The sequence below is a fragment of the Rhodococcoides kyotonense genome (assembly GCF_900188125.1).
GTDB lineage: Bacteria > Actinomycetota > Actinomycetes > Mycobacteriales > Mycobacteriaceae > Rhodococcoides > Rhodococcoides kyotonense.
Window position 1 is genome coordinate 490,739 of record NZ_FZOW01000001.1, and the last position, 115,343, is coordinate 606,081.

General features: G+C 65.2%; 109 protein-coding genes, 2 tRNA genes and 1 pseudogene (2 of these 112 running past the window's edge). 29 read left to right on the top strand and 83 right to left on the bottom strand.

Annotated features, from left to right (window positions below):
- A protein-coding gene (locus tag CHB96_RS02235; RefSeq protein WP_089242900.1) for a DUF1990 domain-containing protein crosses the window boundary here: on the top strand, positions 1-297 show its 3' portion. It extends 186 nt beyond the left edge of the window; only the last 297 of its 483 coding nucleotides appear in the window; the start codon falls outside the window, past its left edge; the stop codon is at positions 295-297.
- On the opposite strand, the gene puuE is transcribed toward CHB96_RS02235, so the two are convergent.
- Positions 278-1,186 (bottom strand): allantoinase PuuE, encoded by a 909-nt coding sequence (gene puuE, locus CHB96_RS02240; RefSeq protein ID WP_089242901.1) that lies wholly within the window; start codon positions 1,184-1,186, stop codon positions 278-280. The two genes, CHB96_RS02235 and puuE, sit on opposite strands and share 20 nt — an antisense overlap.
- A gap of 201 nt (positions 1,187-1,387) precedes the next feature.
- Between puuE and CHB96_RS02245 the strand changes: the two genes are divergently transcribed.
- The gene (locus CHB96_RS02245; RefSeq protein WP_089243079.1) at positions 1,388-1,657 is read left to right on the top strand and encodes a DUF2631 domain-containing protein; all 270 of its coding nucleotides are present in this window, start codon (positions 1,388-1,390) and stop codon (positions 1,655-1,657) included.
- Between the two features lie 75 nt (positions 1,658-1,732).
- On the opposite strand, the gene rlmN is transcribed toward CHB96_RS02245, so the two are convergent.
- On the bottom strand, positions 1,733-2,797 hold the full coding sequence (gene rlmN / locus CHB96_RS02250; RefSeq protein ID WP_217899915.1) for a dual-specificity RNA methyltransferase RlmN: 1,065 nt from the start codon (positions 2,795-2,797) through the stop codon (positions 1,733-1,735).
- Between the two features lie 242 nt (positions 2,798-3,039).
- Here rlmN and CHB96_RS02255 point away from each other — a divergent pair, with 242 nt between their 5' ends.
- Both CHB96_RS02255 and CHB96_RS02260 read left to right on the top strand, forming a co-directional pair.
- Positions 3,040-3,462, top strand: a complete 423-nt coding sequence (locus CHB96_RS02255) for a LapA family protein (protein WP_089243080.1) — start codon at positions 3,040-3,042, stop codon at positions 3,460-3,462.
- A gap of 105 nt (positions 3,463-3,567) precedes the next feature.
- Positions 3,568-4,407 (top strand): HpcH/HpaI aldolase/citrate lyase family protein, encoded by an 840-nt coding sequence (locus CHB96_RS02260; protein WP_089243081.1) that lies wholly within the window; start codon positions 3,568-3,570, stop codon positions 4,405-4,407.
- Here CHB96_RS02260 and CHB96_RS02265 read toward each other — a convergent pair.
- From CHB96_RS02265 to rpsB, 6 genes are all read right to left on the bottom strand, one after another.
- Entirely contained in the window at positions 4,404-5,117 is a 714-nt protein-coding gene (locus tag CHB96_RS02265; RefSeq protein ID WP_089242903.1) for a class I SAM-dependent methyltransferase, read from the bottom strand. The genes CHB96_RS02260 and CHB96_RS02265 overlap by 4 nt on opposite strands.
- Positions 5,114-6,061 carry a phosphatidate cytidylyltransferase gene (locus CHB96_RS02270; RefSeq protein WP_089242904.1) on the bottom strand — a complete coding sequence of 316 codons (948 nt, stop codon included), beginning with the start codon at positions 6,059-6,061 and terminating at the stop codon, positions 5,114-5,116. The genes CHB96_RS02265 and CHB96_RS02270 overlap by 4 nt, the downstream gene beginning before the upstream one ends.
- Before the next feature lie 31 nt (positions 6,062-6,092).
- Positions 6,093-6,650, bottom strand: a complete 558-nt coding sequence (frr, locus tag CHB96_RS02275; protein ID WP_089242905.1) for a ribosome recycling factor — start codon at positions 6,648-6,650, stop codon at positions 6,093-6,095.
- Positions 6,651-6,710: 60 nt separating this feature from the next.
- A complete protein-coding gene (gene pyrH / locus CHB96_RS02280) occupies positions 6,711-7,439 on the bottom strand; it encodes a UMP kinase (protein WP_089242906.1) in 729 nt (242 codons plus the stop codon).
- 216 nt (positions 7,440-7,655) lie between these two features.
- On the bottom strand, positions 7,656-8,480 hold the full coding sequence (gene tsf, locus CHB96_RS02285) for a translation elongation factor Ts (protein ID WP_089242907.1): 825 nt from the start codon (positions 8,478-8,480) through the stop codon (positions 7,656-7,658).
- Between the two features lie 106 nt (positions 8,481-8,586).
- Positions 8,587-9,450 (bottom strand): 30S ribosomal protein S2, encoded by an 864-nt coding sequence (gene rpsB, locus CHB96_RS02290; RefSeq protein WP_089242908.1) that lies wholly within the window; start codon positions 9,448-9,450, stop codon positions 8,587-8,589.
- Positions 9,451-9,822: 372 nt separating this feature from the next.
- Between rpsB and CHB96_RS02295 the strand changes: the two genes are divergently transcribed.
- The gene (locus CHB96_RS02295; protein WP_089243083.1) at positions 9,823-10,284 is read left to right on the top strand and encodes a M23 family metallopeptidase; all 462 of its coding nucleotides are present in this window, start codon (positions 9,823-9,825) and stop codon (positions 10,282-10,284) included.
- Positions 10,285-10,290: 6 nt separating this feature from the next.
- Here the strand turns inward: CHB96_RS02295 and CHB96_RS02300 are convergent, their stop codons facing one another.
- From CHB96_RS02300 to CHB96_RS02360, 14 genes and pseudogenes are all read right to left on the bottom strand, one after another.
- Positions 10,291-11,472, bottom strand: coding sequence for a MinD/ParA family ATP-binding protein (locus CHB96_RS02300; RefSeq protein WP_342746233.1), 1,182 nt, complete (start codon positions 11,470-11,472; stop codon positions 10,291-10,293).
- Positions 11,473-11,743: 271 nt separating this feature from the next.
- Positions 11,744-12,691, bottom strand: coding sequence for a tyrosine recombinase XerC (locus CHB96_RS02305; protein ID WP_089243084.1), 948 nt, complete (start codon positions 12,689-12,691; stop codon positions 11,744-11,746).
- 86 nt (positions 12,692-12,777) lie between these two features.
- The gene (locus CHB96_RS02310; protein ID WP_089242909.1) at positions 12,778-13,560 is read right to left on the bottom strand and encodes a siderophore-interacting protein; all 783 of its coding nucleotides are present in this window, start codon (positions 13,558-13,560) and stop codon (positions 12,778-12,780) included.
- Positions 13,561-13,657: 97 nt separating this feature from the next.
- Entirely contained in the window at positions 13,658-14,782 is a 1,125-nt protein-coding gene (dprA, locus tag CHB96_RS02315; protein WP_089242910.1) for a DNA-processing protein DprA, read from the bottom strand.
- Positions 14,779-16,285, bottom strand: a pseudogene (locus CHB96_RS02320) (YifB family Mg chelatase-like AAA ATPase). The gene dprA and the pseudogene CHB96_RS02320 overlap by 4 nt, the downstream one beginning before the upstream one ends.
- Positions 16,285-16,641 carry a YraN family protein gene (locus CHB96_RS02325; protein WP_371828976.1) on the bottom strand — a complete coding sequence of 119 codons (357 nt, stop codon included), beginning with the start codon at positions 16,639-16,641 and terminating at the stop codon, positions 16,285-16,287. Before CHB96_RS02325 ends, CHB96_RS02320 begins: the two are co-directional and overlap by 1 nt.
- Before the next feature lie 280 nt (positions 16,642-16,921).
- Positions 16,922-17,260, bottom strand: coding sequence for a histone-like nucleoid-structuring protein Lsr2 (locus tag CHB96_RS02330; protein WP_089242911.1), 339 nt, complete (start codon positions 17,258-17,260; stop codon positions 16,922-16,924).
- 181 nt (positions 17,261-17,441) lie between these two features.
- On the bottom strand, positions 17,442-17,594 hold the full coding sequence (locus CHB96_RS29550) for a hypothetical protein (protein ID WP_176444047.1): 153 nt from the start codon (positions 17,592-17,594) through the stop codon (positions 17,442-17,444).
- An 11-nt stretch (positions 17,595-17,605) separates the two neighbouring features.
- A complete protein-coding gene (locus CHB96_RS02335; RefSeq protein ID WP_008717288.1) occupies positions 17,606-17,911 on the bottom strand; it encodes a DUF2469 domain-containing protein in 306 nt (101 codons plus the stop codon).
- Positions 17,912-17,951: 40 nt separating this feature from the next.
- The gene (locus CHB96_RS02340; RefSeq protein WP_089242912.1) at positions 17,952-18,698 is read right to left on the bottom strand and encodes a ribonuclease HII; all 747 of its coding nucleotides are present in this window, start codon (positions 18,696-18,698) and stop codon (positions 17,952-17,954) included.
- Between the two features lie 15 nt (positions 18,699-18,713).
- Entirely contained in the window at positions 18,714-19,496 is a 783-nt protein-coding gene (gene lepB / locus CHB96_RS02345) for a signal peptidase I (RefSeq protein WP_089242913.1), read from the bottom strand.
- A 165-nt stretch (positions 19,497-19,661) separates the two neighbouring features.
- Positions 19,662-20,003 carry a 50S ribosomal protein L19 gene (gene rplS, locus CHB96_RS02350; protein ID WP_089243086.1) on the bottom strand — a complete coding sequence of 114 codons (342 nt, stop codon included), beginning with the start codon at positions 20,001-20,003 and terminating at the stop codon, positions 19,662-19,664.
- A 171-nt stretch (positions 20,004-20,174) separates the two neighbouring features.
- Positions 20,175-20,990, bottom strand: coding sequence for a hypothetical protein (locus CHB96_RS02355; protein ID WP_089243087.1), 816 nt, complete (start codon positions 20,988-20,990; stop codon positions 20,175-20,177).
- Between the two features lie 45 nt (positions 20,991-21,035).
- Entirely contained in the window at positions 21,036-23,366 is a 2,331-nt protein-coding gene (locus CHB96_RS02360; protein ID WP_176444080.1) for a Tex family protein, read from the bottom strand.
- A gap of 62 nt (positions 23,367-23,428) precedes the next feature.
- On the opposite strand from CHB96_RS02360, the gene CHB96_RS02365 reads away from it, so the two are divergent.
- On the top strand, positions 23,429-24,385 hold the full coding sequence (locus CHB96_RS02365) for a serine hydrolase (RefSeq protein ID WP_089242915.1): 957 nt from the start codon (positions 23,429-23,431) through the stop codon (positions 24,383-24,385).
- A 12-nt stretch (positions 24,386-24,397) separates the two neighbouring features.
- Here the strand turns inward: CHB96_RS02365 and trmD are convergent, their stop codons facing one another.
- The 25 genes from trmD to CHB96_RS02490 form a co-directional block, all read right to left on the bottom strand.
- The gene (trmD, locus tag CHB96_RS02370; protein ID WP_089242916.1) at positions 24,398-25,075 is read right to left on the bottom strand and encodes a tRNA (guanosine(37)-N1)-methyltransferase TrmD; all 678 of its coding nucleotides are present in this window, start codon (positions 25,073-25,075) and stop codon (positions 24,398-24,400) included.
- Positions 25,076-25,080: 5 nt separating this feature from the next.
- Positions 25,081-25,611, bottom strand: a complete 531-nt coding sequence (gene rimM, locus CHB96_RS02375; protein WP_089242917.1) for a ribosome maturation factor RimM — start codon at positions 25,609-25,611, stop codon at positions 25,081-25,083.
- Between the two features lie 10 nt (positions 25,612-25,621).
- Positions 25,622-25,864, bottom strand: coding sequence for an RNA-binding protein (locus tag CHB96_RS02380; RefSeq protein WP_003939023.1), 243 nt, complete (start codon positions 25,862-25,864; stop codon positions 25,622-25,624).
- Positions 25,861-26,328: a 30S ribosomal protein S16 gene (rpsP, locus tag CHB96_RS02385; RefSeq protein ID WP_089242918.1), complete on the bottom strand. Its 468-nt coding sequence runs from the start codon at positions 26,326-26,328 to the stop codon at positions 25,861-25,863. The genes CHB96_RS02380 and rpsP overlap by 4 nt, the downstream gene beginning before the upstream one ends.
- Before the next feature lie 203 nt (positions 26,329-26,531).
- The gene (locus CHB96_RS02390) at positions 26,532-27,608 is read right to left on the bottom strand and encodes an amidohydrolase family protein (protein ID WP_089242919.1); all 1,077 of its coding nucleotides are present in this window, start codon (positions 27,606-27,608) and stop codon (positions 26,532-26,534) included.
- Between the two features lie 10 nt (positions 27,609-27,618).
- Complete coding sequence (gene ffh / locus CHB96_RS02395; protein ID WP_089243088.1) at positions 27,619-29,175, bottom strand: signal recognition particle protein; 1,557 nt, start codon at positions 29,173-29,175, stop codon at positions 27,619-27,621.
- A 114-nt stretch (positions 29,176-29,289) separates the two neighbouring features.
- Complete coding sequence (locus CHB96_RS02400) at positions 29,290-30,108, bottom strand: M23 family metallopeptidase (protein ID WP_089242920.1); 819 nt, start codon at positions 30,106-30,108, stop codon at positions 29,290-29,292.
- A gap of 152 nt (positions 30,109-30,260) precedes the next feature.
- Complete coding sequence (locus CHB96_RS02405; protein WP_089243089.1) at positions 30,261-32,786, bottom strand: [protein-PII] uridylyltransferase; 2,526 nt, start codon at positions 32,784-32,786, stop codon at positions 30,261-30,263.
- Complete coding sequence (locus CHB96_RS02410) at positions 32,776-33,114, bottom strand: P-II family nitrogen regulator (protein WP_019664269.1); 339 nt, start codon at positions 33,112-33,114, stop codon at positions 32,776-32,778. The genes CHB96_RS02405 and CHB96_RS02410 overlap by 11 nt, the downstream gene beginning before the upstream one ends.
- A gap of 74 nt (positions 33,115-33,188) precedes the next feature.
- Positions 33,189-34,478: an ammonium transporter gene (locus CHB96_RS02415; protein WP_176444109.1), complete on the bottom strand. Its 1,290-nt coding sequence runs from the start codon at positions 34,476-34,478 to the stop codon at positions 33,189-33,191.
- A gap of 279 nt (positions 34,479-34,757) precedes the next feature.
- Positions 34,758-36,170 (bottom strand): signal recognition particle-docking protein FtsY, encoded by a 1,413-nt coding sequence (gene ftsY, locus CHB96_RS02420; protein WP_176444081.1) that lies wholly within the window; start codon positions 36,168-36,170, stop codon positions 34,758-34,760.
- 37 nt (positions 36,171-36,207) lie between these two features.
- A complete protein-coding gene (smc, locus tag CHB96_RS02425) occupies positions 36,208-39,864 on the bottom strand; it encodes a chromosome segregation protein SMC (RefSeq protein ID WP_089242922.1) in 3,657 nt (1,218 codons plus the stop codon).
- A 65-nt stretch (positions 39,865-39,929) separates the two neighbouring features.
- Positions 39,930-40,205 carry an acylphosphatase gene (locus tag CHB96_RS02430; RefSeq protein WP_089242923.1) on the bottom strand — a complete coding sequence of 92 codons (276 nt, stop codon included), beginning with the start codon at positions 40,203-40,205 and terminating at the stop codon, positions 39,930-39,932.
- Complete coding sequence (locus CHB96_RS02435) at positions 40,202-41,107, bottom strand: SMP-30/gluconolactonase/LRE family protein (RefSeq protein WP_089242924.1); 906 nt, start codon at positions 41,105-41,107, stop codon at positions 40,202-40,204. The genes CHB96_RS02430 and CHB96_RS02435 overlap by 4 nt, the downstream gene beginning before the upstream one ends.
- A gap of 1 nt (position 41,108) precedes the next feature.
- A complete protein-coding gene (locus CHB96_RS02440) occupies positions 41,109-41,537 on the bottom strand; it encodes an OsmC family protein (RefSeq protein ID WP_089243091.1) in 429 nt (142 codons plus the stop codon).
- 26 nt (positions 41,538-41,563) lie between these two features.
- The gene (gene mutM, locus CHB96_RS02445) at positions 41,564-42,427 is read right to left on the bottom strand and encodes a bifunctional DNA-formamidopyrimidine glycosylase/DNA-(apurinic or apyrimidinic site) lyase (protein ID WP_089242925.1); all 864 of its coding nucleotides are present in this window, start codon (positions 42,425-42,427) and stop codon (positions 41,564-41,566) included.
- Positions 42,420-43,226, bottom strand: coding sequence for a ribonuclease III (rnc, locus tag CHB96_RS02450; RefSeq protein ID WP_089242926.1), 807 nt, complete (start codon positions 43,224-43,226; stop codon positions 42,420-42,422). Before rnc ends, mutM begins: the two co-directional genes overlap by 8 nt.
- 19 nt (positions 43,227-43,245) lie before the next feature.
- Positions 43,246-43,428 (bottom strand): 50S ribosomal protein L32, encoded by a 183-nt coding sequence (rpmF, locus tag CHB96_RS02455; RefSeq protein ID WP_080733022.1) that lies wholly within the window; start codon positions 43,426-43,428, stop codon positions 43,246-43,248.
- Between the two features lie 2 nt (positions 43,429-43,430).
- Positions 43,431-44,039 carry a YceD family protein gene (locus tag CHB96_RS02460; RefSeq protein WP_245865139.1) on the bottom strand — a complete coding sequence of 203 codons (609 nt, stop codon included), beginning with the start codon at positions 44,037-44,039 and terminating at the stop codon, positions 43,431-43,433.
- Between the two features lie 140 nt (positions 44,040-44,179).
- Positions 44,180-44,950 (bottom strand): polarized growth protein Scy-related protein, encoded by a 771-nt coding sequence (locus CHB96_RS02465; RefSeq protein ID WP_089242928.1) that lies wholly within the window; start codon positions 44,948-44,950, stop codon positions 44,180-44,182.
- A 108-nt stretch (positions 44,951-45,058) separates the two neighbouring features.
- On the bottom strand, positions 45,059-45,550 hold the full coding sequence (gene coaD / locus CHB96_RS02470; RefSeq protein WP_089242929.1) for a pantetheine-phosphate adenylyltransferase: 492 nt from the start codon (positions 45,548-45,550) through the stop codon (positions 45,059-45,061).
- A gap of 28 nt (positions 45,551-45,578) precedes the next feature.
- Entirely contained in the window at positions 45,579-46,148 is a 570-nt protein-coding gene (gene rsmD, locus CHB96_RS02475) for a 16S rRNA (guanine(966)-N(2))-methyltransferase RsmD (protein ID WP_089242930.1), read from the bottom strand.
- A 14-nt stretch (positions 46,149-46,162) separates the two neighbouring features.
- On the bottom strand, positions 46,163-49,579 hold the full coding sequence (locus tag CHB96_RS02480; protein ID WP_089242931.1) for a pyruvate carboxylase: 3,417 nt from the start codon (positions 49,577-49,579) through the stop codon (positions 46,163-46,165).
- A 111-nt stretch (positions 49,580-49,690) separates the two neighbouring features.
- On the bottom strand, positions 49,691-51,964 hold the full coding sequence (recG, locus tag CHB96_RS02485) for an ATP-dependent DNA helicase RecG (protein ID WP_089242932.1): 2,274 nt from the start codon (positions 51,962-51,964) through the stop codon (positions 49,691-49,693).
- Between the two features lie 16 nt (positions 51,965-51,980).
- Positions 51,981-53,696 (bottom strand): DAK2 domain-containing protein, encoded by a 1,716-nt coding sequence (locus CHB96_RS02490; RefSeq protein WP_089242933.1) that lies wholly within the window; start codon positions 53,694-53,696, stop codon positions 51,981-51,983.
- Positions 53,697-53,904: 208 nt separating this feature from the next.
- On the opposite strand from CHB96_RS02490, the gene rpmB reads away from it, so the two are divergent.
- Both rpmB and CHB96_RS02500 read left to right on the top strand, forming a co-directional pair.
- Positions 53,905-54,096, top strand: a complete 192-nt coding sequence (gene rpmB / locus CHB96_RS02495; RefSeq protein ID WP_084348574.1) for a 50S ribosomal protein L28 — start codon at positions 53,905-53,907, stop codon at positions 54,094-54,096.
- A 98-nt stretch (positions 54,097-54,194) separates the two neighbouring features.
- Positions 54,195-54,983, top strand: coding sequence for an enoyl-CoA hydratase-related protein (locus CHB96_RS02500; protein WP_089242934.1), 789 nt, complete (start codon positions 54,195-54,197; stop codon positions 54,981-54,983).
- A gap of 13 nt (positions 54,984-54,996) precedes the next feature.
- Here the strand turns inward: CHB96_RS02500 and CHB96_RS02505 are convergent, their stop codons facing one another.
- Both CHB96_RS02505 and CHB96_RS02510 read right to left on the bottom strand, forming a co-directional pair.
- Positions 54,997-55,689 carry a uracil-DNA glycosylase gene (locus tag CHB96_RS02505; protein WP_089242935.1) on the bottom strand — a complete coding sequence of 231 codons (693 nt, stop codon included), beginning with the start codon at positions 55,687-55,689 and terminating at the stop codon, positions 54,997-54,999.
- A 52-nt stretch (positions 55,690-55,741) separates the two neighbouring features.
- Positions 55,742-56,734 (bottom strand): thiamine-phosphate kinase, encoded by a 993-nt coding sequence (locus CHB96_RS02510; protein WP_217899916.1) that lies wholly within the window; start codon positions 56,732-56,734, stop codon positions 55,742-55,744.
- A gap of 149 nt (positions 56,735-56,883) precedes the next feature.
- Here CHB96_RS02510 and CHB96_RS02515 point away from each other — a divergent pair, with 149 nt between their 5' ends.
- A complete protein-coding gene (locus CHB96_RS02515) occupies positions 56,884-57,123 on the top strand; it encodes an Lrp/AsnC ligand binding domain-containing protein (protein ID WP_089242937.1) in 240 nt (79 codons plus the stop codon).
- Positions 57,124-57,148: 25 nt separating this feature from the next.
- Positions 57,149-57,739 (top strand): DUF3515 domain-containing protein, encoded by a 591-nt coding sequence (locus tag CHB96_RS02520; RefSeq protein ID WP_089242938.1) that lies wholly within the window; start codon positions 57,149-57,151, stop codon positions 57,737-57,739.
- Here CHB96_RS02520 and CHB96_RS02525 read toward each other — a convergent pair.
- Both CHB96_RS02525 and CHB96_RS02530 read right to left on the bottom strand, forming a co-directional pair.
- Complete coding sequence (locus tag CHB96_RS02525; protein ID WP_089242939.1) at positions 57,736-58,842, bottom strand: D-alanine--D-alanine ligase family protein; 1,107 nt, start codon at positions 58,840-58,842, stop codon at positions 57,736-57,738. The two genes, CHB96_RS02520 and CHB96_RS02525, sit on opposite strands and share 4 nt — an antisense overlap.
- 51 nt (positions 58,843-58,893) lie before the next feature.
- Positions 58,894-59,892 (bottom strand): NAD(P)H-dependent glycerol-3-phosphate dehydrogenase, encoded by a 999-nt coding sequence (locus CHB96_RS02530; protein ID WP_089242940.1) that lies wholly within the window; start codon positions 59,890-59,892, stop codon positions 58,894-58,896.
- A gap of 140 nt (positions 59,893-60,032) precedes the next feature.
- Between CHB96_RS02530 and cofC the strand changes: the two genes are divergently transcribed.
- The 3 genes from cofC to CHB96_RS02545 are packed head-to-tail and all read left to right on the top strand — an operon-like array spanning position 60,033 to position 63,908.
- Entirely contained in the window at positions 60,033-60,683 is a 651-nt protein-coding gene (cofC, locus tag CHB96_RS02535) for a 2-phospho-L-lactate guanylyltransferase (protein WP_176444082.1), read from the top strand.
- A 52-nt stretch (positions 60,684-60,735) separates the two neighbouring features.
- Positions 60,736-62,973 carry an RNA degradosome polyphosphate kinase gene (locus CHB96_RS02540; RefSeq protein ID WP_176444083.1) on the top strand — a complete coding sequence of 746 codons (2,238 nt, stop codon included), beginning with the start codon at positions 60,736-60,738 and terminating at the stop codon, positions 62,971-62,973.
- Positions 62,973-63,908 (top strand): NUDIX hydrolase, encoded by a 936-nt coding sequence (locus tag CHB96_RS02545; protein ID WP_089242941.1) that lies wholly within the window; start codon positions 62,973-62,975, stop codon positions 63,906-63,908. The genes CHB96_RS02540 and CHB96_RS02545 overlap by 1 nt, the downstream gene beginning before the upstream one ends.
- Before the next feature lie 146 nt (positions 63,909-64,054).
- On the opposite strand, the gene CHB96_RS02550 is transcribed toward CHB96_RS02545, so the two are convergent.
- The 3 genes from CHB96_RS02550 to leuC form a co-directional block, all read right to left on the bottom strand.
- On the bottom strand, positions 64,055-64,741 hold the full coding sequence (locus CHB96_RS02550) for an HU family DNA-binding protein (protein ID WP_089242942.1): 687 nt from the start codon (positions 64,739-64,741) through the stop codon (positions 64,055-64,057).
- A gap of 148 nt (positions 64,742-64,889) precedes the next feature.
- Entirely contained in the window at positions 64,890-65,507 is a 618-nt protein-coding gene (gene leuD, locus CHB96_RS02555) for a 3-isopropylmalate dehydratase small subunit (RefSeq protein ID WP_089242943.1), read from the bottom strand.
- Positions 65,508-65,555: 48 nt separating this feature from the next.
- The gene (leuC, locus tag CHB96_RS02560) at positions 65,556-66,980 is read right to left on the bottom strand and encodes a 3-isopropylmalate dehydratase large subunit (RefSeq protein WP_089242944.1); all 1,425 of its coding nucleotides are present in this window, start codon (positions 66,978-66,980) and stop codon (positions 65,556-65,558) included.
- Positions 66,981-67,147: 167 nt separating this feature from the next.
- On the opposite strand from leuC, the gene CHB96_RS02565 reads away from it, so the two are divergent.
- From CHB96_RS02565 to CHB96_RS29555, 3 genes are all read left to right on the top strand, one after another.
- Complete coding sequence (locus CHB96_RS02565; RefSeq protein WP_089242945.1) at positions 67,148-67,849, top strand: IclR family transcriptional regulator; 702 nt, start codon at positions 67,148-67,150, stop codon at positions 67,847-67,849.
- Positions 67,850-67,912: 63 nt separating this feature from the next.
- A complete protein-coding gene (locus CHB96_RS02570) occupies positions 67,913-68,410 on the top strand; it encodes a pyridoxamine 5'-phosphate oxidase family protein (protein ID WP_089242946.1) in 498 nt (165 codons plus the stop codon).
- A 73-nt stretch (positions 68,411-68,483) separates the two neighbouring features.
- Positions 68,484-68,651: a DUF5302 domain-containing protein gene (locus tag CHB96_RS29555; RefSeq protein ID WP_176444084.1), complete on the top strand. Its 168-nt coding sequence runs from the start codon at positions 68,484-68,486 to the stop codon at positions 68,649-68,651.
- Positions 68,652-68,741: 90 nt separating this feature from the next.
- Here CHB96_RS29555 and CHB96_RS02575 read toward each other — a convergent pair.
- Together CHB96_RS02575 and CHB96_RS02580 are read right to left on the bottom strand one after the other, a co-directional pair.
- A tRNA-Glu gene (locus CHB96_RS02575) sits at positions 68,742-68,814 on the bottom strand.
- 104 nt (positions 68,815-68,918) lie between these two features.
- A tRNA-Gln gene (locus CHB96_RS02580) sits at positions 68,919-68,990 on the bottom strand.
- Positions 68,991-69,120: 130 nt separating this feature from the next.
- On the opposite strand from CHB96_RS02580, the gene CHB96_RS02585 reads away from it, so the two are divergent.
- Positions 69,121-70,728, top strand: coding sequence for a bifunctional 3'-5' exonuclease/DNA polymerase (locus CHB96_RS02585; protein ID WP_089242947.1), 1,608 nt, complete (start codon positions 69,121-69,123; stop codon positions 70,726-70,728).
- On the opposite strand, the gene CHB96_RS02590 is transcribed toward CHB96_RS02585, so the two are convergent.
- Genes CHB96_RS02590 through CHB96_RS02600 form a run of 3 tightly spaced genes read right to left on the bottom strand, consistent with a single transcriptional unit; the run spans position 70,710 to position 73,993 of the window.
- Positions 70,710-71,693, bottom strand: a complete 984-nt coding sequence (locus CHB96_RS02590) for a YihY/virulence factor BrkB family protein (protein WP_176444085.1) — start codon at positions 71,691-71,693, stop codon at positions 70,710-70,712. The two genes, CHB96_RS02585 and CHB96_RS02590, sit on opposite strands and share 19 nt — an antisense overlap.
- A gap of 19 nt (positions 71,694-71,712) precedes the next feature.
- Complete coding sequence (gene gltX, locus CHB96_RS02595) at positions 71,713-73,185, bottom strand: glutamate--tRNA ligase (protein WP_089242948.1); 1,473 nt, start codon at positions 73,183-73,185, stop codon at positions 71,713-71,715.
- A 34-nt stretch (positions 73,186-73,219) separates the two neighbouring features.
- Positions 73,220-73,993, bottom strand: a complete 774-nt coding sequence (locus CHB96_RS02600; RefSeq protein WP_089242949.1) for a fumarylacetoacetate hydrolase family protein — start codon at positions 73,991-73,993, stop codon at positions 73,220-73,222.
- 201 nt (positions 73,994-74,194) lie between these two features.
- On the opposite strand from CHB96_RS02600, the gene CHB96_RS02605 reads away from it, so the two are divergent.
- Complete coding sequence (locus tag CHB96_RS02605; RefSeq protein WP_176444113.1) at positions 74,195-75,340, top strand: MFS transporter; 1,146 nt, start codon at positions 74,195-74,197, stop codon at positions 75,338-75,340.
- A 551-nt stretch (positions 75,341-75,891) separates the two neighbouring features.
- Here CHB96_RS02605 and CHB96_RS02610 read toward each other — a convergent pair.
- The 5 genes from CHB96_RS02610 to CHB96_RS02630 all read right to left on the bottom strand — a co-directional run bounded on the left by CHB96_RS02610 (position 75,892) and on the right by CHB96_RS02630 (position 82,211).
- A complete protein-coding gene (locus tag CHB96_RS02610; protein WP_089242951.1) occupies positions 75,892-76,902 on the bottom strand; it encodes a 3-isopropylmalate dehydrogenase in 1,011 nt (336 codons plus the stop codon).
- 37 nt (positions 76,903-76,939) lie between these two features.
- Positions 76,940-78,535, bottom strand: coding sequence for a phosphoglycerate dehydrogenase (serA, locus tag CHB96_RS02615; RefSeq protein WP_089242952.1), 1,596 nt, complete (start codon positions 78,533-78,535; stop codon positions 76,940-76,942).
- A gap of 144 nt (positions 78,536-78,679) precedes the next feature.
- Positions 78,680-79,681: a ketol-acid reductoisomerase gene (gene ilvC, locus CHB96_RS02620; protein WP_176444114.1), complete on the bottom strand. Its 1,002-nt coding sequence runs from the start codon at positions 79,679-79,681 to the stop codon at positions 78,680-78,682.
- A gap of 62 nt (positions 79,682-79,743) precedes the next feature.
- Positions 79,744-80,247: an acetolactate synthase small subunit gene (ilvN, locus tag CHB96_RS02625; RefSeq protein WP_089242954.1), complete on the bottom strand. Its 504-nt coding sequence runs from the start codon at positions 80,245-80,247 to the stop codon at positions 79,744-79,746.
- Positions 80,244-82,211, bottom strand: a complete 1,968-nt coding sequence (locus CHB96_RS02630; RefSeq protein WP_089242955.1) for an acetolactate synthase large subunit — start codon at positions 82,209-82,211, stop codon at positions 80,244-80,246. The genes ilvN and CHB96_RS02630 overlap by 4 nt, the downstream gene beginning before the upstream one ends.
- Positions 82,212-82,467: 256 nt before the next feature.
- Between CHB96_RS02630 and CHB96_RS02635 the strand changes: the two genes are divergently transcribed.
- Complete coding sequence (locus CHB96_RS02635; protein WP_217899911.1) at positions 82,468-82,983, top strand: PH domain-containing protein; 516 nt, start codon at positions 82,468-82,470, stop codon at positions 82,981-82,983.
- Between the two features lie 72 nt (positions 82,984-83,055).
- Positions 83,056-84,897 carry a dihydroxy-acid dehydratase gene (ilvD, locus tag CHB96_RS02640; protein ID WP_089242956.1) on the top strand — a complete coding sequence of 614 codons (1,842 nt, stop codon included), beginning with the start codon at positions 83,056-83,058 and terminating at the stop codon, positions 84,895-84,897.
- 55 nt (positions 84,898-84,952) lie between these two features.
- On the opposite strand, the gene CHB96_RS02645 is transcribed toward ilvD, so the two are convergent.
- Positions 84,953-85,831 (bottom strand): DoxX family protein, encoded by an 879-nt coding sequence (locus CHB96_RS02645; protein ID WP_089242957.1) that lies wholly within the window; start codon positions 85,829-85,831, stop codon positions 84,953-84,955.
- 108 nt (positions 85,832-85,939) lie between these two features.
- On the opposite strand from CHB96_RS02645, the gene CHB96_RS02650 reads away from it, so the two are divergent.
- The gene (locus CHB96_RS02650; protein WP_089242958.1) at positions 85,940-87,070 is read left to right on the top strand and encodes a PQQ-dependent sugar dehydrogenase; all 1,131 of its coding nucleotides are present in this window, start codon (positions 85,940-85,942) and stop codon (positions 87,068-87,070) included.
- A 6-nt stretch (positions 87,071-87,076) separates the two neighbouring features.
- On the opposite strand, the gene CHB96_RS02655 is transcribed toward CHB96_RS02650, so the two are convergent.
- The 3 genes from CHB96_RS02655 to CHB96_RS02665 are packed head-to-tail and all read right to left on the bottom strand — an operon-like array spanning position 87,077 to position 91,165.
- Positions 87,077-88,786: a glycerol-3-phosphate dehydrogenase/oxidase gene (locus tag CHB96_RS02655; protein WP_089242959.1), complete on the bottom strand. Its 1,710-nt coding sequence runs from the start codon at positions 88,784-88,786 to the stop codon at positions 87,077-87,079.
- Positions 88,783-90,303, bottom strand: coding sequence for a glycerol kinase GlpK (glpK, locus tag CHB96_RS02660; protein ID WP_089242960.1), 1,521 nt, complete (start codon positions 90,301-90,303; stop codon positions 88,783-88,785). Before glpK ends, CHB96_RS02655 begins: the two co-directional genes overlap by 4 nt.
- 37 nt (positions 90,304-90,340) lie before the next feature.
- On the bottom strand, positions 90,341-91,165 hold the full coding sequence (locus CHB96_RS02665; RefSeq protein WP_089242961.1) for an MIP/aquaporin family protein: 825 nt from the start codon (positions 91,163-91,165) through the stop codon (positions 90,341-90,343).
- A gap of 150 nt (positions 91,166-91,315) precedes the next feature.
- On the opposite strand from CHB96_RS02665, the gene CHB96_RS02670 reads away from it, so the two are divergent.
- Complete coding sequence (locus CHB96_RS02670) at positions 91,316-92,293, top strand: sugar-binding transcriptional regulator (RefSeq protein ID WP_089242962.1); 978 nt, start codon at positions 91,316-91,318, stop codon at positions 92,291-92,293.
- Between the two features lie 22 nt (positions 92,294-92,315).
- Here the strand turns inward: CHB96_RS02670 and gatB are convergent, their stop codons facing one another.
- Complete coding sequence (gene gatB, locus CHB96_RS02675; RefSeq protein ID WP_089242963.1) at positions 92,316-93,821, bottom strand: Asp-tRNA(Asn)/Glu-tRNA(Gln) amidotransferase subunit GatB; 1,506 nt, start codon at positions 93,819-93,821, stop codon at positions 92,316-92,318.
- Between the two features lie 94 nt (positions 93,822-93,915).
- Here gatB and CHB96_RS02680 point away from each other — a divergent pair, with 94 nt between their 5' ends.
- The gene (locus CHB96_RS02680) at positions 93,916-94,392 is read left to right on the top strand and encodes an acyl-CoA thioesterase (protein ID WP_176444115.1); all 477 of its coding nucleotides are present in this window, start codon (positions 93,916-93,918) and stop codon (positions 94,390-94,392) included.
- 37 nt (positions 94,393-94,429) lie between these two features.
- Here CHB96_RS02680 and CHB96_RS02685 read toward each other — a convergent pair whose 3' ends face one another.
- The 3 genes from CHB96_RS02685 to CHB96_RS02695 form a co-directional block, all read right to left on the bottom strand.
- A complete protein-coding gene (locus tag CHB96_RS02685) occupies positions 94,430-95,461 on the bottom strand; it encodes an ATP-dependent 6-phosphofructokinase (RefSeq protein ID WP_089243096.1) in 1,032 nt (343 codons plus the stop codon).
- Between the two features lie 90 nt (positions 95,462-95,551).
- The gene (locus CHB96_RS02690; protein WP_089243097.1) at positions 95,552-96,214 is read right to left on the bottom strand and encodes a response regulator; all 663 of its coding nucleotides are present in this window, start codon (positions 96,212-96,214) and stop codon (positions 95,552-95,554) included.
- 10 nt (positions 96,215-96,224) lie between these two features.
- Entirely contained in the window at positions 96,225-97,460 is a 1,236-nt protein-coding gene (locus tag CHB96_RS02695) for a sensor histidine kinase (RefSeq protein WP_089242965.1), read from the bottom strand.
- A 127-nt stretch (positions 97,461-97,587) separates the two neighbouring features.
- Here CHB96_RS02695 and CHB96_RS02700 point away from each other — a divergent pair, with 127 nt between their 5' ends.
- The gene (locus tag CHB96_RS02700) at positions 97,588-98,205 is read left to right on the top strand and encodes a hypothetical protein (protein ID WP_089242966.1); all 618 of its coding nucleotides are present in this window, start codon (positions 97,588-97,590) and stop codon (positions 98,203-98,205) included.
- The gene (locus CHB96_RS02705) at positions 98,202-99,560 is read left to right on the top strand and encodes an alpha/beta-hydrolase family protein (protein WP_089242967.1); all 1,359 of its coding nucleotides are present in this window, start codon (positions 98,202-98,204) and stop codon (positions 99,558-99,560) included. The genes CHB96_RS02700 and CHB96_RS02705 overlap by 4 nt, the downstream gene beginning before the upstream one ends.
- Here the strand turns inward: CHB96_RS02705 and CHB96_RS02710 are convergent.
- The 3 genes from CHB96_RS02710 to gatC are packed head-to-tail and all read right to left on the bottom strand — an operon-like array spanning position 99,557 to position 102,355.
- On the bottom strand, positions 99,557-100,579 hold the full coding sequence (locus CHB96_RS02710) for an alpha/beta hydrolase-fold protein (protein ID WP_245865141.1): 1,023 nt from the start codon (positions 100,577-100,579) through the stop codon (positions 99,557-99,559). The two genes, CHB96_RS02705 and CHB96_RS02710, sit on opposite strands and share 4 nt — an antisense overlap.
- Positions 100,580-100,583: 4 nt before the next feature.
- On the bottom strand, positions 100,584-102,059 hold the full coding sequence (gene gatA, locus CHB96_RS02715; protein WP_089242968.1) for an Asp-tRNA(Asn)/Glu-tRNA(Gln) amidotransferase subunit GatA: 1,476 nt from the start codon (positions 102,057-102,059) through the stop codon (positions 100,584-100,586).
- A complete protein-coding gene (gene gatC, locus CHB96_RS02720) occupies positions 102,056-102,355 on the bottom strand; it encodes an Asp-tRNA(Asn)/Glu-tRNA(Gln) amidotransferase subunit GatC (RefSeq protein WP_089243099.1) in 300 nt (99 codons plus the stop codon). The genes gatA and gatC overlap by 4 nt, the downstream gene beginning before the upstream one ends.
- Before the next feature lie 277 nt (positions 102,356-102,632).
- On the opposite strand from gatC, the gene CHB96_RS02725 reads away from it, so the two are divergent.
- Positions 102,633-103,283 (top strand): ACT domain-containing protein, encoded by a 651-nt coding sequence (locus CHB96_RS02725; protein WP_089242969.1) that lies wholly within the window; start codon positions 102,633-102,635, stop codon positions 103,281-103,283.
- A 4-nt stretch (positions 103,284-103,287) separates the two neighbouring features.
- Here the strand turns inward: CHB96_RS02725 and ligA are convergent, their stop codons facing one another.
- The 8 genes from ligA to CHB96_RS02765 form a co-directional block, all read right to left on the bottom strand.
- Complete coding sequence (ligA, locus tag CHB96_RS02730; protein WP_089242970.1) at positions 103,288-105,411, bottom strand: NAD-dependent DNA ligase LigA; 2,124 nt, start codon at positions 105,409-105,411, stop codon at positions 103,288-103,290.
- An 86-nt stretch (positions 105,412-105,497) separates the two neighbouring features.
- Positions 105,498-106,502 (bottom strand): methionine synthase, encoded by a 1,005-nt coding sequence (locus CHB96_RS02735; protein WP_089242971.1) that lies wholly within the window; start codon positions 106,500-106,502, stop codon positions 105,498-105,500.
- Positions 106,499-107,590: a tRNA 2-thiouridine(34) synthase MnmA gene (gene mnmA / locus CHB96_RS02740; protein ID WP_089242972.1), complete on the bottom strand. Its 1,092-nt coding sequence runs from the start codon at positions 107,588-107,590 to the stop codon at positions 106,499-106,501. The genes CHB96_RS02735 and mnmA overlap by 4 nt, the downstream gene beginning before the upstream one ends.
- Positions 107,590-108,828, bottom strand: a complete 1,239-nt coding sequence (locus CHB96_RS02745) for a cysteine desulfurase family protein (protein ID WP_089242973.1) — start codon at positions 108,826-108,828, stop codon at positions 107,590-107,592. The genes mnmA and CHB96_RS02745 overlap by 1 nt, the downstream gene beginning before the upstream one ends.
- Before the next feature lie 63 nt (positions 108,829-108,891).
- On the bottom strand, positions 108,892-109,803 hold the full coding sequence (locus CHB96_RS02750; protein WP_089242974.1) for a lysophospholipid acyltransferase family protein: 912 nt from the start codon (positions 109,801-109,803) through the stop codon (positions 108,892-108,894).
- Positions 109,800-110,624, bottom strand: a complete 825-nt coding sequence (locus CHB96_RS02755; RefSeq protein WP_089242975.1) for a GNAT family N-acetyltransferase — start codon at positions 110,622-110,624, stop codon at positions 109,800-109,802. The genes CHB96_RS02750 and CHB96_RS02755 overlap by 4 nt, the downstream gene beginning before the upstream one ends.
- Positions 110,625-110,759: 135 nt before the next feature.
- The gene (locus tag CHB96_RS02760) at positions 110,760-111,716 is read right to left on the bottom strand and encodes an electron transfer flavoprotein subunit alpha/FixB family protein (RefSeq protein WP_089242976.1); all 957 of its coding nucleotides are present in this window, start codon (positions 111,714-111,716) and stop codon (positions 110,760-110,762) included.
- A gap of 46 nt (positions 111,717-111,762) precedes the next feature.
- Entirely contained in the window at positions 111,763-112,563 is an 801-nt protein-coding gene (locus CHB96_RS02765) for an electron transfer flavoprotein subunit beta/FixA family protein (protein ID WP_089242977.1), read from the bottom strand.
- A 210-nt stretch (positions 112,564-112,773) separates the two neighbouring features.
- Between CHB96_RS02765 and CHB96_RS02770 the strand changes: the two genes are divergently transcribed.
- The 3 genes in view from CHB96_RS02770 to CHB96_RS02780 are tightly spaced (at most 20 nt apart) and all read left to right on the top strand, a layout consistent with a single transcriptional unit that may run on beyond the window.
- Positions 112,774-113,568 (top strand): class I SAM-dependent methyltransferase, encoded by a 795-nt coding sequence (locus CHB96_RS02770; RefSeq protein ID WP_089242978.1) that lies wholly within the window; start codon positions 112,774-112,776, stop codon positions 113,566-113,568.
- Between the two features lie 11 nt (positions 113,569-113,579).
- Complete coding sequence (locus tag CHB96_RS02775; protein ID WP_176444116.1) at positions 113,580-115,064, top strand: 1,4-alpha-glucan branching protein domain-containing protein; 1,485 nt, start codon at positions 113,580-113,582, stop codon at positions 115,062-115,064.
- 20 nt (positions 115,065-115,084) lie between these two features.
- Positions 115,085-115,343 carry the 5' end (the start) of a glycosyltransferase family 4 protein gene (locus CHB96_RS02780; protein WP_089242980.1) on the top strand. 989 nt of this gene lie beyond the right edge of the window, so only the first 259 of its 1,248 coding nucleotides appear in the window; it begins with the start codon at positions 115,085-115,087; the stop codon falls past the right edge of the window.

The following is a 115,343-nucleotide window of genomic DNA, read 5'->3' on the forward strand; positions in this document are numbered from 1 at the left end:
CAGGCCGACTCGGTCGTCGTGCTGCGTCTCGGACCCGTGCGTATCCCGTGCCGCGTCGTCTATGTCGTCGACGAGACGGGTCGGGCAGGTTTCGCGTACGGCACACTGCCGGGCCATCCCGAGCAAGGCGAAGAATGCTTCCTGGTCGAGATCGACGACGCCGGGGCCGTATACGCGCACATCAGAGCCTTCTCACGGCCGGGCACGTGGTACACGAGACTCGGCGGACCGCTCGGCCACGCTGTGCAGAGCTGGTTCACCGGCCGCTACATCTCGGCTATGCGGGCGGCGTCGTAGCGGGGTGATGTTCGAGCCAGTGCCGGGCGATGTCGACACGGCGTGCGATCCACACCTTGTCGTGCGACTGCACGTGGTCGAGGAAACGTTCCAGCGCCGCCGTGCGCGCAGGCCGACCGACCAACCTGCAGTGCAACCCGACCGAGAGCATCTTCGGCGCTCCCGCCTCACCTTCGGCGTACAGGACGTCGAACGCATCGCGTAGATGAGCGAAGAACTCGTCGCCCGTCGAGAATCCACCTGGTGACGAGAATCGCATGTCGTTGGTGTCGAGCGTGTACGGGACGACAAGATGGTCGACGGTTTCCGGTCCACGCGTGACCCGGTCGTAGTACGGAAGGTCGTCGGCGTAGGAGTCGGAGTCGTAGAGGAATCCACCGTGTTCGACGACGAGTGACCGCGTGTTGGGTGAGTCGCGACCGGTGTACCAGCCTTCGGGCGCACGGCCGGTGAGGTCCGTCAGTATTTCGACGGCCTCGGCCATGTGCTCACGCTCGACGTGCTCGTCGATCTGTTGGTAGCTGAGCCACCGCAGGCCGTGACTGGCGATCTCGTGGCCGAGTTCGACGAAGGCAGCAGCCGCTTCGGGATTGCGTTGCATCGCCCGCGCGACGGCGAAGATCGTCAGCGGAAGACCGCGACGCTCGAAGACACGAAGCACACGCCACACGCCCGCACGAGATCCGTACTCGTACAACGACTCCATGCTCATGTGCCGGTTCGGGAACGCCTGTGCACCGATCATCTCGGACAGGAACGTCTCGGATTTCGTATCGCCATCGAGGACGTTGTTCTCGGACCCCTCCTCGTAGTTCAGTACGAACTGAACAGCGACGTTGGCGCGCCCCGGCCACCGCGGATCCGGCGGAGTCGCCCCGTAACCGACCATGTCTCGGGGATACGGGACGAGTGGATGCGCGAGCCGTTCGGAAGTCACGGAACAGGAGTCTCCCAGCAATCGCACGTCGGCGCCGGACTACGGCGCGCGACCTCCCACCCTGCTGGCTACGACGACCGGTCGTATGCAAATATTGTCAGCGACACACGCGCCGATCTCGTCGGCGCCCTTTTGACCCGAGAGGATCGACCGGTGGCCCAAACCGAGCTGAACCCCGCTTCGTACGACCCGGTCGAGTACACCCACGAGGACATCGCAGAGGTGCCTTCGGCCGACTGGGGCTGGAGTGGCGAGTCGAACAAGGCGATGCGCATCGCCGCCCTCGTCGTCGCCGCGATGCTGCTGTTCATGATGCACGGCAACCACCACGGATTCGTCGAGGATCTGTGGCTCATCGGCTTCGCGCTCGCACTCGTCGGCCTCGTCGTCCGCGACGTCGTCGTCAAGCGCAAGCCCCGCTAGCTGTCTCGACACGAAAGCCCGGTACGAATTCTCGTACCGGGCTTTCGTCGTTTCAGGGGCGCTCGCGTCGACCTGTCAGTTCTCGGCAGCCAACTGACCGCACGCCGCGGCGATCTCCTGTCCGCGCGTATCGCGGACGGTGCACGAGACGCCCTGTGCGATCACCCTTCTGACGAACTCGCGCTCGACGTCCTTCGGGCTCGCGTCCCACTCGCTGCCCGGCGTCGGGTTCAACGGGATCAGATTGACGTGCACACGCGAGCCGAGCGCCTTGTGCAACTTCTTGCCCAGCATGTCGGCACGCCACGGCTGGTCGTTGACCTCTTTGATCATCGCGTACTCGATCGATACGCGCCGACCGGTCCGATCCGCGTAGTAGCGGGCCGCAGACAGAACCTCCGCGACGGACCACCGGTTGTTCACCGGCACGAGCGTGTCGCGCAATTCGTCGTCGGGAGTGTGGAGCGACACAGCCAGCGTCACGGACAGACCTTCGTCGGCGAGCTTGCGGATCGCAGGAGCGAGCCCGACGGTCGACACGGTGACCGAGCGCTGAGACAGGCCGAGGCCGTCGGGCGCGGGCGAGGTGATCTTGCGCACTGCCGAGACGACCCGCTTGTAGTTGGCGAGCGGCTCACCCATGCCCATGAACACGACGTTCGAGAGCCTGCCCTCTCCCCCGTGCACCAGCCCGTCGCGCAGATCGGCTGCGGCAGAACGCACCTGGTCGACGATTTCGGCCGTCGTGAGGTTCCGGTCGAGACCGCCCTGTCCCGTCGCGCAGAACGGGCACGCCATGCCGCAGCCTGCCTGGCTGGAGATACAGAGCGTCGCTCGGTCCGGGTACCGCATCAACACGCTTTCGAGCAGCGTGCCGTCGTTGGCCTTCCAGAGTGTCTTGCGCGTGTCGCCGTCATCGCACGCGAGGTGCTTGATCGGGGTGAGCAGCGGCGGAAACAGATCAGCGCCGACCTTCTCGCGGACAGCGGCAGGCAGATCCGTCATCTTCGTCGTGTCGGACTCGAGTCGACCGTAGTAGTGGCGGGCCAGCTGGTTCGCGCGAAAAGCCGGCAGGCCGAGTTCCTTGACCGCGGCCTGCAGACCGTCCTTGTCCAGGTCCGCGAGGTGACGCGGCGGCATGCCGCGACGCCGATCCGCGAACACCAGCGGCAGCGACGGCCTCGTCTGCTTCTGGGTGTCGGATGCTGCGGAATCGTCGGCTGTCGTGGCGGAGTCACTCATAGTGTTTCCAGTGTCCCACTACTGCGCGTTCTCGCATATTCGCCGACGACCCGCAGCCCGGTTTCCGGGTGGTGACCGACGGGTAACCCTGCCATGGCACAACGCGTGCATTCGGCTTCGGCGTGCGAAAGGATCTGATCATGTCCACGACATCAGGCGACGGCAACGACGGAACATTCCCCGATACGACACCGGTACCGAGCACGTACGACGACCGCTCCCCGGCCCCGATCACGACTCCCGATTCGGACGAACACAGCGCCCCCGACCCCGAGGCGGTACGGGACACTCGCCGACCCGTCGGGAAGTCACCGGAAGGCATCGCACACACGAAAGCCGCAGCTACGTGGACCGGTTTGGTAGTCGGCGCGATCGTTCTCGTGGTTCTGCTGATCTTCATCCTGCAGAACCTCGACGCGGTTCCCGTGAACATCTTCGTGTGGACGTTCGAACTGCCACTCGGCGTCAGCATGCTGCTCGCCGCGATCGCAGGCGCCCTCGTGATGGCGCTCGCGGGCGGCGTCCGAATCCTTCAGATCAGGCGGGCAGCCAAACGCAAATAGTGTCCGGCCGCTGAACACTATGCACGCAAGGTGGCGTCCGGATTCTGAATCGATAAGGTGGGTCGTGCCCGATTTCACCGCAAGGAGCCATACGTGACCACTTTCATGGAGACACCCGTGACTTCCGGCGTTGCGCCGGAGCGTGCCCGCTCATGGCTCTTGGTCCCCGCCACCAAGCCCGAAGCCTTCACCGCCGCTGTCGAATCCGAGGTCGACGCGGTCATCCTCGACATCGAGGACGCCGTTGCTCCTGCAGCCAAACCAGCTGCACGCCGAGCCGTCGTCGAGTGGCTCGAAGCCGGAAACACCGCCTGGGTTCGCATCAACGACGCGACGACGTCGTTCTGGGCCGACGACCTTGCCGCACTGGCCGGCTTGAAGGGCCTCGCGGGTGTCATGCTCGCCAAGACCGAGAGCGGAAACCAGGTCGAGGCAACAGCGTCGCGACTTCCAGAAGGCACGCGGATCCTGGCACTGATCGAATCGGCCATGGGTCTCGAAGCAACCCCCGAAATCGCGCGCGCCGACGCGACGTTCCGACTCGCGTTCGGTAGCGGCGACTTCCGACGCGACACCGGCATGAGTGACGCACCTCTCGCCATGGCATACCCGCGTTCGCGCCTGGTCGTGGCCTCGCGCGCCGCGCGCCTGCCCGGACCGATCGACGGACCTACTCTGGTCGCCGACGACGCGATCCTGAGCCGCGATTCCGCACTGACCCTGTCCATGGGCATGACGGGCAAGCTCTGCATGCGTCCCGAGCAGGCCCCCGTCGTCAATCGCGAACTCGCACCGACGCCAGGAGACGTCACGTGGTCCAACGACACCATCGACGATCTCGGTGTCGACGGAGCAGGCGTGCGCGACGGTAGCGATCTGCCGCGTCTCGCCAAGGCATTGAAAATTCGTGAAGCGGCCGAGGTGTTCGGTATCGACGCGGGCTAGCCCCGTTCGAGTCCACTGGGCTTTTCTCGCCAGTGGACTCGGTACCGAACATCGAATCCGAGGCCAGGGATGCTCCGTGCAGCCCTGGCCGCGGTGCGTTCGGTGAACTCGATTCCCAACACGGCGCGCATGGTCTCACGGCTGTCGAACTGCCAGCGTGTGTCGACGCGTTCGAGTGCGAAACCTTGAGCCTCGAAGAAGGATTCGACCGCAGCGCAGTCGTACTTCGGCAGATCGGCTCGCATCCAGTCCCCGTACGGTGACGCCGAGACATCCAGATCGACGACAACGAGAACTCCACCGGGCCGCAGTACGCGCATCGCTTCGGTGATGCCGGGCCCGCAACCGGCACCGAAGAAGTAGGCAGTTCGGGCGTGCACGATGTCCACGGACTGCTCGTCCAGCGGTAATGATTCGGCGGATCCCTCGGCGACGCGTACGTTCGGCAACGACGCAGTCCTGTTTCTGGCCGCCTTGATCAACGGCCCATGAGGTTCCACCCCGACGACACGGGCTGCGGACGACGCGAACGCCGGAAGGTGAAACCCGGTGCCACATCCGACGTCGACGATCGTTGCACCCTCCCAGGGCGCGATACGCGCGAGAACCTCGGCGATCCGTCCGTCGGCGTCCTGAGCCCGGTTCTCGGCCTCGTACACGCTCGGCCAATTCCAGATGTTCGGACTCGGGATGACGCGCGAACCGCTCACAACAGGACCGTGAAGACCAACCACGCCACGAATGCCGACGGCAGAAGCGAATCGAGGCGGTCCATGATTCCGCCGTGGCCGGGCAGCAGAGTGCCCATGTCCTTGATCCGCAGATCGCGCTTGACCTGAGATTCGATGAGGTCGCCCAGTGTGCCCGTCACGACCAGGACGACGCCCAGCAGAATTCCGATCATCGAGTTCGCGTCGAGGATGAGCGTCACGGTGAGCAGGCATCCGATGATGCAGAACAGCAGCGAGCCCACGAGTCCTTCCCAGGACTTCTTGGGGCTGATGGCAGGCGCCATCGGATGCTTGCCGAACAGCACGCCTGCGATGTATCCGCCGACGTCCGAGCACACGACTGCAATGAGGAACACCAGGACTCGGCCGGCGCCGTCGTCGGCGAGGACCATCAGTACCGCGAACGACGCGAGCAGCGGCAGCCAACACGCGACCAGGATCGTGACCGCGAGTTCGCGGAGATAGTTCTTGGGCGCCGAACCCAGGCCTTGCTGCAACAACAGCCAGACCATGCAGGCCAACACCGTTCCCGCGGTAGCGCTGAGCACCCCTGTCGTGCCCCAGGGCCATCCGAACCAGATGATCGCCTGACCACCGAGAATAAGCGGGATGCGCGGCACGAGGACACCGGCTTCGCGCAGCCGCTTGGACACCTCGTAGGTGGCCACGGCGAGAGCCACGGCCACCACGCCGATCCAGACCAGTGGCGCGAAGACCATGATCAGGATCAGCGAGATACCGAGGCCCCCGCCGACCGCGATGGCCGCGGGAAGATTACGTCCGGCACGTCCCGGTGACTTCACGTCCGGCGGGGTCGGCGCCGAGGTCGGGGTGGACGCGGGGTCACCTGCCTCGCCGTCGGGATCGGGCGAGGCGGACTCCCGCTGTCGTTCCGATCCCACCACGCCGCCATCTCCTTGCATCGAATGTCTACGGTCTCACGCTGAACGAGGATCAGACCTCCATCAACTCTGCTTCTTTGCGCTTGACCAACTCGTCGACCGACGCGGTGTACTTGGACGTGGTCTTGTCCAACTCGTTCTCGGCGCGGACCACGTCGTCCTCGCCTGCTTCGCCGTCCTTCTGAATGCGCTTGAGCTCTTCCATCGTCTTACGACGGACGTTGCGGATGGACACTTTCGCGTCCTCTCCCTTGCCCTTCGCCTGCTTCACGAACTCGCGGCGACGTTCTTCCGTCAACTGCGGAACACCGATACGAATGAGGTTGCCGTCGTTGGTCGGATTGACACCGAGATCCGAGTTGCGGATGGCGGTCTCGATGGGCCCGAGCTGCGCGGCTTCGTACGGCTTGATGACGACGAGACGAGCTTCGGGAACGTTGATGCTCGCCAGCTGTGTGATGGGAGTCAGCGCGCCGTAGTACTCGACGACGATACGGTTGAACATGCCTGGATTCGCTCGGCCGGTACGGATGGTCGACAGGTCGTCCCGTGCAACGGTGACCGCCTTTTCCATTCTTTCCTCGGCGTCGAAGAGAGCTTCGTCAATCACGGTCTGTCCTCCATCGTCCTCGTTCGTGATCCAGCACGTTCGTGTGGTGGTCTGCGCGGGTCACGACTGCACCAGTGTTCCGATCTTCTCACCCGCGACAGCACGGGCGATGTTGCCCTGAGTCAGCAGGTTGAACACCATGATCGGCATCTGGTTGTCCATACAGAGGCTGAACGCGGTGGCGTCGGCGACCTTCAGACCCTTCTCGATGACCTGACGGTGGGTGATCGAGTCGTACATCGTCGCGTCGGGGTCCAGGCGCGGATCCGCCGAGTACACCCCGTCGACTGCCTTCGCCATCAGGAGTACCTCGGCGCCGATCTCGAGGGCGCGCTGCGCCGCCGTGGTGTCGGTGGAGAAATACGGCATGCCCATCCCGGCACCGAAGATGACGACGCGGCCCTTCTCCAGATGCCTGCGGGCTCGCAGCGGCAGGTACGGCTCGGCGACCTGGCCCATCGTGATGGCGGTCTGCACACGAGTCGCAACACCCTGCTTCTCGAGGAAGTCCTGCAGCGCAAGGCAGTTCATGACGGTTCCGAGCATGCCCATGTAGTCGGACCGTGACCGGTCCATACCGCGGACCTGAAGTTCGGCACCGCGGAAGAAATTGCCTCCTCCGATGACGACGGCGACCTGAACGCCGGTCGCGACGACCTCGGCGATCTGCTCTGCGACGTTGTTGACGACGTCCGGGTCGAGGCCCACTTGCCCTCCGCCGAACATCTCACCGCCCAGCTTGAGCATCACACGCTTGAATCCGGGGCGGTCGGTGGCGGGATCGGTCATTGCTCTCCTCGGTACTCGCCTGTCGAATGCGCACGGTGAACACGGCGCGTTCACACTGCACCGTTGCTCTCATCCTGCCTTATGGGGGCGACGTCCGACGCATCCGCCGCCGGGCAAGTCGGGTCCGTCGAAGTGGCTCCCCACACAGCAATGCCGTTCGCCCGACGGTGCAGCCGGGCGAACGGCATCGCTGGTCGATCTATCGATCCGTGTGGATCAGTTCGAGCCGACCTCGAAGCGAGCGAAGCGCACCAGAGTGACGCCTGCCTCGTCGAGGATCTTCTGGACGGACTTCTTGGAGTCCTGGACCGAGGACTGCTCGGTCAGCACGACATCCTTGAAGAAGCCGTTGACACGGCCTTCGATGATCTTCGGCAGAGCCTGCTCGGGCTTGCCTTCCTCGCGTGCGGTCTCCTCGGCGATGCGACGCTCGGAAGCGACGATCTCCTCGGGAACCTCGTCGCGAGTGACGTACTTGGCCTTGAGAGCTGCAACCTGCATTGCGGCGCCGCGAGCAGCCTCGGCTGCTGCCTCGCCCTCACCGGTGTACTCGACGAGCACGCCGACGGCGGGCGGAAGGTCCGCGCTGCGCTTGTGCAGGTAGGTGGCGACAGGTCCGTCGAAGGACACGACGCGACGAATCTCGAGCTTCTCGCCGATCTTCGCGGACAGCTCCTGCAGAGCGGTGTCGACGGTCTTGCCGTTCAGGTCGAGCGCCTTGAGTGCGTCGACGTCTGCAGGCTTGCCTTCGGCAGCAACTGCTGCGACCGAATCCGCGAACGCCTGGAACTCTTCGTTCTTGGCGACGAAGTCGGTCTCGGAGTTGATCTCGACCAGGACGCCGCCCTTGGCGACGACGAGGCCTTCGGCGGTGGAACGCTCGGCACGCTTGCCGACGTCCTTGGCGCCCTTGATGCGCAGCTGCTCGACAGCCTTGTCGAAGTCTCCGTCGGTCTCGGCAAGTGCGTTCTTGCAGTCCATCATTCCGGAGCCGGTGAGCTCGCGGAGCCGCTTCACGTCAGCGGCGGTGTAGTTCGCCATGTCGGGCGACCCTCCTGAAAATGCTGTGGGTGGGCAAAGCTTGGAACGTCACGATCCGCAGAAAAGGCCCCGAGCGGCGCGCTCACGCCGATCGGGACCTGTTCGATCATGCCTGCGGTGCGGATGCTTCTTCGGTTGCAGCGTCGGCGACGGGCGCCTCGGCAGCAGCTTCCTGCGTGGCCTCGGCCGCGGGCGAAGCCTGCGCGAGCTGCTCGAGCTCCCACTCTGCGAGAGGCTCGCCTGCGCCGACCTCGGGCTTTGCGTCGGTGCTCGTGTTCAGGCCCGCGCGAGCCTGGACGCCCTCGGCGACTGCCGATGCGACGACCTTGGTCAGCAGTGCTGCGGAACGGATCGCATCGTCGTTACCCGGGATCGGGTAGTCGACGACGTCGGGGTCGCAGTTGGTGTCGAGGATCGCGATGACCGGGATCTTCAGCTTGCGAGCCTCGCCGACGGCGATGTGCTCCTTGTTGGTGTCGACGATCCAGATGGCCGACGGAACCTTGGCCATGTCGCGGATACCACCGAGGGTGCGGTCCAGCTTGGTCATCTCACGCGTGAGCATGAGAATTTCCTTCTTGGTGCGTCCCTCGAAGCCGCCGGTCTGCTCCATTGCCTCGAGCTCCTTGAGGCGGAGAAGACGCTTGTGGACCGTCTGGAAGTTGGTGAGCATGCCACCGAGCCAGCGCTGGTTCACGTAGGGCATGCCCACGCGAGTTGCTTCAGCGGCGATGGACTCCTGCGCCTGCTTCTTCGTGCCGACGAACAGGACGGTGCCGCCGTGAGCGACAGTCTCCTTGACGAACTCGTAAGCCTTGTCGATGAAGGTCAGCGTCTGCTGCAAGTCGATGATGTAGATGCCGTTGCGGTCGGTGAAGATGAAACGCTTCATCTTCGGGTTCCAGCGACGGGTCTGATGTCCGAAGTGTGTGCCGCTGTCGAGCAGCTGCTTCATGGTTACTACAGCCATGGCTGAATAACTCTCTTTCGATTGCCGGTTGACGCAGGGTGCCGTGTGACCCCTGCCCTGGCGACCGCTGACTGCCGGACCCACTTCGAGAAGCAGGACCGCCCGACAGCCCAGTTATGCGGAGGGAGCCATCGAAATGGCCGACCACATGACGCGGACGCGCGAAGTCGACCCATGCATGCACAGGTCGCCCGGTAAGTGTACGGCTTCGCCGGCTGCATACATAACCAGGCCCGACGGTCAAGACGAATCGACAGTTGTGGATGAATTTCGGGGCTGTCCACAGTTACCGTTTCGATACTCCACGCGAGCGCCGATCAGGTGACGCTGAACACCGTGAAACGCCTGCTCTTCGTGGTCCTGCTACTGCCGATGCTCACGGTCCCCGTCTCACTCGGGGTTGCCGACGCGTCGCCGTCCGATCGCTTCGTGTGGCCGCTGACGCCGCGTCCCGTCGTCGCCGTGGCGTTCGACCCACCCGAACACGACTGGCTCCCCGGCCACCGCGGCGTCGATCTACAGGGCTCCGCCGGACAACAGGTGTCGGCCGCGGGCGCCGGGGCCGTCGTGTTCGCCGGGTCCGTTGCGGGCAAGCCCGTCGTGTCGATCGACCACCCGAACGGCCTGCGCACCACCTACGAACCCGTGGTTGCGTCCGTCTCCGTCGGTGACCGCGTCCGTTCCGGTGATCCGATCGGGGTACTCGAACCGGGTCACGCAGGGTGCGCCGACCCGTGCTTGCACTGGGGCGTGCGACGAGACCGTGACTATCTCGACCCGCTGCGATTGGTCGGCGCGACGCGCATCGTCCTCAAGCCCCTCGCTCCTGCCTGAGGACGGTCAGCGCCAGCTCGGTCCCGAATGGCGACCCGTCGCGGCCGGGAAGTCGTCGGCGACCATCGCGGCGAGTTCGACGAAGGCCGCACGGGTCTGCGGGCGAAGCAGATTCAGGTCGACGACGGCACCCTCGGCGAGATGTTCGTCGAACGGCACGACGAGCACTGCGCGGCATCGTTCGAGAAAGTGCTGTGTGAGCAGGTTCATGTCGACGGCGGACGAACCCGGCCGAACGGAACTGATCACGACGACGGTGCGCTCCACCAGGTGCCCGTACCCGTGCAGCTGCAACCAGTCCAATGTTGCTGCGGCACTACGAGCCCCGTCGACGGCGGGCGACGACACGAGAACGAGCGCATTGGCGAGCTGCAGGACGCCGTTCATCGCCGAATGCATGATGCCGGTACCGCAGTCGGTGAGAATCAGGTTGTAGTACACCTGCAGCATCTCGATGACCGATCGATAGTCCTGCTCGCCGAACATCTCCGACGCGGCCGGATCACGTTCCCCCGCAAGCACTTCGAGCCTGCTCGGCGCCTGCGACGTGTGCGCCCTGATGTCGGAGTACCGCTTGATGTTCTCCGCGTCGGCCAGCAGATTCCGCACCGTCGACGACGTCTGACGTGGAACACGCTCGCCGAGTGTGCCGAAGTCCGGGTTGGCGTCGACTGCGATGACGCAGTCCCCTCGCAGCGACGCGAACGTGGACCCGAGACCCAACGCTGTCGTGGTCTTGCCCACCCCACCCTTGAGGGACAGAAATGCGATTCGGTAGTCCCCCATCACGGGTTGCCTGATTCGGTCGACCTGGTTGCGGTAGCGCTCCTCGGCCGTCGACTCACCGGGATTGATGACTCCGCCGGTCAATCGGTGCACGCCCCGGCGCCATCCCGACGTCGACGCCCTGCGCGGCCGCTTGAGCAGAGCGTCGGGCACGAGGTCCTGGCTCGTCGGCTCGTACTGTCGACCGGCAGGCCGAGGCGGTTCCTGTGCACCTGCTGGATCTGCCCACGGCGGGGTCCAGTTCTCGGTACCTGGCGAACGCGTCGGGCCGGGCTGGCTCTGTCCTTGCGAAGCCTGCGGCACAGCACCCGCGCCGGGATCCCGATCCGGTGGCGTGTACCGCGGAGGTCGTCGATCCGGGCGTGGGGACTGCCACGGCGGAGCTTGGCGGTCGCCGTTCATCGACGCCTCGCCGGCTTGGAAAGTGTCGGCACCGAGTGGCGCAGGGCCAAGAGGGACAGGATTCGAACGAAACGGCCGACCTGGACGCACCTGATCATGGATCGACCACGCGGCTGACGTGCCTTGTGGTTGTTCGCGGTCCACGGCTCCCCCGTATACGGATTTGGTGATCGATTCGGACTTCCATACGTGTGTGCCCGACAATACTGTGCACGCGGTTTGTTTCGCCACGACGCTACCAAATACTCGTGTCCACAGCTCGACGCCGATGTCATGCTCGCGGGTGCGCTCGATCGTGGACGGAACGCAGTCGCTCCACCGAGACGTGCGTGTAGATCTGAGTCGTCGCCAATGACGCGTGTCCCAACAATTCCTGGACCACGCGCAGATCCGCGCCGCCTTCCAACAGATGGGTGGCTGCCGAATGGCGTAGACCGTGCGGACCCATGTCCGGCGCGCCGGGCACTGCGTCGAGAACGTCGTGCACGGCGGTGCGCGCCTGACGTGGATCGATACGGCCGCCCCGCCTACCGAGCAACAGCGCCGCGCCCGACCGTTCGTTCACCAGCTTCGGGCGTCCGTGCGTGACCCACGCCTCGATCGCCTGTGCAGCGGGAACGCCGTAGGGCGCCGACCGCTCCTTGTTGCCCTTGCCCAGGACCCGCACGAGGCGCCTGGCGGTGTCGACGTCGTCCATGTCGAGGCCGCACAGTTCACCGACTCGAATACCGGTGGCGTACAGCATCTCCACGATGAGACAGTCTCGCAGTGCGATCGGATCTCGTTCGGCTGCACCGGATTCGGCGGCGACGAGCGCATCGGTTGCGTGGCCTGGTTTCAGCACGGTCGGCAGAGATCTCTTCGCCGACGGTGACGACAGCCGCAGCGCCGGGTCCGTATCGATGCGGCCGGTTCGGGTCAGCCAGGCCGTCAACGCCCTGGCCGACGAAGTCCGGCGTGCTATCGACGATCGCGCCGAACCCGATCGCGCCTGCTGCGCCAACCAGGCTCGCAGCAATGTGAGATCGAGGTCTGCGACGGACTCGGAACTGCGCTCCTGCGCAAGGTAACCAAGCAGCGACTCCGCGTCGGCGGCATAGGCCCGAATCGTGTGGAGCGACCGATCCCTGCCGAGGCGGAGGTACTCCGAGTACTCGTCGAGTAGATCCCTGAACACCGGCGGCAACGCCTCGCGTCGCGCAGCTCCTGGTTCGGACATGGCCTCAGCCTGACCGTTCGACGGCTCTCGGGCAACCGGACGCGCCGACGACCCGACGTGCCCGGGTGCATCGACCCGACCGATGCTCAGCTGCTCGCGCCTGCCTCGGCCTCCGCCAGTTCGCGCTTCCACACGCGGAACGTCTCCTCGGTGCGCCCCCGTCGCCAGTATCCGGAGATCGACGCCCACTCGGCGGAGACGCCGCGTTCCTTGCGTACGTAACTGCGAAGGTTGTGCATCACCGCCTGTGCCTCTCCGTGGATGAAGACCTGCGCCTGGCCTGGCAACCATTCCGTGTTGCGCACGGCCTCGATCAACGGGGCATTGTCTCCCGCCTTGTCCTCCGCGACCTCGTTGGACGGCGCACCGCGGTGGACCCACGTGACGTCGACGACTGCGAGAGTCTCCATGTAGATCTCGTCCTTGCGATCGGCCACCTCGATGAACACCTTCGCGATCGCGTCCTCCGGCAACTTCTCGACGGCCGCCGAGATGGCCGGGATCGCCGACTCGTCCCCGGCCAACAGGTGCCAATCCGCGTCGGCGCGTGGCGTGTACGCGCCGTTGGGGCCGTACAGGCCGATGGTGTCGCCCGGCTGCGCCTTGGCGGCCCACGGGCCCGCGACGCCCTCGTCGCCGTGGACGACGAAATCGATGGCGATCTCACGGGCAGCGGTGTCGACGGATCGGATCGTGTAGGTACGCATGATCTCGTCACCCTCGGGCCCGAAGATCAATTTGACGTACGAATCCGTGAAATCGACCGGCTCGAAATCGTCGAACCCGGGGTCGCCCAGGTAGACCCGCTGCATGTGCGGTGTCAGCGCCTCGGTTCGAAGGACGGTCAGGGTCGTCTTGCGTCGTGCCACGTGGTCAGCCTTTCCGAGCTGCTCGAGCGTTGTCTGAAGTCTTTTCGAGTAAGTGTTGCCTAATCAGGCTACCGGGCGGCACACGCCGCGTGTTCGTTCACATCCTGACCACGCGAAACCACCCTGTCTCGTCGCTGGCGACGAACCCCTCCAGCTCCAGCAACGGCAGCACCGAGCGCACCTTGGTGAGCGGAAGCGACGACAGCTCGGACAGTTCCCGAGGAGACAGCGTCCCGGACGCAGGTAACGCCTCGTAGACACGCAACGCCGAGTCGGACAAGGCGTCGACGTCGCGAAACATGGACGGGCGCCCCTCGTCGACCTCGCCGACGGCACCCGCTTCGGCGACGACGTCGTGAGCATCGGCGACCAGACGCGCCTCGCCCTCGCGAATCATGCGGTGGCATCCCTTCGACGACGCCGAGGTCACCGGTCCCGGTACGGCCAGCACCGGCCTGCCGAGCTTGCGCGCCCACGCAGCGGTGTTGCGTGCCCCGCTTCTCCACCCGGCCTCGACGACCACGACAGCCGAACCGAAGCCTGCGACGAGCCTGTTCCGAGAAAGAAACCTGTGTTTCGCCGGCGTCGTTCCCGGTGCGTACTCACTGACGACAGCTCCGGACTCCTTGATGCGGCCGAGCAGACGGGCGTGTCCCGACGGGTATGCCCGGTCGATTCCACACGCCAGGACGGCGACGGTCGTGCCGCCGACGCCCAACGCGGACCGGTGGGCGGCGGCGTCGATCCCGAATGCCGCACCGGACACGATCGTCCAGCCGTCGACCGCGAGGTCACCCGATATCTCGGCGGTCACGTGTTCGCCGTACGCGCTGGCCGCTCTGGTTCCGACGACCGACACCGCACGTTCGCCGAGCGTGTCGAGCGGTTTCTTCCCGAGTACCCACAACGCGAACGGCGCGCAGTGGTCCGACGTCGTCGGCATCCCTGCGCCGTCGAAGGACAGAAACTGCCAGGTGGGCCATTCGTCGTCGTCGGGAGTGACGAGCCGCCCGCCCAACGCCGCAACCAGATTCAGATCTTCCTCCGCTGTGTCGATATGCGCGCGCACTTGAAGCCGCTCACCGAAACGGCCGTGGCCGAGCTCGATTCGTGCCTCCTCCGGCCCGGCCTCGGTGGCGAACTCGGCCAGCTCTCGATTGGGACCCTGAGCGACGCGGGACAGGTACGCCCACGCCAGTTGTCGATCACTGTGTGTCGTCATTTCGTTCCCCTGTCTCGAAAGTCGAGAGCCGCGCCGACCTCGTCGATGCCGGGCATGGTCCCGCCTGCCAGATCGCACAGCGTCCAACTGACCCGCAACGCCCGATCGGCACCGCGAGCGGTCAGAGATCCGTTTCGGAGTGCCCGCTCGATCGGGCGCACCGATTCTCGTGACAGCGTGAACTTCTGGCGCAGTGCCGGACCCGGTACCTCCGCGTTGGTGCGCCATCCGTAGTCGTGCCACCGTTCCGCCGCTGCGTCGCGCCGCGGTCACACGGGCGCGGACCACCTCGGTGGACTCACCCACTTCGTCGGTCAGTGCACCCGTCGCGATCGCTTTCATCGCGATCCTGAGATCGACCCGATCGAGCAGCGGCCCCGAGAGCTTCCCCAGATACTTGCGCCTCACCGTCGGGGTGCAAACACAGTCGGCGTCGCGCGCCGGGGCACACGGGCACGGATTCGCTGCGAGCACCAGCTGGAACCGAGCCGGGTATCGGGCCACGCCGTCGCGTCGTGCAATGCGAATCTCGCCGTCTTCCAACGGAGTTCGCAGAGATTCGAGCACCTTCACACCGATCTCGGCACACTCGTCGAGAAACAGGACCCCTCGGTGCGCCCTGCTGACCGCCCCTGGTTTCGCCATTCCAGACCCGCCGCCCACCATGGCACTGACCGTCGTCGAGTGATGCGGCGCGATGAACGGCGGCGCACTGATCAGCGGACTGTCGCCCGTCAGAGTGCCTGCGACGGAATGAATCGCGGTGACCTCGAGCGCCTCCTCGTCGGTCAGTGGGGGAAGAATCCCCGGCAGTCGCTGCGCCAGCATCGTCTTTCCGATTCCAGGTGGCCCGGTCAACATCACATGATGCGCGCCCGCTGCCGCCACCTCCAACGCCCACCGCGCCTCGGGTTGGCCCACCACCTCGCTCATGTCCGGATACACGACCGCGTCGTCCCAGACGTTCGGGATCGGACGGGTCAGATCGATCTCACCTCGCAGCCACCTCACGACATCCTTCAGCGATCGCGCTCCGAACACGTCCACCCCGTCGACGAGACCAGCCTCCGCGAGCGCGTGGATCGGCACCACCACCGAAGTCCATCCAGCTTTCTTCGCTGCCAACACAGCAGGCAGGACTCCCCGAATTCCTCGAAGCCGACCGTCGAGTGCCAGCTCCCCCAGGAACACCGTCCGGTGTACCGAGCCGCGCGGAATCTGCTTGTCCGCGTGCAGGACTGCCACCGCGAGCGCCAGATCGTAGACGGACCCTACCTTCGGCAGCGTCGCCGGAGAGAGCGCCAGGACGACCCGCGAATCAGGCCAAGTGCCATCCGAATTCGAGACAGCCGCCTTCACACGGTCACGGGATTCGTGCAATGCCGTGTCCGGCAACCCGACCAGATGGACACCGGGAAGTCCGCGTCCGATATCCGCCTCGATCTCGACGAGCTGACCGTCGACTCCGCTGACGGCAACGGAGAAAGCACGTCCCAGCGCCATCAGAACACCGCTTTCAGATGCGACACCACGGGGTCGCCGTCACGCGTCATCAGAATTGCGACGACGTCGAAACGCATTCGTACCCAGGGATACTCGTGCTTCTGCAGCCACGCCAAGGCCAAGGCACGGATACGTGCACGCTTGACGGGCGTCACCGATTCGGCCGGAGTGCCGTACTTGACCCCCGAGCGGGTCTTCACCTCGACGAACACCATGGTGTCGCCGTCACGCGCGACGATGTCCAGTTCGCCGTACCTGCACCGCCAATTCCTGTCGACGATCTCCATTCCGGCCTCGACCAGGAACAGTGCGGCGAACGCCTCGCCCCGAGCCCCCAACTCCGCATTCGACATCATTCCCCCAGTGATCATCGGTTCGCCGACTGCCGAACCCACTGCTCGACGATGCACTGCAGTACCGGCCGACCGAACTGAGAACGCCAGGTCGAGATTCGACCTGTGGATGGGCCAGCACCTGTGGATGAACGGGCATCTGTGCCCCCGGCCCCGTAGAACACTGTCGGAGCCGTGTGCTCACGCGGGCACTGGTCGCTCGATCACGGTCCCGGAAACGCCTCGATGCCCCGACCGAAACTCGGTCGGGGCATCGAATGTCGTGGCTGGCTGTTGAATCAGCTCAGTGCGCGGCCTCGTAGGCAGCCTGCACGTCCTGGCTTATCCGTCCGCGAGCACTGACGTCGTACCCGTTCTCGCGAGCCCACGCTCGAACGTCCTGCAAATCGACTTTTCCGCGAGCAGGTGCGGCGGAGACTTTCTTGCTTTTGCGACCGGACACCTTCTCCGCGTGTTCGATCCAGAACGCCAACTGCTCGTGCAATTCGTTCGCATGCTTCAAGTTCAGGTCGATCCGGTACAGAGTGCCGTCGATACCGAATTCGATGGATTCGCCCTGACCTTCTTTGATGACCGACCCGTCGACGTCGTCGACCATTTGGACCAGTGTCTTACGCGCCATATCCGAACCTCTAACAGTCAAGGAATGATGTATTACGTTTGTACCACCCGTAACACGGATCGGACAAAACAATCACGAAATCCACAGTTTTCTTTCAGAAACAATCATCGCAAGAATACGGCTCGATTCCGGTTTCCGATCGAGCGAAAAGTGAAGCGGCACATCGAATCGACCGAAGAAATCACTGCTGAAGAATATGCCATGCAACTTGCCCGACAACGAGACCGACAGCGGCGAGCCCGATCAATTGACCGCAGACGACCAACGTCCGACGGGACCGCCGACGTCCGAACAGATAGATCACACCGGCGACGAGCAGCAGCCACACCGTCACGGACACTGTGGCTACTCCGGCAGCCGGAGATCGGGCTTGTCGAGTTCCTCGATATTGACGTCCTTGAACGTGATGACGCGAACGTGTTTGACGAACCGGGCGGGTCGATACATATCCCAGACCCACGAGTCCGACATACGAAGCTCGAAATAGATCTCACCGTCGGCGTTGTGCGGTATGAGTTCGACCGAGTTCGCGAGATAGAAACGACGTTCGGTCTCGACGACGTAGTTGAACTGGCCGACAATGTCCCGATACTCGCGATACAGCGAGAGCTCCATCTCGGTTTCGTACTTTTCGAGATCTTCGGCACTCATCGGTTTCTTCTCATCCTCCGTCTGCTTTCGTGAACGTCAATCATCGCGCACTGCTGTCGGTGCAGTCCATCCGACCCAACACCGACGCGACCGAGTCCACTCGCCCGGCCGCGGCGGCCGAGACGTTGGCATAGGACATCCGGTGCTCGGCGCAGGGCCCCAACTCCACCATCGCCGCCGCATGCGCCCTCGTGCTGTATCCCTTGTGCACTGCGAAACCGTACCCGGGGATCGCGTCGTCCATCTCGACCATGACGCGGTCGCGGGACACCTTCGCCAGCACGCTTGCGGCTGCGATACATGCTGCGGTGGCGTCGCCACCGATGACGGGCAACGACGGGGCAGGCAACCCCGGGACCCGGAATCCGTCGGTGAGTACGTACCCCGGCGCGATCCCGAGCCCGGCGACTGCGCGTCTCATACCTTCGATGTTCGCGACATGAAGTCCGATCCGGTCGATCTCCTGCGCCTCGATGAACACCACACTCCACGCGAGCGCGAGGCGTTGGATCTTCGGGAACAGCTGCTCGCGGCGCTTCTCGGTCAGTTTCTTGGAGTCGTCGAGATCGGCGAGCGACTCGTACCGCTTGGGTCCGAGCACGCATGCCGCGACGGTCAAGGGACCTGCACATGCGCCACGGCCCGCCTCGTCGACGCCTGCGACCGGCCCGAGCCCGTGGCGATCGAGCGCCGACTCCATCGTCCGCAGACCGGAGGACCTGCGGATGACGGGACGCGGTGGCCACGGTGGCCGACCGCGGGAACGGCTCGTACTGGATCTAGCCATCGATACTGCTCTGCTTCACTGTCCCTGAATGTCCGGCGAATCGAGGGTGCCCCAGCGCGACGGCGGTAGCGCGATGACGAACGCGCGACCGATGACGTTGTCGACCGGAACGGTCCCCATCAGTTCGTCCGACACATGGAACCGGGAGTCCGCAGAATTGCTGCGGTTGTCGCCCATCACCCACAGGTTGCCCTCGGGGACGGTGACCGCGGAGAAGCATCGCCCGGACTTGATCTCGGTGTCGCACGTCATGACGTCGGGTGTGAAGGGAAAGTCCATCTGGATGTAGGGCTCGTCGAGTGGTTTTCCGTCGACCAGAACACGCCCCTGATCGTCGCAGCACTCGACGGTCTGGCCGCCTGTGGCGATCACGCGCTTGACGAGGTCGTTCTCGTCCGGTGCGACGATGCCGATCAGCGAGCCGACTTCCTCGGCGCCGCGGATGATCGCATTCGACGACCGAGTGGACACGAACTCGCTGTTCCACGAATCCGGTCCACGGAACACGACGACGTCGCCGGGCTTCGGATCTCCGAATCGATAGCTGATCTTCTCGACGACGATGCGGTCGCCGGTGCATCCGGGGCAGCCGTGGAGAGTCGGCTCCATCGACTCGGAAGGAATCAGGTACACCCTCGCGATGAACGTCTGCAGAAGAAAGCTCAGGACGAGCGCGACGAGGATGAGAATCGGCAGCTCGCGCCAGAACGAACGAGGCTTCTTCTCTCGCTTTCGGTGTACGGGTCCGTCAGCGTCGGAATCCGATGTGTCGTTCGGATCGTACGAGGAATCAGCCACGGCACCAGATTAGCCGTACCGCCGTCGATGTCGGACGGTGCATCGATTCGTTCCGACGCATGTGGTGACAGGTCACATGCGAACGGCCGTCGCGCAGCCCGGAAACGACCGACGCCGCACCTCCCCTGTCGGGGTGATGCGGCGTCGTCGAAGAGAAAGCTGGTGTCAGCGCTTTTCCTTGATCTTGGCAGCCTTGCCACGGAGATCGCGGAGGTAGTACAGCTTCGCGCGACGGACGTCACCGCGAGTCAGAACATCGATCGACGCGATGTTCGGGCTGTGCACCGGGAAAGTACGCTCGACGCCGACGCCGAACGAGACCTTGCGAACGGTGAACGTCTCACGGACGCCACCACCCTGGCGGCGAATAACGACGCCCTTGAAGATCTGCACGCGCTCCTTCGAGCCTTCGATAACCTTGACGTGCACGTTGAGCGTGTCGCCGGGGCGGAAGTCAGGAACGTCGCTGCGCAGCGACTTGTTGTCCAAGAAGTCCAAAGTGTTCATCGGTGGGGCCATCCTTGCGTTCTTCGCACGAGTAGAGGAACCGAGCGGCGCCGTGGCTGCGTGGAACTGATACAACACGGAACTCGGCTGGTTCGTACTCCGATTAGGTCTGCGCCTGGTACAGGCAACCCCACTATTGTGCCAGACAACGCCCAGCCGGCGAAATCGCCGTCACACGACGGGAGCCGCGGCCGGCCGAACCGTCCTGTCCAGCTCGTCCTCGGTCGCCGATACCGCGTGATCGATGCTCGGTTTACCCGCGATCAGGTCCTGAAGATAGATCTTCGCTCGAATCGCGGGGCGCCGGATGGTTCGTTCCCGCCGCAGCGCCCGCTCCATCTTTTTGGGCCTGCTCGTGTACCGCCACCTCGCCCACGGCGCCGCGGGCCTGCTGAGCCGCAACGCTGCGATGAACAGGATCGGAACGAAGAATAGTCCCACCAATCCGGTCCATATCTTGCCCTTCAGGACCACCACCGCACACAAACCCAAGTTCACGAATGCCAGCACGACATACCCCGCTCGCGCCCACGTGTCGTGGCTGTGTCGGATGTCGGTGACGTTCAGCAGTTCCAGCGGGTGAAAACCCAGCAACAACAGTCCGGTGCCTGCTACGGCGACGAAGACGGCGTCGACGGACGTCCTCCCCTGCTCGGACCAGTACACGTCCTGGAGATAGAAGATCAGCGCGAACTCGTCGAGCACCAACGCGGCGCCGACACCGAACAGGGCCGCGAGCGCAGCGCCCGTCTCCTGCGTGCCGTCCTCGAAGACCGCGACGAGTGCGACACCCGACACCAGCATCAACACGATGCCGAACACGACGTGATGGATGTGTTGCCCGCCGGGCGTGATGTTGCCCGGCCACCACTTCACCTGTGCCCGAATCATCCTGACACTCAGTCGAATCAACAGAAAGCCGGCGACGAAGCCCAACAGGAAACACAGAAGCGGCAGGCGGCCGTGCGCGATGATCTCGTGGTTCAACCATCTCACGGCCGCCGCAACTCCTTTCACATGTGAAAAGAGATGTTACTTGCTGAATCCCGCCTTACGGAGCGCGTCGGCCATCGATCCGCCCGCAGGTGCGCTCGCCTGACGACCGCCCCCACGGTTGTTGTCGGGGCGCCCGCCCTGCGAGCGCCGATTCTGCTGGCCGCCTCCGCGTGGCGCGTTTCCGGAGCCACCGCGCGGCTTGTCCTTCGCGGACGCACCCGGTTCGTCGTCGAGACGCAGACTCAAACCGATGCGCTGACGCGGTACGTCGACCTCCATGACCTTCACCTTGACCACGTCACCCGACTTGACCACCTCGCGCGGATCCTTGACGAAGTTGTGCGACATGGCCGAGACGTGGACCAGACCGTCCTGGTGAACACCGACGTCGACGAACGCCCCGAATGCGGCGACGTTGGTGACGACGCCTTCCAGTGTCATTCCTGGCACCAGATCCGCAACCTTCTCGATTCCGGCAGCGAACGTTGCCGTCTTGAACTCGGGTCGTGGGTCGCGACCGGGCTTCTCCAGTTCGGCGATGATGTCGGTGACCGTCGGGAGCCCGAAACGCTCGTCGGCGAACTGCTGTGGCTTCAGTCCGCGCAGCAGCGGTGCGTTACCGATGACCTCGCGTACGCCGACACCCGCGGAATCGACGATCCGACGCACGACCGGGTACGCCTCGGGGTGCACGCTGGACCGGTCGAGTGGATCGTCACCGTCCTGAATCCGAAGGAAGCCCGCGCACTGCTCGAATGCCTTGGGCCCCAACCGTGCGACGTCCTTCAGCTTGGAGCGGGACGTGAACGGCCCGTTCTGGTCGCGGTGCGCGACGATGCTCTCCGCGAGCGAACCGGCGATGCCGGACACGCGTGACAGAAGCGGCACCGATGCCGTGTTTACGTCGACGCCGACGGCGTTCACGGCGTCCTCGACGACGGCACCGAGTGAGCGCGCGAGCAGGGATTCCGAGATGTCGTGCTGGTACTGACCGACACCGATGGACTTCGGGTCGATCTTGACCAGTTCCGCGAGTGGGTCCTGAAGTCGCCGAGCGATGGAGACGGCACCTCGAATGGACACGTCCAGATCGGGGAGCTCGCCCGACGCGTATGCCGACGCAGAGTAGACCGACGCTCCTGCCTCGGACACCACGATCTTGGTCAGCCCGGCAGCCGGGAACTTGGCGATGAGATCGGCGGCGAGCGCATCGGTCTCGCGTGACGCCGTGCCGTTTCCGATGGCGATCAGCTGAACCGAATGCTTGGAGGCGAGTGCGGCCAGCGTCGCGATGGCCTGATCCCACTTGCCCTGGGGCTTGTGCGGGTAGATCGTGTCGTAATCGACGACCTTGCCGGTCGAGTCGACGACGGCCACCTTGGTACCGGTACGGAAGCCGGGGTCGAGGCCCATCGTCGCGCGGTTGCCTGCAGGCGCGGCGAGTAGCAGATCCTTGAGGTTCGATGCGAAGACGTCGACGGCGTCCTTCTCTGCGGATTGACGAAGTCGCATTCTGACGTCGATCGCGAGCGTCACGAGCAGCTTGGTGCGCCACGCCCAGCGGACGGTGTCGAGGAGCCATCGATCGGCGGGCCTACCGCGGTCGGCGATGTCGAACGCGGTCGCGATACGGCCTTCGTACACCGTCGGCACACCGGGAGGCGTCTCTTCGCGTTCGGGCTCGAGACCGAGCGAGAGCACCTCTTCCTTCTCACCGCGTAGCGCCGCGAGAATGCGGTGCGACGGCAGAGACGTGAAGGGTTCCGAGAATTCGAAGTAGTCGGCGAATTTGGCGCCTTCGTCTTCCTTGCCCTTGCGCACGGTCGAGACGAGTTGGCCACGCGTCCACATCAATTCACGCAGTTCGCCGACGAGGTCCGGATCCTCGGCGAACCGCTCGACGAGGATGGCGCGTGCACCGTCGAGTTGCTCGGAGTCGTACGACGCGGGATCGGTGGTCGGGTCACCGATGAGCGCGTCGGCGACCGGCTCGTGGCCTGCCTCGCGCGCGATCTGTGCCTTGGTCCGACGCTTCGGCTTGAACGGCAGGTAGATGTCCTCGACGCGTGCCTTGGTCTCGGCCAGCATGAGTGACTGTTCGAGTGCATCGTCGAGCTTGCCCTGTGAGCGAATCGATTCGATGACCGCGTCGCGTCGCTCGTCGAGCTCGCGGAGGTACCTCAACCGCTCTTCGAGCAGGCGCAACTGCGCGTCGTCGAGCATGCCGGTGACTTCCTTGCGGTACCGAGCGATGAACGGCACGGTCGAACCGCCGTCCAGCAAGTCCACGGCAGCGCTTACCTGACCTTCGGAAACGTCGAGTTCCTCGGCTATGCGCTTGTTCACAGTTTTCAGAGCAGTCGTCACGGCGCACGACCCTACAGCTACTGTGGGACACGTTCACCAGTGACCAGTGCAGGAGACCTTCGATGTCCAGGCCTATGCAAGTCCTGGCACTCTCGTGCTCGGCCCTGCTCGCCGCGATCGCCATTCTCGTCTCGGGGTGCGATGTTCCGGAGGATTCCGGGACGACCGGGACGACAGCAACTGTGTCGTCGCCGTTCCCCGACACCGAGACGGTCCAGGACCTCGCACTCGATTCGCGCATCCCCGCGGCCGTCGCATCGGCCGCCGGGCGTGGCGCGGAGATCTCGTTCGCCGTTCTCGACCGACGTACCGGTGCGTACTACGCCAGTGGCGACACCACTCAGGTCGAAACCGCGTCCGTCTCCAAACTGTTCATCGCCGACGAGGTCCTCCACGAAGCCAACATCGCCCAGGCTCCCGTCGCCGAGGAAGACTTGACGCAGCTGAAGGTCATGCTGAAGTCGTCGAGCGACGACGCAGCGAACTATCTGTGGAACGAGTACGGCGGCAACGACATCGTGCTCCGGGTCGCCGAACGCTACGGTCTGGCAGCGACGTCGCCTCCGTGGGACGGTCTGTGGTGGAACACCATGACGACGGCAGCCGACATCGTCGGTTACTACACCAAGCTCGTCGACGGCACCGGCGGCCTGTCCCCCGCGTCGACCTCGACCATTTTGAGCCTTCTTCGCGAATCGGAGCCGGTCGCCACCGACGGCTACCACCAGCATTTCGGGATCGTCGACGGCCTTCCATCCGAACCGGTCTGGGCGGTCAAGCAGGGGTGGATGTGCTGTATCGCGGGCCGGTGGGTTCATCTGTCGACCGGAACAGTCGGCGAAGACGACGAATACGTGATCGCGTTGATCTCGCGCGAAGAGGTGCATTACGACGACGATTGGGAGCACTACCCCGATACAGCTGTCGTCGACGTCACCGATGACAGCAGCGCGCAGCACGCACGTGACACCATCACGGGCGTCGTATCGATGCTGTTTCCCGACGGCCGCGTCGACTAGAAGTCGACGCGGTCAGTCGAGCAGATCCGGCCGGCGTTCCTGGGTTCGACGCACCGACTGTTCCGTGCGCCACGCGGCGATGCGTGCATGGTCACCGGACAGCAGGATGTCCGGCACGTCCAGATCACGCCAGCTCACCGGGCGGGTGTAACTGGGGCCTTCGAGGAGGCCGTCGGAGAACGAATCCTGTTGGTGCGACTGCTGATTCCCGAGAACGCCCGGCAGCAGGCGCACAACCGCCTCGCTCATGACGAGAACGGCAGCCTCACCGCCGATGAGAACGTAGTCACCGATGCTGACTTCCTCGACGCGAACCCGTCGCGCGGCGTCGTCGAACACGCGCTGGTCGATACCTTCGTAGCGGCCACACGCGAACACGATGTGCTTCTCCTGCGACCATCGCTCGGCCGTGCGTTGCGTGAACGGAACACCGGCAGGGGTCGGGACGACGAGCAGTGAGTCCTCGGTGAGGACATCGTCGAGCGCAGGACCCCAGACCGTCGGCTTCATGACCATCCCCGGCCCACCGCCGTACGGCGAATCGTCGACGGCCTTGTGCACGTCGTGCGTCCACGAACGCAGGTCGTGGACGTTCACCGATACAAGGCCCTTGTCGATCGCCTTGCCCAACAAGGCGGTTCGGAGCGGGTCCAGATATTCGGGAAAGATCGTGACGACGTCGAGTTGCACGAGTTCTACTCCGGATCCAGAAGACCCTCGGGCGGATCGATCGTCACCGTTCGATCGGCGAGGGACACCGACGTGACGATCGCCGCGACGAACGGGACGAGTATTTCCGCTCGGCTTCCGTCGGAGGGTCGGATCGACAGCAATTCGCCTGCGGCAGAATGCAATACCTCGCGGACGGTACCGACGACGGTATCGTCGGTGAGCTTCACGGTCAGACCCTCTAGTTCGTGGTCGTAGAACTCGTCGGGATCGTCGGACGAATCCAGATCTTCCGAGTCGACCACGAAGAGCGTGCCGCGGAGCGCGTCGGCGGCGTCTCGGGAGTCGATTCCCTTCAGGCGCAGCAAAAGCCGCCCGGAGTGTTCCCGGGCGGCTTCCACCGTGTATGCGGTCGCGTCCGTGGTCGCCCGCGGCTTGCGGCCGTGGATCACGGTACCGACGGCGAAGCGCTCGTCGGGTTCGTCTGTGCGAACCTCGACGACGACCTCGCCTCTGATGCCGTGCGCTTTCGCTACACGACCAGTTACAAGCTCCATGTGAAGTGCGCTACTGATCCGTGTCGACGACGTCGACGCGGATGCCGCGGCCACCGATGCCGGAGACCAACGTGCGCAGAGCTGTTGCCGTTCGACCACCGCGACCGATGACCTTGCCGAGATCGTCGGGGTGCACGTGTACTTCCACGGTGCGGCCACGACGGCCGGTGATCAGTTCGACGCGGACGTCGTCAGGATTGGCGACGATGCCGCGAACGAGATGTTCGACGGCATCGGCGACAACGGCACTCACTTCTCAGCAGCCTCGGCGGCCGGTGCTTCTGCGGTCTCGGCTGCAGCGTCGTCGGCCTTGGCCTCGTCCGCCTTCGGAGCCTTCTTCTTCTTGGCCGTGGTGGCGTCGCCGAGCGGCTCGGCGTCGGCCTGAGCCAGCGCAGCGTTGAACAGGTCCAGCTTGGACGGCTTGGGCTCGGCGACGCGGAGGGTGCCCTCGGCGCCGGGGAGACCCTTGAACTTCTGCCAGTCACCGGTGATCTTCAGCAGTGCCTCGACGGGCTCGGTCGGCACAGCGCCGACACCCAGCCAGTACTGTGCACGCTCGGAATCGATGTCGATGACGCTCGGCTCTTGCTTGGGCTCGTACTTGCCGATGGTCTCGATCGCACGGCCGTTGCGGCGTGTGCGAGAGTCGGCGATGACGACGCGGTAGTGCGGGGTGCGGATCTTACCGATGCGCATGAGCTTGATCTTGACAGCCATGAAAAGTAGAGCCTTTCGAGTTGGTCACTTCGCAATTCGGCGGTGTGCGTGGACCGCACACCCGGTTTTGCGTTGATGGGGTTGTCGTGACCGCCGTGCGGTACGGAACCGGAGACGGGCGAACAGCTGATCATTCTGCCAGACGGGGGCCATCGGCAGTTAATCGGCAGTACACACGGCCGTCGACCAGCCCGGAATCGCCGTCAACGCTGTGGAACACCACGCAGAACGGTGACGTCGGGGTTGGACAACACCTCGGGCGACGTTCGAGGATCCACCGAATACACCAGCAGGTCCGCAGGCGCACCGTGCTCGAGCCCTGGCCATCCGAGCCACGACCGCGCCGTCCAGCTCGCGGCTCCGAGCGCTTCGGTCGACGTCATACCGACGCCGGTCAGTGCCTGGACCTCGTCGGCGATGCGCCCATGGCGGATCGACCCGCCTGCATCGGTACCTGCGAAGATCGCCACTCCCGCGTCGTGGGCGCGGCCGATGGTCGACTCGACGCGGGCATGCAGATCCCGCATGTGCCTCGCATAGATCGGATACTTCGTCGCCGACGCCGCGATGTCGGGGAACGTGGCGATGTTGACGAGCGTCGGCACCAACGCCGTCTGATGCTCGACCATCATCTCGATGGTCTCGTCCGTCAGACCGGTGCCGTGTTCGATGCAGTCGATGCCCGCCGAGATCAACCCGGGCAACGCGTCCTCCCCGAACACGTGCGCCGTGACGCGGGCGCCCTCCGCGTGTGCGGCGTCGATCGACTCCTTCAGAATCTTCTCGTCCCACAGGGGCCTCAGATCGCCGACACTGCGGTCGATCCAGTCGCCGACGAGCTTGACCCAGCCGTCACCGAATCGCGCTTGCTGCGCAACGGCTTCCGGTAGCTGCGACTCGTCTTCGATGTCGATCGCCAGCCCGGGAATGTAGCGCTTGGGCGACGCGATGTGACGCCCGGCGCGAATGATGCGCGGCAGGTCGTCGTAGTCGTCGAGCGCGCGGGTGTCGACGGGCGAGCCTGCATCACGCAGCAACAGCACGCCGACGTCGCGTTCGATCTTCGCCTGCTCGATCGAGCCGGCGAGATCCTCGTGCCCACCGCCGTACTTGATGCCGACGTGACAGTGCGCGTCGACGAGACCAGGAAGGATCCAGCCGCCGTCGCACAACACGGTCGCGTCGGCGATCGGTTCGAGGGAAATTCTGCCGTGATCGATCCACAGTTCGGTCGGTTCCTCGGACGGCAGAACGCGACCTCGAACAGCAAATGCGGGCACGGCGCCTCGACTACTTCTTCGGCAGCTTCAGCTGCGACAGGTCGATACCTTCGAGCCCGGGCGGCATCTGGTCGAGCCCCTTCGGCATCCCGGACAGGTCGGGCATCCCGGCAGGCATACCTCCCGGCATGCCGGGGAAACCGCCGCGGATCTTGGGCTGAGTCGGGCCGCGTCCGCCCTTCTTGCCTTTCTTGCCCTTCTTGTTCCGAACCTGCTTGCGCGCGCCGGGCATGCCCATGCGGCCGGCCATCGCCGACATCATCTTGCGCGCCTCGAAGAAGCGGTCGACGAGCTGGTTGACGTCCGAGACCTTCACGCCGGAGCCGTTGGCGATGCGGAGGCGTCGCGACGCGTTGATGATCTTGGGATCGTTGCGTTCCTGCGGCGTCATGCCGCGGATGATCGCCTGAACGCGGTCGAGCTGCTTCTCGTCGATGTTGGCCAGTTCCTTCATCTGGCCTGCACCGGGAAGCATGCCGAGCAGGTTGCCGATGGGCCCCATCTTGCGGACGGCCATCATCTGCTCGAGGAAGTCGTCGAGCGTGAGCTGGCCGGACCCGATCTTGTTGGCCGTCGCCTCGGCCTGTTCGGCGTCGAAGTGCTGTTCGGCCTGTTCGATGAGGCTGAGAACGTCGCCCATGCCGAGGATTCGGCTGGCCATGCGGTCGGGATGGAAGACGTCGAAGTCCTCGAGCTTCTCACCCGTCGACGCGAACATGATCGGTTCGCCGGTCACTTCACGGACGCTGAGCGCCGCACCACCGCGCGCGTCGCCGTCGAGCTTGGTCAGGACGACGCCGGTGAAGCCGACCCCGTCGCGGAACGCCTGAGCCGTGCTGACGGCGTCCTGGCCGACCATCGCGTCGAGGACGAACAGTGTCTCGTCCGGCTGGACCGCGTCACGGATTCCCGCGGCCTGGTTCATCAGTTCGGTGTCGATGCCGAGACGACCGGCGGTGTCGACGATGACGATGTCGTACTGCTTGCTGCGGGCCTCGGCGACACCGGCACGAGCGACCTCGACGGGGTCGGCCGCCGAAATGCCGAGTTCGTTGTCGCCGCCGCCGATGGACGTACCCGGGTGCGGTGCGAACACCTGGGCACCCGCGCGCTCACCGACGATCTGCAGCTGACTCACGGCACCGGGACGCTGGAGATCACACGCGACGAGAAGAGGCGTGTGCCCCTGATCCTTGAGCCATTTCGCGAGCTTGCCCGCCAACGTGGTCTTACCGGAACCCTGCAGACCAGCCAGCATGATGACCGTCGGGGCGGTCTTCGCGAACGTCAGTCGACGTGTCTCCCCACCGAGAATCCCGACCAGTTCCTCGTTGACGATCTTGACGACCTGCTGCGCCGGGTTGAGAGCGCCGGATACCTCGGCGCCCTTGGCGCGCGTCTTGATGCGCGTGATGAACTCGCGCACGACGGAAAGGGCGACGTCGGCTTCGAGCAGCGCGAGCCGAATCTCGCGAGCCGTCGCGTCGATGTCTGCACCGGAGAGACGACCCTTGCCACGCAGGTCCTTGAGGGTCCCGGCCAACCTGTCGGAAAGGGATTCGAACACCGATTGCACTCCTGAGCCGATAGCGAATGGGGCCTTGTAAGTCGAGTAGAGCAGGCTCCAGACTAGCGCCCGATACCGCGCCCCGTCGTCGGCGAGGCCTCTCGCCGAGCGACGTTACGCGCTACGTGCTGCGTCGCTCCAGGTCACCGACACGCCGCGGGTGGTCAACCATTCCGCAGGATCGACCTTCACTCCGCTGGGGTCGTGTACCTCGAAGTGCAGGTGTGGACCGGTCGACTGGCCGCGGTTGCCCACGGTTGCGATCTGCTGCCCCGCGGTCACCTGCTGGCCCTCGGCGACCGAGTACGCGTCGACGTGTCCGTAGACCGTCTCGGTACCGTCGGCGTGCAGCACCTTGACCCAGAGTCCGAATCCGGACGCGGGCCCGGCAGCAGTGACGACACCGTCCGCAGCCGCGAGCACCGGAGTCCCGATGGGAGCGGCCACGTCGAGCCCACCGTGGTGTGCGCCCCACCGCGAACCGAAGCTCGACGTCAGGACACCCGACACCGGTTGCACGGCACGCTCTTTCAGAGGCTGGAGCCCCTTCAGCAGGTCCTGCGCTGCAGCCCCGACGTCGGGAAGCCCGAGCGCCGGAAGCTGTGACGTGTCCGGGATCTCGATGCCCGGCGGGAGTTCGAAGTTCTCCGGCAATGCAATTCCGGTCGGAAGCTCGAAGCCGGCAGGCAGCAGATTCTGCGGGAGCTCGAACGGAACCGCCGTCACCGGAGCCGGCGCGGGAACCGGTGCCGCAGAAGCGGTTCCGGTGCCCATCTGCGCAGCTCCCGCGACGATCGCGCCCGTCGCGGCGACGATGGTCGCCGCCCTGATCCCCGAATCGTTGGAGTCTTCCTTCGCCCTGTGTCGCCCACGTGGTGTGTTCGCGTTGTTCTCGGTCGGAACATAGATGTTCGACCGCCGGTGGGATCCCACAGTGTCTACCTCATCAGTCGTCGGCGTGCGCCCCCGAGCGACTCGGCGCCCGGACCCGCTTTTCGTCTGCTGCGGAGAAACGTAACAAAACGATCTCGCGCGCAAACACCGTAACCGAATCTTTATGAAACTTCACAAGGACGCGCGGGGCGTTACGTCCCTTCGGGCTTCTCCGGTGGCTTGGGAGGCTCAGGAGCTGGGACGACGGCGAGAATCGCTTCCTCGATCTCCTCACGTGTCGCACGGCTGTCCGACCCCGTCAGGTCGATACAGAACGCGTCGACGACCGAAGTACCGAGTGTCGACACCCGCGCCCACCGAACGTCCGCCCCGAGTCTCTCCAACTCACTCGCCAGACGACAGAGCAGCCCGAGCCGATCCTCGGCGCGGAGTTCCAGGACGACCTGTCCCGGCTCGGTCCCGTCGAACCACAGCACGCGAGGAGGCGCCTGTGCGTACTGCACAGGCACGGCCGAACCGTCGTCGTCGTCCAGGACCGGCGGCCGCGCATGGAGTTCCTTGGCGTCCAGCATCGCGACGAGATCGAGTTCCCCTGCCTGCGCCCGAATCAGTTCCTGACGGAGCAGGCCCGCCTGCGGCGGTGCTCCGAACAGAGGAGCCACGGCGAACGAGTTGACCGCCGAACCGTCGTGGCTGCCGAGCGACGCCGACAGCACCCGCAACGAGTGCAGTGCCAGGACTCCCGCGGCGTCGGACAGCAATCCCGGGGTATCAGGCGCGACGACCGTCACGACGAACGTGTGCGAACCGTCGGTCGGCTGGAGGTCGACGTGCACGCCGCCCTTCTCCGCCAGCGCCACATGTGCAGGATCGAGCGGGTCGGGCACCGGCAGCGTCTCCCCTGCCATGACCATGCGGCAACGCCGGACGAGTTCCCGAATGAGCGACGCCTTCCAGTCGCCCCACACACCGGGCCCGGTAGCCAACGAATCGGCTTCGGCGAGTGCATGCAGCAATTCGAGAAGCACAGGGTCCGCACCGAGCGCCTCGACGACGGTCTGCACGGTGACAGGGTCGTCGAGATCACGCCGCGTTGCGGTGTCGGGCAGCAGCAGATGATGGCGCACCATCGACGTCAACAGAGCTACGTCCGACGGCCACAGACCCAGCCTGTTGCCGATCTGCGTCGCCAACTCCGCGCCGACGACGCTGTGGTCTCCCCCGCGTCCCTTGCCGATGTCGTGGATCAACGCGCCCAGGACGAGCAGGTCCGGCCGCGCCACACGGGTCGTCAGCGCCGACGCGTATGCCGCGGTCTCGACGAGATGTCGATCGACGGTCCACGTGTGGACCGCATCGCGAGGCGGAAGGTCGCGGACCGCGCCCCACTCGGGGAGCAGTCGTCCCCACAGTCCGGTTCGATCGAGCGCTTCGATCGCCGGGATGGCTCGTCGTCCGGATCCGAGAAGAACCAATAGGTCGTTGACTGCCTCTTTCGGCCACGGCTCGCGCAGCTCGGGCGCGCTGTCCGACAGACGATTGAGCGTCGACGCCGACATCGGCATCCCGGTCTGGGCGGATGCGGCCGCCACACGCGTGATGAGTCCCGGGTCCTTGTTCGGACGAGCGTCCCGTGCGAGGACGACCTCACCTGCATGTTCGACGACGCCCTCGTCCAACGGCCGACGCACGGGCACGCGCCTCAGTCGCGACAGACCACGCCGCGGCAACGAATTGCCGGCCGTACGAAGTCCGACGTCGACGGAATAGCTGATGGTGCGTGCGGAATCGCTGAGCACACGGGCCAGGTCGAACCGATCTCCGATCCGCAGCGCGGCACCGATCTCGTCGGCGTCCTGCGCGCGCAGCTGATCCCGAGCGCGTCCGGCGACGCGGTGCAGTTCCGTGCGGACGTCGAGCATCCTCGAATGCGCGAACGCGAGTCCGCCGCCCGGCGACTGTGGCCCGAGCCCGGGCATGCCGTCGGTCAACTGTGCGATCGAGAGCGCGTCGAGAAGTTGGACGTCGCGCAGTCCGCCGCGTCCGCTCTTGAGGTCCGGCTCGGCGCGGTGCGCGATCTCGCCGCTACGTGACCACCTCGACTCCGTCTGCGTGATCAGTTCCTCGAACCGTGAGCGAATTCCGGTACGCCATTCGCGGCGTACACCACCGATCAGCAGGTTGCTCAGCTCGACGTCACCAGCGATGTGGCGAGCCTCCAGCATCCCGAGCGCGGCCGTCATGTCGGTCGACGCCACCTGGAGGGCCTGCGGCACCGTGCGCACGCTGTGATCGAGTTTGATGTGGGCATCCCACAGGGGGTACCAGAGCTTGTCGGCGACATCGGACACCAAAGCGGGGTCGATGTCGTCGTGCAGAAGTACGAGATCGAGATCGGAGTACGGAAGCAGCTCGCGACGGGCAAGCCCTCCGACTGCGACGATCGCGAATCCCGAATCGGGTTTGATACCGAGTTCGGCACCCTTCGTGGTCAGCCAGAACTCGTGGAGGTCGACGAGCGCCTGCCGGAGCGAGGGCGCATCGAGCCTGCGATTGCGTGTTCCCCCGTCGAGCAGCTGTTTGCGTGCTCGTGCCAGGTCTGCCGCTGCATCGGAACTCTTCGTAGCGGACGGCCCAGAGGCCGAAGGCCCCGACCCCGCAGCGTGTGCTGCAGAGCCGGGGCCGCCTGCCCGCGACCCGGTGGGGTCAGAGCGCATCGGCGCCACGTTCTCCGGTACGCACTCGGATGACCGAGTCGACCGGCGAAACCCAGACCTTGCCGTCACCGATCTTGCCGGTACGAGCGGCTTCGACGATGACCTCGACGACCTTCTCTACCGCAGCGTCGTCGACGACGACCTCGACGCGTACCTTGGGCACGAAGTCGACCGAGTATTCGGCGCCACGATAGACCTCGGTGTGGCCCTTCTGACGTCCGTATCCCTGGACCTCACTGACCGTCATGCCAAGCACACCGGCCTGTTCGAGCCCCGTCTTGACGTCCTCCAACGTGAACGGCTTGACGATTGCCGTGATCAGCTTCATTTCTGCTTCCCTTCACAAGCTCTTTTCGGTGCCCGGTTGCATGCGGAGCGTTCATCGCTCCTATCTCTACCTTGTCAGGCGAAGTCGTACGCCGTCTCAGCGTGCTCGGCTTCGTCGATACCGTTCGCCTCTTCTTCGGCCGACACCCTCCAGCCGAGTGGCTTGAGAGCGAAGGCGATCACTGCTGTGACGATGGCAGTGAACACCAGTGCGAACAGAGCGATGACGATCTGGATCACGAGCTGCTTGTAGTCACCGCCGTAGAACAGTCCGGTCTCGGATCCGAGGAAGCCGATGCCGATGGTGCCCCACAGGCCTGCGACGAGGTGCACGCCGACGACGTCGAGCGAGTCGTCGTAGCCGAACTTGAACTTCAGACCCACTGCGAGAGCAGACAGAACACCTGCGATGACACCGAGGATCATCGAGCCCACAGGGGTGAGCGAACCCGCGGCCGGTGTGATGGCCACGAGGCCTGCGACGATGCCCGACGCAGCACCGAGGCTGGTGGCGTGTCCGTCACGAATACGCTCCGTGATCAACCAGCCGGCGATAGCAGCGGCCGTGGCAGCCGTGGTGTTGACCCAGGCGAGTCCGGCGGAACCGTCGGCAGCGAATGCCGAACCTGCGTTGAATCCGAACCATCCGAACCACAGGAGAGCAGCGCCCAGCATGACGAAGGGCAGGTTGTGCGGACGGAATGCGATGCGGCCGAATCCTGCGCGCTTTCCGATGATCAGAGCCAGAACCAGACCGGCGATGCCTGCGTTGATGTGGACGACGGTGCCACCGGCGAAGTCGATCGGCTCGACTGCGGCAACGAGCCCGCCCTCACCGTCGTCGACGGTGCCGAAGATCTTGGCAGCGAGGCCGTCCTCTGAACCGGAGAGAAGTCCACCGCCCCAGACCATGTGTGCAAGGGGGAAGTAGGCCAGCGTGACCCAGATACCCGCGAACACGAGCCACGTGCCGTACTTGACGCGGCTCGCGATCGAGCCGCTGATCAGTGCGACGGTGATGATCGCGAAGGTGACCTGGAATCCGACATCGATGATGTTGGCGTATCCGGAGGCACCGGCGATGTAATTGCCGTCGGCATCGGTGATCGAGTCCTTGAGTCCGAAGAACTCGAAGGGATTGGCGAAGATGCCGCCGATGTTCTCGGTGCCGTACGACATCGACCATCCCCAGAGGAAGTAGATGATCGCGACGACGGCCATCGACCCGAACGACATCATCATCATGTTCAGCACTGACTTCTGCTGAGACATGCCCCCGTAGAAGAACGCCAGTCCTGGCGTCATGAGCAACACGAGCGATGCTGCGATCAGCATCCAGGCCGCGTTGCCGGAGTTGGCCAACATATCCTCGGGACTCACGTACACCCTCCTTATCCGTACGCACCCGTTGGTGCGCGGTCTGGACAAAGAGTGGTTTCCATAAGTTTCATCGGTGACACTCCGGTGTTTCGCTCATGTGAACGGACGGCCGGAAACTGTTGCCAGTTCGTTTCGTCCAGGCGATTCGTCTTTTCGCCTGTTTTGGTTTCGCTCCGAAAATGGGTGGAAACGGGCACGAACCGGACACACGATCACGCCCTGCCGACGTCCATGGCAGGGCGTGATCCGGGTCGGAGAAACTCCTCAGCCGAGCAGCGCGTCCACGAACGCGCCGGGCTCGAACGGCGCGAGATCGTCTGCACCCTCACCGAGGCCGACCAACTTGACCGGAACGCCGAGCTCTCGCTGGACCTGGAAGACGATTCCGCCCTTCGCGGTGCCGTCCAGCTTGGTCAACACGACACCGGTGATGTCGACGACCTCGGCGAACACACGGGCCTGTGTCAATCCGTTCTGTCCGACGGTGGCGTCGAGCACCAGCAACACGTCGTCGACGCGCGCTCGCTTCTCGATGACGCGCTTGACCTTGCCGAGTTCGTCCATCAGGCCGGACTTGGTGTGCAGTCGACCGGCGGTGTCGACGACGACGACGTCGACTCCCTGCTCGATGCCCTTCGACACCGAATCGAAGGCAACGGCAGCAGGGTCGGCGCCTTCCTTGCCTCGAACGACATCGGCTCCGACGCGCTCGGCCCACGTCTGAAGCTGGTCGGCTGCAGCAGCACGGAACGTGTCCGCTGCACCGAGCACCACCCGACGTCCGTCGGCGACGAGCACCCTGGCCAACTTGCCGGTGGTCGTCGTCTTACCGGTGCCGTTGACACCGACGACGAGGAGAACCGCGGGGGTCCCCTCGTGCGGCAACGCCCTGATCGACCGGTCGAACTCCGGGTGCAACTGCGCGACGAGGACCTCACGCAGCAGCGCCCGTGCGTCGGCCTCCGTTCGGATGCTGCGCGACGCCATCTGCGCTCGCAGTGTCGTCATGATCTCGGCGGTCGTCGACGACCCGATGTCGGCGATCAGAAGAGTGTCCTCGACCTCTTCCCACGAATCCTCGTCGAGGTCACCGCCACCGAGCAGGCCGAGAAGACTCTTGCCGACTGCGGACTGCGACCGGGACAACCGGCCGCGAAGGCGATCCAACCGTCCGTCGGTCGGGGCAATCTCCTCGATGACCGGCTCGGGTGTGGGTTCCGGCTCGAGCTCAGGAGCCGGCTCGGGTGTGGGTTCCGGCTCAGGCTCAGGTGTCGGCGCAGGTTCGGGTGTCGGTGCGGGCTCGGGTGTCGGTGCGGGCTCGGGAGTGGGTTCCGGTGCGGGCTCGGGAGTCGGCTCCGGTGCAGGCTCGGGGGTGGGTTCCGGTGCAGGCTCGGGCGTCGGGGCCGGCTCGGGCGTCGGCTTCGGTTTCGGGGCCAGTTCCGGTTCCAGTGTGGCGCTGCCTTGATCGACAGCGCTGCCCTGACTGAACGAGAAGCCGCCACCCGCCTTGTATCCACCCGATCTGTCCTTGGGGGTTTCCTCGACGGCCTGGGTGTCCTTGGGCTTCAACGACACCCGGCGCCTGCGGGAGAGGACGAACCCGGTGACGAGCACGACGAGCAGAATGGCCAGAACGGCCGCGACGACGATCCACGCTTGGGTACTCACGGAGACCATCCTGTCACGATGTGTGACCGCTCTCGCCTCGGTGGTGTCAGCTCAGCGGCGCCGACGCGGCGTCCACCGCCTCGTCGTCCTCGACCGTTGCACTACCGATCGTTTCCACGCGATCGCGGTTCAATCGCTGGGAGATCACGGTCGTGATGCCGTCGCCGCGCATCGAGACACCGTAGAGGGCGTCGGCGACCTCCATCGTCGGCTTCTGGTGGGTGATGACGATGAGCTGCGACTTCTCGCGGAGCTGCCCGAACAGCCCGATCAGCCGACGCAGATTCGTGTCGTCGAGTGCTGCCTCGACCTCGTCCATGACGTAGAACGGGGACGGCCGCGCACGGAAGATCGCGACGAGCATCGCCACTGCGGTCAGCGACTTCTCTCCACCGGACAGGAGCGACAGCCGCTTCACCTTCTTGCCGGGCGGTCGCGCTTCGACCTCGATGCCCGTCGTCAGCATGTCGTTCGGCTCGGTGAGGATGAGTCGCCCGTCGCCGCCGGGGAACAGCTTCGCAAAGACCTGCGTGAACTCACGCTCGACGTCGAACCATGCCTCGGTGAACAGCTGCAGAATGCGATCGTCGACGTCCGCGACGACCTCGAGCAGGTCCTTGCGGGCAGACTTCACGTCCTCGAGTTGGGTGGAGAGAAAGTTGTATCGCTCTTCAAGCGCAGCGAACTCCTCGAGCGCCAGAGGATTGACCTTGCCCAGCGTCGCGAGGTCTCGCTCGGCCCGTTTCGCGCGCTTCTCCTGCGTCGCACGGTCGAACGGCATCGGCGCAGGTGCGACGACCTGTTCGCCGCGTTCCTTCGCTGCTTCGTACTCCGTCATCTCGAGCTCGGTCGGCGGCAACGCCACGTCCGGTCCGTACTCGGCGATCAGGTCGTCGAGCCCGATGCCGTGTTGCTCGAGAATGGTCGCTTCGAGCTGTTCGATGCGCAGCGCGGCCTGTGCACGCGCAACCTCGTCGCGATGCACTGCATCGGTGATCGACGCCAGCTGCGCCTGGAGTGCCCGAACCTGTTCTTTGACTCGTTCGAGTTCTGCCGTCGTCGTGGCCCGCTGTTCGGCGAGTTCGTCGCGACGCGACGCGGCCTCGGCAACGACGATCGCCAACCGTTCGGCGACCCTCTCGCCTGCGGAGGCGACTGCCTCGGCTACGGCGGCAGCATGACGACGGGAGGCCATCTCGCGTTCGGCGCGGGCGCGGGCCTCGCGCTCGGCACGCGCCGCACGACGCAGTGAATCGGCTCTGCCGCGCAGAGACTGTGCGCGTTCCTCGGCGGTGCGGACGTTGAGTCGGGCCTCGACCTCGACGGCCCGGACTTCGGTCAACGCCGCGGCCGCTGTTTCCCGCGCGAGGGTGGAATCGGACGAGTCGGTGTGCCCTTCCATACCCGACTGCTCGTCCTCCGCGAGACGGAGACGCTCTTCGAGTTCCGCCAACGCGCCGAGTGCTTCTTCCCTGCCGGTTTCGGCGGCGGCGCGCTGTTCGGACAGGCGGGTCGACTCGGCGTGCGCCGAACGGGCCAGCTGCCCGAGCCTGCCGAGTTGTTCGTAGACCGCCGCCATCGCAGCGTCCGATTCGTTGAGTGCCGCCAATGCCTGTTCGGCGGATTCCTTACGGTCCGCCTGCTCGGCGAGTGCGCCGGACAAGGCGGCTTCGAGCTCGGCGGACCGGCGTTCGGCCGCGGCGAGCTCGACGGTGGACGTGTCGATGGCTGCCTGGACCTCGAGTGTGCTCGGCTTGCGATCCGAACCACCGGTGACCGATCCTGCCTCGACGAAGTCTCCCTCTGTGGTGACAGCCCGGAGACCGCGCGCGGACGCGAGCAGCGTCGCCGCGTCGTTCAGGTTGTCGACGACGGCGACGTCGCCGAGCAACGTGACCATCGATTCGGCGAGCGAGTCGGGGAAGGACACGACGTCGAGCGCCCAGCGTGCACCAGCGGGCAGCGCGACAGCGCGCTGCGGCGCGGAGGCGGCCGAGCCGTCGAACACGATCGCTGCTCTGCCCCCGTCGGCGTCGCGCAACGCGCGGACGGCGTCGCGCGCGCTTCCGAAGGAATCAGCGTGGGCTGCATCGGCGACGGGACCCATCGCGACGGCGATGGCGACGTCGTATCCGGGCTCCACGGTGATGCGCTCCGCGAGCAGACCCGACAGACCGGGCTGCCCGTGCTCGACGAGCCAGCCCGCACCGTCCTTCCGTTCCAGACCCATCGTGAGCGCCTCGATGCGGGCCTGGAACGACGCGACCTTCTTGCCCGCGGTTCGATCCTCGTTCTGCAGCTCGGTCACCCGAGAATCCGCATTACGCAATGCAGCAACGGCGCGTTCGTAGTGGGTGTCGAGACTCAGTTCACTGGCGTCGAGGCCCGATATCTGGTCCTGCACGCTGTCGAACTCGGCCTGTGCGACATCGCCACGCTCACGCGCTTCGTCGATGGCCACCGACAACCGGGCGACCTCGGCGTCGATGGACTCGACCTTGGTTCGGAACGTCTCGACCTGGCCCGACAGACGGGCGAACCCCTCACGACGGTCGGCGACGGCCCGCACCGCAGCCATGTGGGCGCGTTCGGCCTCCGCCGCGGCGGACTCCCGTTCCATCAACTGCTCGCGTGCCGCCTCCAGCGTCTCGCGGGCGATCTCGACCGCCTCGACGAGTTCCATCTCTTCCTCGGCGACGCGCTCGGCCTGCTGCTCGAGCTCGTCCGGATCCTGGCCGCGGCCCGTCGACGGTGCACTGTCGAGATGACGTGCGCGTTCCTTCGCGATCCTGATGGTGGCGTTGACGCGTTCTGCCAGCGCCGACAGTTGAAACCAGGTCTGTCCCGCTGCTTCCGCGCTGGGCGTCAGACGCGCGACGGACTGTTCCAGTTCGCCGAGTGCGACGTTGCCTGCTTCGAGGGTGTCCTGCACGACGGCGTACTGCTCGCGCTGTGTGGCCTCGTCCTGTTCCTGCGTCGCAAAGGCTTCCCGACGCGCAACGAGGTCGTCGGCCGCCAGACGCAGCCTCGCGTCTCGCAGATCCGCCTGCACGGTCTGTGCGCGGCGGGCAACTTCGGCTTGTCGCCCGAGCGGTTTGAGTTGACGGCGGAGTTCGGCCGTCAGATCGGTGAGCCGCGCGAGGTTGGCCTGCATCGCGTCGAGCTTGCGGACGGCTTTCTCTTTGCGTTTGCGGTGTTTGAGAACGCCCGCGGCTTCCTCGATGAAGGCACGCCGGTCCTCGGGCCGCGACTCGAGGATCGCAGCGAGACGACCCTGACCGACGATGACGTGCATCTCGCGTCCGATACCGGAGTCGCTGAGCAGTTCCTGGACGTCCATCAACCGGCACGAGTTGCCGTTGATCTCGTACTCGCCTGCGCCGTCACGGAACATGCGGCGGGTGATCGAGACTTCGGTGTAGTCGATCGGAAGCGCACCGTCGGCGTTGTCGATGGTGAGCGTCACCTCGGCACGGCCCAGCGGCGCGCGTCCCGACGTGCCGGCGAAGATGACGTCTTCCATCTTTCCGCCGCGCAGCGCCTTGGCGCCCTGCTCCCCCATGACCCAGGTGAGAGCGTCGACGACGTTGGACTTGCCGGATCCGTTGGGGCCGACGACGCAGGTGATTCCCGGTTCGAAACGAAGAGTCGTCGACGAGGCGAAGGACTTGAAGCCCTTCAGCGTCAGACTCTTGAGATGCATGGCGATTGAGATTACCGGGTCGGTCCGACCTAGTCGTTCGACACTCCAGGACCGGACGCGACGCGTCAGCGCTCGACGAACCCCGTCAAGCCGCCCCGCGGCGCATCCCACGACTCGACGACGAGCGTGACAACGCCCGGGGTACTGCCCCCGCGCAACAGTCCCAGCAGCTGTTCGAGGCGGTCACGGTCGCCCTCGGCGACGACGAGTACGCGACCGTCGGCATGGTTGGTGGCGTGCCCGACGAGACCGAGTTCGAGGGCACGAGACCGAGTCCACCACCGGAAGCCGACGCCTTGGACCGACCCGTGGACCCAGGCGGTCATTCGCACGTCGCTCACGCCGTCGGACCCGGAGTGAGTTGCCGAACGGAACCGTCGAAGCTGGTGGCGTACAACGCGTCTCGATTCCACCCCGGCCCACCGAACTCCACGGACGACGTCAGCGGCAGACCGGTTCCGACGACACACGACGACCCGGATTCCGGATCGATACGCAGGACACGGCCTGCAAGGTTCTGCGCGAGGTAGATCTGCCCGTCCGGTCCCACGGTCAGGTCGTCCGACGCCGTGACCGGGCCGAACCCGTCGACCGGAATTCGACGTGCCTCGCCACCGAGGTCCTCCGAATCCAGCACGGTGACGGCGAGTTCGGGTTCGAACGTGTTCGACACGTACACGGCGGTGCCGTCGGTCGCGATCCCGTTGGCGCTGCCGAGGTCGGTCCTGACGACGCGCGACGAGTCGCCGTCGATGCGAGTCAGCCCGGACTGTGCGCCGACGTTGCGGGTGACCAGCATGTCCCCGTCGTCGAGCAGCACGAGACCGTTGGGCATCACGAGGTCGCGCGCCACCGTCGCACGAGCACCGGACGTGAGATCGACGGTCTCGACCGACCCGTCGGGGATGTCCAGCGCGCCGGAGACGAATCCGTTGCCGGTGGTGAAGTACAGAGTGTCTCCACGGACCGCGAGCCCGCCCGGCGACGCCACGTCCGGTACGACGACCGATCGCTCACCGTCCGGTGTCAGCCCGCGGATACTGCCAGTGCCGAACAGCGACGTCTCGGACAACAGCATCGTGCCTCGGTCGTCGAACGCCAGGTTCTCGAGCGTGCCGAAACCGGACGCGACGGTCGAGGTGGTCCACGGCGTGCAGTCGGGCGTCGCCGATGCCGCCGGAGCCCCCACGATCAGCACCCCACATGCCACGACCGCCACCCCGAGCGCTCCCCCCGCCCTCACGTCAGGCGTCCGTGACGACGTCGAGCGTGACCTCGGTACCGGCTTTCAGCGTGCGCCCGACCGTGCACACCTTGTCGACAGCACGCGTGACGACGGTCAACAGCCGCTGCTGGGCGTCGGCATCGAGTTCGCTGAGATCGAGTTCGAGGATCTCGTGGAGTGCGGGATACACCTCGTTCTCACGATCCGCAGCTCCCGACACTCGGACGGTGGCGTCGTAGTTGTCACCGAGTCGACGCGACAGTGGAAGGTCCGAGCTCATACCGGTGCAGGCGGCCAGCGCGATCTTCAACAGCTCGCCGGGCGTGAAGACGCCGTCGACGGATTCGGAGCCGATCAGAACCTCGGCTCCTCGGGAACTCTTGCCGGTATACCGGCGGGTGCCTGTGCGTTCGACCCACAGCGATGTCGGAGTGCTCGTCTCTGCCATGACAGCAGAGTCTAGAACCCGGACGCTCAGCGCAGGTTTCTCGGCCTCGGCTGGCATTTCGGGCAGCTGTACGACGACCGGTTCATGAACTTCTCACGCCTGATCGGGGCACCGCATCGCGAACACGGCAGGCCTTCCTGTCCGTATGCGTCGAGAGACCGATCGAAGTAACCGGATTCTCCGTTGACGTTGACGTACAGGGCGTCGAACGAGGTACCCCCTTGTGCCAAGGCTTCCCCCATGACCGCGTGCACCGCCGTCAACAGTCGCCGCAGTGCAGGGCGGGTCAGCGTCTCCGCGATACGATTCCCGTGAATCTTGGCTCGCCACAAGGCTTCGTCGGCGTAGATGTTGCCGACGCCCGACAGCACGGTCTGGTCCAACAGAGCGCGCTTGATCTCGGTGTGCTTGCCGCGCAACACCTCTACGACGGACTCCGCGTCGAACAGTGGGTCGATCGGATCACGTGCAATGTGCGCCACCGGTTCCGGGACGATGGACCCGTCGACTTCCTCGAGACCGGCCAGCGCCCATCCGCCGAAGGTGCGTTGATCGACGAACCGCAGGTCCGCCCCGGAATCGAGATGCGCACGAATGCGGAGGTGCTTCTCGTCGGGGACGGTCGGCGGCTGCACCAACATCTGCCCACTCATACCGAGGTGTACGACGATCGCGACATCGAGTGGTTCGAGCGGTAGCCACAGGTACTTGCCGCGGCGCTCGGCGGACGCGATGCGGCGACCGCGCAACTGCGCCGCCAGGTCTCGGCCACCGGCGAAATGCCGTCGCACAGCGCGGGGATGGAGAACGTCGACCGAGTCGATTCTGGAACCGACGACGTGCGCTTCGAGTCCGAGGCGAACCACCTCGACTTCGGGAAGCTCAGGCATCCACGCTGCCCGGCGGGAAGTCGGACCCACTCGCGCTGCGTGTGGATGTCTCACCTTCGGTGTCGGACAGGGCATTCCACGCCGTGCTCGCGGCCTTCTGCTCGGCTTCCTTCTTGTTCCTACCGATTCCGACTCCGAGCGCATGGCCGCCGACGAGAACCGTTGCGGTGAACTCCTTGTCGTGATCCGGTCCGGTGGACGTGATCTCGTACACGGGAACACCGAGCGACTTGACGGCCGTCAGTTCCTGAAGACTGGTCTTCCAGTCGAGCCCCGCACCGAGACGCGGTGCGCGATCGAGAAGCTCAGCGAACAGCCGAGACACCACCTCGCGGGCGACGTCGATTCCGTGCTGCAAGTGAATGGCGCCCAGAAGCGATTCCATCCCGTCAGCGAGGATGCTGGGCTTGTCGCGCCCACCGGTCTGCTCCTCACCCTTGCCGAGCAGCAGGTGCCTGCCGAGACCGCCCTCTCCGAGTCCACGTGCCACTTCGGCGAGAGCGTGCATGTTCACGACACTGGCACGGATCTTCGCGAGTTCGCCTTCGGACTTGTCCGGATGCACGGCGTACAGCCGCTCGGTGATCGCGAGTCCGAGAACCGAATCGCCGAGGAACTCGAGCCGCTCGTTGGTCGGGAGACCGCCTTGCTCGTACGCGTACGAGCGGTGCGTCAGCGCCAATGTGAGCAGCGAATCGTCCAGTACAACGCCAAGAGCGGCGAGGAGCGACTCTCGGTCGTCCCCGCCGCTGCCGGCTGTCGAGCTGTTCTTGTAGGTAGAACTGCCCTTGTTCGTCACAATTCGTCCGATCCTGGGATCAGACCGCTGCTGCTACCTGGCGACCCTTGTAGGTGCCGCACGACGGGCACGCGATGTGGGGCAGGGTCTTCTCACCGCAGCCACGGTTCGGGCAGGTGACGAGGGTGGGCGCAGTGGTCTTCCACTGTGCACGACGCGACCTCGTGTTGGAACGCGACATTTTGCGCTTCGGGACAGCCACTTCTACTTCTCCTCGGCTTCGTTGTTCACAAGTTCTGTGCTCGGTTCTGAGCCCACGCCAAATTTGGCTGCAAGACCAGCCCAGCGAGGATCCAGTATGTCATGACTGTGCCCGGATTCAGCAATCGCCAGGCGAACGCCGCATTCGGGGCACAATCCCTCGCAGTCTTCGCGGCACAGAGGATAGAGCGGAAGCTCCAATCCGACCGAGTCCACGATGACTGGTTCGAGGTCGATCCGATCGTCGACGACGCGATGAATCTCGTCCTCGTCGGTCGTTTCTTCCGTCACGCTGTTCGGGTAGGCGAACAGCTCGGTGAGGTACATGTCGACGTCACCGGTCAACGGCTCGAGGCAGCGGGAACATTCTCCCGTGGTGTCTGCACGAACGGTGCCGGTGACGAGAACGCCCTCGGACACGGCTTCCAGCCGGAGATCGAGCTCGACGGGTGACCCCTCGCCGATCGCGATCGAGTCCAGCCCGATCCGCGAAGGTGCCGCGACCGTCCGCTGGATCTGCTTCATCGACCCGGGTCTGCGACCCAGGTTGTCGATATCCAGCACGAAACCCGCGTCCGTATCGGGACGGGGGGTACTACGACGGGTTGACACAGCAAATCTTCCTGCTCGATGACGGATGTATGCGCCGATCACGGACTCGACTGGTCGAGGCGTGCATCAGGCAACCACACAACGATACGCATACACGCATACGGGAGCAAACCACCCCGCTCCCTCACGAAGCGGGAAGGCTACGAGCGACGCGACCGACGGAAGTCGTCGGAAGGATCGCTGCCATAGTCCGGTACACCCGAGCCGGTGCGGAGCTGCTGCCGCCCGCGGCCGACGGACCGGATGGTGCCGGTGAGGAATTCCTCGAATTCGGCCAGTTTGGTGTCGACGTAGACATCGCATTCGCTGCGCATCCTGTCCGACTCGGCGTGGGCCTCGTCGATGACGCGCGCCGACTCGGCATGCGCTGCCTGCACGACCTCGGTCTGCGCGACGAGGCGGGCCTGTTCGGCCGTGCCCTCGGCAACACTTCGGTCGTACGCGGCCTGGCCGGATTCGATCATGCGATCGGACTCGGTCCGCGCGCGCGTCGTCACTGCCTCGTATTCACGATTGCCGTCCTCGACGGTGCGCTCTGCGGTATCGGTGGCGTCGTCGACCAGCTGTTCGGCGTGTGCCTTGGCCTCGGCGACCATCCGATCGGCCTGGGCCTTGGCGTCGGACAGAATCCGGTCCGCCGAGTCCCGAGCGTTCTCGACGGTGTCCTGCGCCTCCTGATTGGCCGACGTGACCGTCTTGTCGGCCGTGGCACGTGCGTCGCCGACCAGCTTGTCCCTGTGGTCGAGAACATCCTGTGCGTCGTCGAGCTCACCCGGGATGGAATCACGGACGTCGTCGAGCAGTTCCAGCACGTCGCCACGCGGAACGACGCATCCGGCTGTCATCGGGACACCGCGCGCCTCCTCGACAATGGCGACGAGTTCGTCGAGCGCCTCGAATACGCGATACACCGGTAACCCCAATCGTCGAACCGAAAGAAAGATCGAGCGCAGTCCAGTTTGCCTGGTGATCGCCGCCCGTGTGCGACGCGCGTGCGGTGTGTCGGATCGAGCGGTCTGCTACTTCTCCGCGTTGCGCTCGGCGATACGCGCGAGAAGGCGTGAATGCACGTTGGCGGGAACCATGTCCTCGACGTCGCCGCCGAACGTCGCGACCTCCTTCACGAGCGAACTCGACAGGAAGCTGTACGTCGGGTTCGCTGGAATGAACAACGTGTCGACGCCGGACAGTTTCTGGTTCATCTGCGCCATCTGCAGCTCGTAGTCGAAGTCGTTGGCACCGCGCAGGCCCTTGACGATCGCCGTGAAGCCTTCCTGGCGCGCGTAGTCCACGAGCAGTCCGTGCCACGACGAGACGCGGACGTTGCCGAGATGCGCCGTCGCTTCGGTCAGAAGTTCGATTCGTTCGTCGACGCTGAACAGTCCGCGCTTGTTCTTGTTGATCATCACCGTGACGATGATCTCGTCGAACTGCGCTGCAGCCCGGGTGATGACGTCGAGGTGACCTTCGGTCACGGGGTCGAAGGATCCAGGGCAGACAGCTCCAGTCATGAATCAGGACGCTATCACCGAGAACGAATCAGTCGACGGTCGACGCGGACGCGCTCGCGATCTCGATGCGGGTCTCGCCGTACTTCTTGACCTTCTCGGGCACGAGCCCGTCGGGCCACGTCGTTGCGGGCGACCGAGACGAACGCTCCAGTACCACAACGGCTTCCGGGGCGAGCCAGCCGCCGGCCAGCAGGTCGCGCAGCATCTTCTCGACGGCGGATTCGGTGACCGCATACGGAGGATCGGCCAGTACCAGGTCGTACCGGCGGTCGGCGGGCGCGGACAACACGGCGGACACCGGCGCACACCGCACGGTCGCACCTCCGAGCCCGACACCGCTCACGTTGTCCCGGACGATCGACGCCGCGCGTGCGTCCGATTCGACGAGGAGCACCGACGACGCCCCGCGCGAAAGCGCTTCCAGCCCAAGGGCTCCCGAGCCTGCGAACAGATCGAGCACGACGGCGCCGTCGAGATCGAGCCGGGAGTCGAGTGAGCTGAAGAGCGCCTCGCGGACACGCTCCGACGTGGGACGTGTACCGCGAGGCGGGACCTTCAGCCGCCTGCCCCCTGCGATGCCTGCGACGATCCGAGTCATCTACAGGAGCTTACTCATTCGGACGCCGAGCCCTCCTCGCCCGAACCGGTGCCGATGACGAGCAGGAGATCGCCGCCTTCCACCTGCTGCACACCACCGATCGCGAGCCGAGCCACTGTGCCGCCCTTGGGCGCGGTGATCGCCGCTTCCATCTTCATCGCCTCGATCGTCGCGACGACGTCACCGGCCGCGATCTTGTCGCCCTCGGACACCGACAGGGTGACGACACCGGCGAACGGCGCGGGCACATGGCCGGAGTTGGAGCGATCGGCCTTCTCGACCGTCGGCACCTCGCTCGAGATCGACCGGTCTCGGACCGACACCGGCCGCAACTGCCCGTTGAGAATGCACATGACAGTACGCATTCCACGCTCGTCGGCGTCGGAGATCGCTTCGAGTCCGATGAGCAGCTCGACGCCCTTCTCGAGCCGCACGCGGTGTTCTTCGCCCTGCCGCAGACCGTAGAAGAATTGGTTCGCCGACAGTTGGGTCGTATCCCCGTACTTCTCCCGATGCGCCGCGAGCTCCGCTGTCGGGCCGGGGAACAGCAACCGGTTCAACGTGTCTCGACGCTGCGCCGACGTACCGTCGAGTGCCTTCTCGTCGTCGGACGAGATCGGAGTCACCGGCTTCGGCTCACTGCGGCCCTCCAGAGCCTTGGACCTGAGCGGTTCCGGCCAGCCACCGGCAGGCGTGCCGAGTTCACCGCGCAGGAACCCGATCACCGAATCCGGAATGTCGAACTTCGACGGGTTCTGCGCGAACTCGTCGGCCGACGCTCCTGCACCGACCAACGACAACGCCAGATCGCCGACGACCTTGCTCGACGGCGTCACCTTCACCAGACGGCCCAACATACGGTCGGCGGCAGCGTAATTGGCCTCGACCGTCTCGAACCTGTCGCCGAGGCCGAGTGCGATGGCCTGCTGACGCAGGTTCGACAACTGCCCACCGGGGATCTCGTGCGTGTACACGCGCCCGGTCGGAGCTGGGAGTCCGGACTCGAACGGCGCGTACACCTTTCGCAGCGCTTCCCAGTACGGCTCCAGATCGCACACGGCCTGCAGATCGAGACCTGTGTCGCGCTCCGAGTGCGCTGCAGCAGCGACGATCGCCGACAGCGCGGGCTGCGATGTGGTGCCTGCCATCGCTGCGCTGGCACCGTCGACGGCGTCCGCGCCCGCTTCCCACGCGGCGAGGTACGTCGCCAACTGCCCACCCGGGGTGTCGTGCGTGTGCACGTGTACCGGTAGGTCGAAGTTGGACCGCAACGCCGTCACCAACGTCTTGGCCGCAGGTGCACGCAGCAGACCCGCCATGTCCTTGATCGCGAGCACGTGTGCGCCCGCGTCGACGATCTGCTCGGCGAGCTTCAGGTAGTAGTCGAGCGTGTACAGCGTCTCGTTCGGGTTCGACAGGTCGCCGGTGTAGCTGAGCGCGACTTCGGCTATCGCCGTACCGGTTTCACGTACCGCATCGATCGCCGGGCGCATCTGATCGACGTTGTTGAGCGCGTCGAAGATGCGGAAGATGTCGATGCCGGTGTCGGTCGCCTCGGCGACGAAGCTGCGCGTCACCTTCTCCGGGTACGGGGTGTACCCCACGGTGTTCCGACCGCGCAGCAGCATCTGCAGCGCGATGTTCGGCACCGCTTCACGCAGCGCCGCCAGGCGCTCCCACGGATCCTCGTGCAGGAACCGCAGCGCCACGTCGTAGGTCGCACCGCCCCACGCCTCGATCGACAACAGCTCCGGCGTCGTGCGGGCCACGTAGGGCGCGACCATCAGCAGACCCGACGTCCGCACTCGCGTCGCGAGCAACGACTGATGCGCGTCGCGGAACGTCGTGTCGGTGACACCGAGCGCCTTCCGGTTGCGCAGATCCCGGGCGAATCCCTCGGGCCCGAGTTCGAGCAGCCGCTGCCGGCTGCCGTCCGGAATCGGCTTCGAGAAGTCCACCTCAGGGAGCTTGTCCTGTGGGTACACCGTCGAGGGTCGCTCACCGTGCGGCTTGTTGACCGTCACGTCGGCGAGGTAGGTGAGGATCTTCGTGCCGCGGTCACCCGACGTACGCGAGGTCAGCAACTCGGGGCGTTGTTCGATGAACGACGTCGTGACCCGACCCTGCGTGAAATCCGGATCGACCAGAACCGCCTGCAGGAAAGGAATGTTCGTCGCGACACCGCGGATACGGAACTCGGCAACCGCACGACGCGCACGCGCCACCGCCGTCTCGAAGTCGCGTCCGCGACAGGTGAGCTTGACGAGCATCGAGTCGAAGTACGCGCCCACCTCGGCGCCCAACGTGGTGCCTCCGTCGAGGCGCACACCGGCGCCGCCCGGCGTGCGGTAGGCGGTGATGCGGCCGGTATCGGGGCGGAATCCGTTGGCCGGATCCTCGGTGGTGATGCGGCACTGCAGGGCTGCGCCGCGCAACACGATCGTGTCCTGGCTCAGACCGAGATCGGCGAGGGTCTCCCCCGACGCGATCCGCAGCTGCGCCTGCACGAGGTCGACATCCGTGACCTCCTCGGTGACGGTGTGCTCGACCTGGATACGCGGGTTCATCTCGATGAACACGTGGTTGCCGCGGGTGTCGAGCAGGAATTCCACCGTGCCTGCGCACGAGTAACCGATCTCCTTCGCGAACGCGACGGCGTCGGCGCAGATCTTCTCGCGCACGCCTTCGGGAAGGTTCGGGGCGGGAGCGAGCTCGATGACCTTCTGATGGCGACGCTGCAGACTGCAGTCACGCTCGAACAGGTGCACCACGTTGCCCTCGCCGTCGGCGAGGATCTGCACCTCGATATGCCGCGGATCGATGACGGCCTGCTCGAGGAACACGGTCGGATCACCGAACGCCGACTCGGCCTCACGCGCGGCGGCCTCGATCGACTCACGCAGCTGCGCAGGCTCGGCGACGCGCCGCATTCCGCGGCCACCGCCGCCCGCAACGGCCTTGACGAAGACCGGGAACGTCATCGACTCCGACGCCGCCACCAACTCGTCGACGTCGCTCGACGGCTCTGAGGACGCGAGCACCGGCAGGCCCGCACGCTTGGCTGCGGCGATGGCCCGGGCCTTGTTGCCCGTCAGCTCGAGCACGTCCGACGACGGACCCACGAAGGTAATGCCTGCTTCGGCGCACGCGGCAGCCAGGTCCGGGTTCTCCGACAGGAACCCGTATCCGGGGTAGACGGCGTCGGCACCCGCACGCTTCGCGGCGGCAACGATCTCGGACACGGTCAGGTAGGCGCGAACGGGGTGACCCTTCTCGCCGATCTCGTACGCTTCGTCGGCCTTCGTTCGATGGACCGAGTTACGGTCCTCGAACGGGAAGACGGCCACTGTCGCGGCACCCAACTCGTACGATGCGCGGAACGCTCGGATGGCGATCTCACCGCGATTGGCAACCAGAACTTTGGAGAACATTCGCTCAACCTACCGCCGCCGAACGCCGTCGATGTGATGCCTGTCTCGAGATGTGAGACAAAAAGACCAAAACTTGTCTCTGAAACGGTGCAGAGGCGATCTACTGCGTAGTCAGGACTTGGCGAGGTAGTCGATTCGGTCCGATCTCCACGCCGATTTCATCATCGTGGTGATGCCGGGGCTGTTCTCGAGTGTCGGGTCGACGGCGAAGAGCGAGCGCGCACAGTCCTGGGCGTCGGCGATGACGTCCTCGTCGTCGAACAGCGACAGCAGTTTCAGGCTACTGACGGTGCCGGACTGTGCAGCACCGAGGATGTCACCCTCACGTCTGGTGGCGAGGTCGAGCTTCGCCAGTTCGAAGCCGTCGTTGGTCGATGCGACCGAGTCCAGCCTCTGCGCCGTCGGACCCATCCCACTGAGCTGCGTGATCATGATGCAGAGACCCTGATGTCCGCCTCGCCCGATACGTCCGCGCAACTGATGCAGCTGGCTGATACCGAATCGATCGGCATCGACGATGACCATCACCGTCGCGTTCGGAACGTCGACACCGACCTCGACGACCGTGGTGCAGACGAGGACGTCGATCTCGCCGGAGTTGAAATCCTCCATCGCGGCGTCCTTGTCGTCGGACGGCATTCGCCCGTGCAGAAGCCCGACGCGCAGGTGTGCGAGAGGACCGTTCCGCAGCATGTCGAACATCTCGAGCGCGGCTTTCGGCTTCGGCAGGTTGTCGCCGCCGTCGGGTGCATCGCTCTTGCGCTGCTTCTTGTCGGGCTTGTCCTCGTCGTCGCCGATCCGCGAGCAGACGACGTACGCCTGCCTGCCCTGCTCGACTTCCTCGACGATGCGCTCCCAGGCGCGATTCACCCAGCCCGGCTTGTCCTTCGACGACACGACGTTGCTGATGATCGGCGCGCGTCCCTTCGGCAGCTCGCCGAGTACGGATGTCTCGAGGTCTCCGAGCGATGCCATCGCGATGGTGCGTGGAATCGGTGTGGCCGTCATCACCAACAGATGCGGGCTGGTGCCGTCACGTGCTTTGGACCGCAACGCATCCCGCTGTTCGACGCCGAACCGATGTTGCTCGTCGACGACGACCATGCCCAGATCCATGAATTCGACGCGGTCCTGGATGAGCGCGTGTGTACCGATGACGATTCCGGCGTCGCCGGTGACCGCGTCGAGCAGAGCGGACCTCTTGGCCGCCGTCGACATCGATCCCGTGAGCAGGGCGACTTTGGTCGCAAACTCGTGTGAGTCGAGCTCGCCGGCGGTGGCGAGCGACCCGAGCATGGTTCTGATGGAGCGAGCGTGCTGTGCGGCGAGTACCTCCGTCGGCGCCAGAAGTGCACATTGGTGACCCGCATCGACGACCTGCAACATCGCCCGCAGCGCCACGACGGTCTTGCCGGAACCCACCTCGCCCTGCAGCAGACGTGACATCGGGTGTCCCTGCGACAGGTCGGCGGAGATCTCCTCGGCGACCGTCGACTGCCCCGCGGTGAGTGTGAACGGAAGGCGACGTTCGAATTCCGCAGCGATTCCGTCCGCGCGTGGCGGACACGGCTCCGCCGTGCGCGCCTGGACGTCCTGTCGTCGTGCGGCGAGTACCAACTGAACGGCCAGCGCTTCGTCGAACTTCAGGCGTTCTCGCGCCTGATCCTTCTCGTCCGCCGTCTCCGGGAAGTGGATCCATCTCAGTGCCGTATCGAGGTCGACGAGTCCGCGTTCTGCCAGGACGGCGGCAGGAACCGGGTCCGGGGTCGGGTCGAGTTGGTCGAGAACCTGCCGCACGCAGCGCATGAACGTCCAACTCTCGACGTCTTTCGCGGCGTGGTAGATCGGCACGAACCTGCGGTCGAACACCGTCATGTCGACGCTGCCCGACGAGTCGACGGATCCGCGCGCCAGGCCGGCGAGGGTTCCGCCGCCGACGATCCGACCTGCCGGGACGACGGCGCCGTCCTCGTCGTCACCCCCGAGCAGCACGTAGCTGGGGTGCGCGAGATTCCATCGCCTACCGAAGTATTTGACCTTCCCGGAGAACATTCCGCGGCGCCCGGGCTTCAGCACGTTCTTGAGCTTGTGCGGATTGAAGAAGCTGGCGTCGACCTGCAGGCCGTCGGCGGCCAGCGATACGGCCAGGAACTGCCCCTTGCGCACCTTCATCTGACGCATCGTCGCCGACGAGATGGTCGCGACGATGGTGATGTGCTCGCCCTCGGGTGGCTCCTTCTCGCTCAGCTCACCGCCGTGTGTCATGTACCGATGCGGGTAGTGGCGCAGCAGGTCCTCGACGGTGTGGATGTCGAAGATCTCGCCCAGCGGCTCGGACACCTTGGCCCCGAGCACGGTGTCGAGCCGATCGGAAAGTACTGCCATGGTCCCTTCGCTTACGTCATTCGATACCGAGTTGAGCGAGGTCGTCCGTCTGACCTCCCTGATAGACGACCACCTCCACGGCCGGGTAGCGGCGTCGTACGTGATCGGTCAATCGGTCACCCAGGTCGTCCGGCGCGGCACGGCCCATCAGCACCGTCACCATCTCACCACCCACCGACAGAAGTTGATCGAGCAGGTCGCGGCCTGCGGTGACTCCGTCGGGACCGATGACCACGACTTCGTGCCCGACGAGACCGAGACCGTCGCCGGGCTCGCACGTGCCCACCCACGTGAGCGACCGCTCCTCGGCATGACGCAGCGACGCCCACCTGGTGCCCGCGGCAGATTCCGACATCGCGAACGCGTCGTCGACGGCCGCACGAGACGGATCGTGCACCGCGAGCGCCGCAAGCCCCTGCACCATCGATCCCGACGGCAACATCAGAACGTCCTTGCCTGCAGTGCGCGACGCGATACTGACGTGCACCAGTTCCTGTGCCGTCAGGGCCCCGTTCGGGAGCACGAGCACCTCGCGATGCGGTGACTCCACGATCGCGGCACACAATTCAGCAGGTCCGACACGCGTGGTGTCGGAGCGCAGAACCGTCGCACCCTCGTCCAGGTACAGCCGTTCGGCGCCGTCCCCGGCCACGACCGCCAGGATGTCGCGTCCACCCGAAGTGCGTGAGCCGGAGCCGACGGCATGGCAACGATCGGTCGCCCCGGCGTCGCCCGATCCGAACGCCTCGATCCTGACTCCGTGCACGCGTCCGATGTTCAACCCGACGTCGACCGCGAGGCCTGCGTTGGCCGTGTGGACATGCGCCGACCAGGAACCGTCCCCGTCACCCACCACGACGACAGAGTCGCCGATGTCCGAGAGGTCGCGTCGGAGCCGCTGTGCACCGACGTCGTCGATGTCGGTGATGCCGTAGAGCACCTCGTAGCCGACTGTCGCGTCGCCGGTCGAGGTGTCTCCGAAGTCACTCGTCGGAGGGAGCACCTGGGGGGCGACACGAAAGTTCTTCGCCGGATCGATGCGTCGGTGATATCGCCTGCGGGTGGGCACCGCGCCGGTCAACAGGGTCGCAAGTGCGTCGAGCATCACACAGAGCCCGAGGGCTCCCGCGTCGACGACGCCCGCCGCGTCGAGGGCAGGCAGTTGCTTTCGCGTTCGATCGAGCGCACGAGCAGCCGATTCCGCCGCACGACGGGCCACCACGACGACGTCCGACGACCGATCGAGCGACGCGACGTCCTCGGCGACCCGAGCGAGCACGCTCACGATGGTGCCCTGGACCGGGACGCTGACGACGTCGACGACCAGTTCGGCTGCGCGTACCAGCGCATCCGTCAATGCACGACCGTCGAGGCGCCCTGTGGCCGTGACCTCGGCGACCGCGCGCAGAACCTGCGACACGATGACACCCGAGTTGCCCCGAGCACCCGCGACGGCCCCCTTCGCCAACGCCACGGCACTCGCGTGGAGATCCGCATCCGGTCCGGCGGCCCGCATGCTCTCGACCGCAGCACGCACGGTGAACATCAGGTTCGTGCCCGTGTCGGAGTCCGGGATCGGGAAGACGTTGAGCTCGTTGATCTCGTCGCAGCGCGCGGTCAGGTCGTCGACGCACCGGTACGCCCACGTACGCAGCTCGTCGACAGTGAGTTCCGTCGACGTCGTGATGGGCTCGCTCCCCGCCACCCGCACCCCCGTTCTCGTCCAGGCCATCCCCGCTGTGTCAGCCTAGACAAGATGAAGGGTGATCACCTGCCCAGCACCGAGCGGCAGGCGCTCTCGGGTGGCGGTTTGGTTAATTCCGGGTGCGCGGCTATTCTTGCAGGGTTGCCTGATGCGGCACGGTGTGCTGTGCGCGTCGTCCGCTTCGGTGCAGCCGCCCTCATGTAATGAACAATCATCTATCAAGGAGTTCGCGACTATGGCTGCCGTCTGCGACGTATGCGCCAAGGGGCCCGGCTTCGGTAAGTCGGTCTCGCACTCGCACCGACGGACCAACCGTCGCTGGAACCCGAACATCCAGACCGTTCACGCTCAGGTTGCCCCCGGCAACAACAAGCGCATGAACGTCTGCACCTCCTGCCTCAAGGCCGGCAAGGTGGTTCGGGGCTGATCGAGCCCTGACAGACCGAAACGAAAGACTGTGCCCCGACGCTCTCGAGTGTCGGGGCACAGTCTTTCGTCGTTCGAGACGCAGGTTACAGTGCGACGGTGACGAACATCGAAAGCACGAACCACGTCCATCTCGAGGACGGTGTACTGACGATCACCGTGGCGACGGACGCTGCGGGAACTTCGCTGAGTGGCGACGCGATGACCGAAGGTGCTGCGGCACTTCGGTTGCTGAACGCCGGTGAGCTCCAGGCGGGATCGATCCTGCTGGTCGGATCGGGTCCGAACTTCTGCGCAGGAGGCAACGTCCGAGCATTCGCCGACGCGCCGGAACGCGGTGCCTACGTGCGCGAGGTGGCCGAGTCCTTTCACGCATTCGTCCGCGAACTCGATGCTGCCACCGTGCCGGTCGTCGCCGGAGTACACGGATGGGCTGCAGGCGCGGGCATGAGCATCGTGTGCCATGCCGACGTCGCGATCGGTGGTCGCTCGACCAAGCTCCGCCCCGCTTATCCCGGAATCGGGTTCACCCCCGACGGCGGTCTCACATGGACGCTCCCCCGCATCGTCGGCTCGGCTCGTGCACGCGACATCCTGTTGAACGACTCGATCATCAACGGTGAAGAAGCCGTCAGGCTCGGAATCCTCAGCAGGTTGGTGGGCGACGACATCATCGCCAGTGAAGCCGAACGTCTGGCGCGCACGTTCGCCGCGGGCCCGACGTCCGCGTTCCAGGGTGCGAAATCACTGCTTCAGCAGTCCGAGAACAACACCCTCGCACAGCAATTGGACGCCGAGACCGAGTCCATCTCCGCTGCGGCCGACGGCCCCACAGGACGCGAGGGCGTCGACGCGTTCGTCGAGAAGCGTCGCCCCGACTTCTCCTGAACCGCCTTCCGACTCAGGGCAGACGCCAGTCGATCGGTTGGTGCCCGCCTGCGAGAAGGATCTCGTTGGTTCGGCTGAACGGCCTCGAACCGAAGAACCCACGCGAGGCGGACAACGGGGAGGGATGCGCCGACTCGATGCGCGGTGTGTCACCGAGCATCGGCGTCAGGGTCGACGCGTCTCGCCCCCACAGAATTGCGACGAGCCCTGCCGAGTCGGCGGTCTGGGACCGCGCGACGAGCGCACGAATAGCTTGCTCCGTCACCGCCTCCCACCCCTTACGGCGGTGTGACGCAGCAACTCCGGGCTCCACCGTCAGCACCCTGTTCAGCAGGAGCACGCCCTGGTCCGCCCACGGCGTCAGATCTCCTGACGTCGGGAGCGGCAGATCGAGATCGCTCACGTATTCCTTGAAGATGTTGGCGAGCGAACGTGGCACCGGCTTCACGTCGGGTGCGACCGAAAAGCTCAGCCCCACCGCGTGACCCGGTGTCGGGTACGGGTCCTGCCCGACGATCAGCACACGCACGTCGTCGAACGGGCGAGTGAACGCACGCAACACGTTCTCTCCCGACGGAAGATATCGGCGACCGTCCCGGGTTTCCTCGCGTAGGAAGTCACCCATGGCGGTGATCCGATCCTCGACCGGGGACAGTGCTGTCGCCCAACCCTTTTCGACGACCTCTGCCAGCGGCATGCGTGTCATGACTGTCCCCCGTGTCGTGCGTCCATACCGTGCAACCTAGCCGACCGAGTTCTCACGCGGAAAAGCTCGACCAGCCAGGGGTTCCCGAGTACGTGCCCCCGTCGACGGTCACGCCCGAGCCCTCTCCTACCGTGCCGATCGCGATCCACCCGTCCGGCAACTCCGAGTCGGCCGGGAACGTTCCGGCGAACGCGTGGTCCTCCCCGCCTCCCAGTATCCAGTCGAAGACCGGAACGCCCAACCGGTGTGCGGCAGAGGCGATGTCGTCACTCGGGACGAAACGCGACGTATCGACGTCGATCGCAACCGTCGACGCGTCGCAGATGTGCCCGAGGTCGGCGAGCAGGCCGTCGGACACGTCCGTCAGCGATGTCGCACCCGCGAGCGCTGCAGCAGGCCCGCGAGCGTAGTCCGGACACGGAACCCGGTGCGCGGCGACGAGCGCCTCATGACCGTCGATCCCCGCGTCCAACACCGCGAGTCCTGCAGCGGACCAGCCCAACCGCCCCGCCACCGCGACGACGTCGCCGACTCTCGCCCCGGATCGGAGCACGGCCGGGCGACCGTCGAGATCACCGAGCGCGGTGACCGATATCACGATCGAGGCCGTCTGCACGAGATCTCCCCCGACGATGCCGGCGCCGGCGCGTTCCGCTTCGAGCCACAGGCCGTCGGTCAAGCCGTCGGTCACCGAGACAGGAGTGTCCGACGGGCAACCGAGCGCCACGAGAAATCCGGTGCAGCGCGCACCCATTGCCGCGATGTCCGCACCGTTCTGCGCGATCGCCTTGCGTCCGATGTCGACCGGACTGGACCAGTCGAGGCGAAAATGCCTGTCCTGCACCAACATATCCGTCGTCGCGACGACCGAACCCGATGGCGCTGCAACGATCGCCGCGTCGTCACCCGGGCCGAGAACGGTCGTGTCAGGGTGGATTCGCCCACGCGTCACCCTGTCGATGACACCGAACTCACCGACGTCGCCGACGGTTCGATCATGATTGTTCTCGCCGTTGCCGATGACGGATGCTCCCTTACGGTCGATGGTGGTCGTGCGCGCGAGGACCTTCGTCACCGCTGCGGTACTTTTAGCGTCAGCGTGCAGAACGGAGAACCGTTCGAGACAGTTGCGTACGACCTCGGCCACGACACTACCGCCCGCGTCGTGCCCGGTGATCTTCGGAAGGACCAGCGATGGTGCAGATATTCGTCCTCGTTCAGACCGAGGTGGGACGCTCCGGCCTCGTGTCGTCGGCGCTGAAGGACGTCGAAGGCGTTGTCTCCGCGGAGGCCGTCACCGGCCCGTACGACGTCGTCGTCCGCGCCGAGGGCTCGAACGACAGTCAGGTACGAGAAGTCGTCGCACGAATCCAGAAGGTCGACTCGATCACGCGCACCCTGACCTGCCAGGTCGTCGACGCACACCGACCCTGACGTTTCGATCACGTAGCCAAGGACAATGAGCGAACCCGACACCACACCGCCAGCACCGCCCACACCCACCGCCCAGGAAGACAGGCGCCATCCCGCCGTGATCGCCACCGCGGTGGCGCTACCCGTCGCGTTGCTCGTCGGCGTGATCGTCGCGGCCGTGACCGTGTCGGGGAATTCGACCCGACCGCCGGAGGCGTTGGGTCCGGTCGACGCTCCGGCCGCAGAGAGCGCCGACTGTACGTCGCTTCTCGACTCGTTGCCGGACTCCCTGGGCGATTACCGTTCCGCCGAACTGGTCGAGCCTGCCCCCGCGGGTGCGCGCGCGTGGGCGTTGGACGACGACGAATCCGAACCGGTCGTGCTGCGATGCGGACTGAATCGTCCGGACGGTTTCGACATCGCTGCACCGTTGCAGGTCGTCAACGACGTGCAGTGGTTCGAGGTGTCCGGCGCCGAGTCCGGCATCGACGCCAGCACCTGGTATGCCGTCGACCGTGCCGTGTACGTCGCGGTGACGATCCCCGGTGGGTCGGGCCCGACGCCGCTGCAGGACGCGTCGAACGCGGTGTCTGCAGCACTGCCACAGACACCGCTGGATCCTGCTCCGTTGCGCTAGCGGAGTCCGATTCCGCGGGCGACCGCGGTCTCGACGAGCGTGTCGAGCAATGTGGTGTAGTCGACGCCGCTCGCTGCCCACATCTTCGGATACATCGAGATGGACGTGAATCCGGGCATCGTGTTGATCTCGTTGATGACGGGCCCGGCATCGGTCACGAAGAAGTCGACGCGTGCGAGACCCTGGCAGTCGAGCGCCCGGAACGCATCGACGGCGATCGCCCTGATCCGATCGGCGACACCGTCGGGAAGGTCTGCGGGCAAATCGAATTCGGTGACGTCGTCGAGATACTTGGTGTCGAAGTCGTAGAAGGAATGATCGTCCGCGGCCGCGCCGGGAAGCTTGATCTCGGCGACCGCGCTCGCGCGTACGGAACCGTCGGGGAACTCGAGAACGCCGCATTCGACCTCGCGGCCGTGGATCGCGGCTTCGACGACCACTTTCGGGTCGTGCCGTCGGGCCTCGGCGATGGCGGCGGGAAGGCGATCCCACGAGACGATCCGAGAGATACCGATGGACGATCCGCCGCGTGCGGGCTTGACGAAGGCCGGCAATCCGATCGATTCCTGTTGAGCCTGCGTCAACGTCTCGGTGTCGTGGCGCAGCACGATCTGGTGCCCGATGGGCAGTCCTTCGGCCGCGAGCAGCTTCTTGGTGAATTCCTTGTCCATACCCGCTGCGCTCGCCAGGACTCCCGGGCCGACATACGGGATTCCAGCGAGCTCGAGCAGACCCTGAACGGTGCCGTCCTCGCCGTACGGTCCGTGCAGTACCGGAAACACGACGTCGACAGCGTCGAGCACTGTGCCCGCGTCGGTCTCACCGAGTGCCACCAGCGCGCCACGACGGGTCGGATCGGCCGTCAATGCCAGCGCCACACCGCTCTTGTCCACCGACGGAAGTTCTCGCCCGTGGATGGCCAACGCGTCGAGGTCGGACGCACCCAGCACCCAGGCACCGTCGGTGGTGATGCCGATCGGGACCACCTCGTACCGCTCCTGGTCGAGGTGCTTCAGCACGCTACCTGCGGATACACAGGACACTGCATGCTCGTTGCTCCGGCCACCGAAGATGACGGCGACCTTGGTACGGGGTGTGCTCACGGTTCCAAACCGTACCGTCACGGCGTCGCAGGCACTGGACGCGGTCCGTTCTCACTCGGGCTTGATGCGGCGCCCCAGGAGATGACCGACGGCATCGGGCACTGACAGACCCTCGTGGCAGACGCGATGCACTGCCTCGGTCAACGGCATCTCGACGTCGTAACTCTCGGCGAGTGCGCGCACCGACGTGCACGATTTCACGCCCTCTGCGACCTGACCGTGCGCGGCCTTCTGTGCGCTCTCCATCGATCCTCCGGAGCCGAGGCGCTCACCGAAGGTGCGATTTCTCGACAACGTCGACGAGCATGTGGCGACGAGATCGCCCACACCCGCGAGACCGGCGAGTGTCGACGCGCTGGCGCCGAGTGCGGTACCGAGACGAATGATCTCGGCGAGTCCACGCGTCATGATCGACGCAAGTGTGTTCTCTCCGTAACCGACTCCGCTCGCCATTCCGCACGCGAGCGCGATGACGTTCTTGCACGCTCCGCCGATCTCACATCCGATGACATCGGTATTGGTGTAGGGCCGGAAATAGCCTGTCGCACAGGACTTCTGAATCTCGAGCGCACGCCGAGAATCCGAACACGCGATCACAGTCGCGGCCGGCTGCCCTTCGGCGATCGGACGAGCGAGGTTGGGTCCGGACAGCGATGCGATCCGACTGGGATCCGCGCCGGTCACCTGTGCGATCACCTGACTCATACGCAGCAGCGTTCCGGTCTCGATCCCCTTGGCGAGACTCAGCAGGGTCGCATCCGCCGGAATGGACTCCGTCCACTCGGCGAGGTTGGCGCGCAACGATTGTGACGGCACCGCCAGGACAACGATGTCCGCGCCGTCGAGTGCCGTCGACGGGTCGCTCGTGGCCGAGATCGACGTCGGCAGAGAGATGCCGGGAAGATAGTCGGTGTTCTCGTGCTTGTCGGATATCGTCGACGCCAGTTCGTCGCGCCGCGCCCACATCGTCACGTCGGTACCCGCGTCGGCGAGCACCTTGGCGAATGCCGTTCCCCACGATCCGGAACCGAGTACCGCTGCTCTGGTCATCGACAACCACCTTCTCGAGAAATTTCGGACTCCAACCGAGTGCCACACCCCGTAAATGCCGCGGCATCACACTAGCCGTTGACGCCGAGCACCGAGGTCGAACTCGGCCGGAAGCGAGTGCGCTGGCAGGATCACTACCCATGAGTACCGCGCACGTGGTGATTGCCGTCAAGCATCTGGCCACCGCCAAGACGAGGTTGGCCGACTCGTTCTCCGAAGCCGACCGCGCCCGACTCGTCGTCGCCATGCTGCGTGACACGATCCACGCGGCGCGCGCAGTGGACGCGGTGGGTTCCATCACGGTCGTGACCCCTGATCCGACGGTCGCCGAGGTTGCCGTCGAGCTCGGCGCCCGCGTCGTCGACGACCCCGCCGCCGACGACGACGAGGACTCGGCGGATCGTCTGAACTCGGCGTTCGCGGCGGCGGTGACATCCGCACGCAGCGAGGGCGAACTCGACATCATCGTCCTGCAGGCCGATCTGCCCGCACTGCGGCCGGGCGAACTGGCACAGGCGTACGAATCTGCGGGCCCTGCTTCCCGATCGGTCGTCACCGATCATCACGGGACCGGAACCGCGGCGCTGATCTTGAAAGCCGGAGCAGGTGACTTCACTCCCCTGTTCGGCCCGGCGTCGGCGAGTCGCCATCGACAGTCCGGCGCCCACGATCTCGACGGCCACTGGCCGGGTCTACGTCTCGATGTGGACACGATCGACGACGTGCGACAAGCACTCTCGCTCGGCGTCGGCACCGCCACTACGGAAGTTCTCCGTACGCTTGGATGGTGACGCGTCGACGCCATGAATCGATTCGTCGATCCGAGTTTCAAGGACTGGCCGAATGAGGGATGATCGTTACGTGAGCGACAGCGAAGTGCAGACCGACGAATCGGAATCCACTGGCCCGGCGAACGGTGCCGAGACCGCGGAATGGAGTGCTCCCCTGGCGAACGTGAATCCGACCAGCCCGACAGCGTTGCCCGCCGCAACCACGACGGACGTCATGGACAACAAGGATTCTCTACCCGAAAACCGTTATCTGAACCGTGAATTGAGTTGGCTGGACTTCAACTCCCGCGTGCTCGCTCTCGCCGAGGACTCGTCGCTTCCGCTACTCGAGCGTGCCAAGTTCCTCGCCATCTTCGCCTCGAACCTGGACGAGTTCTACATGGTCCGCGTCGCAGGCCTCAAGCGCCGCGACGAGACCGGACTGTCCGTGCGCTCCGCGGACGGGCTCACCCCGCGCGAACAACTCGCGCTCATCGGCGAGCGCACACAGGAACTCGCGCGTCGTCACGCGCGAGTGCTTCTCGATTCGATCCTGCCGGAACTGACGTCCGAAGGCATCGAGATCATCCGATGGCGCGATCTCGACGAGGCGGAACGCGAACGCCTCTCGGGCTACTTCCAGGAACAGATCTTCCCGGTGTTGACGCCGTTGGCCGTCGACCCGGCTCACCCGTTCCCCTACATCAGCGGCTTGAGCCTCAATCTTGCTGTGACGGTAAAGGATTACGCGACAGCCGGTGAACACTTCGCGCGAGTGAAGGTGCCGGACAACGTCGATCGATTCGTGCGCGTACGGCGCGGCTCCGACGGCCAGTCCATCGACGCGTTCCTGTCGATGGAAGAGGTCATCTCGGCGCACCTCGACGTTCTGTTCCCCGGAATGGAAGTCGTGGAGAGCCACGCGTTCCGCATCACTCGCAACGCGGATTTCGAGGTCGAGGAAGACCGCGACGAGGACCTGCTGCAGGCCTTGGAACGTGAACTCGCGCGTCGTCGATTCGGTTCACCCGTGCGGCTCGAGATCGCCGACGACATGACCGAACACATGCTGGGCCTGCTTCTACGCGAACTCGACGTCGACCCCGGTGACGTCATCCAGGTGCCAGGGCTGCTCGATCTGTCGTGCTTGTGGCAGGTGTACGGCGTGGACCGTCCCGCCCTCAAGGACGCACCGTTCGTGCCTGCGACACACCCGGCGTTCGGCGAACGCGAGACGCCCAAGAGTGTGTTCTCGACTCTGCGCGACGGTGATGTCCTCGTGCAGCATCCGTACGACTCGTTCTCCACCAGCGTCCAGCGCTTCATCGAGCAGGCGGCAGCAGATCCGCACGTATTGGCGATCAAGCAGACGCTGTACCGCACGTCCGGTGATTCGCCGATCGTGAATGCGCTCGTCGACGCGGCCGGTGCGGGCAAGCAGGTCGTCGCACTCGTCGAGATCAAGGCGCGATTCGACGAGCAGGCCAACATCGAATGGGCACGCAAGCTGGAGAAGGCGGGCGTACACGTGGTGTACGGCTTGGTCGGTCTCAAGACTCACTGCAAGACGTGCCTCGTCGTGCGACGCGAAGGCTCGGTGATCCGTCGCTACTGCCATATCGGAACGGGCAACTACAACCCGAAGACCGCCCGTATCTACGAGGATGTCGGTTTGCTGACGTCCTCGCCCGAGATCGGCGCCGACCTCACCGACCTGTTCAATTCGTTGACGGGATATTCGCGCAAGACCAATTACCGCAACCTCCTGGTCGCGCCGTACGGTGTGCGACGCGGAATCATCGAGCGCATCGAACGAGAAGTCGAACTCCAGCGCGGCGGCAAGAAGGCCGGAATTCGATTGAAGGCCAACGCTCTGGTCGACGAGCAGGTCATCGATGCTCTGTACCGCGCCTCCGGCGCAGGTGTTCCCATCCAGGTGGTCGTCCGCGGTATCTGTGCGTTGAAACCGGGTGTGCCGGGTCTGAGCGAGAACATCGAAGTTCGTTCCATTCTGGGACGATTCCTCGAACACTCGCGCGTTCTCGAATTCCGCGGTTCCGACGAGTTCTGGATCGGCAGCGCGGACATGATGCATCGAAACCTCGACCGTCGCGTGGAAGTCATGGCGCAGGTGAAGGATCCGAGGCTGACGGCTCAGCTCGACGACATCTTCGAGTCGGCTCTCGACCCGACGACACGATGCTGGGTTCTCCAGCCCGATGGCAGCTGGGCCGCTTCGCCCGAACAGGGCGAGAACGTACGTGAGCATCAGGTCGAGTTGATGCGCAGCCGTCGGAGCCGGGCCTCCTGATGCCCGGCGGCGACAAATCGCTGCGTGCCAACATCTTCGCCGCAGGCGCTGTCCTGTGGCGAAGATGTCCCGGAGAGGGCGCAGGGATTCGCCTCGCCCTCGTGCATCGTCCGAAATACGACGATTGGTCCTTCCCGAAAGGAAAGATCGACCCGGGTGAGAATGCTGTGGTGGCCGCCGTTCGTGAGGTCGCCGAAGAGACGGGATTCGACGCTCGACTCGGCCGATATCTCAGCAAGGTCACGTATCCCGTTCCAGGGCACCAGAAGACGAAGAAGGTCGACTACTGGGCTGCGGAAGCATGCGACGGCAAGTTCGAGCCGAACTCCGAAGTCGACCAACTCCGTTGGGTCACACCGGCACAGGCGGCCGATGAGCTGTCCTATCCGATGGACCGCAAGGTGCTTCGCAGATTCCTGAAGCTTCCCCCTGACACCGAGACCCTGCTGTTGGTCAGACACGGTCGGGCAGGGCAACGTTCGCGCTACAAAGGCGACGACGCGCTGCGCCCACTCGACAAGCTCGGCCAGACTCAGGCTGCCGCACTGGTTCAGCAATTGCGCGCGTTCGGTGCCGAGACCGTGCACGCTGCCAATCGGCGTCGGTGTGTGCAGACCGTTCAGCCTCTGGCCGACGACCTCGGGGAGCAGATCACACTGGAACCCCTGCTGTCGGAAGAAGGTTATTGGGAGGAACCGTTCGCCGCGCGCGAGCGTGCTCGATCCATCGCCGCGAACGGACGCGTCACCGCACTGTGCAGCCAGGGCAAGGTGATTCCCGATCTGCTGACGTGGTGGGCCGAGGAGGACGGAGTCACCCTGCCTCCGAACCGAAATCGCAAGGGCAGCGTGTGGGTGCTGTCGCTTCACAACGGCAAACTGATCGCCGCAGATCATCTCGCAAGCCCACTGCCGACGGTGCCTGCGAGCGACTGAACCGCATACCGCACCGCCTTTGCGACAGCACGACCTCGGATACGCGTCAGGGCCCCGACATCGAATGTCGGGGCCCTGACGCGTGTTTCGGTACTGCTGTCGTATCGGTACTGCTGTCGTTTCAGGTACGGCAGTACCGAAAGACGTTACTTACGTGCCGTGCGCTTGGCCGGAGCCTTCTTGGCAGCGGTCTTCTTGGCTGCGGTCTTGGCCGGAGCCTTCTTCGCTGCAGCCGTGGTCTTCTTGGCTGCGGTCTTGGCCGGAGCCTTTTTCGCTGCAGCCGTGGTCTTCTTGGCTGCGGTCTTGGCCGGAGCCTTCTTCGCTGCAGCCGTGGTCTTCTTGGCGGCCGTAGCAGTCTTCGCGGGTGCTGCCTTCTTGGCGACGGTCTTACGAGCCGTCGTCTTCGCGGGAGCTGCCTTCTTGGCCGCGGTGGTCTTGCGGGCGGTCGTCTTGACTGCAGCCTTCTTCGCAGCGGTCTTCTTCGCTGCAGCAGTCTTCTTGGCCGGCGCAGCAGCCGATCCACGCTTGACGGCGGGGCCGGAAGCGGGCAGCTTCTGGCCGCCGGCGATGACTGCCTTGAACTGAGCACCCGGGCGGAAAGCCGGAACATTGGTCGGCTTCACGCGAACGGTCTCGCCGGTGCGGGGGTTGCGCGCGACGCGGGCCGCACGACGACGCTGCTCGAAGACACCGAATCCGGTGATGGTGACGCTCTCGCCACGGTGGACTGCACGCACGATGGTGTCGACGATGTTCTCGACAGCCTCTGTGGCGCTCCGCCTGTCAGACCCCAACTTCTCGGTCAGGGCGTCGATCAGCTCTGCCTTGTTCATGGATTTCCTCCGCAATATTGTGGCCCATCGTCGGACCGACTACTACAACGGTAAACCCCAAGACGTCAAGAGTCTATGCGCCACGCCAATTCTCATCGGGCGTGGCGGAATGTTTTACCGCCGCAACGTGTGTCGGAGGCCGAATTCTCTACCCTTCGGACGGGGCCTCGGTGCGCTCCGGAAGCGTCGCAGGTTTCCATGAAGGCCTTGACTTTTCGTACTCCGCAATGGCGTCTACCTGGCGTAACGTCAACCCGATGTCGTCGAGACCCTCCAGCAGACGCCACCTCGTGTAGTCGTCAATGGCAAAGCGCACCACCAAGGTTCCAACTGTGACGGTCTTCTCTTCCAGATCGACGAGAATTTCCAGACCCGGCTGCTGTTCGAGTGCCTTCCAGATCAATTCGACGTCGCTCTGCTCCACTTCTGCGGCGAGCAGACCGGCCTTTCCGGCGTTGCCGCGGAAGATGTCGGCGAAGCGAGAGGCGATCACGACGCGAAAACCGAAGTCCGAGAGCGCCCACACGGCGTGCTCTCGCGACGAGCCGGTTCCGAAGTCCGGTCCTGCCACCAGAACCGAGCCCTTGTCGTACGGACTGTTGTTGAGAATGAAATCAGGATCGTTGCGCCACGCTGCGAACAGACCGTCCTCGAAACCCGTGCGCGTCACGCGCTTCAGATAAACGGCAGGGATGATCTGATCGGTGTCGACGTTCGAACGACGCAGCGGTACACCGATTCCTTTATGGCTGGTAAAGGCTTCCATCGAAAATTCTCCTACGTTTGACGAAAATTGGTGCAGGTTCGAGGCAGATCAGACGAGATCGGACGGCGACGACAGAGTGCCTCGCACAGCCGTCGCGGCCGCCACCAACGGTGAAACCAGATGGGTACGGCTCCCTTTCCCTTGCCGCCCTTCGAAGTTTCGGTTCGACGTCGACGCCGAGCGCTCCCCGACCGCCAACTGATCGGGGTTCATGCCGAGACACATCGAACACCCCGCCTGTCGCCATTCCGCACCGGCAGCGGTGAAGATCTCTCCCAGACCTTCCTTTTCGGCCTGCGCCCGAACGCGCATCGAGCCCGGCACGATCAGCATCCGGACGCTGTCGGCCACCTTGCGACCGTCGAGAATCTCGGCGACGGCACGCAGATCCTCGATGCGCCCGTTGGTGCACGATCCGACGAAAACGGTGTCCACCGGAACCTCGCGCAACGGTGTCCCGGCCTCGAGACCCATGTACTGAAGGGCCTTTTCGGCAGCGAGCTTCTCGCTCTCGTCGACCATCTCTTCCGGATTCGGCACGCGGTCACCGAGCGGCGCACCCTGTCCCGGGTTGGTTCCCCACGTGACGAACGGCGTCAAAGTCGACGCGTCGATGTGGACTTCGTTGTCGAAGACGGCACCGTCGTCGGTCTTCAGCTGATCCCACGCGATCACCGCGTCGTCCCAGTCTCGCCCCTGAGGCGCGTGAGGCCGTCCCTTGATGTACTCGTAGGTGATCTCGTCGGGCGCGATCATGCCTGCGCGCGCGCCTGCCTCGATCGACATGTTGCAGATGGTCATTCGAGCTTCCATCGACATCTTCCTGATGGCCTCGCCGCGATACTCGAGAACGTAACCCTGGCCGCCACCCGTGCCGATCTTCGCGATGACAGCGAGGATGAGATCCTTGCTCGTCACGCCAGGAGCCAATTCACCGTCGACGGTGATGGCCATCGTCTTGAACGGACGCAACGACAACGTCTGTGTCGCCATCACGTGTTCGACTTCGCTGGTTCCGATGCCCATCGCGATCGCACCGAAAGCGCCGTGCGTCGACGTGTGGCTGTCTCCGCAGACGACCGTCATTCCAGGCTGAGTCAGCCCCAGCTGAGGTCCGATGATGTGAACGATCCCCTGATCCAGATTCCCCATGGGATGCAGTCGAACTCCGAACTCCTCGCAGTTCTTCCGCAACGTGTCCACCTGAGTCCGTGACACGACATCCGCGATGGGCGCGAAGATGTCCGTGGTCGGAACGTTGTGATCCTCGGTGGCGATCGTGAGATCCGGTCGACGCAGCTTCCGGTCGGCGAGACGAAGGCCGTCGAACGCCTGCGGGCTGGTGACCTCGTGCACGAGATGCAGATCGATGAAGATCAAATCGGGCTCACGCGAGGCGCCTTCGCCTCCGCCACGTACGACGACGTGCTGATCCCACACCTTCTCCGCCAGTGTGCGTGCTGTTCCGGCCATCGTTACCACCAATCTCTACTTCGCAGTGTCGCGCCGGTGGGCTACGGGCCGGCCCACGTCGCGTTGTTCGTCGACCTGCGTTCGCAGTGCGCACACTGTGCGAACTCACGATGTCGGTGTGAATTCACGATGTGCGTTCCCACTATGCGAGACGCTAGTATCGACCTATGAGACAGCATAGCGGCATCGGAGTTCTGGACAAAGCTATGGGCGTTCTGTACGCGGTAGCCGAAGAACCCTGCACGCTCAGCGATCTCTGCGAACGCACCGGACTGCCTCGGGCCACCGCCCACCGTCTCGCCGTCGGGCTCGAGATTCACCGTCTCGTCACCCGAGATGCCAACGGCCTGTGGCGTCCCGGGCCCGGACTCGCCGAGCTTGCCGCCACCGCGTCCGACACATTGCTGGACGCGGCGGCATCCGTCCTCCCACGCCTCCGCGAGATCACCGGCGAAAGCGTCCAGATCTATCGACGCGAGGGATCGGTTCGCGTGTGTGTCGCAGCGATGGAACCCCCGACGGGACTTCGCGACACAGTTCTCGTCGGAGCGCGTCTTCCGATGACGGCCGGTTCGGGAGCGAAGGTTCTCCTCGCATGGGCAGACCCTCAAACCCAGCGATCGATCCTCCCCGAAGCCGAGTTCGGCGAACGAGTTCTGGCCGAAGTCCGTCGGCGAGGATGGGCGCAGAGCGCAGGCGAACGTGAACCGGGAGTGGCGTCGGTCGCCGCACCCATACGCGATGCTGTCGGCAATGTTATTGCGGCAGTGTCGGTTTCGGGTCCGATAGATCGAATCGGACGACGCCCCGGCGCCCGCTGGGCGGCCGACCTCCTTGCCGCCGCGGAGGCGATACACAAGCGGTTGTGACCGGTCGGGTGTTGTTTCCCGGAACCGAGATACCGAGTAGTTCCTTCTGATAGAAGTGTTGTCGTGGGCATGAATCAACGAGCGCAGATCACGATGACCGACGCCGAGACGGCGGAATTCCTCGAACGCAGTCGCGTCGCGACGCTGGCCACGATCGGCCGCGACGGCGTACCCCATCTCGTCGCGATGTGGTTCGGGCTTCTGGACGGCGAGATCTGGTTCGAGACGAAGGCGAAGTCGCAGAAGGCAGTCAACATTCGCCGCGATCGACGAATAACGGTCCTCGTGGAGGACGGCCACACCTACGACACACTCCGAGGTGTGTCGATCGATGGCCACGCCGAGATCGTCGACGGCCCGGACGCAGCGATGAACGTCGGTATCAGCGTCTGGGAGCGATACACCGGACCGTACTCGGACGACCTTCGACCGATGGTCGAGCAGATGATGCACAAGCGAATCGCGGTTCGCGTCGTCGTCGATCGAATTCGATCCTGGGATCACCGGAAATTGGGACTCCCGGAGATTCCGCTCGGAGGTTCGACTGCGCAGTATCTGTGATCTTCGAAAATGAGGTGAGCGCGCCGCACGGTGTGGAGTACGTTCGGACACAGTCGACGCCCTAGGAGTGAACATGACCCAGTCCGACAACGAGGATCTGAAGAAGAAGTTCCGCGAAGCGCTGGACAAGAAGAATCACAAGTCCGTCACGGCAACCGACCACAAGGACGGCGGCCCCAAGGTGAGCAACGCTCACGGTCCGGCCGATCACCAGAAGATGTTTCGACGCAAGAGCGTGTAGTCGGTACGCCGCGCGCGGCATACCGGTTGTCTCCACCGACACGCAGAAAACCCTCCCACCGCGAACGGTGGGAGGGTTTTCTTTCTCTTGTAGCCCCGACGGGATTCGAACCCGCGCTACCGCCTTGAGAGGGCGGCGTCCTAGGCCGCTAGACGACGGGGCCAGGAACTTTGTCGAACTTCCAGTTACACTCCGCTAACCACTCGCTGAGTGCTTAGCTAGCTTAACCGGCTCGCGCTCGGCAGCCAAATCGCTGCTTGACGCTTGCTGGGGTACCAGGACTCGAACCTAGAATGGCGGTACCAGAAACCGCTGTGTTGCCAATTACACCATACCCCAATGACCTTCTCGAACTGCTCGGTCAGCGTCTCCGCTGCCCTCTGCACCTCGTTTCGAGCCGTGATAGAGATTAGCAGGGGTCACCCACATTTCTCCAAATCGCCAGCTCAACGCCCTTGTTTCGAGTTCGATGCAGCTTCCACCACCCCTACGAACCGCTCGAGTAGGCCTGCAGGAGACTCGACGAGTGAGCAGCACGAGGGCCAGGCCGGTGAAGATCGTCGTCGCACCGACCGAACGCGGCGGAGTTCTGGTGCCGATCGACGACGACGGGACTGCACGTCCCGTCGTCGACTGCGCGGACCTCGCGAAGTCGATGGGCCAGATCGAGGCGGATCTGCAGCCGCGCTGGATCTGGGAATCCACCGCGCGCACCTATCCGCGGCTACTGGTATCCGGTGTGCGAGTTCAGCGCTGCCACGACCTGACCCTCACCGAGGCGATCCTCGCGATGCGACGCGGGGAATCGTCGGCCGTCGTCGAGGAGCCCGACGACCGCCCCGGATTGTTCGACACCTTCGACCATCCGTCGCCCGAGTCGCTCCTCGACCGGTATCGTGCCCACGCCGACGTGATCGACGAATCGCCGGCTCTGCGGCTTCTGATCGCCGCCGAATCGGCCGGGGCGCTCGCCGCGGCAGAGATGAGTTTCGACGGCCTTCCGTTCTCGGCAGCGCACCACCGCGCTCACCTGGAGGAGACACTCGGTCCGCGCCCGCCGGACGGGTCGCTGCCCCGGTCGATGATCGAACTCGAGATCGCCGTTGGTGACGCGTTCGGCCGCCGCGTCAATCCCGCTTCTCCGGCCGAAGTCGTGGCCGCGTTCGGCCGGGACGACATCGTCGTCGAATCGACTCGTGCTCATGTACTGCGGAAGATCGATCACCCCGCGGTGCCGCTGATCCTGCGGTATCGGGATCTGGCGAAGCTGTTCAGCACCAACGGATGGGCATGGACCGACACATGGGTGCGGGACGACAGATTTCGTCCTGTCTACGTTCCAGGCGGAGTCGTCTCGGGTCGGTGGGCGAGCCGCGGAGGCGGGGCGCTACAGATTCCGAAGGCATTGCGTCACAGCGTGATCGCCGATCCAGGCCACATGCTGGTGATTGCCGACGCCGGCCAGTTGGAACCGAGGATTCTGGCGGCCATGTCCCGCGATCGACGGATGATGGACGCCGCCGGTAGCGACGATCTCTACGCTCTCGTCGCCGGAGCGGCGTTCGGCGGCGACCGCGCCAAGGCGAAAGTCGCGATACTGGGCGTTCTCTACGGTGCGACGTCCGGTGACGCGCGGGCGTTGCTGGCACTGCTTCGCCGACGGTTCCCGGATGCGGTCGACTACGTCGAACGGGCCGCACGGGCGGGTGAGCGCGGCGAGACGGTCCATTCGTGGCTGGGACGAGCCTGCCCTCCTCCCCCGCCGGAATGGTGGTCACACGGCGATGCACACGCGCGCGGACGGTTCACTCGTAATTTCGTCGTTCAAGCGACTGCATCGGAGTGGGCTTTGTCGATGCTCGCGGAGTTGCGACGACGCCTGTCGGCCCGTCCGGGAACTGGTGAGCTGGTGTTCTTCCAGCACGACGAGGTCGTCGTGCACACTCGCGAACCCGAGACAGCGCGAGCACTCGTGCTCGATTCGGCGCTCGCTGCGACGCGACTGTTGTTCGGCGACACCGTTGTTCGATTTCCGATGGACATCGCCGTGCGCGAACGCTACGCGGACCCGGACTGACCGCCCGAGCCTTGGCCGTCGAAGGTGACGTCGATCTCCTCGAATGCTTTGCTGCGCTGAGCTTCCGCCTGGCCGGTGTAGGTCAGACGATCGCCTTCCGTCAGTTCGACGTCGTCGGTGAACGGAGTCAACAACGAACGGGGATAGAGCTTGTCGACGCGGACGACGTTGATCTCCACGGCGATCACGACCAACACCGCAGCGACGTACATGAACGCGAGCAGTCCGAGCACGACCGCGAACACGCCGTTGATGATCGACGCTCGGCTGACGACGTACTTGATGTAGACCCCGCCGAACGTCTGTAGCAGCTGCCAGATCACTCCTGCCGCAACGGCACCCGGCAGAACATCTCCGATGGAGAGCGGCCTCGCGGTGGCGAGCCGGAACGCGGTGCCGAACACGACGATGTTCAGCACGACGACGGCTGCGAGGACGACGGTTCCGCTGATCCGGCCGAAGTATCCAGCGGAACTGATGACGTTGACGGCGGTGATTCCCAGAACCGCGACACCGACGGTGCTGAGCAACGCGAGTCCACGAATTCGGGCGCGAATCGGATCGGGCCGAAGATTCTTCGGAACGGACCACGCGGTGTTCATCGCATTCTGGAATGCCACTGCGACGCCGAGACCGCCGTACAGCGACCCCAGAACACCCACGACGAGACCCAGCGTTCCGCCGCCGATCTGTGCGGGTTCGCCCACATCCTCGCCGACGATCGGGATCTGGTTCAGCGCCGAGTCCAGAATCTGCTGCTGCAGTTCGGGATTACCCGCCAGAACGATGCCCAGGATCGTCGATCCCAGCAACAACAGTGGGAACAACGACACGAACGCGTAGTAGGCGATCAGGGCGGCCAGATAGCCGCCCTGATCGTCGACGAACTTGTAGATCACGGCAAGCGGAAAACCGACCACCGGATGTCTGCGTTGAAACCCGTCCAGCCGATCCGCTGCGCTCACCGATTCGCCATTCGTGGAATCAGCCCACGAGGGCGCGAGCGGCGCCGAGCCGAGCAAGGGTCTTCTCGCGACCGAGGAGTTCCATCGACTCGTACAGCGGCGGGCTGATGTGCGACCCCGTCAGAGCGACACGTACCGGCGCGAACGCCTTGCGGGGCTTCAGCTCCAGCCCGTCGATCAGAGCCGACTTCAGCGACTCCTCGAGTTCGGCGGTCTTCCATTCCGGCAGCGCAGTCAGCGCGGCGATCGTGGCGTCGAGCACCGGCGCGGCGTCGGCGCCGAGGTTCTTCGACGCGGCAGCCGGGTCGATCTCGAAGTCGTCGTCGGCGACGTACAGGAACTTCAGCAGACCCCAGGCATCGGACAGAACGACGATGCGTGTCTGGACGAGGTCCGCTGCGACCGCGAACTGCGCTTCGTCGATGTCCGCCGGAAGGTGGCCGTGCTCGGTCAGGAACACACGAAGCCGCGAGCAGAAGTCGGACGGTTCGAGCAGACGAATGTGCTCGGCGTTGATGGCGTCGGCCTTCTTCTGGTCGAAGCGAGCCGGATTGGAGTTGACCTTGCCGATGTCGAACGCCGCGACCATCTCGTCCAGCGAGAACACGTCGTGATCATCGGAGATACCCCAACCCAGCAGCGCCAGATAGTTCAGCAACCCCTCCGGCACGAACCCGCGGTCGCGGTGAATGAACAGATTCGACTCGGGATCACGCTTGGACAGCTTCTTGTTTCCCTGCCCCATCACGAAGGGCAGGTGGCCGAATTCCGGAGTCCGCTCGGCAACGCCGATTCGAACCAGCGCCTCGTACAGGGCGAGCTGCCGCGGCGTCGACGACAGAAGATCCTCGCCGCGAAGCACGTGCGTGATGTTCATCAATGCGTCGTCGACCGGATTGACCAACGTGTACAGCGGGATTCCGTTGCCACGCGTCAGCGCGAAGTCCGGCACGGTGCCCGCCTTGAACGTGGTCTCGCCGCGAACGAGGTCGTTCCATGTGAGGTCGTGATTCGGCATGCGCAGTCGCACAACGGGTTTACGACCCTCGTCGAGGAATGCCTGCTTCTGATCCGGGGTGAGGTCGCGGTCGAAGTTGTCGTACCCGAGTTTCGGGTCACGACCGGCAGCCTTGTGCCGGGCCTCGACTTCCTCGGGCGTGGAGAAGCTTTCGTACGCCTCCCCCGCCTCCAGAAGCTTCGCGACGACCTCCAGGTGCTGGTCGCGTCGAAGCGACTGTCGGTACGGCTCGTACGGGCCACCGACCTCGGGGCCCTCGTCCCACGTCAATCCGAGCCACCGCAGCGCGTCGAGCAACGCGGCGTAGGACTCTTCCGAGTCCCGTGCGGCGTCGGTGTCTTCGATACGGAAGACGAACGAACCACCGTGATGGCGGGCGTATGCCCAGTTGAACAGCGCGGTGCGGATGAGACCGACGTGGGGCGTGCCCGTCGGCGAAGGGCAGAATCGGACTCGTACTTCGGTGGAGGTCATTCTCTCGCTCACGTTCGAGGGCTGTAGTGAAGTTCTAGTTCTTGGCTGCGACAGGGTTCGTCAACGTTCCGATGCCCTCGACGGTGATGGACACCGACTGCCCGGCGACGATCGGGCCGACGCCTTCGGGAGTTCCGGTCAGGATGACGTCACCCGGCAGCAGTGTCATGACGGTCGAGATCCATTCGATGATCTTCGGAATGTCGTGCAGAAGGAGCGACGTGCGGCTGCGCTGCTTGATCTCACCGTCGACCTCGGTCTTGATCTCGACGTCCGACGCGTCGAGCGAGGTCTCGATCCAGGGACCCAACGGGCAGAACGAGTCGTGCCCCTTCGCCCTGGTCCACTGGCCGTCGGCGCGCTGGTGATCACGGGCGGAGACGTCGTTCGCGACGGTGTATCCGAGAATCACGTCGAGCGCCTTCGACGCGGGCACGTCCTTGCACGGGCGTCCGATGACGACGGCGAGCTCGCCTTCGTAGTGCACCTCGTTCGACGTCGGCGGCAGGACGATCGGCGCGCCGGGACCCACGATGGACGTGTTGGGCTTGATGAAGATGACCGGGGACTCGGGCGCTTCGCCGCCCATCTCGGCGGCGTGCGCCGCATAGTTCTTTCCGATGGCGATCACCTTGCTCGCGAGAATCGGTGCCAGCAGGCGAACGTCGGCGAGCGGCCACTGTCGGCCCGTGAACGTCGGTGTGCCGAAGGGATGTTCGGCGATCTCCTTCGCAACCTGCGCATCACCTTCCCCCTCGATACTCACGAAAGCCACACCGTCAGGACTTGCAATTCGACCCAGTCGCATGTGGAAAGTCTATCGACCCACGTTTGCGTCGCGTCCGGCCCGTCGACGGACGTGGCACCGGCATCGGTGTAGAGTCTGGGCGAACGTTCACATTACAGGATTGAATGTCCACATAGTGAGATCGTTACCGAGTGAAATGGAGCGCGGACCGTGACCACGACCGAACGGCAGCACCACACGAGCAGCGCACGGAAGTGGCTCATGCTCGCACTCGGCATGCTCGCGCAGACCGCAGGTGCCGTCTTCATCAACGGCGCAGCGTTTCTCATCCCCGCTCTGCACGACGACCGTGGACTCACACTGGCAGCAGCAGGCCTGCTCGTCGCCATGCCGACCGTCGGCATCATGCTCACGCTGATCGCATGGGGTGTGCTCGTCGACCGCATCGGCGAGCGGCTCGTATTGGCAATCGGACTTGCTCTGACTGCAATCGCCAGTGTCGCAGCGTTTTTCAGCACGTCGTTCGTTCTGCTCGGATTGTGCCTGCTTTTCGGAGGTATGGCGGCAGCAAGCGCCAACAGCGCCAGCGGACGTGTCGTCGTCGGGTGGTTTCCGCCGGCTCGTCGCGGTCTCGCGATGGGTATCCGTCAGATGTCGGTGCCGCTCGGTGTCGCCATCGCGGCACTGACGATTCCGCCGATCGCGCGTGATCACGGCGTCGCTGCAGCGCTTCTCGTCCCTGCCGCGATCTGCGCGCTCGGGGCGCTCCTGTGCCTCGGCGTCGTCGATCCCCCACGGCCCGATCGAGCAGCAGCCGAGCAACAGGGACTGCTGGCCAACCCGTACCGGGCGAGCAGTCAACTGTGGCGAATCCACTCGACGTCGATTCTGCTGGTCGTCCCGCAATACGTGGTGTGGACCTACGCCCTCGTGTGGCTGATGTCCGACCGCGGCTGGTCCGCAGCGTCTGCGGGCATCCTCGTCACGCTGACCCAGATCCTGGGCGCATTGGGGCGGATGGGCGTCGGTGCACTGTCCGACCGAGTCGGCAGCCGAATGCGGCCACTGCGCTGGGTCGCCGTCTCGACCGCGGTCACCATGGTGGTCCTGGCCGTCACGGACTGGATGGACTCCCCCGTCTCGATCGCCGTGATGGTCGTCGCGTCCGTCGTGACCGTCGCGCCCAACGGGCTCGCGTTCACCGCCGTCGCCGAGTACTCCGGGCCGTATTGGAGCGGGCGTTCCCTCGGCGTCCAGAACACCGGCCAGTACATCGCAGCGTCGCTCGTGCCCCCGGCCTTCGGCGCTCTCGCGGCAGTCAGCTTCCCTGTCGCGTTCCTGGTGTCGTCGATCTTCCCGGCCCTGTCGGTCCCCGTGATCCCCGCGGACCACGAGTCGAAGGACTGACGACCGGGGTTCCCTGTGCCGGAACGAATGTCACACCCGGTCACTCAGAGTGAGCGAGGGCCTCATTCGGTCACCCGGCCCACCAACCCGGACAGACCGAAGGCCTCATTCAGTCACTCAGAGTGAGCGAGGGCGACATTCGGTCACCCGGCCCACCAACCCAGACAGACCGAAGGCCTCATTCAGTCACTCAGAGTGAGCGAGGGCGACATTCGGTCACCCGACCCACCAACCCCAGACAGACCGAAGGCCTCATTCAGTCACTCAGAGTGAACGAGGGCGACATTCGGTCACCCGACCCACCAACCCGGACAGACCGAAGGCCTCATTCAATCACTCAGAGTGAGCGAAGGCGACATTCGGTCACCCGACCCACCAACCCCAGACAGACCGAAGGCCTCATTCAGTCACTCAGAGTGAACGAGGGCGACATTCGGTCACCCGACCCACCCAACCCGGACAGACCGAAGGCCTCATTCAATCACTTCAAGTGACCGAATGAGGCCTTCGCTCCGAAACCGGAGCTCCGTAAACCAGAGCCCCAAAAAAAACTACAGCTCCGACGCGATACGTTCGCCGATGGCCGACGTCGACGCCGGAGCCGACCCGCGCGACGCGAGGTCGGCAGCCACCGCAGCTTCGACGCGCTCGGAGTTCACCGTGTCCCCGAGGTGCGCGAGGAGCAGCGAGACCGACAGGATTGCTGCCGTCGGGTCTGCTTTGCCCTGGCCTGCGATGTCGGGCGCACTGCCGTGCACGGGCTCGAACATCGACGGGTTGGTGCCCGTCGCATCGATGTTTCCGCTGGCAGCGAGACCGATTCCACCGCTGACCGCGGCGGACAGGTCGGTCACGATGTCACCGAACAGGTTGTCGGTGACGATGACGTCGAATCGACCGGGGTCGGTGACGAGGTGGATCATCGCTGCGTCGATGTGCTGGTACGCCACCTCGACGTCGGGAAATTCCTTCGATACTTCCTCGACCGTGCGAGCCCACAGGCTTCCGGCGAAGGTGAGCACGTTGGTCTTGTGCAGCAATGTGAGGTGCTTCCGACGCCCGAGCGCGCGGGCGAACCCGTCACGCACGACGCGTTCGACGCCGTAGCGGGTGTTGACGCTGACCTCGGTTGCCACCTCGTGCGGCGTGCCGACGCGCAGCGCACCGCCGTTGCCCGTGTACGGGCCTTCGGTGCCCTCGCGAACCACGACGACGTCGATGTCCTTGTTGCCGTCGAGCGGACCGACGACCCCTGGGTACAGCTTGGCCGGACGCAGGTTGATGTGGTGGTCCAGCTCGAACCGTGCACGCAGCAGCAGTCCACGCTCGAGCACGCCGCTCGGAACCGACGGGTCTCCGATGGCACCCAGCAGGATTGCGTCGTGGCCACGGATCTCGTCGAGGACGGAGTCCGGGAGAAGCTCGCCGGTCGCGTTGTAACGTCGGGCACCGAGGTCGTACTCGGTCTTCTCGACTCCAGGGACGACGACGTCGAGCACCTTCAGTGCCTGGTCGACGACCTCGGGGCCGATTCCATCTCCAGCGATGACGGCGAGCTTCATTGACTCCTCGTTCTGTTCGAGCGGTCTGGTACGGATATCAGGACAGATCCACGAGTTCGATGGTCGACGCACCGACCGCCGTGGCGATGCCGGCGCTGACCTCGGCCGGAACGTCCTTGTTCACGCGGAGCAGGATCGTCGCGCCGTCGCCCTCGGAGTCCTGGCTGAGTGCTGCTGCCTGGATGTCGATTCCGGCGTCGCCGAGCAGCGTGCCGATGCGTCCGAGGCTGCCGGGCTGATCGCCGTAGTTGACGATGAGGTTCTTGCCCTCGGCGCGCAGATCGAAGTTGCGTCCGTTGATGTTGACGATCTTCTCGACCCGCTTGGTGCCGGTCAGGGTGCCCGCGACGTTGAGCACGGATCCGTCGCCGTAGACGGCGCGGATGTCGACGACGCTGCGGTGGTTCTCGCTCTCCGGCGCGGTGGTCACCTCGGCGGTGACGCCACGCTCCTCGGCGAGCGACGGGGCGTTGACGAACGTGACCGCATCCTCGATGACGGCGGAGAACAGTCCACGCAGTGCAGACAGCTTGAGGATCTCGACGTCCTCGGCTGCGAGCTCACCGCGCACGTCGACCGACAGCGATGCCGGAAGCTCGTCGGACAGCGCGCCGAGCAGGACACCCTGCTTGCGGACGATGTCGAGCCACGGCGAGACCTCCTCGCCGACTGCGCCACCCTTGACGTTCACCGCGTCGGGGACGAATTCGCCTGCGAGAGCGAGCAATACGGACTTGGCGACGTCGGTGCCCGCGCGGTCCTGAGCTTCGGTGGTCGACGCGCCGAGGTGCGGGGTGACGACGACCTGAGGCAGTTCGAACAGCGGGCTGTCGGTGCAAGGCTCGGACGCGTACACGTCGATGCCTGCGGCGAAGACGTGACCGCTGGTGATGGCGTCGGCGAGCGCCTGCTCGTCGACGAGTCCACCGCGGGCAGCGTTGACGACGATGACACCGGGCTTGGTCTTGGCGAGTGCTTCCTTGCCGATGATGCCCTTGGTCTCGGGCGTCTTCGGGAGGTGGACCGAGAACATGTCCGCGCGAGTCAGCAGTTCGTCGAGGCTGACGAGTTCGATGCCGAGCTGCGCGGCGCGCGCTGCGGACACGTAGGGGTCGTACGCGATGACGTGCGTCTCGAATGCTGCGAGGCGTGCTGCGAACAGCTGGCCGATGCGGCCGAGGCCGACGACGCCGACGGTCTTGCCGAAGATCTCGACGCCGTTGAACTTGCTGCGCTTCCACTCGTGGTCGCGCAGGGTCTTGTCGGCGGCGGGGATCTGGCGAGCGGCCGAGAGCAGCAGTGTCACAGCGTGCTCGGCGGCCGTGTGGATGTTGGATGTCGGCGCGTTGACGACGAGAACGCCGCGCTCGGTGGCTGCGGGAACGTCGACGTTGTCGAGGCCGACGCCTGCGCGCGCGACGATCTTCAGCTTGGTGCCTGCAGCGAGTACCTCGGCGTCGACCGTCGTCGCGGAGCGCACGAGGATCGCGTCGGCCTCGGGGACCGCGGCCAGCAGGGCGGGGCGATCCGGGCCGTCGACCCAACGAACCTCGACGCCGTCACCGAGGGCCTCGACGGTGGACTGCGCAAGTTTGTCGGCGATCAGAACGACAGGACGGCCTGGCTGGCTCACGTGAAGAACTCCCTATATCGGTCGAGGTGACAAGTGCGGTCGTGCGGAAACAGTTTAGATGCCGAGGTGAAGCTGTTGGGGTTCACCCTCACAGCACGAGCGAAGGGCACCCTCGCGGATGCCCTTCGTTCGTCTACTGCAGGATCAAGCCGTCTCGGTGATCGGACGATCGACCCAGCTCATCAGGTCGCGCAGCTTCTTGCCGGTGACCTCGATGGGGTGCTCGGCGTTGGCCTTGCGCAGGCCTTCGAGCTCGGTGTTGCCGTTCTCGACGTTGGCGACGAGGCGACGGGTGAACTCGCCGGACTGGATGTCGGCCAGAATCGCCTTCATGCGCTCCTTGGTGTCGGCGTCGATGACGCGCGGGCCGGAGAGGTAGCCACCGAACTCCGCGGTGTCGGACACCGAGTAGTTCATGCGGGCGATGCCACCCTCGTACATGAGGTCGACGATGAGCTTGAGCTCGTGCAGCACCTCGAAATACGCCATCTCGGGCGCGTAGCCGGCCTCGACCATGACCTCGAAGCCGATCTTGACGAGCTCTTCGGTTCCACCACAGAGAACGGCCTGCTCACCGAACAGGTCGGTCTCGGTCTCTTCCTTGAACGTGGTCTTGATGACGCCGGCGCGCGTGCCGCCGATGCCCTTGGCCCACGACAGTGCGAGAGCCTGGCCCTCACCCTTCGGGTCCTGGTCGATGGCGATGAGCGCGGGAACGCCCTTGCCGTCGACGAACTGGCGACGCACGAGGTGGCCGGGGCCCTTCGGGGCGACCATGCCGACCGTGACGCCGGCCGGAGCCTTGATCAGGTCGAAGTGGATGTTGAGTCCGTGTCCGAAGAACAGCGCGTCGCCGTCCTTCAGGTTCGGCTCGATCTCTTCCTTGAAGATCGACGCCTGAGCGGTGTCCGGTGCGAGCACCATGATCACGTCTGCCCACGCGGAAACCTCGGCCGGAGTTCCGACGGTCAGTCCCTGCTCCTCGGCCTTGGCGCGAGACTTCGAGCCTTCCTTCAGGCCGATCCGGACGTCGACGCCCGAGTCGCGCAGGCTCAGCGAGTGCGCGTGGCCCTGGCTTCCGTAGCCGATGACGGCGACCTTGCGGCCCTGGATGATCGACAGATCAGCATCGTCGTCGTAGAACATCTCGACTGCCACTGGTTATTACCTTTCCTCTTGGGTTTTACGCTGTGCGGTCACGTGTCGCGCTAGCGCGACGCCGTGATCGATTTCGGTCCACGTCCGACGGCAACGACTCCCGACTGAACTATTTCTCGAATTCCATAGGGGTCCAACATCTTCAGCAACGCATCGAGCTTCGAGCGGGTGCCCGTCGCCTCGACCGTCACAGCTTCGGGTGACACGTCGATCACCTTGGCGCGGAACAGGTTCACGGTCTCGATGACCTCGCTGCGCACACTCGCGTCGGCACGCACCTTGATGAGCACCAACTCTCGCGCCACCGACGTCTCGTCGTCCTGCTCGACGATCTTGATGACGTTGATGAGCTTGTTCAGCTGCTTGGTCACCTGTTCGAGCGGGAACTCGTCGACGGTCACGACGATGGTCATGCGCGAGATCTCGGGAATCTCGGTGCCGCCCACCGCAAGTGACGAGATGTTGAAGCCGCGACGCGAGAACAGAGCGGCGACGCGAGCCAGGACGCCTGGCTTGTCCTCGACGAGGACGCTGAGGGTATGGCTCGTGCTCACTTCTCGATACCTTTCTCGTCGCTGCCGGACGCAGCTTCGCCGTGTGCCTGTTCGCGCGCCATCGCTTCGTGGATGACGGCCGGCTCGGACACCGACGCCTCGTCCTCATCGAACAGCGGACGGATGCCCCGGGCAGCCATGATCTCGTCGTTGCCGGTGCCTGCCGCGACCATCGGCCACACCTGCGCGTCGGCGCCGACGATGAAGTCGATGACGACGGGACGGTCGGTGATGGCGCGAGCCTGGGCGATGACGTCGTCGACGTCTTCTTCACGCTCGCACCGGATTCCGACGCATCCGAGCGCTTCCGCCAACTTGACGAAGTCCGGAATGCGCTGCGTGCCATGGGTTCCGAGGTTGGTGTTGGAGTACCGCTCCTCGTAGAACAACGTCTGCCACTGGCGGACCATACCGAGGTTGCCGTTGTTGATCAGCGCGACCTTGATCGGGATGCCTTCGACGGCACAGGTGGCGAGTTCCTGATTGGTCATCTGGAAGCAACCGTCGCCGTCGATGGCCCACACCTCGGTGTCGGGCATGCCCATCTTGGCGCCCATTGCGGCGGGCACCGCGTAGCCCATCGTGCCGAGGCCACCCGAGTTGAGCCACGTGCGCGGCTTCTCGTAGTCGATGAACTGCGCCGCCCACATCTGATGCTGGCCGACGCCCGCGCAGTACACGGCATCCGGGCCCGCGGCCTTGCCGACCGCGGAGATGACGTACTCCGGAGACAGGCTGCCGTCGCTCGGACGGTCGTAGCTGAGCGGGTAGGTCCCCCGGATGCCGTCGAGGTAGGTCCACCACTCGGCGAGATCCAGCGTCGTGCCAGTGGCCCGGTCCGCACGGATCGCCTCGATGAGTTCGGTGATGACCTCTTTGCAGTCGCCCACGATCGGGACGTCGGCGTAGCGGTTCTTACCGATCTCTGCCGGGTCGATGTCGGCGTGGATGACCTTCGCACCGGGCGCGAACGACGAGAGCTGACCGGTGACACGGTCGTCGAAGCGCGCGCCGAGCGTGATCAGCAGATCGCTCTTCTGCAGCGCCGCGACTGCAGCGACGGTGCCGTGCATGCCGGGCATGCCGCAGTTGAGCTGATGACTGTCGGGGAACGCGCCTCGCGCCATGAGCGTGGTGACGACCGGAATTCCGGTCAGCTCGGCGAGTTCGAGCAACTCGGCCGATGCGTTCGCCTTGATGACACCGCCACCGACGTAGAGCACGGGCTTCTTCGCGTCCGCGATGTATCGGGCGGCCTCACGGACCTGCTTGCCGTGCGGCTTGGTCACCGGACGGTATCCGGGCAGGCGCATCTCCGGCGGCCACGAGAACGTGGTCTGCGCCTGCAGGATGTCCTTCGGGATGTCGACGAGAACGGCACCGGGACGGCCCGACGCGGCGATGTAGAACGCCTCGGCGATGATGCGCGGGATGTCGACGCCGTCGGTGATCAGGAAGTTGTGCTTGGTCACCGGCATCGTGATGCCGGAGATGTCGGCTTCCTGGAAACCGTCGGTGCCGATGAGGCTGCGGGCGACCTGTCCCGTGATCGCGACGATGGGAACCGAATCCATCTGCGCATCGGCGAGCGGCGTGACGAGGTTGGTCGCGCCGGGACCCGACGTCGCCATGCACACTCCGACGCGGCCGGTCGCCTGGGCATAGCCTGTTGCGGCGTGGCCTGCGCCTTGTTCGTGCCGGACGAGGACGTGCCGAACCTTCTTCGAGTCGAAGAGCGGATCGTAGACGGGGAGGACGGCGCCGCCGGGAATGCCGAATACCGTATCGACGTCGAGTTCTTCGAGAGAGCGTACGACGGACTGTGCGCCGGTCACCTTTTCAGGTGCGACCTGACGGCGAGTTCCGTCGACTGTGCCTACCGTCGGCGTCTCATGCGACGACGAGCTGCTGACTGCCCCCGACTTACGTGTCGTGGGCCCTGGGCGTGCGGTTGGTGCGCTCACTGCTGCTTCCTCAGGGTTTTCGGTTTCTGGGCGATCTCTGGGCAAGAAAAAACCCCCGTCAGCCGAGGCTGTACGAGGGTGGCGCGTCGATGCGAGTTGGAATGAACCGGCTCAGGCGACGACGCGCCGGCCGATTACGAGTATCTGATTCCGCTTCACGCGCTCGACGGTAGGCGCGCGCATAGGGAACAGTCAAACTCGTCACGACGCAATCCCATTATGTGAGATCGCGCAGTTGCAATGCGAAGATGAAGGGGTGTCGTCTTCGCAGCAGTCCGAACCACCGGACACATCATCCCACACGCCCGATCCCTCCCCGCAGGTCATCCGCCTACCGCGCCTCGCGCTGGTCGGCGTGGCCTTGCTCTTGTTCGGAGTGTTGTTCCCCGCATTGAGCTGGCCTGCCGCTTTCGGTTGGCTTTTCGCCGTACCCATCGTAGTTGCCGTGTGGGTGATTCGGGTCAGGACTGTCGTGACGATCGACGGAATCGAGATTCGTCGGTTCATCGGTTCCGAGTCCATCTCGTGGGAAGACGTTCGTGGAATTCATTTTCCCGACCGCCGCTGGGCTCGCGCCGTACTGACCGACAAGTCCGAGAAATCACTTCCACTCGTGCGCTTCGACCGGCTCCCGCACTTGGCAGCGGCGAGCGGCGGTCGAATCACGGATCCTTATGCCGCGGCCGCAGCCGATGCAGAGAGAGACGCGCAGAACACCGAGCCGGAAACGACTTCGGGCGACGACGACGGACCGGAAAACGCGAACTCGTAATACGGGAGTAACCTTGCCCGAGCGCTCAATCCGCTGAAACACATTCGCTCCACATATTGAGGAATCGAAGCCATGCCGCCGCTACGGTCACGAGTCACCACTGTCGGACGCAACGCCGCGGGCGCACGCTCGCTCTGGCGCGCCACCGGAATGACGGATTCCGATTTCGGTAAACCCATCGTGGCCATTGCGAACTCCTACACCCAATTCGTCCCGGGTCACGTGCATCTGAAGAATGTCGGCGAGATCGTGGCCGACGCGGTACGTGCTGCCGGAGGTGTACCGCGTGAATTCCACACGATTGCCGTCGACGACGGAATCGCGATGGGCCACGGCGGGATGCTCTATTCCCTCCCGAGCCGCGAAATCATTGCCGACTCGGTCGAATACATGGCCAACGCGCATACCGCCGACGCGCTCGTGTGCATCTCGAACTGCGACAAGATCACGCCTGGAATGCTCAATGCCGCAATGCGCCTGAACATCCCGGCCGTCTTCGTCTCGGGCGGGCCGATGGAGGCAGGCAAGGCCGTCGTCGTCGGCGGTGTCGCGCAGGCACCGACCGACCTCATCACCGCGATCTCGGCGAGCGCCAACGACGCCGTGTCCGAGGAAGGCCTCGACGAGGTCGAGCGCAGCGCATGCCCGACGTGTGGATCGTGCTCGGGCATGTTCACCGCCAACTCGATGAACTGCCTCACCGAGGCACTCGGTCTTGCACTGCCCGGCAACGGATCGACTCTCGCGACCCACAAGGCTCGCTACGCGCTGTTCGAGCGCGCAGGCACCACGATCGTCGAAGCCGCGCTCAAGTACTACCGCGACGAGGACGATTCGGTTCTTCCGCGCAACATCGCCACTCCCGCGGCATTCCGCAATGCGATGGCACTCGACGTCGCCATGGGCGGGTCGACCAACACCGTGCTGCACACCCTCGCTGCAGCGCAGGAAGGTGAGGTCGACTTCGACCTCGAGACCATCGACGCCATCAGCCGCAAGGTCCCGTGCCTGTCGAAGGTGTCGCCGAACTCCGACTACCACATGGAGGACGTGCACCGCGCGGGCGGAATCCCGGCACTGCTCGGTGAACTGCGTCGCGCGAACCTGCTCGAGACCGACGTCTCGACGGTGCACACCAAGAGTTTCGACGACTGGCTCGACACGTGGGACATTCGCTCCGGCACGGCGTCGGACGAGGCTCTCGAGCTGTTCCACGCCGCGCCCGGCGGTGTGCGCACCACCGAGCCGTTCTCGACGGACAACCGGTGGTCCTCGCTCGACACCGACGCTGCAGGCGGGTGCATCCGCGACAAGGAGCATGCCTACACCGTCGAAGGCGGTCTGGTCGTGCTGCGCGGCAACATCGCCCTCGACGGCGCGATCCTGAAGACCGCGGGCATCGACGAGGAACTGTTCTCGTTCCAGGGCCCGGCGCTGGTTGTCGAGTCTCAGGAAGAGGCCGTCTCGGCGATCCTGCAGAAGAAGATTAAGGCAGGCGACGTGCTCGTCGTGCGCTACGAAGGGCCCAAGGGCGGACCCGGTATGCAGGAGATGCTGCACCCGACCGCGTTCCTCAAGGGCGCAGGCCTCGGCAAGGTCTGTGCGCTGATCACCGACGGACGGTTCTCCGGTGGCACGTCGGGGCTCTCGATCGGCCACATCTCCCCCGAGGCAGCTGCAGGCGGCGTCATCGGACTCGTCGAGAACGGCGATCAGGTGCGTATCGATGTCGCCTCGAGGACACTCGAGATCCTCGTCGACGACGACGTCCTCGCCACTCGCCGGGCCAAGATGGATGCGTCGGAGCGTCCGTGGCAGCCGGTCGACCGGCAGCGCACGGTCACCACTGCTCTGCGTGCGTACGCGGCTCTCGCGACGTCGGCCGACAAGGGCGCAGTGCGGTACGTTCCCTAGCCGTCGTGAGTGAAAATGTATAGCCCGCTATACATTTTCACTCACGACGGGCGGGCTACGTCGCGATCGGGTTCGCGCCGTTCAAGAAGATCCACAGGCACACGCCACCGGCGATGCCGAGCACGAGGGCGATGAAGGAACCGAAGCGCGGACGCGTCGCCCATCCTCTGCGTCCGTCGAATGCGATCTTGCCGGGACCCGTCAGGATGATCGCCGCAGCGGCGACGCCCAGCAGAGTTTCGTACTCGACGCCGTTCGGTGCGAAGAACTGCAGGCCCGGCTCGGCGGCCTGCTTGAAGCACCACGCGTTGATGATCACGCCGAGGACCGCAGCACCCGCGAACGGTGTGGCGAGTCCGAGGATCAGCAGCGCACCTCCCGCTGTCTCACCGACAGCGCCCGCGATGGCCAGAATGTTGGCCTGCTGATATCCGGTGTCCTCGAGCAACGTGCGGAAGCCGTCGAGACCCGGGCCGTTCCACAGGCCGGTCAACTTCTGAAGTCCGTGGACCAGGAAGATTCCGCCCACGGCCAGGCGCAACAGCAGCAAGCCCAGATCCAGCGTGCCCCGTTTGGCAGGAATCTGAACGGTCTCGGTGCGGACCACCGGCTCGGGTGCAGGCGCGGCGACAGGAGCGGGCGTCCGGTCGAACACTTCCGTCGGCCTGTCCGAGTACGACTGGGTCGAGCCTGCGTCCGGGGCGATCGGCTCGTCGTACTGCGACGGACGGAACGCAGGAAGCTGCTCGGTCGGGTAAGACGCCTTGCTGTCGCCGAAATCCAGGTCGTCGTCGGTGCGCGGCAGCCGGTCCGAGGTGCCCGACGTCGGGCGCGGAGTGGTCGGCTGAATTTGTTCGGTGGGCTGGTCGTACGGGCTCGACGCAGGCTCGTAGCCTGTGTCGGGCTGGTCGGAGTCACGGGGCTTGTCGGTCACGCCTTCAACAGTAGAACGGTCCGGCACGGTTGCACGGGCATTGCGCCGGGCGCGGCGAAAACGGACCGCCTGGCGAACAACGACGAGGTTTCCGTAACGTTTGCGTACATGAAGTCGCGAAGAGTGGCCGCCTCTGCGTTCCTGGCCGTCGCCGTCACTCTCGGGGCGGGATGCGCGCGCTTCGACGATTCGGCATCGACTCCGTTCAGCCCCGAGCCGTCGTTCGGGGCAGCCGAGATCGACCCGGTCGACCCCGACGCGCCCCCGACATCCACTTCGCCGAATGCAGGCCCGCCGCCCGGGCCATGTGTGGATCCGGATCCGAACGTGATCGCGACGTGCCTCGACACGACCGGCGGTCTCGTCATGCTCCCCGGTGGTGAGACGGCGTTGATCGGCGAACGTCGCACCGGTCGCATCCTCCAGGTCGGAACGGGGCAAAATCAGACGGCCACGGAGGTCGCGCGGCTCGACGTCGACTCGTCGAGCGACGGCGGGCTGCTGGATCTCGCGCTGTCCCCGAGCTACGCCGAGGACGGGCTCGTCTACGCCTACATCACGACCGGCTCGGACAATCGCGTCGTGCGCATCGCGGCGGGAGACACACCGAAAGCAGTCCTGACAGGAATCCCGCGCGGCGCGAGCAGCAACAGGGGCGCGATCGAGTTCTCAGGTCCCAACCAGATGCTGGTACTGACCGGCGACGCCGGAAGTCCGGGCGCTGCAGCCGATCCCACGTCACTCGCCGGGAAGCTTCTGCGCGTCGATTCGTTGACGCCGTCGCCGAACCCGCCCGCACCGACAGTCGCGCTGAGCGGAATCGGAACCGCGGGCGACGTCTGCACAGATCAGACCGGCAGCATCTGGATCACCGACAGGACCGCAGTGGAAGATCGACTGCAGCGCATCGATCAGCTCGGGACGGTCGTCTCGCCGGTGTGGACCTGGCCGGATCGCCCCGGCGTCGCAGGGTGCGCAGCCAGCCCCGGCGCCGTTGCAATCGCGTTGACGACGGGCAAGGCCGTGGCCGTGCTCGCGACCGACGAGAACACCGGCGCCGTCACCGCCGCACCGTCCTTGATCGTGCAGGATCGCTACGGTCAGTTGAACGGCACGGCGATCTCCGGCGACGGCACGATCTGGGCCGGGACCGTCAACAAGAACGGTGACGCCCCCGGCCCCAACGACGATCGTGTCGTCAAGATTCCGGTTCCCGCCGGAGGCGGCGGGTTCGACTAGAGACGGCTAGGCCCGCACCCCTGCTCGCACGTCGGGCGCACCGAGCCGTGCCGCGTCGGCGGTGTCGTCGTCGGGTTGCTGTTGCGAATCGCGTTCCGCGAGAACACGTAGGCGGTAGTGCTCGATTTCTTCGGCAACGTGGGTGTCGGACCACCCGAGTACCGGGGCGACGAGCGCAGCAATCTCCTCGGCTGCTGCGTCGCCTCGGTCGTCGACCTCGATCGAAATGCGGGTGCGACGCGTCAGGATGTCCTCCAGGTGCCGCGCACCCTCGTGACTGGCCGCGTAGTACGCCTCGGCCTTGAGATACTCGGGTGCACTCGACAACGGCTCTCCCAGTTCGGGATTGCGGTCGATCAGGTCGAGAATCTCGGAAGTCAGCGTCCCGTACCGGCCGAGCAGATGTTCGACGCGTGACACACGCATTCCGGCTCGCTCCGCCGTCAAGGATCGCCTGTTGTACGCACCGTTATAGCCCTCGGCGCCGACGAGCGGAATCTGCTCGGTCACGCAGGCAGGAACGGTCCCGCCGAGACCGTGCACCGCGGAATCGACTGCGTCCTTGGCCATGACGCGATACGTGGTGTACTTGCCGCCTGCGATGACGGTGAGCCCACGGACCGGGCTGGACACCGCATGTTCGCGGGACAGCGTGCTGGTCGAATCCGACTCACCGAACAGCAGGGGTCGCAACCCTGCGTACACGCCGACGACGTCGCTGTGATCCAGCGGATCCGCGAGCAACTTGTTGACCTGTTCGAGGATGTAGTCGATGTCGCTCTTGCTCGCGGCGGGATGCGCGAGGTCGAGTTTCCAATCGGTATCGGTGGTGCCGATGATCCACTGACTGCCCCACGGAATGACGAACAGCAGGCTCTTCTCGGTGCGGGTGATGATGCCCGTCGCGCTGTTGATGCGATTGCGCGGAACGACCAGGTGCACTCCCTTGGACGCGCGAACCTGGAATTGCCCACGGCCACCGACCATCTCCTGGATCTCGTCCGTCCAGACGCCCGCCGCGTTGATGACCTGCTTGGCGCGGATGTCGAGCGACTCCCCCGTCTCGAGATCCGTTGCGCTGACGCCGACGACGCGATCACCTTCGCGCAGAAACCCGGTCACCCGAGTGCTGTTGACGACCGACGCTCCGTACGACGCGGCGGTGCGCGCCAGCATCATCGTGTGCCGTGCGTCGTCGACCTGCCCTTCGTAGAAGCGCACCGCCCCTCGAATGGCGGATCGCTTGCCCGACGGGAAGGATTCAAGCGTCTTCTTTCGTCCGAGATGCCTGTGGTGTCCGGGCACACCGCGTCCCGCGCCCATCACGTCGTATACGCCGATACCCAATCCGACGTACGGTCGATCGATTCTTTTCTCGAGCGGATAGATGAACGGCACCGGACGAGCGAGGTGCGGGCACAACGTGTTCAGCACCAGCGACCGTTCCTTCAACGCTTCGAACACGAGCGAGAAATTGAACTGCTCCAGGTAGCGCAATCCACCGTGGAACAGCTTGCTCGACCGGCTCGACGTTCCCGCCGCATAGTCCCGCGCCTCGACCAGTCCGACACGCAGGCCCCGCGTCGCCGCATCGAGCGCCGCGCCTGCCCCGACGACGCCACCGCCGATGACGAGTACGTCCATCTCCTCCGACGCCAACACGCGCAACGACTCCGCGCGGGACGCCGGGCTGAGAGCATGTGCAAGAGAGGTCATTCCGTATCCACCCAATCCAATGTTCGTGTGACGGCTTTCTTCCAGCCGGCGTAGAGCCTGTCGCGGGTCTTCTCGTCCATCGACGGCGTCCACGTCTTGTCCTCGGCCCAGTTGGCCCGAATGTCGTCCTCGCTCTTCCAGAATCCGACGGCGAGTCCCGCGGCATACGCGGCGCCGAGCGCGGTCGTCTCGGCGACGACCGGTCGCACCACGTCGACGTTCAGGATGTCGGATTGGAACTGCATCAGCAGTTCGTTGACCACCATGCCGCCGTCGACCTTCAGCACTTCGAGGTCGACGCCGGAGTCGGCGTTCATCGCCTCGATCACCTCGCGTGTCTGGTAGGCAGTCGCTTCGAGAACCGCGCGAGCCAGATGGCCCTTGTTGACGAACCTCGTCAGGCCGACGATCGCGCCGCGCGCGTCGGCACGCCAGTGCGGGGCGAACAACCCCGAGAACGCGGGGACGAAGTACGCGCCACCACTGTCCTCGACCGATCGAGCGTCCTTCTCGATATCTGCTGCAGTGCCGATCATTCCGAGGTTGTCACGCAGCCACTGTACGAGAGAACCGGTGACCGCGATCGAGCCTTCGAGAGCGTAGACGGTGTCCTGCTCACCGATCTTGTAGCAGACCGTCGTCAGAAGTCCGTTGCGGCTCATGACCTTTTCGGTGCCGGTGTTCAGCAGGACGAAATTGCCGGTGCCGTAGGTGTTCTTGGCCTCGCCCGGCGACAGGCACGCCTGCCCGAACGTCGCGGCCTGCTGATCTCCGAGAATGCCCGCGATCGGAACACCGCGCAGAGCGCCTCGTTCGCGTGCATAGCCGTACACCTCGGACGAGCTCTTGATCTCCGGCAGCATCGACGTCGGAATTCCCATGTCGCGGCAGATGGATTCGTCCCATTCGAGGGTGTCCAGATCCATGAGCAACGTCCGGGACGCGTTGGTCGGGTCCGTGACGTGCAGTCCCCCGTCGACGCCGCCCGTCATGTTCCACAGAACCCAGGAGTCCATCGTGCCGAAGCACAGCTCGCCCGCCTCGGCACGTGCGCGCGCACCGTCGACGTTGTCGAGAATCCACTTCACCTTCGGGCCGGAGAAGTACGTCGCGAGCGGCAGACCCGTCGTCGCGGTGTACCTGTTGGCGTCGCCGTCGCCGAGAGCGGTGACGATCTTGTCCGTTCGGGTGTCCTGCCAGACGATCGCGTTGTAGATCGGTTCGCCTGTCGCGCGGTCCCAGACCAGTGCTGTCTCACGTTGATTGGTGATGCCGACCGAGGCGATGTCGGCTGCGGTCAGGTCGGCGGCGGCCAGTGCACCCGCGGCGACGGTGCGAACGTTGTGCCAGATTTCCTGCGCGTCGTGCTCGACCCATCCCGCCTGCGGGAAGATCTGTTCGTGCTCTTTCTGGTCCACCGCCACGACCGACCCACTTCGGTCGAAGATCATGCACCGGGTCGACGTGGTCCCCTGGTCGATGGCTGCCACATAGCGCGCCGATTCTCTGTCACTCACTCGTGTGCTCCTTCGTGCTCGGTTTTGCCAGTCGATGTCATGCGGCAGCCTTCTCCGGCTCCAGTTCCTCAGGCGCCTCGTCGGGCAGAAAACGCCCGATGAGCTTGTCGTACAAGAACACTCCGATGGGCCCACCGACCAAAGGCCCGACGATCGGCACCCAGAAGTACAACCCGCCGTACTGATCTCGCCACGCTCCGCCGTACCCGGTGATGAACGACGCCAACCTCGGCCCGAAATCGCGCGCCGGGTTGATTGCATAACCAGCGTTGGTGCCCCACGCGAAACCGATTGCGACGACGATCAATCCGATGATGAACGGTGCCATGTTGGCCAGCGGAGGCGTACTGCGAGAATCGGTCACTGCGACGATGAGGAACAACAGGATCGCGGTACCGATGATCTGGTCCAGCAACGCCGACCCGACTCCGACCGGCAGTGTTCCATTTCCGGGGAGAGTCGAGAAGATCGTTTGCGTCGCGGTGGTGTGTTCGGGGTCGATCGCGGTGATCATGTCGTTGTAGTTCCAGCGAACCAACAGCGCAGCAACGAATGCACCCGCAACCTGAGCTGCGACGTAGGGCAACACCTTCTTCCACGGGAGGTCCCGAAACAGCGCGAATGCGAAGGTGACCGCGGGGTTCAGATGCGCGCCGGTCGCGCGTCCGGCGACGTAGATACCGAACATCACGCCGAGCCCCCAGGCCCACGCAATACTGTTGTGGTCACCGAGACTTCCCTCGTCGCCTCCTGAAACGACCTGTGCGACAACGCCCGAACCGAAGAGGATCAGAATCGCGGTACCCGCGAATTCGGCTGCCATCTGCGACGGCAGACTCCACTTCTCGACTGTGCGCGGCATGGTTCTCCTTCGAACAATGTGTGTGATGCGAGCCATAGCGTTGTTCTTTACGCTAACTACCCTGCACGTTTTCGCATAACCGATGCACATATGTGCAGGAATGTTCCGGATGGTGGCGCGTCGGCGTCGTTCATGAGACATGATCGTCGGATGGCGATCGACAATCCCTCCACTGCGGACCCACGAACGGTCGATGCCGTCCACGCTGCGCGCATGTACTACTTCCAGGACATGACCATGGCGGCGATCGGCCGCGAGATGCGGGTGTCGCGCTCGACCGTGTCCCGCCTGATCACGTACGCACGGATGTCGGGACTGGTGGAGATCAAGATCAGTTCGTTGTCCGGCCACGCGTCGGCGCTCGAGAAAGTCTTCGCCGATCGCTACGACGTACGCGCCCACATCGTTCCCGTCGGCGAATCAGTGGGCGATCTCGATCGCCTCGATCGTGTGGCGATGTTCGCCGGAAGGCTACTGACGTCACTGTTCGAGTCGGACATGGTCATGGGCGTCGCCTGGGGCACGACGGTCAGCGCTGTCAGCAGATACCTCGCGCCGAAACGCACGCACAACTCGCACGTCGTTCAGCTCAACGGCGCAGCCAACACGAGAACGACGGGCGTGTCCTACGCCACGGACATCATTCGCACCCTCGCCGACGCGTACGACGCACTGCCACAAGGGTTTCCAGTTCCCGCGTTCTTCGACTACCCGGAGACCCGTCGGCTTCTGTGGAAGGAACGCAGCATCAAGCGCGTCCTCGATCTGCAACGGAAAATGGACATTGCCGTGTTCTCCATCGGCGCACTGGGCGGCGCGATCCCGAGCCACGTCTACAGCGCGGGCTACCTGGAAGAGGACGACCTCGACGCGCTGGCGGCCGACGGTGTCGTGGGCGACATCGCGACCGTCTTCCTCCGGTCCGACGGCAGCTACGACGGCATCGATCTCAACGATCGGTCGAGCGGGCCCAGCCTCGAACTACTCAAAGGCGTCCCGACACGTTTGTGCGTGGTCGCCGGTCAATCGAAACTCGACGCACTGGTCGGTGCGTTGGCGGGAGGACTCGTCACCGACCTGGTCATCGACGACGTGAGCGCGGCGTCGCTCGTCGTTCAGGATCGGTGACGGGTCCTCCCCGAAGAGTCGGTCAGCTGCAGGCCGCGAGAACCAATTCCTTCACACGCGCCGCATCCGCTTGCCCGCGTGTGGCTTTCATGACGGCACCGACGATGGCTCCGGCTGCCTGCACCTTGCCGCTACGAATCTTGTCCGCGACACCGGGGTTCGCCGCGAGTGCCTCGTCGACGGCCGCCTGCAACTTGGTGTCGTCCTTCTCCACGACGAGTCCACGAGCAGCCATGACGTCGGCAGGCTCGCCTTCACCGGCGAGCACGCCGTCGACGATCTGACGCGCACCGTTGTTGTTGACCTTTCCGTCGGAGACCAACGCGACGACGGCAGCGACCTGCGCCGGCGTGATGGCGAGCTCGGTCAGTTCGACCCCTGCAATGTTGGCTTTCTGGGCGAGGTACGACACCCACCACGAACGCGCGGACTGCGCAGGAGCACCCGCGTCGACCGTCGCCGCGACGAGTTCGAGCGCTCCGGAGTTGACGAGGTCACGCATTTCCTCGTCGGACACGCCCCAGTCGGCCTGGATGCGCGCACGACGAAGCCACGGCAGCTCCGGCAGAGTGCCGCGCAGCTCCTCGATCCACGCAGCGTCCGGTGCGACGGGTGCCAGGTCGGGCTCCGGGAAGTAGCGGTAGTCCTCGGCCGTTTCCTTCTTACGCCCCTTGGACGTCGTGCCGTCGGACTCCTGGAAGTGGCGTGTCTCCTGGACGACCTCACCGCCGCTCTCCAGAACGGCTGCCTGCCTGCGCATCTCGTACCGCACCGCGATCTCGACGCTCTTGAGCGAGTTGACGTTCTTCGTTTCGGTGCGGGTGCCGAACTCCGTCGCTGTCTTCTCCATCAGCGAGACGTTCGCGTCGCACCGCAGCGAACCCTGATCCATGCGAACGTCGGAGACGTCGAGGGACTTCAGCAGATCACGCAGAGCGGTGACGTACGCCCGAGCCACCTCGGGAGCGCGCTCGCCGGTACCGGTGATGGGCTTGGTCACGATCTCGACGAGCGGAACACCGGCGCGGTTGTAGTCGAGCAGCGAATGGCTCGCGCCCTCGATGCGACCCGTCGCACCGCCGACGTGCGTCGACTTCCCGGTGTCCTCTTCCATGTGCGCGCGTTCGATCTCGACGCGGAAGGTGCTGCCGTCGTCGAGTACGACGTCGAGGTACCCCTCGGTGGCGATGGGCTCGTCGTACTGCGAGATCTGGTAGTTCTTCGGCTGGTCCGGGTAGAAGTAGTTCTTGCGCGCGAAGCGTCCCCACGGCGTGATCGAGCAGTTCAGAGCGAGCCCGATCCGGATGGCCGACTCGACAGCAGCCGCATTGACCACCGGAAGAGCACCCGGAAGGCTCAAGCACACGGGGCAGACCTGTGTGTTGGGCTCGGCACCGAACGCCGTCGGGCAACCGCAGAACATCTTGGTCGCTGTGCCCAGTTCGACGTGGACCTCCATACCCAGAACAGGGTCGAATTTTTTCAGCACGTCGTCGTAATCGATCAGATCGACCATGGCAGCAGTCATGCACGTCAGTTTATGCGCTGGTAAGAACGCGCGAGTAACCCCCTGCGCTCGCTACGGTTGGACAGTGACGGACGCATCGAAGCAAACGCTGTACATGACCGTGCTCATGACCCCAGACATGGCAAATTTCTCCGGCAATGTGCACGGTGGCACGATCCTGAAGCTTCTCGATCAGGTCGCATACGCATGCGCCAGCCGGTACGCGGGGTCGTACGTGGTGACGCTGTCCGTCGATCGCGTCGTGTTCCGAGAGCCGATCCACGTCGGCGAACTCGTGACGTTCTCCGCGTCGGTCAACTACACCGGGCGCACGTCGATGGAGGTCGGCATCCGCGTCGAAACCGAGAACATTCAGCGCGGCGAGACCCGTCACACGAACAGCTGCTACTTCACGATGGTCGCCGTCGGCGAGGACAGCAAGCCGTTGGAGCTGACCCCGCTGATTCCGTCGAACGCCGTCGGGCGGCAGCGCTTCGAGGCGGCCAGGCGCCGTCGCGATCTCCGTCGCGAGACCGAGCAGCGGGAGGCGGACATTCAGGCAGCTTCGCTGCATGTGCACGAAAATACATAGAGGGCTATGTATTTCCGCACACATGCGCCCATGGTGCCTACCCGAAGAACGCCGCCGCATCGACGTAGCGGCTCTCCGGCACACGCTTGAGCTGCTTGACGGCTTCGGACAGCGACACGAGTCCGATCTCGGCGCCCCGAAGCGACACCATCTTCCCGAAGTCGCCTGCATGCGCGGCGTCGGCGGCGTTCACACCGAACCGGGTGGCCAGCACGCGGTCGTACGGCGTCGGTGTTCCACCGCGCTGCACGTGACCGAGCACGGTCGTCCGCACCTCTTTGTTGATCCGACGCTCGATCTCCTGCCCGAGCTGATGCGCGACGCCGGTGAACCGAACGTGCCCGAACTCGTCGATGCCGCCGTCGAGAAGCGACATCGAGCCTTCCTTCGGCTTCGCACCCTCGGCGACGACGCAGATGAAGTGCGAGTCACCGCGCTGGAATCGCTTGCGCACGAGATCGCACACTTCGTCGACGTCGAACGGCTGCTCGGGAATCAGGGTCATGTGCGATCCCGACGCCAGACCTGCATGCAGCGCAATCCATCCCGCGTGACGACCCATGACCTCGACGAGCATGACGCGCTGGTGCGACTCCGCCGTGCTGTGCAGTCGATCGATGGCGTCGGTGGCAATGGTGAGCGCGGTGTCGAAGCCGAACGTCACGTCGGTGCAGTCGATGTCGTTGTCGATGGTCTTCGGCACGCCGACGACGGGTACGCCCTCCTCGGACAGCCAGTTCGCGGCGGTCAGCGTTCCCTCACCACCGATGGGGATCAGAACGTCGATCCCGTTGTCCTCGAGCGTCTGCTTGATCCGATCGAGCCCGGCGCGCAACACATCCGGATTGGTGCGCGCTGTCCCCAGCATCGTGCCGCCCTTGGTCAGCAGACGATCGTTGCGGTCGTCGTTGCGTAGCTGAATTCGACGGTCCTCGAGCAGGCCACGCCACCCGTCGAGAAATCCGACGACGGTGGACCCGTAGCGCGCATCCGCGGTCCGCACCACGGCCCTGATCACCGCATTGAGCCCCGGGCAGTCGCCGCCACCGGTCAGAACACCGATCCGCATCGATTTCTCGCCTCTCGTCGTCTCCATGGTTCTACCGTAATCTTGCCGCGCCGATCTCCCGACGGCAGCGCGAACACGTATCCGACGCGATCAACTGGGCGTGACGACGCCACTCTCGTACGCGAGCACGACCGCCTGCGCCCGGTCGCGCAGATCGAGCTTGCCGAGTACTTTGCCGACGTGCGTCTTGACGGTCTGCTCGGCGACGAACAGCGCCCCGGCGATCTCGGTGTTCGACATCCCGCGAGCAATGAGTTCGAGCACCTCGCGTTCACGAGGCGTCAGCGCCTTCAGTTTCGACGGTTCGGCGCGCTGAGTACCGCGCCGCGACGTCACGTCGGCGATGAGTCGACGCGTCACCGACGGCGCCAGCAACGCCTCACCCGCGGCGACGACGCGTACGCCTCGGATCAGTTCCTCGGCGGGCGCGTCCTTGAGCATGAATCCGCTCGCGCCGATGGTCAGTGCTTCGTAGACGTAGTCGTCGATGTCGAACGTGGTGAGCATCAGAACCCGAACCGGGTGTGCGCGGGGCGCTCCGAGAATTGCACGGGCGGCGTCGAGTCCGTTCATCTGCGGCATCCGGACGTCCATGAGCACGACGTCGGGTTGCAGTCGCGCGACCTCGGTGACAGCGGTTGCCCCGTTGTCCGCATCCCCGATCACGGAGATGTCGGACTGCGCGGCCAGCAGGGCGCCGAATCCCTGTCGAACCATTGCCTGATCGTCGGCGATGAATACCGTGATTGCCACGGATGACACCCTATGCCGACGTGCGGACGACCGGAACCGCATCGACGGGTAGCCGCGCGACGACTTCGAAACCGCCGTCGGGCGTGACCCGTGTGTCCAACCACCCCGACGCCCCGCGAGCGCGGTCCTTCATTCCCTGCAGTCCGTGGCCGCCTGTCTTCTCGACGGCGACACCACCAGCAGGTGTCGGCCCGTTGACGACCTCGAGGAACACGAGTTCGGGCCCGTAGTCCAGCCGGACTCGGACGGCGCTGTCGGGTGCATGCCGCGCGGCATTCGACAGCGATTCCTGCACGATTCGATACAGCGCGAGTCCCGTACCTGCCGACACCAGCGCCGGCTCCCCCGTCGCGGTCCACGTCACCCGTACCCCCGCACGCTGTGCGCTCACCAGCAACGCGTCGACATCCGATGCTCCGGGCGCAGGCGCTTCGTCGACGACGTGGCCGTCGCTGCGCAGCACGCCGAGCATGCCGCGGATCTCGTTGAGCGCCTCACGCGCGGTGGCTCCGATGGACTCGAATTCCGCTGCTGCGGAGGGTGATACGTCGTCCAGACGATACTGCGCACTCTGTGCCTGCACCACGACGAGCGACATGTGGTGTGCGACGACGTCGTGCAGATCCCGCGCGATCTTGGCCTTCTCCTCCAGAATCGCGCGCCGAGCGCGTTCGAGCTCGCTGACCTCTTCCTGCGCGGCCAGTTGACGACGCGACAGCACGAGCCACCGCACGAGCAGCCCGAACACGACGATCGCCGTCAGACCCACCGCCCACCCGATCCCGTCGTCGCCCGGGGTGAATCCGAGGAACAGCAGAACCGTCGCTCCCCACGCGACTGCGACGATCGGCACCGCGCAGCGCAGACTCACCGCGAGTATCAGAACGAGCATCACAATGATGTGGGTGACCTGCCACGGGTAGTCGTAGCCGGGAACGTTGTCGAACACGACCGGCACGACGAGCGCCGCACCTGCCGAAACCGCCCATCCCAGTGCAGGATTCGCTCTGACGAGCACGAACGGGAAGACCGCAAGCGCGGCGACGATCGGCATGATCGGCGTCGGGACCTGATGCGTCAACTGGAGTGTCGGCCACGCGATCGAATACAGAATCGCCGTGACGAGAACGATGGTGATGTCGATGCGGCGACCCGTACTCAGCCGACGCACCCCGGCGCGTGCCTTCGGAGCGATTCTGATTCCCACCCTGTGAACTCTAGGAACCCGCGCGCCGAAAGTCGTCATACCTCGGAGTGAGATCCGGGGTGTACCTCGGTATCAGGTAGGCGTCGGACCACGCCGAGAGTGGCACCCAGCATCGGCACTTCGGAGCGATGACCAGCAGCTTCCGTCGTTCGTAGCGTCACCGACCATGACAGCGAAAGCGAAATTCGCCACCGTACTCGGCATCTGCGGCGCCATCACCCTTGCCACCCCAGGCGCCCTTCCTACCGCCGACGCCTCGAACACACACGCCCCGGCCGCCACCGTCGCCATCGACGCCCTGGCCACCGACAGCGCCTTCGATCATCTGCCGCCTACATTCGGGGAGATGTTCTACGCGCCGACGGTCGAGAACGGGGTTCTGATCAACCCGGCCGGTGATTGTTCCTCCCCCATCCCGCTCCCCGAGGAATTCGGCACCGCGTGCAAGGCACACGACTTGGGATACGACCTCATCCGATATGCCTCGGCGACAGGCGAATCCATCACTCCGGGCGCACGAGAAATCGTCGACGGTTCGCTGCGTACGGCCATGCACGACGCGTGCCACTCGCGCGACGGGATCGGCTCACGCACCGCGTGCTACGTGATGAGCGACGTCGCATCCACCGCTGTCGACTTCAATTCGTGGCGTCAGGGTTACGGAAACCCGGCGCCCGAACCCGCGCTGCCGTATCTGCTCGCGGGACTCGTCGTGTCCGTCGGCGCAGCCGCGACGTCGATCGCCCTCGCTGTACATGCGCGCCGACGGGCGGGCCGGGCATGACCACGACTCTCGTCACCCACGTCGCGCGTCCCACCAGTGCCTCCCGACGCTCACCGGCTGTACCGCGTGTGACGACGTCGATACTTCTGTCGAGTTCGATCGTGGCGTCGCTACTACCGTCGCTCCTGCCCCGGTCGTCGCTCGTGCAGGCGGTCGTGACGGCGCTCTTCGCTGCTGCGGCACTCCTGCTGTCCGCACTCCTCCACCGGGTCCCGACGCGTATGCGGCCGGCAGCTACACACGTCGTCGCGCGGCGAATCGCGGCGACTGTGGGTGCGGTGGCCGTCGTCGCCGCCGGTATCGCTGCGGCGCGCTGGCAGAACCGCCTGCGCGACGCCATGGACGTGCCCACGACCGGCCCGACGCATTGGATGGAGGTTCTGTGCGGCGCGGTATCGGTGTGCGCGATGCTCGTCGTGATCGGTGTCGGGATCGTGCGCGGGCTTCGGCGGGCCGGGACTCAGCGAACGACGGTGGTGACCCTGGTCCTCGCCATCGCGGCGTATCTGTTCGCGGTTCCGTGGGCCCAGCATGCGTTCGCAGCCCGCTATGCAGTGGCAGACGGCGTCGTCGACACAGCCCTCACGATGCCCGCGAACACGTCGACGATGTCGTGGGACGGCCTCGGCCGTGAGGGCCGAAAGTTCGTCGCCGCCGGAACGGACAGCGCCGCGATTCGCACGTACGCCGGCCTCCGATCCGCCGCCACCGTAGACGAACGAGCACGTCTCGCCGTCGACGAGCTCAACCGCACAGGCGGATTCGACAAGGCGCACATCGTGATTGCGGTCCCGACGGGTTCGGGATGGGTCGACGAGAACGCTGTCCGCGGGATCGAACACCGGTTCGCAGGCGATGTCGCGACCGTTGTCCTGCAGTACTCCGACCAACCCAGTTGGGCGACATTCCTGTTCGCGGAGCAGGACGCCGTCGACGCGACCACAGCGCTGCTCGACGCCGTCCGAGACGAACTCGTTATGTTGCCGGTCGACGCAAGACCCCAGCTGCACGTCTACGGTCAAAGTCTTGGATCGGTCGCCGGCAGTACTGCAGTACAGCGCGATTCGAGTCTGATCTGCAGCACGCTGTGGGCGGGACCCCCGGCGGGCGAGGTGACGGCCGGAGGAGGCGTCGTACTCGCGAACAGTTCCGATCCGGTCATCTGGTGGTCGGGCAGCCTGTTCTTCTCCCGTCCGGATCTCGAGAATGCTCGCATCGACGCGCCTGTCCCCCAGTGGATACCGGCAATCTCGTATCTGCAGACGACCGTGGACATGCTGTCGGCATTGAATGCGCCTGCCGGACACGGACATCGGTACGGCGACGACCAGGGCACTCTTCTGCGAGAATGCTAGAGACCCAATCGTTCTCCGAGCCAACTCATCTCGTCCGCGAGGGCGGGTGCCCACACATCCATCGAATGACCACCGGGCAGTTCCGCATACCGGACATCCATGCCGGCGTCGGCGGCCGCGTCGAACAGTCGTCGAGTCTGAGGACGGAACTCCTCGTCGCTGTCGCCGACCACGAATGCACCTGCCGTGTCAGGGAATCGACCCTCGTGCAGCAACGTGAGTGGCGCGACGGCGTCGAACTGCGCAACGGACTTCTCGCTGTCGTCACCGAACGCTGCGGCGATCGATTCGTCACGCGAGCCCCGACGCGGTTCGTCCTCGCCCGAGATGTCCAGGAAGGTCGGATACACGTCGGGAACGCGGAGCGCGGTCTGCACCGAACACGTTCCGCCGTACGAGTATCCGCCGATGGCCCACTCGTTCGGGTCCATGGAGCCGTGCATGTTCTGCTGAACCCACGACGGCACGTCGACGGCAAGATACGTCGAGACGTTGCCCAGATCGGAGTCGATGCACATCGGGTTGGCGTCGGCGTCACCCAGAGCATCTGCGACGACGACGATCGGCGCGTGGCCGTCGTGCTTCGCTGCATACGCATCCATCGTCTGCGCGAGATGGCCACCCTCGAACCAGTCGATCACGTGCCCGGGCTGACCGGTCAGCAGAACCAGCACCGGCCACTCGGTTTTCGCGTCGGTGCGGTAGAAGGGCGGGGTGTAGATCGACGCAGGACGGGCGTGAAAACCGGACACCGTTCCGGGAATGTCGACGCTCGTGACCGCCCCGACAGGCGGATGTCCCATCGCCGCCGCGAGAGTGGGCACCCGCCAGACCTGCATGTTCATCACTGCGACCACCGCACCGATCACTGTGACCGCAGTGAGAACGCCGAGAAACCACCGACGAAGCAGAATCCAGCCGAGCAGCAGCATCACCGCCAGCACGACAGCGGGGACGATGACCGAATCGATCCTGAGGTGCACGACATCCAGTGCGACGCCGTGCATCAGACCGATCAACGGACTATCGCTTCAGAGCGCCACGCGCAGCCTCGTAGGCCGCGCCGACTCGGTACAGGCGGTCGTCGGCGAACGCGGGTGCCATGATCTGCAGTCCGACGGGGAGTCCGTCCTCGGATGCCAGACCGGACGGAACCGACATCGCGCAGTGACCTGCGAGGTTGGTCGGCAGCGTGCACAGGTCGTTGAGGTACATCGCGATCGGGTCGTCGACCTTGTCCCCCAACGGGAATGCCGTCGTGGGAGTCGTCGGCGAGACCAGCACGTCGACCTGCTCGTAGGCCTTGTCGAAGTCGCGCGCGATCAGCGTGCGCACCTTGAGTGCCTGGCCGTAGTACTCGTCGTAGTAGCCGGCCGACAGCGCGTACGTACCGATCATGATGCGGCGCTTGACTTCTGCACCGAACCCCTCGGCACGAGTGATCGCCATGACCTGCTCGGCGCTGTGCGTTCCGTCGTCACCTGCACGCGAGCCGTAGCGCATGCCGTCGAAGCGCGCCAGGTTCGACGACACCTCCGACGGAAGAATCAGGTAGTACGCAGCGAGCGCGTGCACGAAGTTGGGGCACGAGACCTCGACGACCTCCGCGCCGAGCGACGTCAGTGTGGCGACCGCAGCGTCGAACGACGAGATGACGCCCGATTGGTAACTGTCGGAATGCAATTCCTTGACGACGCCGACGCGCACACCCTTCAGGTCGCCCTTCGCACCGTCACGAGCCGCCGCGACGACGGAAGCCACCCGAGTATCGACCGACGTCGAATCACGCGGATCGTGTCCGGCGATGACCTCGTGCAGCAACGCCGTGTCGAGGACGGTGCGGCCGCACGGACCGCCCTGATCCAACGACGACGCGCACGCGATGAGTCCGTATCGGGACACTGTCCCGTACGTCGGCTTGGTGCCGACGGTGCCCGTCAGCGCGGCGGGCTGACGGATCGAACCACCGGTATCGGTGCCGATGGCCAGCGGCGCCTGGAACGACGCCAACGCGGCCGCGCTACCGCCACCGGATCCGCCAGGAATGCGGGTGGTGTCCCACGGGTTCTTCGTCGGGCCGTATGCGGAGTTCTCCGTGGACGATCCCATCGCGAACTCGTCCATGTTGGTCTTGCCGAGCAGCGGAATACCTGCGTCGCGAAGCTTCGTGGTGACCGTCGCGTCGTACGGCGAGATCCAGCCCTCGAGAATCTTCGATGCACACGTCGTCGGCATGTCCGTCGTCGTGAACACGTCCTTGAGAGCCAACGGCACACCGGCCAGCGCCGACGCGGGAGCCTCACCGGCCGAGAGGGACGCGTCGACCTCCTTCGCGGAGACGAGCGCACCTGCGCCTGCCACGTGCAGGAACGCACCGAACTCGCCGTCGACCTTCTCGATGCGGTCCAGGTGGGCCTGCGTGACCTCGACTGCCGACACCTCGCGGGAATGGATCTTCTCCGCGAGTGCGGACGCGTCGAGTGCGGTCAGGTCGGTCATTCGCTCTCTCCCAGGATCTGCGGCACTGCGAAACGGTCTTCCTCTGCGTTGGGCGCCTCGGCCAGCGCCTGCTCAGGCGTCAGCCCGGGGACGATGACGTCGGGACGTGTCACGTTGGTGATGTCGCTGGGGTTGGCAGTAGGAGGCACGTCGTCGGCAGCGACCTCCGCGACCGTCTTCACGTGGTGAAGGATCGAGTCCAGCTGACCTGCGAACTCGTCCAGTTCGGCTTCGCTCAGCGCCAACCGAGACAGCCTGGCAAGGTGCGCCACCTCGTCGCGGGAGATATCAGGCACCGCGTGGACCCCTTTCAGAGAATGGAAGATTCGCGTCGCACACAGCACACGACACCGTGCGAGTCTAGTGGGGTCGTTCCTACAGGCTCCACTCCCGGTACCGGTGGATACGGCCGCTGCGGTGTCGCCAAGATCACCATCGACTTCGTGCAGGTCGGTCGAACAGCGAACAGAATGCGAAGCAGGCTTGCGGCGCGCACACCGACGTGCGACGCCGGGGGTGCATAGAGTGCTCTGCGGATCGTCCGAGTTTCGAGTGTCACCGAAAGGGAGCGCCATGTCCTACCTGCTCCGCGTCCACCTTCCCGACCGACCAGGCAGCCTCGGTTCTCTCGCCGTCGCACTCGGTTCGGTGGGAGCGGACATCCTGTCGCTCGACGTCATCGAACGTGGTGACGGTTACGCGGTCGACGATCTGGTCGTGGACGTCGCACCCGGCTCGCTTCCGGACACGTTGATCACCGCCGCGGAGAACCTGGACGACGTGCGGGTCGATTCGATCAGGCCGTACACGGGCGTACTGGACACTCATCGCGAGCTCGAACTGATCGACAGCGTCGCAGCTGCCAACGACGATCGCCTTCAGGTCCTCGTCGACGGCGCACCCCGAGTCCTGCGGGTCGGCTGGAGCGTCGTCGTGGCCACGGGCGACCGGGGCTCGTTCCGCGTCGTCGGAAGCTCCGGCGCGCCCGAGACCCACGCGACCGACATGCCGTGGATGCCGCTGCGCCATCCGGCTGCGCTCGACGGTGACGCCGAATGGGTGCCGCAGGTCTGGCGTGACATGGACACGAAGATCGCGGCTGCACCGCTGGGCTCGACGGGGACGGTCTTGATGCTCGGCCGTCCAGGTGGCCCGGACTTCCGCCCGTCGGAGGTGGCGCGACTCGGCTACCTCGCCGGAATCGTCGCCACCGTCCTCGGCTGAGCAGCTAGTCGCCGTCCGGTTCGGCCACGCGAACCGCGTCGGGTCCCTCGGTCAGGAGCAGCGTGAATCCAGCCTCGTCCAGCACCGGAACCCCGAGTTCGACGGCTTTGTCGTGCTTGCTTCCCGGCGATTCCCCGACGACGACGAATGCTGTTTTCTTCGAGACGGATCCAGCCGCTTTGCCGCCGCGCGCAAGGATCGCCTCCCTGGCCTGATCGCGTGAGTAACTCTCGAGCGACCCGGTGACGACGATCGACAGCCCCTCGAGGTTTCGGACGATCGAGGAGTCCCTCTCGTCCTCCATGCGCACGCCCGCGTCGCGCCACTTGTCGACGATGGCCCGGTGCCACGGCACGCCGAACCACTCGGACACTGCTTTCGCGATGGTGCCGCCGACTCCGTCGACCGCGGCGAGTTCCTCCTCCGACGCGCTCTCGATGCGGTCGAGACTGCCGAACTCGTTCGCAAGCGCACGCCCAGCAGACGGTCCGACATGGCGGATCGACAGGCTGACGAGCACGCGCCACAGCGGCCTGTCCTTCGCCTTGTGCAGATTGTCGAGCAGGCGTCGACCGTTCGCCGACAGCGCGCCTGCCTTCGTGGCGTAGATCGATGTCTTCAGTAGGTCTTCTTCTGTGAGCGAGAAGATGTCGCCCTCGTCCTGGACGACCTCGGCTTTGAGCAGGTCCGTCGCTGCCTCGTAGCCGAGGCCTTCGATGTCGAATCGGCCGCGTTCGGCGACGAAGAACAGGCGTTCACGACGCTGCCCCGGGCAGAATTCGGAGTTGGGGCACCGCAGGTCCGCGTCGCCCTCCTTCGCAGGTGCCAGCGGAGTCCCGCACTCGGGGCAGTTCTCGGGCATGACGAACTCGGTCTCGTCTCCGGTGCGTGCATCGACTACGGGACCGAGGACCTCGGGAATCACTTCCCCGGCCTTGCGGATGGTCACGGTATCTCCGATCAGCACACCCTTGCGCTTGACCTCGGATCCGTTGTGCAGAGTCGCCAGCGACACCGTCGAGCCGGCCACGAGTACCGGTTCCATGTACGCGAACGGCGTGACGCGTCCCGTCCTGCCCACGTTGACTCTGATGTCGAGGAGCTTGGTGGTGACCTCCTCGGGCGGATACTTGTATGCGATTGCCCAGCGCGGCGCACGCGACGTGGTACCGAGCCTGCGGTGCAACGACATTTCGTCGACCTTGACGACAAGGCCGTCGATCTCGTGTTCGACGTCGTGACGGTGATCGTCCCAGTACGCCACCTTGTCGACGACGGCATCGATGCCCTCGACCCGCGTGGTGTGGCTCGACACGGGTAGTCCCCACGCCTGCAACGCCTCGTATGCATGCAGCTGCGAGACGGGCGCGAAACCCTCCATACGACCGAATCCGTGGCAGATCATGCCGAGACGCCTGCGCGCGGTGACGGCAGGATTCTTCTGGCGTAGCGAACCGGCAGCCGAGTTGCGTGGGTTGGCGAAGGGCGCCTTGCCTTCCTCGACCAACGACGCGTTGAGTGCTTGGAAATCCTCCAGCCGGAAGAACACCTCGCCGCGGACCTCGAGCAGGCTGGGAACGGGATGATCGGGACTCGCGGTCAACGTCTCCGGAATGTCGTCGATGGTGCGCGCATTGAGCGTGACGTCCTCTCCGGTACGACCGTCACCGCGCGTGGCCGCGCGGGCGAGCTTGCCGTTCTCGTACACCAGGTTGAGGGCCACGCCGTCGATCTTGACCTCGCACAGGTAGTGAAGGCCTGGGCCTGTCTCCGATTCGACGCGCTTGGCCCATGCCCGCAACTCGTCGTAGTCGAAAACGTTGTCCAGACTCAACATTCGCTCGAGATGATCCACCGCGGTGAACTCGGTGGCGAAGCCGCCGCCGACCAGCTGGGTCGGCGAATCGGCGCTACGCAGTTCCGGGTGGGCGTTCTCGAGGTCGGTCAGTTCCCGCAGTAGCGAATCGAATTCGCCGTCGGAGATGATCGGTGAATCGCGGACGTAGTAGCGGAACTGATGGCCGCGCACTTCCTCGGCGAGCTTCTGCCACTTCTCGCGGTCCTCGCTCGACGCGGGCGTACCCGCTGGGGTCTCGGTCGAAGCAGGTACGGCAGTCGATTCGTCCACCCAGGAAGGTTATCGGACTGCACCGACACCATCTCCGTCGTGAGTGAAAATGTGTATTCAGCTATACATTTTCACTCACGACCCGCTCAATCCCGGAACGAGTCGGCGACGTTCTTCGTCAAGGTCGATGCCGTACGGGCCCACTCGGGCGTCGCGCCTGCAAGCCCGCACGCGGGCGAGACCGATATCTGGGTCGCCAGGACCGACTTCGCGAAGCCCAACCGGTCGATCAACGACACCACGGGCGCCGCGGCCTCGCGCCAGGTCGGGATGCGCTCCGGCGCCGTACCCGGCACCACGCCGAGGACGAGCGTCTTGCCCGCCTGCAGGAACTCGCCGATGGAATCGAGGTCACGGGGGCCCAGCAGCGTCACGTCGATCGCGAGGGCCTCCGCTCTGCTTCGACGGATCAGGTCGATCGGAACACCGGAGGCGCAGCAGTGCACCATCGCCGGGACTCCGATGGACGCCACTACGAAGTCGAGCAGTTCGAGTGCATCGGGTTCGGGGTAGGCAGGCACGGGATCGAGGCGGCTGACGCCGGACAACGAACCCCGAAGCACTGCAGGAAGACTCGGCTCGTCGAGCTGAACGACGACGTCGACTCCGAGACGGGACTTCAGTTCGGCGACATGCTCCCGAATACCTTCGGCCAGGGACTCGGCGAAGTCTCGAACCGCTCCCCGATCGGTCAGCACACGGTGCGCACTCCGAAGTTCGACCTGAGCGGCCATCGTGAACGGCCCGGCGACCTGCGCCTTCAACACGGGCAGCGACGACGCGAAACCGCCTGTCTCCCACAGCTCTTCGAGCACATCGAGGTCTTCGTGCAACAGATCTTCCGCTCGACGGCCCGCCCGCGTCTTGCGTTGCGCAACGCGGTATCCCGACGTGCGTACGTCGAGTTCGACGTCGACCATCAACGCCCCGGTCCGGCCGATCAGATCGGCACCGAGCCCGCGGGACGGCAGTTCGACGACGTGCGGCAATGCGGGCAGTTCGCCGAGCACGATGCCCGCAGCCTCGCGTACATCGGTACCCGGCCACGAGCCGATGCCCGTCGCGAGTCCGCCGAAGACGGTGTCGCTCACTCGCTCTCGGAACGAGTGCCGGCGATGGTGGCACTGCCGATGACGATGTCACCCTGCACATCTCGCCGATACAGCACGGCTGCCTGCCCCTTCGCGACCCCGGTGAGTGCGCTGCGGAGCTGTATCTCCATGCCTCCGTCGGCCGTGGCTTCGGCGACGGCTTCGGTCATTCCTCCGTGCGCGCGGACCTGAACGACGCACTCGATCGGTCCGACCGGCGCGACGCCCTCGGTCCAGATGGCGCGGTCACCGGTGATGCCCCAGACGTCCAGACGCGTCGCAGAACCCACGATGACGTTGCCGCTGTCGGGTTCGATCGCCGTGACGTACCGCGGCTTGCCGTCGACCGCCGGCCCCTCGACGCCGAGACCCTTGCGCTGGCCGATGGTGAATCCGTGCACGCCGTCGTGATCGGCCAATTCGGCGCCGGTATCCGCGTCGACGACCTTGCCGGGCCTGATTCCGATCTTGGCGCCGAGGAATGCCCGCGTGTCACCGGACGGGATGAAGCAGATGTCGTGACTGTCCGGCTTGTCGGCGACGGCCAGTCCACGCTCGGCGGCTTCGGCGCGGATTTCGGACTTGGGTGTATCACCGATCGGGAACATCGCCCGTGACAGCTGACCCTGGTTCAGCACGGCCAACACGTACGACTGGTCCTTGTCCGCATCGACCGCGCGGCGCAGTACGCCGTCGTGCAGCTGTGCGTAGTGGCCGGTAGCGACGGCGTCGAACCCCAGCGCGAGCGCACGATCCGCCAGCGCCGAGAACTTGATCTTCTCGTTGCATCGCAGGCAAGGATTGGGCGTCTCCCCTGCCGCGTACGACTCGACGAAGTCGTCGATGACGTCTTCCTTGAAGCGATCCGCGAAGTCCCAGACGTAAAACGGGATACCGAGGACGTCGGCGGCGCGCCGAGCGTCACCCGCGTCCTCCTTGGAGCAGCAGCCGCGAGATCCGGTCCGCAGGGTGCCGGGATCGCTCGACAGCGCCAGATGCACGCCGACGACGTCGTGGCCCTCGTCGACGGCACGTGCCGCCGCGACAGCCGAATCCACTCCGCCGCTCATTGCAGCCAAAACACGCATCAGCGTTGTCCTCCCCGAGCTCCTACGCTCGCCAGTCCCGCAGCGCGGGCACGTTCTATCACCTGCGGCAACGCTGCCAGAAGTTGATCCACATCTCGGTCCGACGATCCCGCTCCGAGCGAGAAACGCAACGATCCGCGCGCTGTCACCGGGTCGGCACCCATGGCGATCAGCACGTGACTCGCACGAGCAACGCCCGCGGTGCATGCCGATCCGGTCGAACATTCTATCCCGGCCGCGTCGAGCAGCATCAGCAGGGAATCGCCCTCGCACCCGGGGAACGTGAAGTGCGCGATGCTCTCGAGTGCGCCGTCACCGCGGGCGCCGTTGACGATCACGTCGGGATCGAGGGCACGCACTCCGTCGACGAGTCGGTCCCGCAGCCGCGTCAGATCCGCGTGGCGCACGCTTCGGTGCTCGACGACGTCGGTCAACGCCGCCGCCATCGCGACGACGGAGGCCGTGTCGTGCGTCCCGGACCGGACGTCGCGCTCGTGCCCTCCACCGTGCAGCAACGGCACACACGGCACGCTGCGGCCGAGCAACAGGGCTCCGACGCCCTGCGGACCGCCGAATTTGTGTGCCGCGATGCTCAGTGCCGACAGGCCGCTCGCGGCGAAGTCGACGGCAAGATGTGGGACGGCCTGGATGGCGTCGCTGTGCATCGGAATGTCGTACTCTGCCGCGACGGCTGCGAGCTCGGCGATCGGATTGATCGTCCCGACCTCGTTGTTGGCCCACATGATGGTGATCAGCGCGATCTCGTCGCCGTGCACTGCAAGTTCCGCCCGCAGAGTGTCGGGATGAACACGTCCCGAGCCGTCGACCGGCAGCCATGTGACGTCGGCGCCCTCGTGAGCAGCGAGCCACTCCACGGCGTCGAGTACCGCGTGATGTTCCACCGCACTCGCGACAATCCTGGTGCGCGAGCTGTCGGCGTCACGTCGGGCCGCGAAGATGCCCTTGACAGCGAGGTTGTCGCTCTCGGTTCCACCTGAGGTGAAGATCACCTCGGACGGCCGGGCGCCGAGGTTCGCCGCGATCGACTCTCGCGCTTCTTCCACGCGGCGACGGGCAGCACGTCCGGAGCCGTGCAACGACGACGCGTTGCCGACGGTCGCGAACACGGCCGTCATCGCCTCGATCGCGGCCGGCGACATGGGCGTCGTCGCCGCGTGATCGAGGTAGACCGGTGCGTAGGCGTCAGGGGAAGCAGCCGAACTGCGGGCAGAAGGCATAACGCTGTTCAGGATAGCCGCTCGGCGCGTCCCGGAAGAACGCGCGACGAACGAGCCGACGGGCTACGAGTGCGGCTGCATGGCCGGGTGCACGACGACGTCGGGCGCGATGACACCGTGCAGTTCGGTCCGGTCCTTCTCGTCTGCGCGTACCGATGCTTCGCATCGTCGGGCGAGGTCACGACGGTCGTTCCCGGGTGGCACGGGCGCCACGAGGCCGACCTCGGCGACGATGCCCTTCAGCCGAAGGATGCGTGAGATGGACTGCCCGATCGTCTCCTCGCCGACGAAACATGTCGCCGTCGTCGGCTCTCGTGACGTGTCGACGTACCGCAGCTGTACCGGCTGGACCCATGTCTCGGTGTCGACTGCCGCCTGGAACATGGCAGGCCGGAACGATCCGTATGCGCGTCCGCACCACGTCGTGGCCTCGGGGAACGCGACCACCGTGCCGCCGGAACGCAACCGGTCCGCGACCTGTTCGACGGTCCCCGGCAGTGCGCGCAGATTCCGCCGATGAATCGGCAGCACCTTCATCGCGCGGGCGAGAACACCCAGGACAGGCCAGTCGATCAGATCACCGCGCGCCACGAACGTCGCCGGACGCAGAGCGGTGAGCACGAGAACGTCCGTCCACGACACGTGACCGGCGACGACGAGGGCACCGCCGTCCGTACGGGACTTCTCTCGATCGGAACGCCGGTCGTCGACCTGCAGACCGATACCGAGGGCGAAGAGCAGCATTCGCGCACCGAATCGCGTCACGCGACGCCTCGCATGGGGTGAGGCGATACCGACGACGATCAGGATCGGCAGCAGCGCAAGCGCCGCGACGGCGAGAACCATGCGTGCCAGGGCGACGACCGTTCCGACGACCTGGTTGTCGCGGCCAATGCAGCCGTCGCCGCAGGGACTCGACGGCATCCACGCGTGGTCGACAGTGGGTTCGACGACGACAGGAGCATGCCGCGTCATCGCCGGACCTGCGATTCGTACGTCGCGGCTGCACTTCGAAGTCTGTCCAGGTAGCGAGTGTTGGCTTCGTGCAGCCCCAGCAGCGCGACGAAGTCGGCGACGCCGAATGCGGCATCGTGGGCAGGTTCGCCGCACACGGTCGCGCCGAGGCGAAGATATCCACGCAGCAACGGCGGCATGGTCGGGCGTGCGGGCGCTTCGATGTCGTCGAGGGTCCGCCCGTCGACGACCACAGGGTTGTACGGGATCGCACGGCGATCGGTCGGCGAGCCGTGTTTGGCAAGAAGAAGGTCGCGCACACCGCGGACGTTGACGCCCGGCGCTTCCGAAGGCGAGGCCTGCATCGGCACGGACACGCAGCCCATGACCCATTCGAGGCCCGTCACTTCGAGGTACTGCAGGATTCCGGACCACATGAGACCGAGCACCGAGCCGGACCGGTGGTCGGGGTGAACGACCGCTCGGCCCATCTCGACGACGCGTGACGACGCGGGGTCGAGCGCTGAGAGGTCGAATTCCGTTGCGGTGTAGTAGCCGCCGGCCGCGACGGCGGCGTCGGGTGGAAGCATGCGGTAGCACCCGACGAAATCGTCGGTCTCGTTGTCGCGCACCAGAAGGTGGTCGCAGAATTCGTCGAATCGATCGGCGTCGAGGCCGTTCGTGTCGGCCGGGATCTCGAATCCCGGTTCGGAGGCGAACACGTCGTAGCGGAGCCGCTGCGCGGCCTCCCTGTGGCACCGGTCCGTGGACAGCACCAGCGAATATTTCTCAGCGGCGACAACGGAACTCGCGTCGCGGGGGGTCATGACTGAAGTGGTCATGATGGTGTGTCTAACGAGCCAGTACGGCGTCAGCGCATCACCTGGGTAACGTGTCCGAACACGTTGCGTGAACTGCTGTGACAACGAGGAAGGCCCCCGTACCGAGCGGGTACGGGGGCCTGTCGGGCACCTGAATCAGCCCTTGTGCTTCTTCACTGCCTCGGTCAGCTGCGGAGCGACGTTGAACAGGTCACCCACGACACCGAAATCGGCGATCTCGAAGATCGGTGCTTCTTCGTCCTTGTTGACCGCGATGATGGTCTTCGAGGTCTGCATGCCTGCACGGTGCTGGATGGCACCGGAGATGCCGAGCGCGATGTACAGCTGCGGCGAGACGGTCTTACCAGTCTGACCGACCTGGAACTGGCCCGGGTAGTAGCCCGAGTCGACGGCTGCACGCGACGCACCGACAGCAGCACCGAGCGAATCGGCGAGCTCTTCGACGACGCTGAACTTGTCCGCGCTGCCGACGCCACGTCCACCGGAGACGACGACGGTGGCCTCGGTCAGCTCGGGACGATCGCCACCGACGATCGGATCACGCGAGGTGACCTTGGTGACGCCCTCGTCCTGCGCGGGAACCTCGACCGACTCGCGGGTGCCTGCGCCTGCCTTCGGCTCGGCCTCGATGGCACCGGGGCGTACCGAGATGACGGGCACGTCACCGTTGGCCTTGGCCTCGACGGTGAATGCACCACCGAAGATGGAGTAGACGGCGCTGCCGTCGCCGTTGACCGCGATGACGTCGGAATGCAGACCCGAGCCGAGACGTGCGGCCAGACGACCTGCGACCTCTTTGCCCTCGGTGCTCGACGCCGTGATGACCGCTGCAGGCCCGACGGATTCCGCCAGTGCCGACAGCACGTCGATCTTCGGGGTCAGGAGAAAACCGTCGATGTCGTCGGACTCGGCGGCGTAGATCTTCTCGGCACCGGCCTCGGTCAGAGCGTCGGCGAGCTTGTCGGTGGTGCCGGCCGGGCCGGTCACGACTGCCGACGGCTCACCGAGAGCGCGTGCTGCGGTGATGAGTTCGAGGCTGACCTTCTTCAGGGCACCCTCGGCGTGCTCGACGAGCACAAGTACTTCTGCCATTTCTTTAGCTCCTCTTGTGATCTGCGCTGTACGAAGGGGTGGGCGATCAGATGATCTTCTGGCCGACGAGGTAGGAGGCGACCTTGTCGCCGCCGTCGCCTTCGTCGGTGACGCGCTCACCAGCAGTCTTGGGAGGCTTCGGGGTCGACGACGTGACCGTCGTGCCTGCGTTCTCCACACCCACGGTCTCGGCTTCGACGCCGATGTCCGCGAGAGTCAGCGTCTGGACCGTCTTCTTCTTCGCCGCCATGATGCCCTTGAAGGACGGGAAGCGAGGCTCGTTGATCTTCTCGGTGACGCTGACGATCGCGGGCAGCGTGGCCTCGAGGCCGAAGATGCCCTCGTCGGTCTCGCGCTCACCGGACACGGTGTCGCCGTCGACGGCCAGCTTGCGCAGCTGGGTCAGCTGCGGGATGCCGAGGTATTCGGCGATGATCGCGGGAACGGCGCCGGTACGTCCGTCGGTCGCCTCGTTGCCCGCGATGATCAGCTCGGTGGCCTCGCCGTTCTCGAACTCGATCTGGCCGAGGGCCGCAGCGAGAGCCCACGCGGTCTGGATCGCGTCGGAGCCGTGCAGGGCCGGGTCGTTGAGGTGGACGGCGCTGTCGGCGCCCATGGAGAGGGCCTTGCGGATGGCGTCGGTAGCGCGGTCGGGGCCTGCGGACAGAACCTTGACCTCACCGCCCTTGGACTCCTTGATGAGCAGTGCTTCCTCGACCGCGCGCTCGTTGATCTCGTCGAGCACAGCGTCGGCGGCTTCTCGATCGAGGGTGAAGTCACCGTCGGTCAGCTTGCGCTCGGACCATGTGTCGGGAACCTGCTTGATCAAAACGACGATGTTCGTCATGGGTCTGCGTCGACCTCCTGGTCATGTTCCGCTGATTCGAATGTCACATATGGGTTCTTGCAGTTCTAGGACCTGGCCGTAGATTACCCCAAGTCTAGTTACCGGTGGGTAACTTACCGCGTTTCCCGACTGACCATACATCCGAGGTGCCCACGCCAGGGACCGCCCGCGACTGTTCTACCGGGCAGTAGAGGCACTACCCTCTCGTCGGTGAGCGATTCATCGAACGCAGCCAACGCCGTGGACACGGCACCCGAACCGCTGCCCCTCACCGGGGAGCGCACGGTGCCGGGCATCGCCGAGGAGAACTACTGGTTCCGTCGGCACGAGGTCGTCTACGAGCACCTGCTGACGCGGTGCACCGGGAAGGTGATTCTCGAGGCCGGATCGGGAGAGGGCTACGGCGCCGACATGATCGCGAATGTCGCGACGACCGTCGTCGGGCTCGACTACGACGCCTCGGCGGCCACGCACGTCTCGGTTCGCTACCCGCGCGTGAAGATGTTGCGCGGCAATCTCGCTCAGCTTCCCTTCGCCGACGATTCGGTGGACGTCGTCGTCAATTTTCAGGTCATCGAGCACCTGTGGGATCAGGCTCAGTTCCTCGCCGAGTGCTACCGCGTGCTGACGCCCGGAGGCCTGCTGCTGATCAGCACGCCGAACCGGATCACGTTCTCCCCCGGCCGTGACACCCCGCTCAACCCGTTCCACACACGTGAACTCGCCGCGTCCGAACTGACCGAACTGCTCGAAGAGGCACAGTTCGGCGTCGAGACCATGACGGGCGTGCACCACGGCCAGGTCCTGCGCGACCTGGACGTCAAGCACGGTGGCTCGTTCATCGACGCTCAGATTGAGCGCGCTCTCGCAGGTCGACCGTGGCCTGCCGACCTGACGGCCGACGTCGCCGCGATCCGGTCGTCGGACTTCGACATCCAGGAAGCGGACATCGATGCCAGCCTCGACCTCGTGGCGATCGCGGTCAAGCCTGCGGTGACCGAGTGACCGAACCAGGAATGTTCGCCCTGGTCTTGCACTCCCACCTTCCGTGGCTGGCCAATCACGGAAGGTGGCCCGTCGGCGAGGAATGGCTCTACCAGTCCTGGGCCGGGTCGTACCTCCCTCTCACGGACATGCTGGGCCGACTGGCCGACGAGGGCAGAACCAACCTGATCTCGCTCGGCATCACGCCCGTTCTCGCGGCGCAGCTCGACGACCCCCATTGCCTGTCCGGAATGCATCACTGGCTCGGAAATTGGCAACTACGCGCCCACGAGGCCACCGACCGCGCGTTGTCGACGCGCGAACACCACGCCGCGTCGGCGGCTCTCGAGACCTTCGAAACCCGGTGGCGCCACGGCGGTTCCGCCGTCATCCGTCGCCTCGTCGACGCCGGAACGATCGAGCTCCTCGGCGGGCCGTTGGCACATCCGTTCCAACCGCTGCTCGACGACCGATTGCGCGAATTCTCACTGTCCGAAGGGCTTTCGGACGCACACAGTCGCTGGGGTTCGCGGCCGAACGGGATCTGGGCGCCCGAGTGCGCATACGCCCCCGGAATGGAAATCGGTTACGCCGCAGCAGGTGTCACCCACTTCATGGTCGACGGCCCCGCACTCCGCGGCGACACGACGCTCGGACGGCCCGTGCGTGATTCCGACGTCGTCGCGTTCGGTCGTGACCTGACGGTGAGTTACCGAGTGTGGTCGCCGAAGTCGGGATATCCGGGCCACGCCGCATACCGCGACTTCCACACCTACGACCATGCGACGGGCCTCAAACACGCTCGCGTGACGGGCCGGACGGTCGATTCCGCCGACAAGGAACCGTACGATCCCGACCGCGCGTCCGCAGCCATCGACAAGCACGTCGCCGACTTCGTCGACTCGGTACGACGACGCCTCCGCGAGGAGTCCAGCAGAATCGGACGCGATGCCCTGGTCGTCGCGGCATTCGACACCGAACTGTTCGGCCACTGGTGGTTCGAAGGCCCTGTCTGGCTCGAACGGGTGCTTCGCGCCTTACCAGAAGCTGGAATCGACGTCGGTACGCTCGACGACGCCCGAGCCCGCGGTTACGTCGGCGCGGCCGTCGATCTGCAGGAATCCTCGTGGGGTTCGGGAAAGGACTGGCGTGTCTGGGCCGGCGACGCTGTCTCCGATCTCGTCGCCCTCAACGCCGAAGTCTCCGCGCTGGCACTCGATACGATCGACAAGAATTCCCAGCGCGCGCCGGGCACACCCGAATTGCGTAACCGGGTGAACGACCAGATTCTGCGTGAGACACTGATGGCACTGGCAAGCGACTGGGCATTCATGGTCAGCAAGAATTCGGCGGCAGGGTACGCCCGCGATCGTGCGCACGTACACGCGCATGCACTACGGGAGATCGCCGACGCGGTCGCCCGGGGACACGAGGACAAGGCTGCAGCCCTTGCTGCACAGTGGAATCGGGCCGACGGCTTGTTCCCCGGCCTCGACGCCAGACGCCTGAGACCGTGAGAAGAAGGGGGGGCCGGCAAGTGAAGATCCTGATGGTGTCGTGGGAGTACCCACCCGTCGTCGTCGGCGGGTTGGGCAGGCACGTCCACCATCTCGCCACCGAGCTCGTGCGCGGCGGTCACGAGGTCGTGGTGCTGTCGCGTCGCCCCACCGGCACGGATGCGGCGACGCATCCGACCCACCACCGCATCGAGGACGGCGTCCTGGTCGTCGCCGTCGCCGAGGATCCCGCACACTTCGTGTTCGGCGAGGACATGGTCGCGTGGACCCTGGCGATGG

Bases quoted from the DNA above. Each gene is read 5' to 3' on its own strand.
- puuE (WP_089242901.1), bottom strand. From the start codon at position 1,186: ATGGTCGGTTACGGGGCGACTCCGCCGGATCCGCGGTGGCCGGGGCGC.
- rlmN (WP_217899915.1), bottom strand. From the start codon at position 2,797: ATGCCGCCGCGTCACCTCGCGGACCTGGACAAGGACGGTCTGCAGGCC.
- CHB96_RS02255 (WP_089243080.1), top strand. From the start codon at position 3,040: ATGTCCACGACATCAGGCGACGGCAACGACGGAACATTCCCCGATACG.
- CHB96_RS02260 (WP_089243081.1), top strand. From the start codon at position 3,568: ATGGAGACACCCGTGACTTCCGGCGTTGCGCCGGAGCGTGCCCGCTCA.
- CHB96_RS02270 (WP_089242904.1), bottom strand. From the start codon at position 6,061: ATGCAAGGAGATGGCGGCGTGGTGGGATCGGAACGACAGCGGGAGTCC.
- pyrH (WP_089242906.1), bottom strand. From the start codon at position 7,439: ATGACCGATCCCGCCACCGACCGCCCCGGATTCAAGCGTGTGATGCTC.
- tsf (WP_089242907.1), bottom strand. From the start codon at position 8,480: ATGGCGAACTACACCGCCGCTGACGTGAAGCGGCTCCGCGAGCTCACC.
- rpsB (WP_089242908.1), bottom strand. From the start codon at position 9,450: ATGGCTGTAGTAACCATGAAGCAGCTGCTCGACAGCGGCACACACTTC.
- CHB96_RS02295 (WP_089243083.1), top strand. From the start codon at position 9,823: ATGCTCACGGTCCCCGTCTCACTCGGGGTTGCCGACGCGTCGCCGTCC.
- CHB96_RS02300 (WP_342746233.1), bottom strand. From the start codon at position 11,472: ATGAACGGCGACCGCCAAGCTCCGCCGTGGCAGTCCCCACGCCCGGAT.
- CHB96_RS02305 (WP_089243084.1), bottom strand. From the start codon at position 12,691: ATGTCCGAACCAGGAGCTGCGCGACGCGAGGCGTTGCCGCCGGTGTTC.
- dprA (WP_089242910.1), bottom strand. From the start codon at position 14,782: ATGACGACACACAGTGATCGACAACTGGCGTGGGCGTACCTGTCCCGC.
- CHB96_RS02325 (WP_371828976.1), bottom strand. From the start codon at position 16,641: ATGATGTCGAATGCGGAGTTGGGGGCTCGGGGCGAGGCGTTCGCCGCA.
- CHB96_RS02330 (WP_089242911.1), bottom strand. From the start codon at position 17,260: ATGGCGCGTAAGACACTGGTCCAAATGGTCGACGACGTCGACGGGTCG.
- CHB96_RS02335 (WP_008717288.1), bottom strand. From the start codon at position 17,911: ATGAGTGCCGAAGATCTCGAAAAGTACGAAACCGAGATGGAGCTCTCG.
- CHB96_RS02340 (WP_089242912.1), bottom strand. From the start codon at position 18,698: ATGGCTAGATCCAGTACGAGCCGTTCCCGCGGTCGGCCACCGTGGCCA.
- rplS (WP_089243086.1), bottom strand. From the start codon at position 20,003: ATGAACACTTTGGACTTCTTGGACAACAAGTCGCTGCGCAGCGACGTT.
- CHB96_RS02365 (WP_089242915.1), top strand. From the start codon at position 23,429: ATGTCCAGGCCTATGCAAGTCCTGGCACTCTCGTGCTCGGCCCTGCTC.
- rimM (WP_089242917.1), bottom strand. From the start codon at position 25,611: ATGGAGCTTGTAACTGGTCGTGTAGCGAAAGCGCACGGCATCAGAGGC.
- rpsP (WP_089242918.1), bottom strand. From the start codon at position 26,328: ATGGCTGTCAAGATCAAGCTCATGCGCATCGGTAAGATCCGCACCCCG.
- CHB96_RS02405 (WP_089243089.1), bottom strand. From the start codon at position 32,786: ATGCGCTCTGACCCCACCGGGTCGCGGGCAGGCGGCCCCGGCTCTGCA.
- CHB96_RS02410 (WP_019664269.1), bottom strand. From the start codon at position 33,114: ATGAAGCTGATCACGGCAATCGTCAAGCCGTTCACGTTGGAGGACGTC.
- CHB96_RS02415 (WP_176444109.1), bottom strand. From the start codon at position 34,478: ATGTTGGCCAACTCCGGCAACGCGGCCTGGATGCTGATCGCAGCATCG.
- ftsY (WP_176444081.1), bottom strand. From the start codon at position 36,170: ATGGTCTCCGTGAGTACCCAAGCGTGGATCGTCGTCGCGGCCGTTCTG.
- smc (WP_089242922.1), bottom strand. From the start codon at position 39,864: ATGCATCTCAAGAGTCTGACGCTGAAGGGCTTCAAGTCCTTCGCCTCG.
- CHB96_RS02440 (WP_089243091.1), bottom strand. From the start codon at position 41,537: ATGGCAGAGACGAGCACTCCGACATCGCTGTGGGTCGAACGCACAGGC.
- mutM (WP_089242925.1), bottom strand. From the start codon at position 42,427: ATGCCTGAGCTTCCCGAAGTCGAGGTGGTTCGCCTCGGACTCGAAGCG.
- coaD (WP_089242929.1), bottom strand. From the start codon at position 45,550: ATGACTGGAGCTGTCTGCCCTGGATCCTTCGACCCCGTGACCGAAGGT.
- rsmD (WP_089242930.1), bottom strand. From the start codon at position 46,148: ATGACTCGGATCGTCGCAGGCATCGCAGGGGGCAGGCGGCTGAAGGTC.
- CHB96_RS02480 (WP_089242931.1), bottom strand. From the start codon at position 49,579: ATGTTCTCCAAAGTTCTGGTTGCCAATCGCGGTGAGATCGCCATCCGA.
- recG (WP_089242932.1), bottom strand. From the start codon at position 51,964: ATGGCAGTACTTTCCGATCGGCTCGACACCGTGCTCGGGGCCAAGGTG.
- CHB96_RS02490 (WP_089242933.1), bottom strand. From the start codon at position 53,696: ATGGCCTGGACGAGAACGGGGGTGCGGGTGGCGGGGAGCGAGCCCATC.
- rpmB (WP_084348574.1), top strand. From the start codon at position 53,905: ATGGCTGCCGTCTGCGACGTATGCGCCAAGGGGCCCGGCTTCGGTAAG.
- CHB96_RS02505 (WP_089242935.1), bottom strand. From the start codon at position 55,689: ATGACACGCATGCCGCTGGCAGAGGTCGTCGAAAAGGGTTGGGCGACA.
- CHB96_RS02515 (WP_089242937.1), top strand. From the start codon at position 56,884: ATGGTGCAGATATTCGTCCTCGTTCAGACCGAGGTGGGACGCTCCGGC.
- CHB96_RS02520 (WP_089242938.1), top strand. From the start codon at position 57,149: ATGAGCGAACCCGACACCACACCGCCAGCACCGCCCACACCCACCGCC.
- CHB96_RS02530 (WP_089242940.1), bottom strand. From the start codon at position 59,892: ATGACCAGAGCAGCGGTACTCGGTTCCGGATCGTGGGGAACGGCATTC.
- cofC (WP_176444082.1), top strand. From the start codon at position 60,033: ATGAGTACCGCGCACGTGGTGATTGCCGTCAAGCATCTGGCCACCGCC.
- CHB96_RS02540 (WP_176444083.1), top strand. From the start codon at position 60,736: ATGAGGGATGATCGTTACGTGAGCGACAGCGAAGTGCAGACCGACGAA.
- CHB96_RS02545 (WP_089242941.1), top strand. From the start codon at position 62,973: ATGCCCGGCGGCGACAAATCGCTGCGTGCCAACATCTTCGCCGCAGGC.
- CHB96_RS02550 (WP_089242942.1), bottom strand. From the start codon at position 64,741: ATGAACAAGGCAGAGCTGATCGACGCCCTGACCGAGAAGTTGGGGTCT.
- leuD (WP_089242943.1), bottom strand. From the start codon at position 65,507: ATGGAAGCCTTTACCAGCCATAAAGGAATCGGTGTACCGCTGCGTCGT.
- leuC (WP_089242944.1), bottom strand. From the start codon at position 66,980: ATGGCCGGAACAGCACGCACACTGGCGGAGAAGGTGTGGGATCAGCAC.
- CHB96_RS02565 (WP_089242945.1), top strand. From the start codon at position 67,148: ATGAGACAGCATAGCGGCATCGGAGTTCTGGACAAAGCTATGGGCGTT.
- CHB96_RS29555 (WP_176444084.1), top strand. From the start codon at position 68,484: ATGACCCAGTCCGACAACGAGGATCTGAAGAAGAAGTTCCGCGAAGCG.
- CHB96_RS02585 (WP_089242947.1), top strand. From the start codon at position 69,121: ATGCAGCTTCCACCACCCCTACGAACCGCTCGAGTAGGCCTGCAGGAG.
- gltX (WP_089242948.1), bottom strand. From the start codon at position 73,185: ATGACCTCCACCGAAGTACGAGTCCGATTCTGCCCTTCGCCGACGGGC.
- CHB96_RS02600 (WP_089242949.1), bottom strand. From the start codon at position 73,993: ATGCGACTGGGTCGAATTGCAAGTCCTGACGGTGTGGCTTTCGTGAGT.
- CHB96_RS02605 (WP_176444113.1), top strand. From the start codon at position 74,195: ATGCTCGCACTCGGCATGCTCGCGCAGACCGCAGGTGCCGTCTTCATC.
- CHB96_RS02610 (WP_089242951.1), bottom strand. From the start codon at position 76,902: ATGAAGCTCGCCGTCATCGCTGGAGATGGAATCGGCCCCGAGGTCGTC.
- ilvC (WP_176444114.1), bottom strand. From the start codon at position 79,681: ATGTTCTACGACGACGATGCTGATCTGTCGATCATCCAGGGCCGCAAG.
- ilvD (WP_089242956.1), top strand. From the start codon at position 83,056: ATGCCGCCGCTACGGTCACGAGTCACCACTGTCGGACGCAACGCCGCG.
- CHB96_RS02650 (WP_089242958.1), top strand. From the start codon at position 85,940: ATGAAGTCGCGAAGAGTGGCCGCCTCTGCGTTCCTGGCCGTCGCCGTC.
- CHB96_RS02655 (WP_089242959.1), bottom strand. From the start codon at position 88,786: ATGACCTCTCTTGCACATGCTCTCAGCCCGGCGTCCCGCGCGGAGTCG.
- CHB96_RS02665 (WP_089242961.1), bottom strand. From the start codon at position 91,165: ATGCCGCGCACAGTCGAGAAGTGGAGTCTGCCGTCGCAGATGGCAGCC.
- CHB96_RS02670 (WP_089242962.1), top strand. From the start codon at position 91,316: ATGGCGATCGACAATCCCTCCACTGCGGACCCACGAACGGTCGATGCC.
- gatB (WP_089242963.1), bottom strand. From the start codon at position 93,821: ATGACTGCTGCCATGGTCGATCTGATCGATTACGACGACGTGCTGAAA.
- CHB96_RS02680 (WP_176444115.1), top strand. From the start codon at position 93,916: ATGACCGTGCTCATGACCCCAGACATGGCAAATTTCTCCGGCAATGTG.
- CHB96_RS02685 (WP_089243096.1), bottom strand. From the start codon at position 95,461: ATGCGGATCGGTGTTCTGACCGGTGGCGGCGACTGCCCGGGGCTCAAT.
- CHB96_RS02695 (WP_089242965.1), bottom strand. From the start codon at position 97,460: ATGACGACTTTCGGCGCGCGGGTTCCTAGAGTTCACAGGGTGGGAATC.
- CHB96_RS02700 (WP_089242966.1), top strand. From the start codon at position 97,588: ATGACAGCGAAAGCGAAATTCGCCACCGTACTCGGCATCTGCGGCGCC.
- CHB96_RS02705 (WP_089242967.1), top strand. From the start codon at position 98,202: ATGACCACGACTCTCGTCACCCACGTCGCGCGTCCCACCAGTGCCTCC.
- gatA (WP_089242968.1), bottom strand. From the start codon at position 102,059: ATGACCGACCTGACCGCACTCGACGCGTCCGCACTCGCGGAGAAGATC.
- CHB96_RS02725 (WP_089242969.1), top strand. From the start codon at position 102,633: ATGTCCTACCTGCTCCGCGTCCACCTTCCCGACCGACCAGGCAGCCTC.
- mnmA (WP_089242972.1), bottom strand. From the start codon at position 107,590: ATGCGTGTTTTGGCTGCAATGAGCGGCGGAGTGGATTCGGCTGTCGCG.
- CHB96_RS02745 (WP_089242973.1), bottom strand. From the start codon at position 108,828: ATGCCTTCTGCCCGCAGTTCGGCTGCTTCCCCTGACGCCTACGCACCG.
- CHB96_RS02750 (WP_089242974.1), bottom strand. From the start codon at position 109,803: ATGACGCGGCATGCTCCTGTCGTCGTCGAACCCACTGTCGACCACGCG.
- CHB96_RS02755 (WP_089242975.1), bottom strand. From the start codon at position 110,624: ATGACCACTTCAGTCATGACCCCCCGCGACGCGAGTTCCGTTGTCGCC.
- CHB96_RS02760 (WP_089242976.1), bottom strand. From the start codon at position 111,716: ATGGCAGAAGTACTTGTGCTCGTCGAGCACGCCGAGGGTGCCCTGAAG.
- CHB96_RS02765 (WP_089242977.1), bottom strand. From the start codon at position 112,563: ATGACGAACATCGTCGTTTTGATCAAGCAGGTTCCCGACACATGGTCC.
- CHB96_RS02775 (WP_176444116.1), top strand. From the start codon at position 113,580: ATGTTCGCCCTGGTCTTGCACTCCCACCTTCCGTGGCTGGCCAATCAC.